This window comes from Pedococcus sp. P3_C7, assembly GCF_056402615.1.
Genome location: NZ_JBFUHC010000004.1, coordinates 57,285 through 170,927, shown reverse-complemented (window position 1 = coordinate 170,927; position 113,643 = coordinate 57,285). Strand labels below are relative to the sequence as shown.

Below are 113,643 nucleotides of genomic sequence, written 5' to 3'. Positions count from 1 at the left end.
GGCCATCAGTGGCTCACGAGACACGGGCAAGCCCGCCCGCGTGCCACACCGGTGGCCAGGAGTCGAGACGGCGGTCTAGTAGACCGAGACGTGCACGTGGTCGTAGTGGTTGGCCGTGGGGCTGCCACGGTCCGCCATGGCCTCCCAGGTGCCGCCCGGATTCCAGATGCGCTGACGCCAGATGAGGTACTTGATGTTGAGGGCCCCGGCATTGGCCTGCAGGAAGCTGGCGATCTCGTTGCCCTCGGCCGTGCTGCACATGATGTCGACGGCGTGACCGCTGCCGTGGTCTCCCGGGTCGCCCGCGCGGAACCCGCCGAACGGCCCGGAGCCGGGGAACTGCTTCTTGACGGCGTTGATGACGGCGATCGCGTTCGGCGTCATGCCACCGACGTTGGACAGGCCCGCGCGTGAGGTGTTGCGCGAGACCGCCGTGGTCGTGCGATCGGCCGTCGGGCTCGCTGAGGCCCGCGGCTTGCTCCGCGCGGCCGACTCGGCCTGCGCGGTGAACCCGATGACGCCGTAGCGGGTGACCCGCGCCGGTGCGGACACGGCCTCGGCCCGCGCCTCGACCGGAGGCCGAACCTGTGCGGACGTGAGCTCGAGGGTCGGGATCGACGCCGGGGCCGCGAAGGCGGTGGCCACGCCGAGAGCCGAGGCGGCGACACCGAGACCCTTGAGCGCAGACCGGTGGCTGGGGCGTCGCCAGAGGCCGGACAGCACCGCGGCGCGGCGGGTCCTGGTTGCTCGATGGCGGCCGGAGCCGGTGGTGTGAGGGGAAGGCATCGCGGTCGAGGATACGAGATGGTAACGGCGCAGGGCGAACTCCGGGCCATTTCGGGCACGGCTTGACCAGGGGTGCGTGCAGTTGCCTCCGGTTGCCGCGCCGGTCAGGCGGGTCGGACGATGATCGCGACCTGGTTGCTGCGCACGCGGGTGAGGATCACGATCGCCTCGTTGTGCCCCTTCGCGGGCAGTCGCAGCTGTCGTCGCAGCAGGTCCGCGTCGACGCTGACGCCGCGCTTCTTGATGGTCAGCCGGTCGATGCCGTGGTCGCGGAGCCAGCCGCGCAACGCCTTGACGTTGAACGGCATCGCCTCCACCACGGCATACCGCTTGGCGAAGGGGACGTCGACGGACCGGCTCGACCCGACGTAGCCGACGCCGGCGTCCAGCTCGGCCCCGTCGGTCGCGGCCGTGAGTGCACCCACCAGACCGGCGCGCAGCACTGCCTTGTCAGGTTCGTAGAGCCAGCCACCCACGTCGGCGAGGTTCTGTAGCGGTGGAGCGGTGCCGTCCCCCTCTGCCTCGGTCACGACCACGGCTGGCCCGGCCTCGCGCAGCAGGGCGGCGGTGCGCCCACCAGTCCGCACCAGCGGTCCCCACCACACGGCACACTCGACGACGTCGCCCTCCCAGGACGTCCACTGCGCCTCCGCGCCCGGAGGCAGGGCCGCGTGCGGGAAGCCGGGGCTCAGCTTGGCCCCGGTGGCCGGCAGTGCGCGGGCCACCTCCTGGACGGTGGTCCAGCTCGGCGAGATCTCGGCGAGGTTGAAGATCCTGCGGGTACGGCCGCTCACGTCGGCGACGCCGGGCGTGCGTCGCGCCGGGTCGAGCCACGCCCCCACGCCGCGCGCCCCCTCACCAGCCGGCGCGGTGAACTCCTCCGCCACCCCTTGGTATGCCGTGGAGTCCGGCCAGTGCCGCAGGTTCACCGCGGCGATCCCCGCGGTGACCTCGTCGGCGTCGATGGCCCTGACCCGCAGGTCGAGGCCCGCCATCGCCATGGCGTCCGAACCGATGCCGCACCCGAGGTCGTGCACCGTGTGGATGCCGGCGGCCCGGAAGCGCTGGGCGTGCTGAGCGGCCACCGCCAGCCGGGTCGCCTGCTCGAGCCCATCGGAGGTGAGCACCATCCCGCGGGCGAACTCGCCGAACTTGTCCTGGGCCTTGGCTCGCAGCCGGGCCTGGTTCAGGGCAGCTGCGACGAGGTCCGGCTCGAACCCCGCCGTGCGCAGTCGCTGCTGCAGTCCCAAGGCGGCCGACTCGTCGTACGGCGGGAGGGACTGCAGCAGACCCCAGCCCTCGCCGGTGGTCAGCCGTCGCAGCAGGGCCAGATCCATGCCCGGCATTCTGTCGTACGCCCGGGCGGTGGGTGGACTACGGGCGTCGCCATTCGTAGGGGGTCGTGGTCGAGACCTTGAGGAAGCCGGAGCGCTCGAGGATCGGCCGGGAGAACTCGGTCGAGTCGCTGTTGATGTAGCGCTTGCCGTGGCCGATGGCCGAGCGTGCGCGGGCGGAGGTCAGGGCTCGGTAGATCCCCCGTCCGCGGAACTCGGGCCGGGTGGCGCCGCCCCAGATGCCGGCGAACTCGGTGCCGGCGACGGGCTCGAGCCGTCCGGCGCTGACGATCTGGCCGTCGTGCTCGGCCACCCACATCTCCATGTCGTCGCGGGTCCGCAGCCGGTGCAGGACCTGGTCCGCGTGGTCCTTGGCCTCCTTGGCGTCGTCGCCGAACACCTCCGCCTGCATGGAGCACATCGCCCGGATGTCGCCCTCGTCGGTTACCCGTCGGATGGCGACGCCGTCGGGCAGCGCGACGTCGACGGCGAGCAGGCGGGCCTCGCCGATCATGATCGACTCGGGTTCGTCGGGGGTGAAACCGCGTGCGACCAGGGCCTCGTGCAGGCCGGGGGCGTGGTCGTGGCCCCGGGACTTCCACTCGACGGCCGTGATCTCGGGCATCGCCTCGTAGTGCGCGAGCGCCCCATCCACGAGCTGTGCGACCGACTCCCTCGTGGCCGGACCGGCGTCGGTGTCGAGGGTGCGGTAGGTGATGAAGCCGTGCCCACCCATGAACGTCGCGAGCACGAGGGGGCCGAGCCGGGCGGTGGCCAGTGACGAGGGCACCTCACGCTCCTCGCGCAGCTGCTCGTCGTACGCTCGCAGCAGCTCGGCGGACGTCTCGTCGGCGTTGTCGGCAGAGGTTTCCTGGGTGTCGGTCACGTGGCCGACACTGCCGCCCGCGGGGCCGACCGGGCAACTGGTTTGTCGGTCGCGCAGTCCTCCGTCGTCCGCTCGTGGCGAACGCGCCGACAAACTCTGGCACTCGAGTTGACCGAGTGCTAACCGCGAGCCTAGATTTGCGTTGGCACTCCGGTTCGCCGAGTGCTAACGCAGCCAGTCGGTCGATCCCCGCGACGGCGACCGCCAGGCAGTGACTTCTGGGCCAGAGCAACTTCTGTGCCAGAGCAAGCAGAGCACCACAGCACGACCAGCACCATCCACCTGTCCATCTTCGACATTCCCGAAGGGGAGGTCATCATCGTGTCGGTTTCCATCAAGCCGCTCGAAGACCGCATCGTCGTCAAGTCCGTCGAGGCCGAGCAGACCACCGCGTCTGGCCTCGTCATCCCGGACACCGCCAAGGAGAAGCCCCAGGAGGGCGAGGTCCTCGCGATCGGTCCCGGCCGGATCGACGACAACGGCAACCGCGTCCCGCTCGACGTCACCGTCGGCGACCGGGTCATCTACAGCAAGTACGGCGGCACCGAGATCAAGCACGGCGGCGAGGAGTACCTCATCCTCTCCGCCCGCGACGTCCTCGCCATCGTCGGCTGAGCATCCGCACCGCGTGAGTGACGTGCCCTGTATGCCGGCCTGCCGGCATACAGGGCACGTTGCCTTCAATCCCTCCTGAACCCGATTGCTAGAGAAGGACTTTCATGGCTAAGACGCTGGAGTTCAACGACTCCGCCCGCAAGTCGCTTGAGCGCGGAGTTGACGCGCTCGCGAACGCGGTCAAGGTGACGCTCGGCCCGAAGGGCCGCAACGTCGTCATCGACAAGAAGTGGGGCGCCCCCACGATCACCAACGACGGCGTGACCATCGCCCGCGAGATCGAGCTCGAGGACCCCTACGAGAACCTCGGCGCCCAGCTCGCGAAGGAGGTCGCCACCAAGACCAACGACATCGCTGGTGACGGCACCACGACGGCCACCGTGCTCGCCCAGGCCATGGTCAAGGAGGGCCTGCGCAACGTTGCCGCAGGTGCCGCCCCGGCCAGCCTGAAGCGCGGCATCGACGCAGCGGTCCAGGCAGTGAGCGCCAAGCTGCTCGAGACGGCTCGCGAGATCGAGGGCAAGGAAGAGATCGCCCAGGTCGCCGCGCTGTCCGCCCAGGACGAGACGATCGGGTCGACCATCGCCGAGGCGTTCGACAAGGTCGGCAAGGACGGTGTCATCACCGTCGAGGAGTCGTCGACGGCGACCACCGAGCTCGAGTTCACCGAAGGCATGCAGTTCGACAAGGGCTACATCTCGCCCTACTTCGTCTCCGACGCCGAGCGCATGGAGGCCGTGGTCGAGGACGCCTACATCCTCATCAACCAGGGCAAGATCTCGGCCATCGCCGACGTCCTGCCGGTGCTGGAGAAGGTCATCAAGACCGGCAAGCCGCTGCTGATCATCGCCGAGGACATCGACGGCGAAGCGCTGTCGACCCTCGTCGTCAACAAGATCCGCGGCACGTTCAACGTGGTCGCGGTCAAGGCCCCCGGCTTCGGCGACCGTCGCAAGGCGATGCTGCAGGACATGGCGACCCTCACCGGTGGCCAGGTCATCTCCGAGGAGGTCGGCCTCAAGCTCGACCAGGCTGACCTGGACGTGCTGGGCCAGGCCCGTCGCGTCGTCGTCACCAAGGACAACACCACGATCATCGACGGCGCCGGCAAGCCCGACGACGTCACCGGCCGGGTCAACCAGCTCAAGGCCGAGATCGAGCGCACCGACTCCGACTGGGACCGCGAGAAGCTCCAGGAGCGCCTCGCCAAGCTCGCCGGTGGGGTCTGCGTCATCAAGGTGGGTGCCCACACTGAGGTGGAGCTCAAGGAGAAGAAGCACCGCATCGAGGACGCCATCTCGGCGACCCGCGCGGCCATCGAGGAGGGCATCGTCGCCGGTGGCGGCTCCGCCCTCGTCCACGCCTCCACCGTCATCGACGACCTCGACCTCGAGGGCGACGAGGCGACCGGTGCGCTCATCGTCAAGAAGGCCTCGGCCGAGCCGCTGCGCTGGATCGCCGAGAACGCCGGCATGGAGGGCTACGTCGCCGTCTCCAAGGTGCGCGAGCTCAGCCCGGGCAACGGCCTCAACGCCGCGACCGGTGAGTACGGCGACCTGATCAAGGCCGGCGTCATCGACCCGGTCAAGGTCACCCGCTCCGCCCTGGTCAATGCCGCCTCGATCGCGTCGATGGTGCTCACCACCGACACGCTCGTCGTGGAGAAGAAGGAAGACGAGGACGGCCAGGCCGCCGGCGGCCACGGTCACGGCCACGGTCACTGACCGGGCGCAGCAGGTCGTTCAGGACTGACGACGCGCGGCGCTGAGCTGCGCGGCATACCTCACGAAGGCCCGTCCCCACTGCGGGGGCGGGCCTTCGTCGTGCGCTGACCCGCGTTGACCATGCGGATGCAGCCGAAGTGCTTGCGCTCACTATTCATGTAGTGAATAGTGAGCGTCATGTCGACAGGTCACGTCATCCTCGGGCTGCTGCGCAGGGGGCAGCGGCACGGGTATGACCTGAAGCGAGAGCACGACCAGCGCTTCCCGCAGGCCAAACCCATCGCCTTCGGAGTGGTCTACTCGACGCTGGACCGGCTGCACCGCCGCGGGCTCGTCGAGCCACGCGGGGTGCAGCGGGTCGACGGGCCCGATCGGATGGTCTTCGAGATCACCGAAGCGGGATCCGAGGAGCTGCGGTCGTGGCTCGCATCGACCGATGAGCCGTCCGAGCACGTCGCCAACCCGTTCGAGCTCAAGGTGACGATCGCGCTGCTGCTCGGCGACGAGGCAGGGGCGTCGGCGTTCCTGCGGGCCCAGCGGTCCGCACACCTGGCCCGGATGCGGGCCTTCACGGCTGCCAAGTCGTCCCGGGACTCGTCGCTGCACGAGGTCCTGGCCGCCGACTACGCCCTCGCGCACCTGGATGCAGACCTGAAGTGGATGGACGCGGCACTCCAGCGCGTCGGCACTCTGAGAGAGGAAATCGGGGTATGAACAAGGGGACCGTGCTCAAGGCGCGAGGTCTGACGCTGGCCTACGGGCTGACGCCGGCGCTGCGGGGGATCGACCTGGACGTGCGGCACGGGGAGATCCTGGCGGTGACCGGGCCTTCGGGATCGGGGAAGTCGTCGCTCCTCCTGTGCCTGGCCGGTGTGCTGGCTCCCGATGCCGGCACGGTGGAGTTCGGCGAGCGGGTCATCAGTGCCGAGAGCGAGGCTGCCCGCTCCCGCCTGCGACGTGAGCAGTTCGGCGTGCTGTTCCAGTTCGGGCAGCTGGTCGAGGAGCTGCCTGCGGTCGAGAACGTGGCACTCCCGCTCCTGCTCGGCGGGATGAAGCGGGCCGAGGCGTTCGACCGGGCGCAGTCCTGGTTGCACCGGTTCGGCGTCGGGGACCAGGCCGACCACCGGCCCGGGCAGATGTCGGGCGGGCAAGCCCAACGGGTGGCCGTGGCCAGGGCCATGGTCACCGAGCCGGCGGTCCTCTTCGCCGACGAACCGACCGGGGCCCTCGACTCGATGGCTGCCGAGCAGGTCATGACTGCCATTGCCGAGACCGCGCGGGAGACGGGCACCACCGTCGTGCTGGTCTCGCACGAGGCTCGTGTCGCGGCTTACGGCGACCGTGACATCGAGGTGCGCGACGGCCGGCTCTCCGGCGGCCTCGGCGTCAACGGTGCGGTGCTTGGTTCCGCGGCGTCGGCTTCGGCCTCGAGCCCGCGGGCCGGCTCATGACCCTCCTCCAGGCCTTGAGGTTCGCGCTGACGGGTGGGCGCGTCGACCGGCTGCGCCTCGCGATCACGGCGCTCGGCGCCGCCTTCACCGCCTTCATCCTGCTCACTGCGGCAGTTGTGGTGTCGGTCCCGGAAGGGCGGGCTTACCGCGTCGAGGTGCTCAACGACTCCGGACTCCACGCAGGGGTCGTCGCCGCGCTCGTCCTCCTCAGCCTGCCTGCGTTCGTGCTCACCGGCCTCGGGGTGCGCGTCGGGTCACCCCGGCGGGACCGGCGCCTCGCGGCGTTCCGCCTGGCGGGTATGACGCCCAGCGAGGCCCGTCGCGTGGTCTCGTGGGAGACGGGGATCGCTGCGGCAGGGGGCTCGGCCCTCGCTGCTTCGGCCTTCCTGGTGGCCAGGTGGGTGCTCCGTGCCCCGAAGCCGTTCACCGCATCGGTCCGGGGCCCGGATGGTTCTCCTCGGCAGGTGCTCGTGGCCCCCGGTCCGGCCCTGCCGGTGGACGTCTGGCCGCACTGGTGGGCCGCCGCGATCTCGCTGCTCCTCGTGCCGGTCGGGGCCGTGCTGCTCAGCCGCCTGGCGCTACGTCGGGTCGCGCTGACGCCGTTCGGTGTCGTCCGCCAGGTCCGACGTCGCCCACCCGCAGCTCTCCCCGTCGTGGCGCTGGTCCTTGCCTCTGCGGCCTTCGCAGCCTGGCCGAGCATCCTCGGGCGGCTGGAGCTGCTGGAGCACCGGTCGCTGTCCACGTGGCCGCCGATGGTCCTGGTCGTCGTCATCCTGGTCGCTCTGCTGTTCGGCAGCGCGTCCGTGTCACACCTGCTCGGCCGGGTGCTGGCCGCGCGCCCGACTTCCGTCGCCGCACTGATCGCGGCGCGGCGGATGGTGGCCGACCCGTGGTCTGCGAGCCGGGCGACGGCCAGTGTGATCCTGGCGGTGCTCTTCGGCGCGGGTGCCGCCGCCTTCACGATGGAGGCAAACCTGCAGCGACCGGACACAGCCTTCTTCGCCAGCACGTTCGACGTCATCTCCGTCGTTGTCGGGGTCGCGCTGCTGCTCGGGGCCGCCGGCCTGCTGGTGATCCAGCTGGAGTCGATGATGCTGCGTCGCAGGGCGCTCGCGGCACTGGCCGTTGCCGGTGTGCCACGGTCGATGCTCGTCCGCGCCCACCTCATCGAGACGCTGCTGCCCGTGGTGCCCATGGTCGTGCTGGCTGCGGCGGTCGGGACCGTGGCGATGCGCGGTTTCACCGGCGGCGGGCGCCTCGAGGTCGCGAACGACGACTCGGGCAACTGGGACCTCGGCACCCACTTCGTGCCGATCCCCGTGGCGTGGGCCGACCTGGCCATGTTCGTCGGTGGCGCGGTGGGAGCCGTGCTGGTCGCCACGCTGGTGGGCGCCGCCACGATTGGCTCGTCGATGCACGCCAGGGAGCTGCGCGCCACCACCTGAGGGCTCGCCGCGACCTGGGCTCCGCGGCATACGATGCGGGAAGAGGGGTGGCGCAGAGCGAGGTGGCCCATGGCGGATCGGTTCGCCGAACCCCCCAGCTTCGACGAGTACGTCGTGGCCCGGGGCGCCGACCTGCTGCGGACCGCGTGGCTGCTGGTCGGCGACGAGAGGGGCGCCGAGTCCCTCGTCCGCGCCACGCTGGCGCGCAGCTGGCCGCAGTGGCACCACCTGTCCGAGGTAGGTGCAGGGTCCTACGACGCCGAGCTGCGCAAGTCACTGATGGCGAGCTACCTGCGGCCGCAGCTGCGTCGTCGCAGTCACGACGAGCCCGAGGGTTCCGCGGGGCCGCGAAACGCAGCTTCGCCCCCACCCACGAAGGCGGCCGTGCTCGCCGCCCTCGCCGGGTTGTCCCGTCGTGAACGCGCGACGCTCGTGCTGTGGTCCTTCGACGGCCTCAGCGAGGCCCAGATCGCCGATGCCCTCGACGACGGCGTCGCCGCGGTGCACCGCCACCGCCTGCACGCCCTGGCGACCGTCGGCGCGCTCCTCGCCCTCGACGAGGAGGGTCTGCGTGCCCTCCTGGCAGGCCTGCCGCCGCAGGACCCGTCGATCAACGGGCTCCTCCAACCGCCGAGGTCGTATGCCGGGTGGCTGCGTGGTGCGCGCGGGTGGGCGTTCGCCGTGGCCGGCCTGGCGGTGGTGGCCCTTGTCGGGGGAGTCGTCTCGCGAGGTGGCGACGGTGGGCTCCCGACTCCGCCGACGCCACCACCGGCGGCCCTGAGCTGCCGGACGACCTTCGGTCCGCCGACCCCGCCCGTCGTGCGCAGCCAGCCGCTCAGCATCACCGTCGCGGCCGTGCTCGTCTGCGCCCAGACCGACGAGGGGTCCGTCTGGGCAGGCTCACTGCCGCCCGATGCCCCGGTCAGCATCCCGCTCGCCGTCGACGCACTGACCCTGCAGCCGCGCACCAGCGGAGCCGAGTGCGCGGACCTGCCTCAGGGGCCAGCCTTCCGGATGGTGTTGCAAGGCAAGGACGGCATCATGACGACCTACGCCAACGAAGGTCTCGCCTGCAACGGCTGGCCGGCCCTGGCGAGCTACTACGTCGCGCTGGCGGAGCAGTCGGCCGAGGAAGGACCGGGGCCCGGCGACACCGGCGCCGTCTTCCTCGGGTGCCCGTCGATCTTGGGGAGGACCCGCTCGGCGCCGGGCGTCGCCCCACCGAGCCTGCCGCGGGGGACCGTGCTGAAGGCGGCCACTGCCTGCCTGCACCCACGACCGATGCTCACGAAGGTCCCTCGGTACCGCGGGATCCGGGGCAACGTCATGGGCGGCCCACAGCTCGCGCAGCTCAACGCCGACCTGGCCAAGGCCGGGTCGAGCGCGGTCCCGGGCAGCTCCTGCACGACTGGGAGCTCGCTGTTCGTGGTGCGAGTCATGACCGACGATGGCCGCGTCGTCGAGCTCAGCAGCGTCTGCGCCGACCGGTTCACCGTCGACTGGAAGGCGAAGGACTCCTGGCCGGTCAGCGCCCAGACCCGCGACATGCTGCGCGCCCTGCTCGTCGTCGCCGACTGAGCTCCCTGCTCAGGCGTCGCTGACCACGGTCAGCTGCTGACCGGCATACCCGACGGTCTGTCCGGGGCGCACCTGGGCGCCGCGACGAACCTCCACCTCGCCGTCGACGGTGACCTCACCGAGCTCGATGACCGACCGCGCCATGGCGCCGTCGTCGACGACGCCGGCGAGCTTGAGCAGCTGCCCGAGCCGAATGGACTCGTCACGGATGGGGACTTCCACGGGGCTGCTCACGCAGCCGAGTGTAGGTCGCTCAGCTGGCGGCGGGGACGGCGTGGCCGGCGTAGTACGCCTCGCGCTCGTCCTCGGTCATCGCACCCCAGACGCCGTAGGGCTCCCGGACCCGCAGGGCGTGCTCCCGGCACTGCTTGAGGACCGGGCAGGCCAGGCAGACTTCCTTGGCCTGGGTGTCGCGGGAGCGGCGCGCCGGTCCGCGTTCACCTTCGGGGTGGAAGAAGACCTCTGGGTTGATCTGGCGACACGAACCGTCGAGCTGCCATTCCCACAGGTCAGCCACCGGTCCTGGAAGCCGTGACAACTCAGCCATGTCGTCCCTCTTCTCCCTGCGGCACGGTGCCGCACGTCTCGGACGCTACCGCCCTCTGACCTGCGGAAACAGGGTTGGAACGTAAGGACTTGTTCAAGGCCGCGCACCCAGACGGGGGTTGTCCCGAATGCTGGACGGTGCCGCGGCGGGGCCTCGGCAGCCGGTCGGCAGGGCGTCGCCGGCCCGTCGTCAGCCCGTCGTCGACCCGCCATCGGCCGCTTCCGGAGGTCCGTCCGGGGGTGGGGTCGGCGCCCGTTACGATTGGGCAATGAGCCTTGGTGTGGACCTCGATGACATTCGGCGCCTGCAGGAGTCCGCTCCCGCCCCAGCCCCGGACCCCGCCGTCGATCCCGCTCCCGAGCTCGAGGAGCACGACCCGTTCAGCAAGCTGGGCCTGACCTACGACGACGTCCTGCTCCTGCCCGGCGAGACCGACGTGATCCCGTCCGAGGTCGACACCACGGCACGACTCACCCGCGAGATCTCGCTGCGCACCCCGCTGATCTCCAGCGCGATGGACACCGTGACCGAGTCGCGGATGGCCATCGCCATGGCCCGGCAGGGTGGCCTGGGCGTGCTGCACCGCAACCTCTCGATCGAGGACCAGGCCTACCAGGTCGACCTCGTGAAGCGGACCCAGACGGGGATGATCAGCAACCCCATCACGATCGGCCCCGACGCCACCCTCGAGGAGCTCGACCGGATCTGCGGCGAGTACCGCGTCTCCGGCCTGCCGGTCGTCGCCCCCGACAACTCACTGCTCGGGATGATCACCAACCGCGACCTGCGGTTCACCCCCGTCGCCGAATGGGCCACCACCCGCGTCCGCGACGTCATGACCCCGATGCCGCTGGTGACGGGCGCGGTCGGCATCTCCCGCGCCGACGCCACGGCCCTGCTGCGCCAGCACAAGCGCGAGCGGCTGCCCCTCGTCGACGACCAGGGCCGGCTCGCGGGGCTGATCACCGTCAAGGACTTCGTGAAGTCCGAGCAGTTCCCCGACGCCAGCAAGGACGACCACGGACGCCTCATGGTCGGCGCTGCCGTCGGCTACTTCGGCGACTCGTGGGAGCGGGCGACCACCCTGATGGAGGCCGGGGTCGACGTCCTCGTCGTCGACACCGCCCACGGGCACGCCCGCCTCCTGCTCGACATGATCCGCCGACTCAAGGCCGACCCCGCCACCGCGCACGTCCAGGTCATCGGCGGCAACGTCGCCACGCGCGCCGGCGCCCAGGCGCTGGTGGACGCCGGCGTCGACGCGGTCAAGGTAGGCGTCGGACCCGGCTCGATCTGCACCACGCGCGTCGTCGCTGGAGTGGGCGTCCCGCAGGTCACGGCCATCCACGACGCGTCCCTGGCCTGTCGCCGGGCCGGCGTACCGGTCATCGGCGACGGTGGCCTGCAGTACTCCGGAGACATCGCCAAGGCGCTCGTCGCCGGTGCCGACACGGTCATGCTGGGTTCGCTGCTGGCCGGGTGCGAGGAGAGCCCCGGTGAGCTGATCTTCGTCAACGGCAAGCAGTTCAAGTCCTACCGCGGCATGGGTTCGCTGGGCGCGATGTCCTCCCGCGGCAAGAAGTCCTACTCCAAGGACCGCTACTTCCAGGCCGACGTCACCAGCGACGACAAGATCGTCCCCGAGGGCATCGAGGGCCAGGTCGCCTATCGCGGCCCCGTCTCCGGCGTCGTCCACCAGCTGGTCGGTGGTCTGCACCAGTCGATGTTCTACGTCGGCGCGCACACCGTCCCCGAGCTCCAGGCCCGTGGCAAGTTCGTGCGCATCACCTCGGCGGGTCTCAAGGAGAGCCACCCGCACGACATCCAGATGACCGTGGAAGCCCCCAACTACAGCGGTCGCTGACCCGGGTCGGTCGCCAAGCCCAGGTATGCCGGGTGGCGGCCACCCGGCACACGTCTCCTACGCGTTCTGGTCGATCCGCGGGCGCGGGGGTCGACCTAGCGTGGTCGTGCCCTCGATGCGCGGGGGCACCGGGCCCGGAGGTGGACCATGCGCACATCCCACCGGCGACTCCTGACCGCGATGTCCGCGGTCGCCCTCGCCACGACCGCTCTGACCGGCACCGCCGTGGGTGCCACCCAGCGCACCCAAGCCGCCACGACCGGTGAGCTGAGCGCGATCTGCCACGACCTGTGGGACGGGGTGTTCGCAGCTCCCAGCAGTGAACCGCTGGCCGCCTGCCAGTGGGACATGGCCCTGATCGGCGCCAACGGCGCCACCCGGGCGCTGGCGGACGGCGCCGGCGTGCGCGTCGGCGTCATCGACTCGGGGATCGACTTCCGCCACCCCGACATCACGCCCAACCTGGACCTGGCCTCGTCCTGCTCCTTCATCCACAGCGACGACCCCGCCATCCTCGCCGGGCTGGCGAGCGTCTCGGAGGCCGGCAACGGTGACTGCACCAACAAGTCCGCTGTCTATGACCGCTCCGGCCACGGCACGCACGTCGCTTCGGAGATCGCGGCACCCGTCAACGGCATCGGCATCGCCGGGATCGCGCCGAAGGCCACCATCGTCGCGCTCAAGGCCTGCACGATGCCGGGCTACTGCTTCGCGTACGCCGTGGCCGATGCCCTGAGGGCTGCCGGCGACCTGCGCCTCGACGTGGTCAACCTGAGCCTGTTCGCCGACCCGTACCTCTACTACTGCGGCAACGACGCCCAACAGCGGGCACTCGCGGCTGACATCTCCTCGGCCGCGCGCTACGCCCGCCAGCGGGGTGTTCTCATCGTGGCCGCGAACGGCAACGAGGAGGCCGACCTCAGGCACCCCATCCTCGACGTCATCAGTCCTGACGGGCCCGACGACACCCCGATCGAGCGGGTCGTCCACAACAGCTGCCGGGTGCTGCCGGCTGAGCTGCCTGGTGCGGTCACGGTCTCGGCTACCGGTCCGGTCGGCTACCCCGGTTACACGATGAACATCGCGGGCTACTCCAGCGTCGGCGGCGACGTCGCGGCACCGGGTGGGGACTACTTCTCCGCCACCGGAACCGTTCAGGACGCGATCCTGGGTGCCGTTCCGCCGGACAGTGACATCTGGGCGGGCTTCGACCCCCTCGAGGCGGTCTTCCCCGGGATCACCGTCATCGACCACGGGGCGACCTACGTGTACCTCAACGGCACCTCCATGGCGGCACCGCACGCGACGGGCGTCGCGGCGCTGCTCATCCAGCGCCACCCGGGCTGGTCGCCGAGCGCGGTCATGGCAGCCCTGGAGCGCTCTGCGACACCGATGGCCTGCCCTGCCGGCTGGGAGCCTCTCGGGCCGTCCGACGAACGGCTCAGGTGCTACGGCGGCTCCGACGGGTGGACCTCCTTCTTCGGTCACGGCCTGGTGAGCGCCTCCGGAGCAGCCGGTTCGTAGAGCGGGCGTCTCACGCGCCCGTGCGGGGCGGGCATACGCAATCTGGGTGAGTCGCGGGGCGCGTGGGCGACCTAGGGTGACGACACGAGCGCTACAGCGTTCAGGCAGGGGGATCGCCAAGGACGTCGTTGCAACCGGCCGGACACGGTCCGCTGTGACGATAAAGGGCGTCCCGTCGCCGGCCGCCCCCTCACTCGGCGACGGGACGTCAAGCGCGCACGCGTGCCGGACCGAGGGGGTGCGGTGCCAAGATCCCGCGCGGACGGTGTCGCACCGTGCATCGCGGCTCCCGATAGCCTTGCGCGGTGACTGAGATCGAGATCGGCCGAGGCAAGCGGGGCCGTCGGGCCTACTCCTTCGACGACATCGCCGTCGTGCCCTCGCGGCGCACCCGAGACCCGGAGGACGTGTCCGTCGGCTGGCAGATCGATGCCTACCACTTCGACATCCCGGTCATCGCGGCGCCGATGGACTCGGTGATGTCCCCCGACTCCGCCATCGCGCTCGGCAAGCTGGGCGGCCTGCCGGTGCTGGACCTCGAGGGCCTCTGGACCCGCTACGAGGACCCGACGCCGCTGCTCGCCGAGATCGCCACGCTCGACCCCGCCCTGGCGACCGCGCGGATGCAGGAGATCTACTCGGCCGAGATCCAGCCGGAGCTGATCACCGAGCGGTTGCGCCAGGTGCGCGAGGCCGGAGTGACCGCCGCGGGTGCGCTCAGCCCGCAGCGCACCCAGCAGTTCTGGAAGACCGTCATCGACGCGGGGGTCGACCTGTTCGTCATCCGCGGCACGACCGTCAGCGCCGAGCACGTCTCCGGTCGCGCCGAACCCCTCAACCTCAAGCGGTTCATCTACGAGCTCGACGTCCCCGTCATCGTCGGCGGGGCCGCTTCCTACACCGCAGCGCTGCACCTCATGCGCACCGGCGCGGCAGGCGTGCTCGTGGGCTTCGGCGGTGGAGCCGCGCACACCACGCGACGCACCCTCGGCATCCACGCGCCGATGGCGAGCGCGATCGCCGACGTGGCTGCGGCCCGCCGCGACTACCTCGACGAGTCGGGCGGCCGCTACGTCCACGTCATCGCCGACGGCGGCATGGGCGACAGCGGCGACATCGTCAAGGCCGTGGCCTGCGGTGCCGACGCCGTCATGCTGGGAGCCGCGCTCGCGCGCGCCACCGACGCTCCTGGTCGCGGCCACCACTGGGGATCCGAGGCGCACCACCCGGAGCTGCCGCGTGGCGAGCGGGTCGAGGTCGGCGCCCTCGCGCCCCTGGAGCAGATCCTGTTCGGCCCGGGACGCACCGCCGACGGCAAGACCAACCTCATCGGGGCGCTGCGACGGGCCATGGCCACGACGGGGTACTCCGACCTCAAGGAGTTCCAGCGGGTCGAGGTCGTGGTCGCGCCCTACCAGCGCAGCTGACCACCCGGATGTGGGCAAGGTCGCCAACTTACTGCTGGTAACAAAGGGTCGCCGGACCTAGGCTGCGTGCATGGCTCCGGACCTGATCGCCGACCCCGAGACCGACCCCACCGCGACGTATGCCGTGGACCCGGCGCTCGCCCGACGGCTCGCTCGCCGGGTGGTCGCGGCCCCCCGAGCTGCGCAGTTCGTGAGCCACACCCCGCTGACCGGAGCGCCCCTGGCGTCGCTGCCGGTATCGACCCGGGAGGACGTCGTCGTCGCGGTGGATGCCGCACGGTCGGCGCAGCGTTCGTGGTCGCGCACGCCGATGGAGCTGCGTGAGCGGATCTTCCTGCGCTACCACGACCTCGTCCTCGAACGACAGGTCGAGCTGCTCGACCTCGTCCAGCTCGAGTCGGGCAAGACCCGTCGCCAGGCGTTCGAAGAGGTCGCCGACGTCGCCCTGGTGGCGCGGCACTACGCCCGCTCCGCGGCGGCATACCTGCGCCCGCGCCGCCGTGCCGGGCTCTTCCCGGTGCTCACGCAGAGCACGGTCCACCACCACGCGCGGGGGGTCGTCGGCATCGTCAGCCCGTGGAACTACCCGCTCTCGCTCGCGATCACCGACGCCATCCCCGCGCTGATGGCCGGCAACGCCGTCGTCCTGCGCCCCGACCAGCAGGCCTCGCTCACGGCGCTCCGCGCGGTGCAGCTGCTGACGGAGGCGGGGCTGCCCGAGTCGGTCCTCCAGGTCGTCCTCGGCGACGGCCCCACCGTCGGGCAGGCGGTCGTCGACCTCACCGACTACGTCTGCTACACCGGCTCGACCGAGACCGGCCGAGCGGTCGCGACCTCCGTGGCGGGCCGTCTGGTCGGCTACTCGCTCGAGCTCGGCGGCAAGAACTCGATGTACGTCGCGGACGACGCCGACCTCGACAAGGCGGTGGAGGGTGCGGTCCGTGCCTGCTTCTCCTCGGCTGGGCAGCTGTGCATCTCGATCGAGCGACTCCTCGTGCACGAGTCGGTGGCCGACGAGTTCACCCGCAGGTTCGTGGCGGCGGTTGGGCAGATGCGGCTGGGGGCGGAGCTCGCCTATGGCACCGACATGGGTTCGCTCGTCTCGGCGCAACAGCTCGAGCGGGTGGCCGCCCACGTCGACGACGCCCGATCCAAGGGGGCTCGGGTGCTTGCCGGCGGCCGGGCTCGCCCCGACCTCGGCCCGTACTTCTACGAGCCCACCGTGATCGAGGGCGTCACCGCCGCGATGCTGCTGCGCGACGACGAGACGTTCGGTCCGGTCGTGTCGATCTATCGGGTGCACAGCGACGAGGAGGCGATCCGGCTGGCCAACGACACCGACTACGGCCTCAACGCCGCCGTCTTCACCCGCGACGTGGCGCGGGGTCGCCGCATCGCCACCGCCATCCAGGCCGGCACCGTCAACATCAACGAGGGGTATGCCGCGGCCTGGGGGAGCATCGCGTCCCCGATGGGTGGGATGAAGCAGTCCGGCGTGGGTCGCCGTCACGGCAGCGAGGGCATCCTCAAGTACACCGAGTCGCAGAACGTCACGGCTCAGTACGTCCTGCCGATCGCACCGGTCGCAGGCATGGGCGAGGAGACCTACGCCCGGCTGATGACGAGTGCGCTCACGGTGCTCAAGGCATTGGGTCGTCGATGAGGCTGGGTCGTCGGTGACCCCGAGCGCGCCTGACCGCGACTACGACGTCGTGGTCGTCGGGTCCGGTTTCGGTGGCTCGGTCGCCGCGCTGCGGCTGGCCGAGAAGGGCTACCGGGTCCACGTCATCGAGTCCGGCCGTCGCTTCCGCGACGAGGACCTTCCGAAGACGTCGTGGGACCTGCGCCGCTATCTGTGGGTGCCGCGCCTCAAGTGTTTCGGCGTGCAGCGGGTCCACCGCCTTCCCGACGTCATGATCCTCGCCGGGGCCGGGGTGGGTGGTGGCTCGCTCAACTACGCCAACACCCTCTACGTGCCGCCCGCGTCGTTCTTCGAGGACCGCCAGTGGGGCGACATCACCGACTGGAAGTCCGAGCTGTCCCCCCACTACGACACCGCCTCGACGATGCTCGGCGCCGTCACCAACCCGTGTGAGGGCGTCGTCGAGGACGTCATGCGCCGGACCGCCGACGACCTCGGCGTCGGCGGCACGTTCCGCAAGACCCCCACAGGGGTGTTCTACGGCATGCCCGGCACACGTGTGCCCGACCCCTACTTCGGCGGCGCCGGCCCTGACCGCACCGGGTGCACCGAGTGCGGCAACTGCATGGTCGGCTGTCGCGTCGGTGCCAAGAACACCCTCGTGAAGAACTACCTTGCCCTGGCCGAGACGCTCGGCGTGACCATCGAGCCGATGCGCACGGTCGTCCGTGTCGCCCCGCGGCGCGGCGGCGGGTATGCCGTGACGCACGAGGCGAGCGGCGCGTGGTTCCGGCGCGCCCGGCATACCGTCACTGCGGACCAGGTGGTGTTCGCGGCGGGGACGTGGGGCACCCAGAAGCTGCTGCACTCCATGCGCCAGACGGGGGTGCTGCCGCGGTTGTCCGCCAGGCTCGGCCACCTGACCCGCACCAACTCCGAGGCGATCAACGGTGTCACGATGCACCGCGTGAAAGAGGGGATGGAGCTCAGCCGGGGCGTGGCGATCACGACGTCGTTCCATCCGGACGCCGACACCCACGTGGAGAACTGTCGGTACGGTCCGGGCTCAAACGCGGTCGGTCTCGTGGCCACCCTGCTCGTGCCCGGGGGCTCGCTGCCGAGGCCCGTGATGTTCCTGCGCGAGGTGGCCCGCCACCCAGCCGTCTTCGTGCGCTCGCTGTCACAGCACCGGTGGAGTGAGCGCACCATCATCGGGCTGGTCATGCAGAGCCGCGACAACTCCCTGCAGGTGACGGGCGTGCGCGGCAGGTTCGGTGGACGGACGCTGACCTCGCGACAGGGACACGGTGAGCCGAACCCGACCTATATCCCTGCCGGGCACGACGCCATGAAGGCCCTGGCGCGCAGGCTGAGGGAGGCGACCGGCGTCCCGACCTATCCCACCGGCGGCCTGAGCGAGATCGCAGACATCCCCCTGACGGCGCACTTCCTCGGCGGCGTCACCATCGGTTCGACCCCCGAGCGCGGGGTCGTCGACCCCTACCAGCGGGTCTGGGGCTACCCGCAGCTGCACGTGGTCGACGGGTCAGCGGTGTCGGCGAACCTGGGGGTCAACCCCTCCCTGACCATCACCGCGCAGGCCGAGCGTGCGATGTCGCTGTGGCCCAACAAGGGCGAGACCGACCCGCGTCCGGCGCAGGGTGAGGCCTACCACCGTCTCGAAGCCGTGAAGGCCGCCAACCCCGCCGTCACCCGCTACACCCACGACAGCGCGAAGGTCTGACCGCAGGTGCGGCCAGCCAACTCCGGCCCGCACCGACGCGACTCACCGGCTCTGGTTGAGCAACCCCGGGGACCGCAAAGACGGCGGGCGACACAAACCCCTGCCTTGTGCCGACCACCGTCCCAGGTGGTGTGGCTGGAGACGAGCCGGGGGGTGGGTCTCCAGCCACACCACCCAGACAACGACCCCGCTGAGCAGGGGTTACGCGGTAGTTGGAAGATTTCTGCGAGGCCCGGTCGAGAGTGCACGACACGCTGACCGGGCCGGCCATCCGTCAGCGTGTCGTGCACTCTCGATCGGCCGGGGCCGGCCGCCTGTGGATGACCGGCCGGGTGGGCGGCGCAGGTGCACCACAGTGTCGCCGGTGGGACTGCAGTGGTTGCCAGCCGAGCTCGCCCGTGCGCCGTTCTCCGTGGCCGACGCGCGCGAGTCAGGTATGGCGCCTTGGCGCCTTCGCGACGCGGCGCTCCACCGGCCGACCCGGGCAGTCCGGATGGGCGATCGGCCGAGCAACCGCGAAGCGCGCGCGCGCGTTCCTGGTGGGACTGCCGGACGACGTGGCGTTCAGCCACATCACTGCGTGCCACCTCTGGGGTCTGCCCCTGCCCGGCGCCCTCGAGGCGCAGACCGACCTCGACGTGATGCGCTCGACAGAGCACGCCCAGATCCGCCGCCAAGGCTGCATCGGACATCGCGGGCTCGAGCGACGCGGGACGGGGAGGTTGCGCGGGTTGCCCGTGACCGGACTCGCCGACACCTGGGTCGACCTGGGTGAGGTCGTGGATCGAGGGCTGGAGGTGGACGACCTGATCGTGGTCGGCGACGAGGTCGCCACGAGGCTGGGTGGTCGCTGGCGCCTGGGCGAGCAAGGGCCGGACGGCGCTGAGGAGGGCCATCGCCTGATGTCCGCGGCGCTCGACCGAAGGGTTCGGCCTCGGGGGCGAGCCCTGCTGGACGAGGCCCTGACCTTGGTGCGTGCGCCGGTCCGGTCGCCCATGGAGACCCGAGCTCGGGTGATGTTCGTCCGCGCAGGCTTCCCCGAGCCTGCGGTCAACCGGAACGTCTTCCACCGCGACGGCGGTTGGCTGTTGGAGGGCGACCTCGTCTGGGAATCCCAGCGCGTGATCGGCGAGTACCAGGGCAGCGACCACGGCTCCATCCGCCGACGCAGCCACGATGCAAGTCGCAGCGCTCTGGCGCAGGACGAGGACTGGAGCGTTCTCGAGATCTTCGCCGAGGACGTGTATCGACCAGCCCGCCGGATCGACTGCCTGCGCCGGTTCGCAGGCGCCCTCGACCTCGACCCGAGAACCCTGGACATCTGCTGAGCGCCTGACCTCCGCCGCTTACCGGGCCGTCGGTTCCCCCGCCATCCCCAGTCGAGAGTGCATGACGCGCTGACCGCACGGGCCATCCGTCAGCGTGTCGTGCACTCTCGACTCAGAGCGGTGGGTCAGTCGGGGGCGCTGGTGCCGCCAGCCACGCCAGCGACGCCAGCCACGCCAGCTACGCCGGAGGCGGCGTTCGGCTGGTCGCGCCAGGAAGCCCAGAGCGCGGCATACGGGCCATCGGCAGCGACGAGCTCGTCGTGGGTGCCGATCTCGCTGACCACGCCGTCCTCGACCACGGCGACCCGGTCGGCGTCGTGCGCGGTGTGCAGCCGGTGCGCGATCGCGACCACGGTGCGCCCCTCGACCACGGCCGCCAGGGAGCGTTCGAGGTGGCGGGCGGCGCGAGGGTCGAGCAGCGACGTGGCCTCGTCGAGCACGAGGGTGTGCGGGTCGGCGAGCACGAGGCGGGCGAGGGCAACCTGTTGCGACTGGGCCTCCCCGAGCGGGTGCCCACCGCTGCCCACGACGGTGTCGAGCCCCTCGGGGAGGTCGGCGGCCCACTCGTGGGCGTCGACAGCCCGGAGGGCTTCGTGGAGCTCGTCGCGAGAGGCGCCGGGCCGGGCGAGCAGGAGGTTGTCGGCGAGGGTGCCCACGAACACGTGGTGCTCCTGCGTGACCAGGGCGACCTCGCCGCGCAGCTGGCCGAGCGTGAGGTCGACCAGCGGCACGCCGCCCACCTCGACGCTGCCCTCGCGAGGACCGTCGATGCCTGCCATCAGCCGGCCGAGCGTCGACTTGCCCGCGCCGGAAGGGCCGACGATGGCTAGGCGTTCGCCCGGACGCAGGTCCAGTGACACCCCGCTCAGCACGTCGTGACCGGGACGGTAGGCGTAGCGAACGTCGTCGACCGAGAGGTCGGAACCTGACGGCTGCTCCCCGGTGGCGACGCGGTCGGGCAGCACGTCGCCGACCCCGATCACCCGGGCCAGGGACGTCGCGCCCACCTGGATCTCGTCGAGCCAGCCGAGCACCTCGTCGAGCGGGTTGGTCATCTGGTGGATGTACAGCGCCACCGCCGTCGCCGCGCCAGCCGTGATGTGGCCGTTGATGGCCAGCCAGCCGCCCCAGAGCACCGCACCGGCCGTCGGGACGTAGTAGCCGAAGACCACCGCAGGGAACCAGTGCAGCCGCAGTCCCAGGGTGTAGCGCTCGGCGTGGAAGCACTCACGCAGCGCCTCGTGGAACCGCGCCCGCCGCGCGTCGGCGAGCGACAAGGCGTCGATGGTGCGGGCTCCGTCGACGGTCTCGGCGACGACGCCGTTGAGCTGGGCATAGGTGGCCCGCTCCCACAGGTAGCCATCCGACGCGTGCCGCAGGTAGCGCCTCGTCGAGAACCAGTAGAACGGCAGGCCGAGCAGGATCGGCAGGGTGGCGAGCGGTGAGGTGAAGAGTGCCGCGACAGTCGTCATCAGCACCGTCATCGACGCGACGAACAGCGAAGGGATGCCGAAGCGCACGACGTGCGACAGCGCCTCCACGTCGTTGGTGGTGCGCGCAACGAGGTCGCCGGTGCCGGCGCGCTCGACGGTGGACAGGGGCAGGTTGACCGCGCGCCCGACGAACTGCTCGCGCAGCTCGGCGAACACCGTCTCGCCGAGGATGAACGACCACCGCCGGGCCGCCCAGGTCAGCGCCGTCTGGGCGACGACCGCGGCGGCGAGGCCGATCGCGATCTTGTCGACGGTGCCGGTGTCGCCGCGGTGCCCGCTGACGATGTCGACGAGCCGTCCGACCAGCCAGGGCGCGGCGAGGGCGGCGAGCGCGGCGAGGGCGTGCAGCCCCAGGACGCGCGTGACCAGGCCTCGGTGCTCGCGCACCAGTCCGCGGGTGTGCTGCCAGACGCCGGCCATGTCGGCGATCGGCAGCGTGCGACGGGCGTGGTCGGTGATCACTGGTCGTCCTCCTCTCCGCGGATCACGATGTGTCGGTATGCCGGGTGGGCCAGCAGCTCGCGGTGCGTGCCGGTGGCCGCGACGAGCCCGTCCTCGAGGAGCACGACGTCGTCGGCCTGCCCGAGCAGGAGAGGGCTGACGGTGGTGACCACGGTCGTGCGCCCGCGACGGTGCGCGGCGAGGCGTACCGCGATCCTGGCCTCGGTGTGGGTGTCGACCGCGCTGGTCGGCTCCACCAGCACGAGGACCGGCGCCTCGGTGAGCAGGGCCCGCGACAGGGCGAGCCGCTGCCGCTGACCACCCGAGTAGGAGCGGCCGCGCTCCTCGACGGTGCCGTCGAGACCGTCCGGGACGGCATCCAGCACGTCGAGAGCGCTCGCGGTCGTGAGGGCTGCCACGACCTCGCGGTCGGAGTCGCCTCCGAGCTGCTCGCGCAGGACTCCGGTGAACAGCCGCGGATCGGGCTCGCTGACGACGATGTGACGGCGCACGTCGGCGATCGACAGGTCGTCGAGCCGCGTGCCGCCCCACGTCGTCTGGTGCGGGCCCGGGCCGTGCCGACCCAGCCGGTCGGCCACGGCGGCCGACTCCTCGGGTCGCGCCGAGACGATGGCCGTCAGCAGCCCGCCGCGGACCACGGTGCCGGACAAGGGGTCCACGAGGTCGGCGTCGTCGGCGGGCACGGCGGCGCTTCCGGGCCGAGAGGCATCGTGGTCGGGCTGGACCGCCATGACCCGCAGCATCTTGCCGGCCGCGATCTGTGCCCGGATGCCGCGGTCGACCACCTCGATGGCGGTCTGCAGCGGCATGGTGAGGAACGCGGTGTAGCCGTAGAACGCGACGAGCTGGCCGGCCGTGATGTCGCCGGTGACCGCCTCACGAGCGCCCAGCCAGGTCACGAGGACCACGAAGATGCCGGGGATGAGCACCTCTGCCGAGTCCAGCGCCGCCTGGATGCCTGCCACCTGGAAGCCGCGCTCTCGGACCCTGGCGGACTGCTGCTCGTAGCGGCGCAGGAAGGTCTGCTCGCCGCCGATGCCGCGCAGCACCCGCAGTCCGGCGACCGTGTCGGCGCCGAGCGTGGTCAGCTTGCCGGCTTCCTCGCGCTGCCTGGCCTGACGTCGCTGGAGGGGCCGCACGATGAGGCTGAGGCTGGCCAGCATGACCGGGCCACCGAGCAGCACCAGCCAGCCGAGCGCAGGGGAGGCCGCGAGCAGGATCGCTCCCACGACGGCGTAGCTGACGACGGCGCCCGAGAACCGGCCCATCACGTCGTAGAGCCCGCCGAGGCGCATCACGTCGTTGGCGAAGACCGCGACCACCTCGCCCGAGGGCATGGTCCGCGTCAGCGCCGGCCCGGCCCGCTCGGCGCCCTGGGCGGTGAGCTGCGCACCCCGGTAGGACGCGAACAACCAGTTGTAGACGGCGAAGTAGTGCCGGATCGCCGCCGTGACCGCGCAGACCGCTCCGAGCCCGATCAGGACGAGCGACCAGCGGACCAGGCCACCGAGGTCACCCGGGACGATGCCGTCGTCGACGCCCTTGCCGACCGCGGCGGGCACCAGCGCGATCGCCAGCATCCACGCCATGCCGGCCAGCATCCCGAGCACCTGGGTGCGCCACTGCTGCCGACCGACCCAGAGCATGAACCGCATCGTGCTGCGGGTGTCGGGTCGGCCCGGGTCGGGGAACGGGATGGTCTGCATCAGGGTCCCCACCGTAGGCCGCGGCGCCGACGCTCCGACACCGATTTTCCGTCCGCCCGGTCGGTCCTCGACGACTCCGGGCGTCCCGTAGCCTGACCCGGTGCTGCGAACCGCCCTCAAGCCCCGGTGGCTGGGCCTGTTCGCCCTCCTGCTCGTCATCATCGCCGCCTGCACCCAGCTCGGGCTCTGGCAGCTGCACGTGGCCCAGGACAAGGGCCTCGCCGACGCCCTGCGCAAGGCACACGAGGCGCGTCCGGCCCTCATCGACAGCGTCGTCCACCCGCACCAGGCCTTCCCGAACCCCCAGTCCAACCGTGCGGTCACCGCGATCGGCACGTATGCCGCGGCCGACCAGTTCCTCGTCGGTCCCCGCCGGCTCGGGGGACGGACCGGCTACTGGGTCGTGACGCCGCTCGACGTCACCGAGACCGGCGCCCGGCTCGCGGTGGTGCGCGGCTTCGTCCCCGACGTCACCCAGCCGCTCGAGCCACCGACGGGCGCGGTCACCGTCGACGGTTCGCTGGCGCCGGGGGAGGCACCGGCCTCGGCGCCGACCGGTGTGCCGCCCTGGCCGCGACCCGCGCGCGGGTCGATCGACTTCTCGCTGCTCGTCAACGAGTGGCCCGGCGAGCTCTACAACGCGTTCGTCTTCGCCCAGACGGAGAGAGCCCCCAGCGGCGTCGCGCTCTCGGCCCCAGCCGGGCTCGAGAGGGTGCCGCCACCAGAGGTGACGGGCGGGCTGAAGTGGCGCAACGCGGCATACGCGCTGCAGTGGTGGATCTTCGGCGGCTTTGCCGCGTTCATGTGGTTCAGGATGGTGCGAGAGGATGCCCAGCGTGAGTGAGACCCGTGTGAGTGAGATCAAGGACGTCGAGGCGGCCCGCAAGGCCCTCGGCTTCTTCAAGGTGATGGCGTTCGTCGTGGGCACGGGGCTGTTGATCCTCGTCGCTGAGATGATCCTCAAGTACGGCTTCTCCAAGGACTGGCTCGACTGGTGGCCGCAGCCGCACGGGTTCATCTACATCGTCTACCTGGTCGCCACGGCGAACCTCGGTTTCAAGGTGGGCTGGTCGCTCGGTCGGATGGTGCTGGTCATGCTCGCCGGCGTCGTGCCGTTCCTGTCGTTCTGGGCCGAGCGCGTGGTCGCGAGTGAGACCGAGGCGCGGCTGGCAGCAGCCCGCCGGTAACCTGTGCGCGTGAGCGACCCCGCAGCCGCCGACGTGGTGACCCAGGCCCAGGACGACGACCGGGTCGAGGCACCCGACGCTGAACGCTCGGAGGAGCCGGCCACGCCCCTGCAGGCGCGTCCGGTGCTCGTCGTCGACTTCGGCGCGCAGTACGCCCAGCTGATCGCGCGGCGCGTGCGCGAGGCGAAGATCTACAGCGAGGTCGTGCCGCACACCATGAGCACGGCCGAGATGCTGGCCAAGGACCCGGCGGCCATCGTGCTCTCGGGGGGCCCATCTTCCGTGTATGCCGATGGCGCACCTGAGCTCGACCGAGCCGTGCTCGAGGCCGGGGTGCCGGTGTTCGGCATGTGTTACGGCTTCCAGGCGATGTCCCAGGCGCTCGGCGGCACCGTGGCCCACACGGGGCTGGGGGAGTACGGCGCGACGCCGGCCGAGATCTCCGACACCGAGTCGACGCTCTTCAACGGCCAGCCCCTGGAGCAGTCGGTCTGGATGAGCCACGGCGACTCGGTCACCGAGGCGCCCGCCGGCATGGCGGTCACCGCCTCCACTGCCGGCGCGCCCGTCGCTGCGATCGAGGACGACTCGCGCAGGCTCTACGGCGTGCAGTGGCATCCCGAGGTGATGCACTCGACCTTTGGGCAGCGGGTGCTCGAGAACTTCCTCTACCGCGGCGCGGGGCTCTCGGGAGACTGGACCGCCGCGAACGTCGTCGAGGAGCTCGTCGAGTCGATCCGCGACAAGGTCGGCGACTCGCGCGTGCTGTGCGCCCTGTCCGGTGGCGTCGACTCGTCGGTAGCCGCGGCCCTGGTGCAGAAGGCCGTGGGCGACCAGCTCACCTGCGTCTTCGTCGACCACGGGCTGCTGCGCTCGGGTGAGGCCGAGCAGGTCGAGAAGGAGTTCGTGGCGGCCACGGGTGTCGACCTGGTCGTCGTGGACGCGCGCGAGCGCTTCCTGTCCGCGCTCGCCGGGGTGTCCGACCCGGAGGAGAAGCGCAAGATCATCGGGCGTGAGTTCATCCGGGTGTTCGAGCAGGCGGCGCGTGACGTCGTCGGCACCCGCGGGGACTCGGAGCACCCGGTGGAGTTCCTCGTGCAGGGGACCCTGTATCCCGATGTCGTCGAGTCCGGGGGTGGCACCGGCGCGGCCAACATCAAGTCCCACCACAACGTGGGCGGGCTCCCCGAGGACCTGCAGTTCAAGCTCGTCGAGCCGCTGCGGTCACTGTTCAAGGACGAGGTCCGCCAGGTCGGGCTCGAGCTCGGGGTGCCGGAGGCGATCGTCTGGCGCCAGCCGTTCCCGGGTCCCGGACTCGCCATCCGGATCGTCGGCTCGGTGACCGCTGAACGGCTGTCCATTCTTCGTGCTGCCGACGCCATTGCCCGTGAGGAGCTGTCTGCGGCAGGGCTGGATCGCGACATCTGGCAGTGCCCCGTGGTGCTGCTCGCGGACGTGAGATCCGTTGGGGTGCAAGGCGATGGACGCACCTACGGTCACCCCGTCGTGCTGCGTCCGGTGTCCTCCGAAGACGCGATGACCGCCGACTGGACCCGAGTGCCCTACGACGTGCTGGCCAAGATCTCGACCCGGATCACGAACGAGGTCCGCGAGGTCAACCGGGTCGTGCTCGACGTCACGAGCAAGCCGCCGGGCACCATCGAGTGGGAGTAGTGCGTGCGGCCAGGTAAGGCTCGCGGCCTCAGCACGGCCAGCGTCAACGACGCCGTGAGCCGGGCCGTGATGCGCTACGTCCTCATCGGGCCGCCGCTCAAGCTGCTCACCGGCCTCCACGTCGAGGGCCGCGAGAACGTGCCGCGCGAGGGCAGCCTCATCGTCGCGTCGAACCACCTGTCGTTCATCGACTCGATCGTCATCCCCCTGGCCTCCGGTCGGCAGGTGCACTTCCTCGGCAAGGCGGAGTACTTCCAGGGCTCCGGGTTGCGGGGCGCGGCGGTGCGGTGGTTCCACTCGACTGCCGGGACGATCCCCGTGGACCGTTCCGACCCGCGGGCTGCTGCTGCGTCGCTGGAGATGTCCGAGGACGTCCTGCGCCAGGGGGAGGCGTTCGGCGTCTATCCCGAGGGCACCCGCTCACCCGACGGCCGCCTGCACCGCGGCCGCACCGGGGTCGCCCGCATGGCGCTCTCGACGGGCGCAACGTTGCTGCCGTGCGCCGTGATCGGCACCGACCACGTCCAGCCTTCTGGGTCCAACGGCTTCCGGCCGGCGAAGGTCACCGTGCGCTTTGGTATGCCGGTCGACGTGGCCGGCTTGTCCGCTCAGTTCCAGAAGGCGGCGCTCCTGAGGGCCATCACGGACGCCACCATGGACGCGATCGGCGAGCTGTCCGGCCAGGAGCGCTCCGGCCTCTACGCCTCCGACGTGAAGGCGTCCCTGGGCAGCTGAGTCATACATTCGTATCTCCCTGTCCTGCTCTCCGCCTCATACGCTGGGCGTCTACTCGACAACAGGATGTTCCTCGTCTCTGGTCACCGAGTCGCTTGGCCAGGCCCGATGAGCCCCCGCAACTGCGGCAGCTTCGGTTTGGGAGACGGGACGTCCACCATGGCAAGACCCGCCAACCGAGGCGCTTCCCTCGCGTGTGCCGCGATTGCCGTCACCGCATTGGCTACTTCCGCCTGCTCGGGGGGCTCGACGAACACGACGGCAGCCTCGAACGTGGCTCGCACTTCGACCCGATCTGGGCCTGCGCCTTCGAACCCACCCAACTCGGCCTCGGCAGCTCCCAACCTTCAGGGAATGATGCCGAACTCGGCACCCCCTTCGATGGGGATGGAGCCGAACGAGGAAATCGTCGATTGTTGGCCCGTTCTCTGTACGGGCAACGATGGATCGAACGAGCGTTACCAATTCGGACCTGTCTACGCGTTCGACGACGCCGGCCTCCGGGCCTATCGCGTGGCCAACTACCACCTGTGGTTCACCGGTGACGGGAACGGGTTCGTGCAACTAGGCGATGCCGCGATGTTTACCCCTGACGGCACCAGCAGCATCCACGCGGATCAGGTCAGTTGGAAGAACCCCGCATGCCTTCAAGGTGGAGCACAGGGAACCGTCCAAGGTGGTGGGTACAACGTGGTGAACCACGCCATCCTGACCCTGCCCAGGGACATGTGTTTCGCATTCGTGGGACCGAATGCCAAGATCCCGACCACCCTTCAGGCGCCCGGCGTGGTCAACCTGACCCGGGCCACCAGTACGGTGCCCCCGTCACTGGCGAGCGACGACAAGCTCACGCCCGAACAAGGCCGGCACGTTGCCGTGCTGGGTGACTCCTTCGCCTCCGGTGAGGGCACCTTCAACAACGGCCTTCCCGGCAACCCACTATCAGTCGACTACTACGAGGACACCAAGGTCGCTCCCGATGGCCACAGCGGCTGCCACCGTTCCCCTGTCGCCTACGCACCACTCATGGGGGTGCCAGAGGCCAATTTCGTAGCCTGCTCCGGCGCGACCACCGACCAGGTGCTCTTGGGATTCAAGGGTTCACCCCGCCTGTCGGACGTCGTGGTTCCGGGCATCAAGGTTGTCATCCTCAGCGTCACCGGCGACGACCTGGGGTTCGGCTCGATCCTGGACGGCTGCATCAACGTCCTGGTCGGGCACCCGAGATCTGACGCGACCTGCGACGCCGCCATCAGGACACACGCCAGCCCGGACGGGATATCCGGAGCAATGCTGAAGCTGAAGTCGCTGTGGGGCACGATCGAAGACGTCGACGACAACGTCAGGATCATTCAGGTCGGGTACCCAGCCTTCTTCCCGGTGGGTGGACATGCGGGCTGCAACGAGATTGGCATCAACAACCAGGTGAGCCTCAACTTCACGGTCAACGCGGTCGACTACGCGCTCGCCAACACCGCTGCGGACGACCCGCACGTCACCTTTGTCGATGTACGGCAGTTGTTCACCGGACATGAGATTTGCGGTGACGTCGCCGGGCCGTACATCAACGACCTGCAGCAGAACGTTGCTGCCATCCGCAACTGTCCGTCCGAATACGTGGTCAACCATGTCTGCTCGCAGAGCTTCCACCCCAACACGACGGGGTATGCGGCTGAAAAGGACCTGCTGATGCCGACCGTGAAGCAGCTGCTCGGCGTCAGTTGACGCTTCGTGCGTACAGAGATGAAGGCTGCAGGCGTGCGGCGCGTTGGTACGCCGCCAGGTCAACTGCCCGCAGATTCCACCAGCTGGAGGTACTGATGCACCTGCTGGATGGCGACGGACCCTTCTCCGGCGGCAGATGCCACGCGCTTCACTGAACCCGAACGCACATCGCCGACCGCGAAGACCCCCGGCATCGACGACTCGAACACGAAGGGCGCCCGGGCCAGCGGCCAGCCGTTGCTCGCGGCCCCAGTCACGACGAAGCCGTAGCGGTCGCGGGCGACCTGTTCGGGCAGCCAGTCCGTGTGCGGCTTCGCGCCGATCAGGATGAACACCGCGTCGGCAGGCAGGGTCTCGGTGGCGCCTCGCCCGGAGTCGTGAAGGGTGAGGCTCTCGAGCTCTCCGTCGCCCGCGCCGTCGACGATCTCGGTTCGGTAGCGAACGTCGATGTTGAGCTGTCCCTCGATCTCCTCTATGAGGTAGCGCGACATCGTTTCGGCGAGCGTGGTGCGCCGCACCAGGATCGTCACCTTGTGTGCGTGCGCGGCCAAGTGGACGGCGGCCTGGCCGGCCGAGTTGCCGGCCCCCACGACGAAGACCGTACGTCCGGTGAACCGTTCCGCCTCTGAGGCCGAGGCACCGTAGAAGACGCCTTGTCCGACCAGCTCGTCGAGGGACGGGATGCCCAGCCTGCGATAGCTGACTCCCGTGGCGAGGACGACCGCGCCAGTCGCGATTTCCGCACAGTTCGACGTGGTCAGGTACAGCCGGTCGGCGTCGGTGCGGATCGCCTGGGTCTGGCACATCTGCAGGAACGTGGTCCCGAACACCCACGCTTGCTGGTGCGCCCGAGTGGCGAGGTCGGCACCGGTGACTCCACGCTGGAAGCCCAGGTAGTTGCGGATGAGCGAGCTCGACCCCGCCTGCCCGCCGATCGTCTCGCGTTCGATCACGAGGGTGCGTAGCCCTTCCGAGGAGGCGTACACGGCCGCGGCGAGCCCGGAGGGCCCGGCGCCCACGACGGTGACGTCGTAGTCGCGGGAGCCCTGCAGTCGGGTGCGTGCGCCGTACGCTTCGGCGATCTCGACGTTGGTCGGGTCGACCAGAACCCGCCCATTGCGTTGGACGACGACGGGAACGCCAGCGTCGGCCGCGCGGACTTCTTCCAGGATCTGCGTTCCTGCTGCCGAACCTGTTGGGTGGAAGACAAAGGGCACCCGGTTTCGGCTCAACAGGCTGCGCAGCTCTGAGGCGCGAGCGTTGCCCGCCTCGGCGACGATCGTCAGCTCCCTCGACAGTGAAGCGTCTGAGCCGGCCCACTCGTGGAGGTTCTCGGTCACTGTCCGGTGGAACAGTTCGTCGGCTGCGCGCCAAGGCTTGATCGCGTAGTAGTCGATCTGCCCGAGGCCGATCCCTCGGCGCAGCGGGTGGGCCGTGGCATCCATCGCCCACTCGCCCCATGAGATCAGCAGGAGCCGGCGTGAGTGTGGGAAGAGCTCCCTGGCCTGGGCCAGAAGCTCGCACCCCGTGCCGTCGGGTAGCCACTGGTCGGACAGGACCAGAGCCACCCGCTCGCCCGCCTCCTGCAGCGCGGTCAGCTGGTTCAGAGCCGAGGTGGCCGCCCGGGCAGTCCGTATCTGGTACGCCCGGCCGTATCGGTCATTCAGCTCCCCGCCCAGGAGCTCGATGGCGTCCGGATCATCGTCGACGGCCAGGATGACGGGACGTCGCTCGGGTGGGTCGACGTCGCGCGGAGCCGGGAAGAGGGCCACGCCCCATTGTGGCGTCATAGATTCGTCAGCGACGAGCCCCGGCTTTCTTGAGACAATGACGACATGACCGAGCCCTCGACCCTGCCTGGGGCCAGCGAGGCGGTGTCGCGCTACGCGTGGGGCGAGGCGTTTCAGCTCTTCGCGGCGGCGGACGCCGTCGCACCGCTGGGTCCCGATGAGCTCGACCAGATGGCCGAATGCGCCTGGTGGATCGGCAAGATGCGCCACTGCATGGCGCTTCGTGAGCGCGCCTACGAGACGCACCGGAAGCAGGGCAACCCGCGCCGGGCTGCTCACGTGGCGATCGACCTCGCCCAGCACTATGGCGACCTCGGTGAGCGCGGCACGGCCACGGCGTGGCTGCAGAACGCCACCCGGTTGCTCGAGGGACAGCCAGAGAATGCCGAGCACGGGTGGCTCAGTTTCGCGCGCAGTATCGCTGCCCGCGACGAGGGCGACCTCGATACGGCGATCAGGTGTGCCGAGGAGGCCGAGGCCCTGGGCGCACGCCATGGCGACAAGGACCTGTTCGCCCTGGGACACGCCTTCCAAGGAATCGGCCTGGTCTACAGCGACGACCCCGACCGGGGCCTGCCCATGGTGGAGGAGGCGACAGAAGGGGCGGTGGCCGGGGACCTGGGTGCCCGGGCGACCGGAATGATCTACTGCATGATGATCGCGGTCAACGCACAGGTCGCCGACTGGCAGGCGGCGGGTCGCTGGACCGAGGCGGCCACGCGATGGTGCGACCGGCAGGCCATCAACGGCTTCCCCGGTGTCTGCAGGGTCCACCGGGCCGAGATCCTGCGCTTGCGAGGTTTCCTTTCCGAGGCCGAGGAAGAGGCTTTGACAGCCACCACGGAGCTGGGCTCCTTCAACTTGATGTTCTCCGCGCTCGCCTTCCGGGAGCTGGGCGAGGTCAGGCTCAAGATGGGTGAGATCAACGCGGCCGAGGAGGCCTTCCGGCAGGCGGAGGAGATGGGCGTGACGCCGCAGCCGGGTCTTGCCCGGGCCCTCGTCCAGCGGGGTCGCCCGGGGGCCGCGGCGACGGGCCTCCGGAGGATCCTCGGCGGCAAGGGCATGGGCGCGTTGGAGCGAGCGAAGCTCCTGCCCACTCAGCTCGAGGTTGCCCTGATGCTTGACGATCTCTCGACGGCGCGCACGGCCGCGATCGAGCTGGCCGAGATCGCGCTGAACCACCGGACCCCCGCCTTGCGGGCGATCGCCGACGCCGGTGAGGCCGCGGTCCTCCTCGCCGAGGGTGACCTCGCCAACGCCGAGAGAGCGGCGCGCAACGCGCACCAGCTCTTCACCGAGATCGACCTGACCTACGAGGCGGCCCGGGTCTCCTCGCTTCTCGGTCGCATCTACGCGTCAGGGGGCGACCTGGATCGTGCCCGGGCTCAGCACGAAGCCGCACTGGCGACCTACGACAGGATCGGTGCCGTGGTGGACGCCGCAGGTGAACGGGCATTCCTGACCACACCCGACATCGCATAGCTGCGGCCAACGGCTACGCGCCGAAAAGGTGCCAGCGTCGTCCTCCGGTCCACAACCCTGGTCCGCCCGGATGACGCACTCGGACCGTGCGGCCGATGACATGCGTTGAGGGGGGCGAGATGGTTTGTAGGTAGAAACCATTGTGCGACATGGAAAACCGCGTAGGAGGTGCCATGAAGCTGTTCGCGAGTCCGATCCGACGGGTGATGCCGCAGCCTTGGAACAGGTACCTGCTCACGGCGCTGATCGTGTGGCTCCTGTCGCTGGTCGCCACCCGGGCGCCGGTGTTCCTCAACGCCCCAGAGCCCTCCGTCTCGGACTATCAACTGGCGGTCGGTCTCAGGGCCACAGTGTTGGTGGCCACGGTGCTGTTCGGGTTCGCCATCGGTTGGACGCGACGCTCCTCGAGCATCGTGCGGTGCGCCCTCTATGGAGCGTTCGTGCTGACTACCACCCAGTTCCTGCTCGCTCACTGGGTGCCTGAAGGGGGCGAGCCCGTCTTTCCCATGCCGATCAACTTCCTCATTGCCCTGGTGTTCAACGGGATCTACATCGGAGTCTTGCTGGGCCTTGGTGCCCTCGCCGCGGCGGGAGCTCGCCGATGGTTGCGCCCTCGCACCGCGCACCGTGAGCCGTAGTTGACACGCCTGTTTCCTGGACGGTGAAGTGCTGGACCCGACCAGTGCATCAACGAGGAGGGGGGCCGGKCGCAGGACCGGCCCCCCTTGAGCTGTGTGTTGTGAGCGGTCAGCTGGCCGCGATGGAGACCGAGGCGGTCGAGAGGCTGCCACCGAGGATCCCCACGTAGGCGGACGAACACGAGGGCCGGTTCGCCGTCACGTTCGGGATCGCCGCCGGCGAGTTGCAGCTCGGCTGGTTGACAGTCAGGGTGGCCGCGCCGAAGCCCGTCCTCCCGGTGATCTGCCACGCGTCACCGAGGGTGCCGATCAGCAGGATGCTGCCTGACGGACGCTGGAGGGTGACGTTGCAGGTGGCTGTGCCCAGCATGACCGTTCCACCGGGCCAGTGCTGTGCGAAGTCATTGTCCTTGATGCCGGTGATCGTGTTCGTCAGTGTCGTGGAGGAGCAGGTGGGCGGCGGTGTCGTCCCGCTGCACACCAACGCGCCAGTCGCCGAGAAGCCCGTCACGGACTGCCCGGTCGGACACGTCAGCCCGGCAAGCCCGGTGATTCCCGGCGCGCCTTGGGGCCCGGCAGGCCCGGCAGGCCCGGCAGGTCCGGCAGGTCCGGCAGGTCCCGCAGGTCCGGCAGGTCCTGTGGCACCCATGGGGCCAACGGGTCCCGCGGGTCCAGTTGCGCCAACGGGCCCAGCGGGCCCGGCGGGTCCTTGGATGCCCTGCATGTTCCAGGAGATCGGGACCTCCGAGTGTCGGCATGTCTTGCTCCCGACGAGCAGTCGCAGCATCCCCTGGTTCTTCTGGTAGCAGGCCTTGATGATGCCCGAGGCGGACACGCTTTGAGACGGTGGAGCCTTGGCGGCGACGGCCTGCGTGCCCGTCACGAGCAGGACAGCGGAACCGATCACCGCCAAGGAAACTCGCCAGTTGGGTCGAGACATCGTGGATCCTTCCCGTCAGAAGGGTGCGTAGGATCCGGCCCATTGCCGGATGCGTTGCGTCGCCCGTGTTGGATGCTACTCAGCGCCGTAGCGTTCACAATGGGTCAGCAACCTCAGTTTGGTGAACATCGGTGCCATTCATGGGTTTTCGACGCGGTATGTCCATGGTCGGCCCGTTTGTCGGATGCTCGGCCACGTTTCGAGTCGCGTGCTCCGGCGGGTCTGGCGATCACCCGATCCAAGCTCCTCCGTTTGTCGGGGGAGTCCGGCACATCGCCCGATTGGCCACAGCGTTGGGTAGGGGTTCGATGGAGGCAGAGACACGACCTCCGGAAGGGCGGCCCCGATGTTCGACTCGACACAAGAGAAGTCCGATGGCCCGGTGGCCGCCTGCACTGTCGACGCGGTCCATCGACGCGACCACCAACACGGAGGTGAGGAGCCCTGCCATCCTCACCTGATCGAGGTCGTCCACCTTGGCCCAAGAGCCGTCGCGGTCTGCCACGACTGTTGCCGAGACTCTGGCTTCCTTCCCGAACGCGACGCCGACCGGCTGGCTTCCGCCCACCGGCAAGAGACCGTCTCGGACGGGTGTTCCACCTTCACGTCACGGGTGGCGTGAGCGTACGTCCCAGGGCGACACATGAGCCAGCTCGGGTCTCGTAACCCGCCTCCTCGGCCTCCACCGGCCGCATGGCGACGCAGGGTGACCGGCCAGGAACGGACGGCCGCTCCAACCCCCTGGTGTGGAGCGGCCGTCCTGGATCTGGACGTCGATCACTCAACAGACAGGGTCTGGGTCTGCGGGCCAACCATCGACCTGGCACAGAACGGTACCCCCCCAAGATGGACGAAGGATGGGAAATCGGCGATCTGGGCTCGCGCCGTGGTGACCAGCTCGGTGAAGGTGCCGGCGGCGGCATACCCATCGATCCGCTTGGCTCGCGCAGCTGCCAACTCGATTGCGATCGACCGACTTCCGCGGGACCATCGGGGTGGAGGCGCCGTTGGATGGCGAGGCATCCATCAGCGCCGCGGGAGGGGATCATGGGCGATGGGGACCCCAGCACTCACGAGCGCGGGCGGCGAGACGCGACTGCATGGCTGGTCGATGCTGCGGACGGGACCTCGTGGCCGCTTCGCGAAGGTCCGACGGAGGCGTCACTGGGTCGGGAGCCAACTGCCGATCTTTGGGTCGACGACCCCAACGTCTCGCGTCGACACGCGACGCTGCGCCGCCACGGCGCGGCATACGTCCTGGCTGACCATGGGTCTCGCAACGGGACGTTCGTCAACGACCGTCGGATCCAGGCCGACACGCCCTTGACGGACGGTGACCGAGTGAGGGTCGGAGAGACCACGTTCGTCTTCCGCCAACCAGCGCCCACCGCGCGTCGTCAACCGCCGCCCTCCACATCGCCTCGACCGGTGCCGAAACGCCGCAACCTGCGGAAGGTGCTGACCATCTCGGCTGTGGTCAGTGTGCTCGGTATCGTCGCCAACTCACTGACGACCCTGTTCGCGCACAGCGGCAACCAGTGGTCCCGTTGGCTTCTGGCCCCGGCGGCGACGGTGGTCTTCGGCATGGCAACCGCTCTGGTGGGCGAGTGGGGCAACGCGGACGAGACGCAGACCCTCAACGACGAACCCTCCGTCGGCTGGCGTCCACCTCCGGCGCGGCGGGGTCGCGGTGGTCGGGCGATGGCAGGCGTCCTCACGGTGTTGCTGGTCCTCGGCGTCGGTGGCGTGGCCGTTACCGCAGGTGTCCGCGCAGTCGTCGGACACTTCAGCAGCGTGAACAGGCTCTCGGGAGCCCCCGTGGTGGGAGGCAACAGCAAGGTCCGGCTCACCGTCAGCCAGGTCCTCCAGGACACGCGCAGCACCTCCGTCGAGCTCACGGGGCTCAGCTCGAGCGACAGCGTTGTCCAGCTGCCCGCGGGCTTCGCACAGCTCACGGGCTCGGACGGGACCACCCTTGACGTCGATGTCCTGGGAAGTCACTGGTCGCCAACGCTGACTCGCGATGTCCTGCAACGTGGAACCCTTCGGTTCGAAGGACACTTCGACGACAGCGTCGCGTCCGTCACGCTGAGCTTCACCTTCGGGAACGCGGTGTCAGTCAAGAAGATCCCGCTTGTTCCTCCGCCGTCCTGACTCCTTCGCCCATCCCGCGAGACCCGGGCTTCAGCGTGCGGTGCGCCAGATGCTGGGGGCCAGCTCGTGGTCGCGTTTGAAGGCGCGGCTGAAGGCCTCTTCCGACTCGTAGCCGACCCTCGGAGCGATCGCAGCGACGGGCAAGGTCGTGCTGCGCAGCAGGTCCTCCGCGACGTGCATCCGCCAGCCGGTCAGATAGCGGATCGGCGCGAGCCCCAGCACCGAGCGGAACCGTTCGTCGAGCACGGTCGAAGAGACGGTTGCCTCGCGGGCGAGGTCGGCGAGGGTCCACTTGTGGCCCGGGTCGCCGTGGATGGCAGCCAGCGCCGGGGCGACGACAGGATCGCGCAGGGCAGCGAGCCAGCCGGTGTCGGTGGCCGGTGCGTTGGCCAGGTGCAGCTTGAGCACCTCGCGCAGCAGCAGCTGCGGGATGTCGGTCGGTGCCGCGATGCGGTCGTCGGAGACCTGGCTCGTCTGCTGGAGGACCAGGTCGCTGCTGGCCTTGACCCACTTGCGGATCGGTCCTTCCGGTGGGGTGACGACGAAGACGGGCGGGAAGACGCCGAGGCTCGGGTCGAACAGCCGGTCGTCACAGGCAAGGAAGCCACACACGAGCTCGCTCCGTGCACCTCCGAGGCCATGGACTATGTGCGGCAACGCATTCCACGGCGGCGGGTCGATGAGCTGCATCACCGGGACGATCTCAGCCGTCTCGTGCCCGCCCATCCGGTGCTGGTCGTTGTAGGGCAGGACGATGACGTCGCCCTCGTGGGCCCAGACCATGTGGGAACCGGCCTCGATCCAGCAGCTGCCGGAGACGACGACGTGGAAGATCACGATCTGTGCGGCATCGGGGGCCAACACCGCGGCCAGGTCCCGCGACGCCATCGACTCGTAGGCCCACGCCTCGGTGTACTCGCTGTGCAGGAAGATCGCGCCGGAGAGCTGGACCTGAGCCAAAGCATTCGAAAGTGCGGCGGATCGATCAGCTCCTGCGGCATCCCGGTCATGGTCGGAGCGCCCGATCGTCATGAGACTGAGTGTGTCAGGACGAAGCACAAAGGAACCAAAGGAGACGGCGATGCAGCTCGACCAACTGGAGGTGGCGGTGTCCCGGGCCGACAGGTTCAACGCGACCCCGTTCTCGCAGTGGATCAACGGGCCGAGCGGCCGCGCGTTCCGGTTCGTCGCCGGCGTGGCCTGGCTCGCCTTCGCGGTGGCGTTCCGCGAGCACTGGTGGGGGCTCGCGGCAGGGGTCTTCGGACTGCTCCCGCTGACCGCAGGCACCTTCGACATCTGCTGGATCAGTGCCGCGATGGGCGGGCCGCTCCGGGGCGAGACGATCCGCCGGAACGCCGCGCTCCGAGGCCGTTGACGCTCTCGAAATGCGGCGGGACACTGGGGCTCTGGGGCAAGGAGGGTCCAATGTCGTGGAACCTGGCGGGTAGTTATGTCGAGACGTGTTCGTGCGAGCTCATGTGCCCGTGCAACCTGTCCCTGGATCACGGAGCCACCTACGACTTCTGTCGCGTGACCCTCGTCTTCAACATCAAGGAGGGAGGGGTCGACAGCACCGACATCGCCGGCTGCAAGGTCGCCCTGATCGCGGATACGCCCAAGGTCATGACCGAGGGGGGCTGGCGGGTCGGAGTGTTCGTCGATGCCGCGTCGGACGCGCAGTTCGAACAGCTCGTGCAGGTCTTCAGCGGCCAGCTCGGGGGGCCCATGGCGGGACTCGCGCCGCTGATCGGTGAGATGTTGGGCGTCGAGCGCGCCACGATCGACGTCGAGGACGACGGGCTGCGGCACAGCGTGAGAATCGGGGATGTCATCGACTTCGAGATCGGGGACATCGTGCCGTTCGGGGTGGAGTCCGGTGAGCCGGTGAAGTTCTCCGGCATGTTCCACCCTGCTGGTTCCGACCTGACGATGGCCGAGGCCAAGCGGTCGAGGATCAACGCCTTCGGCATCGAGTACGAAGGAAAGACCGGGCTCTCGAAGTCCGACTTCGCGTGGACCGCCTGAGCGAATGACCGACTTCGGGTCGGCGCCTCCGGCGACTTCGGCGGCCCCCGCGGCGACCTCCACTCGCGGAGACCTCCGTCCCGCGCTCGCGGCCAGCCGCGCCCACTGGGGGCTGGTCGTCGTTCTCTTCGCGCTCGCCGGCGCTGCCTGGTGGTGGACGGTCCAACAGATGCGAGGCATGGACAACGGCCCCTGGACCGCCCTCGGCACCCTCGGCTGGTTCCTCGGCGTCTGGGTGGTCATGATGACCGCGATGATGTTCCCGTCGGTCGCCCCGACGATCGCGCTCTACGCCCGCATGAGCGGGAAGTCGCGCCTCAAGCCACTGGTGTTCACCACCGGCTACCTCCTGACCTGGCTCGGTGCCGGCGTCGTCGCGTTCCTGATCGGCGTGGGGGCAAGCCGCGCGGCTGGGGGCGACCTGGCGTGGGATCGCGCCGGTCGCCCCATCGCGGGAGCCATCCTGGTCCTCGCCGCAGGCTACGAGCTGACCCCGCTCAAGAACGTCTGTCTCGGCAAGTGCCGGAGTCCCCTCGGCACCCTCCTCGGCTCCTGGCGCGGCGGCTGGTCGGGAGCCCTCCGCATGGGCGCGAAGAACGGCGCGTGGTGCGTCGGCTGCTGCTGGGCCCTGATGGCGTCGCTCTTCGCGTTGGGCGTCATGAGCGTGACCTGGATGGCGATCGTCGCCGGGTTCATCGCCGTCGAGAAGATCCTCCCGTGGCGCCGCACAGCCACCTACGGCACGGCGCTGGTCCTCCTCGCCCTGGGCGTCCTCGTCCTCGCCGCACCGGACGTGCTCCCGGGCCTCACCGTCCCGACCCACGACACCGCGCCCATGATGTCGCCGATGGGCTCCTGAAGGCCCAGTCGACGTCGCGCGCGTGACCTGCCGCACGGCATACGTCACTGCCTTGGGTATGCCGCGTGCTCGCCGCTGCACCGCGGGCGGTTAGGGTTTGGGGCGTGCTGAGGACTACGGCGGCGGTGGTCGCGGGCAAGGCGGCGCGGGCGGCTTCGCGCCTGCGCGGCGGAGGCTCGGCGCTCCCGGGCCTGGTCGCCGAGCGGATCGACCCCGGGTTCCTCGCCCATGCGCTGGCCGGCGTGCCCGGCGGGATCGTCGTCGTCACCGGCACCAACGGCAAGACCACGACCACCAAGATGCTGGTCGCGGTGCTGCGCGCCCACGGACGCACCGTCTTCACCAACCCGACCGGCTCGAACTTCACCCGCGGGGTCATCTCCTCGATGCTCGGCGAGCTGCCCGTCCGCGGCCGGCTCAAGGCGGACATGGCTGTGCTCGAGCTCGACGAGGCCCACGCGCTGAAGTTCGCCGCCGCGGTCCGGCCGACGCATGCGTTGCTGCTCAACGTCGCTCGTGACCAGCTCGACCGGTTCGCCGAGATCGACCACACCGCAAAGCTGCTCGCGTCTCTCGCCGAGCAGGCCACGGTGGGGGTGGTGCTCAACCTCGACGACTCCTTCGTCTCGCGGATCCGTGACCGGATCGCCGAAGGGGTGGCGGTGCAGTACTTCGGGGTCGACGCGTCCATCGCCGACCGGCTGCCCGAGCTCCAAGAGCAGGACGTCCGGTTCGACGACGACTTCGTCGCGCCGGTGGCAGGGCCGGACGACGGGTTGCTCAAGCCGTCCGACGAACGGACCTTCGAGGTCGTGTTCGGCGCAGGCGGTAGGGACGGCGAGCAGGCCGGCGGCACGGTCGGGCCGCTCGAGCTCCAGCAGCGCGGACTCGCCGCCATGATCAACGCCACGGCGGCCACGGCGACGGCCCGGATGCTGCTGGGAGACGCGTTCGACCCAGCGGCTGCGGCCGAGGCGTTGCGAGCGGTCACCCCGCCGTTCGGTCGCGGCGAGGTGGTCATGGTCGACGGCCAGCCACTCGAGCTGGTCCTGGTGAAGAACCCGGCCGGCTTCACCGTGGCCCTGGGCACCTATGGCTCGACCCCGGTCGCGACGATGATCGCGATCAACGACAACTACGCGGACGGTCGCGACGTCTCCTGGCTCTATGACGTGAGCTTCGAGAGCCTGCGGACCCGCGGCGTCACGATCACGAGCGGTGTCCGCGGCTACGACATGGCGCTGCGGCTCCAGTACGACGACGTCCCAGTGGCGGCGGTGGAGCCCGACCTCGACGAGGCGCTCGACGCGTTCCTCGCCCAGCACCCCGACGAGCCCAAGCGGATCTTCTGCACCTACACGGCCATGATGGCGTTGCGCCGCACCCTGGCCGCCCGCTACGACCTGCCCGACATCGGCGAGGAGGCGTCATGACCACCTCGGGTGACTCCGCGGCATACCCGCAGGACGTCCACATCCCCGGCGAGCCGGCGGGTTCGGCGCGCGTGCCGGACGCCGACCGCGCGGGCAAGGGCGCGATCCACGTGGTGCACCTCTACCCGCGCGAGATGAGCATCTACGGCGACCTCGGCAACACGCGGACGCTGGCGGCGCGGATCCGGCGCCACGGCTACAGCCCGGTCGTGCACCAGCACCACCCGGGCGGCGAGTTTCCCGAGGTCGCGCACCTCGTGGTCGGTGGCGGTGGCCAGGACTCCGGTCAGGTGCGGGTCGAGGCGGACCTCGAGCAGATCGCCGACCGGCTGCGTGGTCTGGCCGACGCCGGGACGCCGATGCTGATGATCTGCGGGATGTACCAGCTGCTCGGGAACGCGTTCATCACCGTCGACGGCAAGCGGCTGCCGGGGCTGGGCATCCTCGACGTCACCACCCAGGGCAATGCCAAGCGGATGATCGGGCCGGTCGTGCTGACCACCGACTTCGGAGACGTGGTGGGGTACGAGAACCACTCTGGGTCGACGACTCTCGGCGCGGGGCAGGCGCCGTTCGGGACGGTGCGGTCGGGGTTCGGCAACAACGGCACCGACGGCACCGAAGGTGCGCGGACGGCCAACGTGTTCGGCTCCTACCTGCACGGACCGATCCTGCCGGCGAACCCGGTCTTTGCGGACGCGTTGATCGGGCTTGCCGCGGAGCAGGCAACCGGGCGCCCGTTCGAGCCGGAGGCCCAGGACGACGTCATCGCCGACGAAGCGCGCACCCGTCAGGTCCGCCGACTCGTCAAGCGCTGAGCAGGCTGGTCTTCCCCACCGCGACTTGTTGCCGCGAGGTCGTCACCAGACGCCCGAAACCGGGGCTTCGTGACCACCAGGTGGCAACAAGTCGGAAGGACGCGGGCGGGAAAGCGGCCGGTCAGGTCGAGAAGTCGTCGCCGGCCTCGAGCCGCAGCCGGATCAGCTCGGACAACGCGATCGACTCGCCGTCGCGAGCGCCTTCGCCCACCTGCAGGGGCGGGTCGCTCGGGTCGATCTCGACGCCGCGGAACCGGGCCAGCGGTCGTGGGGGTACCAGCAGCACGTAGTAGCGGCCGTCGGAGTCGACGGCGACCGAGCGGTCCCGCCGGAGGTACCAGCCACGCACCCCTGTGCTGTAGCGGCGGGGACCGCGCCAGGTGCGCGCCGACAGCTCAGTGGTGGCCAGGCCCCGGTCGCGGGCGGTGCGGACGAACTCGTCGAGCAGCACCTGCGCCTTCGCCGACTCACGGGCCCGCCGCTCCTTCTGCATGCGCACGTGGTAGTCGGCGCGCTCACCAGCGTCGTTGCCCTTGCCCACGTCGGCTCCCTCGCCGGCGTCGGCTCCCTCGCCGGCGGCTGTCGGCCCGTTCACGTCGGTCGCTCCAGGCTCGCGGCGGCGTCGTCGGCCTCGTCGGCGTGCGTGCTCTTGGGGCTGACCGTCCAGGCCGCCCAGCCGAGGGCCCCCAACGGGATCTCCATGAGGTGAGTGAAGCACGAGAACAGCACGACGCCAGCGAGGGCGTCGGCCGGATTCGCGCCCCAGGCCACCAGGGCCGCGACGGTGCCGCTCTCGGTGATCCCGAGCCCCCCGGGGGTCAACCCGACGGCGGTGAGCAGCCGGCCGATGGCATAGGCGGCGAAGAGCTGCCCATAGAAGAGGTCGACCCGCGTCGTGTGCATGCAGACGAGGAACAGCAGGTAGTACACCCCGAAGAAGCCGACGAGCCCCAGCGTCATGCTGAGCCACCCGGTGCGCACCACGTCGTTGATCCGCAGGCGCAGGTCGATGACGAGCGACCGCACGCTCATGCTGCGCCGTCGCCAGAGCCGGCCGATGACCTTGTCGATGCCCTGGCCGATCGCGATCGCGGCCCGCTCGGACACGAGGATCGACACGAAGACCGCGAGGATCACCCCACCGGTCAGCGCACCGGCGACAGCCGCGTCGCCGAGCGCCGGTGGGACGTCGGAGTCGCGTCCGGCGAACAACGCGAAGATCGCGATGAGGGGCAGTGCCACGCGGGACAGGACGTTCCAGACGCCGGTGACGATGGCGGAGGTCGAGATGTCGCGCCGCGAGAAGCCCCACGACCGGCAGATCGTGTAGGTCGCCGCCAGACCGGCCGCCCCTCCGCCCGGCAGCAGGTTGCCGACGGAGGAACCTGCGACGTTGACGATGAGCGCCTGCCAGTGCTTCAGGCCGGGCAGCGAACCCGTGAGGGTGAAGGTGTAGCAGTAGAGCCCCACCACGACCCCCGCAAGCAGCAGCGCGAAGGTCGTCGGCGGCACGTGAGACAGGACCGCCCACACGTCGGACCAGTTGGTCTTGGCCAGGCGGGGCAGGACGTAGACCAGCAGCACGGCCGCCAGTGCCAGGCCGACCCCGGCCTGCACGACCGTGCGAACCCGCGACCGCGACCTGCGCGGCTGTGCCGGCTCACGGTCGGCCACCTCGCGTGCGTCGGCCGCGTCACCCGCGGGCTCAACCCTCTCGCTCGTCACCCCAACCCCTCGAAGACGTCGTGCGACACCGGCAGCCCCGCCGGTCGGGCCGGGTCGATGAACCACTCGCGTCCGAAGACCAGGTCGTACACCGGCCGCGGGATCCGCAGGAACGCAGCGAGCGTGCGATCTGCCCCACCGTCCGCGCTCGACTGGGAGGCGTGCGCGCGCATCGAAGCCCGCTTCGCCGCGGCATACCGGCGCACGTCGATGCGGTGCGTGATCGCGGACCTGGCGCTGAACGCGCGGCTGAACGCCGCCAGGTCGAAGTCCGGGGGGAACGGGTAGACCTTGGCCGCGAGGCGGACGGCGCGCGCGATCGTGTCGCGCGGGACCGTCGCCTCGAGCACCCGCGGCGTGCCGGCGAGGTATGCCGCCCGCTGGCCGACCTCGTGGACGCGGACGTGGTCGCGGTGTCCGTAGCCGCCGTTGCGGTCGTAGGTGGTCAGCACCGAGGCGTCCTCGTCGCGGAGGATCTCGGCCAGCCGGGCGGCGGCCTCCTCGAGCGGTGCCTGGATGAACCGGACTCGCTCGGGCGGGTCGGGCAGCAGCTCGGGTCCCATGCCGCTGTCGGCGTAGCCGAGGTAGACGACGCGGGCGACCCCGAGCGCGGACGCCGACCGGCGCAGCTCCTCAAGGCGTCGCGCGGCCAACCCCCCGTCGGCGACGTAGGCGTCCGCAGCCAGGCCGAGGGCGCCGTCGGTGGCCACCACGACGACCACCCGGTGGCCCTCTGCCGCTGCCCGCGCCAACGTCCCCGAGGTGAGGAGGGCCTCGTCGTCGGGGTGGGCGTGGAAGGCCACCAGGGTGTGCTTCCGGGTGTGGGTCATCACGGGCCATCCTGACGCATGGCAGGCTCAGGTCCGTGAAGGTGGCCCTGCTGACCGACTGTTACCTGCCCAGGCTGGGTGGGATCGAGGTCCAGACGCACGACCTCGCGGCCCAGCTGCGGTCCCGCGGACACGAGGTCGAGGTCTTCACCGCCACGGTCGGGGAGCGCGGCGAGCGGCACGGTTTCATCGAGGACGTCGACGGCGTGCCTGTCCACCGGATGGCGGTCCGCCTCCCGTGGGAGCTGCCCGTCAACCCGTTCGCGCCACCGGAGGTACGGCGACGGCTTCAGGCGGGTGGGTTCGACGTGGCCCACGTCCACATGGGGGTGGTGAGCCCGTTCGCCACGGATCTGGCGGGGGTCGCGCTGGGGCTGGGGATGCCCACCGCGATCACCTGGCACTGCCTGATGGAGCGCTCGCAACCCCTCTTTCGCGCCCTCGGCCACGCTCGGCGATGGGGCGCCAAGGGGGCAGCCCTGTCCGCGGTCTCCGGTGTCGCGGCGGCCTCCGTGCAAGCCGTGGTCGGTCGGGGCACCGAGGTGCGCGTCTTTCCCAACGGCATCGACACCAGCGTGTGGCGGCCGCCGCCGCGCCCGGCCCGCGCGGCTGACGCTCCGGTCGAGGTCGTGGCGGCGATGCGGTTCGCGGCGCGCAAGCGCCCGCTTGCTGTCCTCGAGGTCGCAGCCAGGGCGAAGGAGCTCGTCTCCACCTCGGGCGGCTCCGGACCACGGATGCGCCTCACGCTCTTCGGGGAGGGGCCGGAGCGACGGCGGCTGGAACGGTTCGCCGCCCACCACGACATGACCGACTGGGTGTCCATGCCCGGCCGCGTGGGTCGGGATGAGCTCCGGGATCGCTACTGGGACAGCGACATCTACCTGACTCCCGCCCGCCTGGAGGCCTTCGGCATCGCCGCCCTCGAGGCGCGTACCGCCGGGCTTCCCGTCGTCGCGCGGCAGGACACCGGGGTGGGCGACTTCGTCGTCGACGGTGTCAACGGACTCCTCGGACCCGATGACGACGCCCTCGCCCGCGGACTGGCGCGGCTGCTCAGCGACCCCGAGTTGCGCCAGGGCATCACCGAGACCAACCGCACCGTCGCGCCCGCGCAGGACTGGCCCTCGGTCGCCGCGCTCGCCGAGGCCGAGTACCGGCGGGCCGGTGCCTCGTGACCGAGACCCCCACGCCGAGCCAGGGGCCCCCGTTCAGCAGTGAACGGGTGATGGTCCGGGCCAACGCCGCCGGAGGTCGCGTGGTGGCCGAGTTCGTCCTGGGGCACGGTGCGGACCCGGTCCGTGAGCTGGCTCGCCTCGGGTGGTCACGTCCCCTGCTGCGTGACGCCGAGCGCGACGCGGACGGCGCTCTCCTCTTCACCTACACCGTGACCGCCGCCTCAGCCGTGGCGAGCGTCGCCAGCCCGGTGCCCACCGACCCGGGGCTCGTGCTCGAGCCGGGGGAGGAGGCGCGCCCGTACCAGCGCGCCGCGGCCTACGGCGTGGTCACGAGCGAGCGCGGCGTCCTGCTCACCGAGCTGTCCGCCCTCACCTCCGCGCCCGGGCGGTGGACCCTGCCCGGCGGGGGGCTCGACCCGGGCGAGGCCCCTGTGGCCGCCCTGCACCGCGAGGTCTGGGAGGAGAGTGGCCAGGAGGTGGAAGCCGTTCGCCTGCTCGAGGCGCACACCTCGCACTGGATCGGCCGGGCGCCCAGCGGGCGCCTGGAGGACTTCCACGCCGTGCGGATCGTGTATGCCGCGTGGTGCCCTCAGCCGACCGACCCCGTCGTCCACGACGTGGGGGGTTCGACCGAGGCGGTGCGCTGGGTGCGGCGCGACGAGCTCGAGCACTACTACCTGAGCCGCTCGTTCGCGCCGCACATGAAGCGCTGGCTTGCCGGCTAGGCCTGCGTCACTGCGACTTGCGTCGTGAGCTGAGCAGCCCGGCGAGCCCGAACAGCACGAGCAGGGCACCGGCCGCCACGATCCCGAGTGGGCCGATGTCGCCCCAGTCGACGCTCAGACTCCCGACCTCCTGGGCCAGCACGATGCTCGCCACGGCCAGGCAGACCAGTCCCAGCACGATGGCAGGGGCGTGCGGGCCGCTGGGGCGTTCCGGGATGGCGGGGGGCCAGCCGGCATCGTCGGCGGCCACCCGGGCGTCGGTGGGCTCGGCCCACACTGGCGCTTCGTCGACCTCGATGGCGCGGGTCGCGTCCGTGGTGTCGAGCTGCTCGGTCCGCTCGGTCGTCCGGGTCACGTCGGCCTGGGTCGGGTCGCTCGGGGTCGGGTCGGACTGGGTCGTGGGGGTCTGCACTGCCTGCTCCACCTGTGTCGTCTCGTCCTGGGGTGCTTCGGGGTTGGTCATCGCGGTCACTCCTTGCCGATCAGGATCTGGCCCAGGCCGACGTGCGCGGTCACCACGACGTCGGGACTTCCCGTGCCGAACGTCTCCACGGTGCTGATGTTGCGGCCGTCGCCGTTGTCCAGCGGGACAGGGTCGCCATTGGTGCCGAGGTCAGGGCTGTCGACGCGGGAGATGTCCCCGGCGGCGACCGAGCTGCGGACCTCGACCGTGAGGTTCGAGGGGATGTAGATCCTCAGCTCGCCGATGCCCACGCGGGCCTCGATCTCCCGAGCCGTGCCGGGGTTGTCCTGGGCGCGGGCGAGGTCGAGCTCCGCCGACCCGATGCCCAGCCGGTAGGAGGACGTGGTGTCGCTGGTCGAGGGACGCCACGTGCGCTCGCCGACACCTCCGCCCAACGTCACGTCGGGCACGACCGACGCGGTCCACGTGACGAGGGCGAGCACGATGGCCAGGAAGCCGGTGAGACCAGCCCGTCGGCCCAGCAGGCCGAGCACCAGCGTGCCGAGGCCGAGGACACCGAGGGCGGCAGCCATGGCCACCGTCTCGTCGCTGCCGGCCCAGTGGGCCGCCCGGTGGATCGACAGCGTCGCACCGTAGGCCGCGACGGCCAGGCCGCCGATGAGCAGCACCGAGACGAAGCCACCGCTGCGTCGACGCGGCACCTTGGGGGGACGTGGTGGCTGCGGAGCGGCCGGGGTGGGTGGAGCGAAGTAGGTGCCGCCCGGAGGCGTGTCCGCGGGCGCGGGGGCGTAGGTGGTCGGTGGCACGGCGGCATACTCCTGGGTCTCTGGGGTGAAGGTCGCGGGCGAGGCGCTCGCGGTGGCCACGGTCGCGGTGGCGGTGGTCTGCGGGTACCCGCCCTCGGCGCCCCACGTCCCGGTGGCCGCGTGGGGAGCCTCGCCGTAGGGAGCCGGCGCGTAGGGACTCGGCGCGTAGGGGGCCTGGCCGGAGGGAGCCGGTGCATAGGGGTTCGGCCCGTACGGCGTCTGCGAGCGGGCCTTGCCGTCGCGGTTGCGGGTCACCAGCCAGACGACGAGACCGATGGGAACCACGACCCACCAGATCCACCCGACGCCGGGGGTGTCGCCGGCAAGACCGGTACCGCCGACCAGGGACAGGCCGATGATGACGAGCAGGATGATCCCGAGCACGTCACCGTCGCGCAGCGCCTTCTCGGCGACGATCTCGTCGCGGTTGTTGGGCAGGAAGGCCCAGGCGATGAGGTAGATGGTGATGCCGACGCCACCGAGGATCACCAGGAGCACCAGGGCTGCCCGGATGACGATGGGGTCCACACCGAGGCGCGTGGCGATGCCGGAGCACACGCCGGCCAGCCACTTGTCGTCGGCGTCCCGGCGAAGGTCCACGGAGCGGATCCAGCCGAAGAACCGGTCGAGGCCGGTCGCGTGGGTGGGGTTCGTCGGGCCGGCGGTCGGCCCAGGGGTCTGCGTCATGTCATCAATGGTGTCCGTGCGACGGGGGCCCTGCCATGAGGGTCGACCCTGAACTGACCCTGAAGCAGCGTCCGCGCACCCTGAATCTGCTCGGCATCCACCGGTTCGTGCGTCAGGATGAGGACATGCCGACTCCCTACGAGCGGCCCGTCCCCCCAGCGGAGGCAAGGGCCGCAGAGCGCCGTGCCGCTCGCCCGACCCTCACGCGACCCGTCGAGGGCAAGGTGATCGGCGGCGTCGCGGTCGGTCTGGCCCAGCACCTGGGCTGGCCGGTTCGGTGGATCCGGCTGGGGTTCGTGCTGATCTCGATCCCCACCGGAGCCGGGCTGGTGGCCTACATCTTCCTGTGGGCGCTCACGCCACAGTCCCGGGGTGGCATGGTCCGGGCCGGTCGTCGCGCGGTCGACCCGGCTGATGCGGCAGCGGTCGCGGCAGCCGGCCGCACCCAGCCCGATCCGGTGACGGGCACCATCGAGCGGGACGCGACCCGCGTGCTTCTCGTGGGTGGGCTGTTGCTCGGCATCGGCCTCGTCGTCGTGGCCCAGAACGCCGGTCTCAACGCGCGCCTCGGCATTCTCGTCCCCCTCCTGGTCGTGGCCGCCGGTGCGGTTCTCGCCTGGTCCCAGCTCGACGACTCCCAGCGCGGGCGCTGGCTCGGATCCGAAACGGGGACAAGGCGATTCAGCGTTGCGCGCCTCGCGTTCGGTGGGGTGCTGGCCCTCACCGGCCTGGTCATCATGGCTACGCGCGGCCGGTCCCTCGCAGCGATCTGGGACATCGGCGCAGCGGTCCTGGCGGTCCTGGCCGGTGTGGCCCTGATCTCCGCCCCCTGGGCCCTTCGTTTCTGGTCGGACCTGCGCCACGAGCAGGCCGAGCTCGCCCGCGCGACCGAACGCGCCGACATCGCGGCCCACCTCCACGACTCGGTGCTGCAGACCTTGGCGCTCATCCAGCGCAAGGCCGGCGACGCCGGCGCAGTGACCCAGCTCGCCCGTGCCCAGGAGCGCGAGCTCCGCTCGTGGCTGTATGCCGGCCCCTCCGACTCCGATGCCAGCCTTGCCACCGCGGTGGTCGAGGCCGCCCACGAGGTCGAGGACCTGCACGGCACGCCCATCGAGGTGGTGTCGACCGGGGACCGGCCGCTGGACGACGGCGGGCAGGCCCTCGTCCGTGCTGTGCGCGAGTCCCTGCACAACGCGGTCCGCCACGGGGCCCCGCCCGTCTCGCTCTACCTCGAGGTCGGACCCTCGGGGGTGGAGGCCTTCGTGCGCGACCACGGGCCGGGGTTCGAGGTCAGCGAGATCCCCGAGGACCGGCTCGGTGTCCGTCAGTCGATCCTCGGGCGGATGGAGCGGCACGGAGGTGCCGCGAGGGTCCGCCGCCTCGAGCAGGGCACCGAGGTCAGCCTCACCCTGCCTGCGGCCCAGCGACACCCACAGCCCCAGTCCGACCCAGATAATCCGCAACCCGTCTCGGAGGAGACCCGTGAACACGCCTGAGAAGAAGCCGGTCGAGGTCGTCCTCGTCGACGACCACCGCATGTTCCGCTCGGGAGTCCGTGCCGAGCTCGGCACCACGGTCTCCATCGTGGGCGAGGCGCCCGACGTGGACTCCGCCATCGCGGTGATCCGCCAGACCAAGCCGCCCGTCGTCCTGCTCGACGTGCACCTGCCGGGCGGCAACGGCAACGGTGGCATCGACGTGCTGCACGGCTGCAAGGGGCTGGAGACCGCGGACGGCCAGCCGGTGCGGTTCCTCGCCTTGTCGGTCTCGGATGCCGCCGAGGACGTCATCGCGGTGATCCGCGCAGGGGCGCGCGGCTACGTCACCAAGACGATCAGTGCCACCGACCTGACCCGGGCGATCCAGCGCGTGGCCGACGGCGACGCCGTGTTCTCTCCGCGGCTGGCCGGCTTCGTGCTCGACGCGTTCGGTGCGGCGGCCGGCGAGGTGGCTCAGGTCGACGAGGAGCTCGACCGGCTCTCGGCCCGCGAGCGCGAGGTCATGCGACTCATCGCGCGCGGATACCAGTACAAGGAGGTCGCCAAGGAGCTGTTCATCTCGGTGAAAACCGTTGAGACGCATGTCTCCTCGGTGCTGCGCAAGCTCCAGCTGTCGTCACGTCACGAGCTGACCGCCTGGGCCATGGGCCGTCGCCTGCTCTGAACGAGGGCGTGGGTCGCGCAGGCGATCCGCACGGCTTGGTGGTCAACCCTGCGGGCTAGGGTGAGGCCATGGACTTCGTCTACAACCTCGTCGTGGTGCTCCACCTCCTGGGCATGGCAGCGCTGGTCGGCGGCTGGGCCGCCTTCGCGCGCAAGGGGCTCGACACCGTCGAGCTGATGTCGATCGGCGCCCGCGCCCAGGTCCTGACCGGTCTGGTCCTGGTCGGCATGGCCGAGGCGATCTCCTCGCTCGACAAGGACCTCAACCACCCCAAGATCGGGGTCAAGCTGGTCGTCGCGATCGCGGCCGCCGCATGCATCGAGATCGCCCGCGGTCGCGCCAAGCGTGGCGCTCCCCTCAACCGTGGACTCGTGATGGCGTCGGGCGCCCTGGGCGTGCTCAACGTCGCGGTCGCAGCGCTCTGGAACTGAGCCGGGCGCCTTCGAGCGTGCCGACCGGTCAGCGGGGGGCGCGCTGACCGGTCATCCTTCGCGCGAGGTGTCCGCCGTCGCTCCCGGCGAGGAGTCCTCCACACCGCCCCCGGTGCCGGCGGCCCTGGCACTCGGACCGCCGCGTCCGGTGGTCCGTGGGTCGATGTAGCCACCCTCGGGCGGCACCATCTCGGCCCGGACCCCGAGGAGCCTGATGGGGCGGTCGTCCGCCAGGGCCGCGAGGAGGGCCAGCGCGGTGGAGGCGATGACGTCGACGTCGAAGGTGGGCTCGGTCAGCTTGCGGACCCGGTTGGTCGTGAAGAACGGCGCGAACCGCACCTTGAGGAAGACGCGCTGGCAGGCCCTGCCCTCGCGACGGATGTCCTCGACCACCTGCTCGGCCAACGCCCGGATCGCGACCTCGACCTGCTGGGGCTCGACGAGGTTGGCCTGGTAGGTCGTCTCGCGTCCGTGGGCCCGGGCGATCCACGGGGTGTCGTCGACGGTCGCGGAGCTCACCCCGCGCCCGAGCCGGCCGTAGTGCGGGCCCATGGTCGGCCCGAACTCGGCCGCCAGGGTCGCCTCGTCGGCCTCGGCGAGGTCGCGCACCGTCTGGTAGCCGTGGGACGCCAGCCGCTGCGAGATCCTGGAACCCACGCCCCACAAGGCGATCGTCGGACGGTCGCCCATGACCTCGAACCAGTTGTCGCGGGTCAGCTCGAAGACCCCCCGGGGCTTTCCGAAGTCGGTGGCGATCTTGGCCCGCACCTTCGTGTCGCCGATGCCGACCGAGCAGTGCAGGTCGGTGGCCTCGAGCACGGCGGCGCGGATCGCCTGCGCATAGGCCAGGGGGTCGTCGGTCGTCACCCCCACGAAGGCCTCGTCCCAGCCGAGCACCTCCACGACCGCACCCGGCATACCCCTGAGCACCTCCATGACCCGCGCGGACGCCTCCTCGTAGACCGGGAAGTCGACGGGCAGGAGCACCGCCTCGGGACACCGGCGCACGGCGACCTTCAACGGCATGCCTGACCGGACCCCGAACTCACGCGCCTCGTAGGAGGCTGTCGACACCACGGCCCGCTCGGTGGGATCGCCGCGACCGCCGACGATCAGCGGCACACCGGCCAGCTCGGGGTGCCGCAGGATCTCGACCGCTGCGAGGAACTGGTCGAGGTCGACGTGCAGCACCCACGGCACGGCGTCAGCGGCGGGAGCCATGGGCCCATCCTGCCGTGCTCCGGTGTCAGGTCAGGGGACCAGCAGCAGCTTGCCGGTCGTCCGGCGGGCTTCGAGGTCGTCGTAGGCGGTCGCCGCGTCGGTGAGCGGGTAGCGTCCGCCGATCTCGATCGCCAGCCGTCCGGCTGCGATGTCGCCGAGCACCGAGGTGCCGCGTTCGAGCAGCTCCTCGCGGGTGGCGGTGTAGCTGCCCAGGGTCGGGCGGGTCAGGAACAGCGAGCCCAGGGCGTTGAGCCGCTGGATGTCGAAGGGCGGCACCTGCCCACTGGCACCACCGAAGAGGACCATCAGCCCACGGGGGCGCAGCGACGCCAGCGAGGCGTCGAACGTCGCCTTGCCGACTCCGTCGTAGGCGACGTGGACTCCGTTGCCACCATTGGCCGCTCGCACTTCCGCGGCGAGGTCCTCGGACTCCCGGTAGTTGATCACCGTCTCCGCCCCCAGGCCGCGAGCGATCTCGAGCTTGTCGGGCGACCCGGCGGTCGCGATCACCCGACCGCCCTTGGCGGTCACCATCTGCACGAGCAGCTGCCCCACGCCGCCCGCAGCCGCGTGCACGAGGGCCACGGTCCCCGGCCCCACGGCATACGTCGAGTTGACGAGGTAGTGCGCGGTCATGCCCTGGAGCATCGCCGCGGCCGCCACGTCCAGCTCGACCCCGTCGGGCACGGGCACGAGTGAGTCGGCGGCCCGGTTGACCACGGAGCCGGCCGCACCGAGGCCGGCGCCCCAGGCGACGCGGTCGCCGACCGCGACGTCGTCAACCCCTGGCCCCACCACCGTGACGGTGCCGGACCCCTCGGAGCACGAGACGAACGGGGTGGAGAGGGGATAGACGCCCTGTCGCTGGTAGACGTCGATGAAGTTGACCCCGACCGCCGCGACCTCGACCTGCACCTCGCCCTGACCGGGCGGTGCCACCTCTGTCTCCTGGACCTCCAGGACCGAGGAGTCACCGTTGCGGGGGACGACGAGGGCGCGCGACATGGCCATGCCCAACACCATAGGCGTCGAGGTCAGGTGGCGATCCAGTAGCGCCGCTTGCCGCGCAGCTCGCCCTCGAACTCGCCCCCGTTGGCCTCGATGGTCCGCGCCGATGCCACGTTGTCGAGGTCGCACGTCACCAGCAGCCTCGGTATGCCGCGTGCCGCCGCCCGCGGCACGACCTGTCGCAGCGCGTCGCTGGCGAAACCGCGGCGGCGGGCGCTCGGGCGCACCGAGTAGCCGACGTGACCGCCGACGGTCGCCAGCAGGGGGTGGTCGATGTGGTGCCGCAACGAGATCGACCCCACGAACTCGTCGGCGAGTTCGGGGTCCTCCAGCCACCAGTAGGTCGCCGTGGTCCAGCGGGGTGGCCGGACGCTCGTCGGCTCGGCGTCGCCAACCCGGTTGGCCACCAGCCGGGCGAACTCGGCCGGGTCCTCCAGGCCCTCCCGTGTGAACACGACGCCCGGGAAGTCGCCCTCGGCAGGCCAGTTGAGCACCCCGTCGTGAGCCGACTCCCCGTTGGCGCGGAACTCGTCCGCCGCAGCGAGGAACGAATGGCGGAACCGCAGGTGGGGCACCGCGAGCAGCACCATCAGGGCACCGGTCGCAGCCTGGCGATCGCCGCGTCGAGCATCGCCTCGGTGAGCTTGCCCGTGAAGGTGTTCTGCTGGCTCACGTGGTAGCTCCCGACGAGCCGGACCGGCCGCCCGTCGGGGGACACCAGCACTGTCTCCGCCCCGTGCCCGAACTGCGGCTTGGGGCGTGGCACGTCCCAGCCGAGTCGTCGGGCACTGCCGAGCGTCGCGTCCCAGGCGATCGAGCCCAGTGCGAGCATCGACCGCAACCCCGGCGCGGCGAGCTCGAGGTCGCGGTCCAGCCAGTGCGCGCAGGCGGCCCGCTCCGTCGTGGTGGGCTTGTTGGCCGGCGGAGCGCACCGCACCGCTGCGATGATGCGTATGCCGTGCAGCACCAGCCCGTCACCGCTCGCCCACGACTGCGGCTGGCTGGCGTACCCGGCGCGGTGCAACGCGGCATACAGCCAGTCGCCCGACCGGTCGCCGGTGAACATCCGTCCCGTGCGGTTGGTGCCGTTGGCAGCGGGAGCCAGCCCCACGACCAGCACCTGGGCAGCTGGGTCGCCGAAGCCCGGCCCCGGTCTGCCCCAATAGGGCTGGTCCGCGAAGGAGGCCCGGCGGCCTTGTGTCGCAACGGTTTCACGCCACTCGACGAGTCGCGGACACGCGCGACAGACCGAGATCCGGGCATCGAGCTCGGCCACATCGGGTGAGGTGCAGGCGAGTGCGTCGGTCTGGGACGCGTTGCGGGCCACAGGGGTGGCGGCCGACGCCGGGTCGCCCGGCCAGCCGCTGCCCGGCGGCACCGGCGACTCGAACCGCTCACCCGTGACCGGGTGGGGGTCGACGTTCACAGCTCGATCCAGTAGCGGCGGGTGCCGTTGCGCGAGTCCTCGTAGACGCCGCCGTTCGCCTCGATGGCTCGTCTCGAGGCCTCGTTGTCCTCCAGGCAGGTCACCAGCACCCGGTCGAGACCGAGCTCGTCGCGCGCGATGGGCAGGGCCAGGCGCAGTGCCTCACGCGCATGGCCACGCTGGCGGGCTGTCGGCCGGACGCTGTAGCCGATGTGACCGCCCTCGCGCAGGAGGTAGTCGGTCAGCTCGTGGCGCAGCGCGAGCGATCCGACGTACCAGTCGGTGTCGTCGACGATCCAGCGGAAGGTGCAGGCGGTCCAGCCGGACCTCCGCGGTGCGTCCTCGTCGGCGGCCCGCCGTCGCTGCGCCACGAAACGCGCGAACTCGGCGGGGTCCTCCAGGCCTTCACGGGTGAACTGGTAACCCTCGTATCCCGCTTCGGCGGGCTGGGCCAGGTCGCCATCACCGTCGCGCTGCTCCCCGGACACCGTGAACTCGTCGGTCGCGGCCAGGTAGGAGTCCTGGTACCGGACATCCGGGACGACGAGACGGGTCACGATCTCGAGCCTATGAGGTCAGAGCCCCAGGTGGACGCGCAGCGCGTCGTCGAGCTCGCGCAGCTGTGCCGCCGGCACGATGCCGACCCTGCGCGAGAGCCGGCGTGCGTCGATCGACCGAACCTGCTCGGCCTGGGCCTTGGAGTTGTGCCGCAGTCCGGTGCCTGCGCGCGGCAGATAGGTCTGGAAGGCGTAGACCGTCTTGACGTTGCTGGTGACGGGCACCACCGTCACCACACCCTGGCCCAGTCGCTCGGCTGCGGTGTTGGCGCCGTTGTTGCTCACGACCACGACGGGGCGAGCCTTGTCGGCTTCGCCTCCGATGACGGGCTCGAGGTCGGCCAGCCAGATCTCACCCCGCCGCATCGATGCCGTCTCCGGTCGTGGACTCCCACGCCTCGGCCTCGCCGGAGTCGCGCCAATCCGCCCAGGCCGCCTCGTAGGCCGCCTCCAGACGCGACGAACGCAGCGAGCTCACCGCCTGGTGCAGGGCGGCAGAACGCGACTCAGCGCTGGCCTCGAGCACCAGCGCGTCGAGGAACTCGATGTCCTCCTCGGGCAGGCTCACACTGACCTTCATGCCCGGATGCTACCGCAGTGCTACCCCGGGTAACACTGTGGTCGTACCTGCGGTAGTCCTGTCGCTGGGGACACGTAGGCTGGGTGCAACATGAGCACGCTCTTCGACGACCTCTTCCCTGCCAACGGGCACGGCCCTTTCAACGAACAGGGCCCTGCCGACCCGCCGGCCCCCGGCACGCGCCCGACGGCTGCGGCTGCCCGGGCGACCGCGGTCGACGACCGCGGCGTCCCGACGTGGGCCCAAGCCGCCGCCGAGGGGCGCGGCCCTGACGAGGCGAGCAGCCGGCACACCGATCCTGAGACGCTGCTCGAGGGACTCAACCCGCAGCAGCGCGCGGCCGTCCTGCACGAGGGCGGTCCGCTGCTCATCGTCGCCGGCGCGGGCTCGGGCAAGACGCGCGTGCTCACCAACCGCATCGCCTACCTGCTGGCGGCCCGGGGCGTGCAGCCGGGGCAGGTTCTGGCCATCACCTTCACCAACAAGGCCGCGGCCGAGATGCGCGAGCGGGTCGCGTCCCTGGTCGGGCCGCGCGCCAAGGCGATGTGGGTCATGACCTTCCACTCGGCCTGCGTGCGGATCCTGCGCCGCGAGGCTGCGAAGGTCGGGCTCAAGACGACCTTCTCCATCTACGATGCCGCCGACAGCCAGCGCCTCATGGCGATGGTGATGCGCGACCTCGACCTCGACCCCAAGCGCTACCCGCCCCGGTCGTTCAGCCACCAGGTCTCCAACCTCAAGAACGAGCTGGTCGACGAGGAGACGTTCGCCTCGCAGGTGGTCGAGGGGACCCACCAGGAGCGGATGCTCGCCGAGGCCTACACCGGCTACCAGCGGAGGTTGCGCCAGGCCAACGCGCTCGACTTCGACGACCTCATCATGACGACCGTCAACATCCTCCAGGCCTTCCCCGACGTGGCCGAGCACTACCGTCGCCGGTTCCGTCACGTCCTGGTCGACGAGTACCAGGACACCAACCACGCCCAGTACCAGCTCGTCCGCGAGCTCGTGGGTGGCGCCGCAGGCAGCGCAGGTATGCCGGTCGGCGACGGGCCGTCCGTCGGCCCCGCCGAGCTCGTCGTGGTCGGTGACGCCGACCAGTCGATCTATGCGTTCAGGGGCGCGACGATCCGCAACATCGTGGAGTTCGAGGAGGACTACCCGAACGCGCGGACCATCCTGCTCGAGCAGAACTACCGGTCGACCCAGACGATCCTGCAGGCCGCCAACTCGGTCATCGCCAGGAACCCCGAGCGCCGCAAGAAGAACCTCTGGACCGACAGCGGCAACGGCGCGGCCATCATCGGCTACGTCGGCGACAACGAGCACGACGAGGCGGCCTTCGTCGCGAAGACGATCGACGAGCTCGGCGACTCTGCCGGGGTCAAGCCCAAGGACGTCGCGGTGTTCTATCGGACCAACGCCCAGTCGCGAGCGCTCGAAGAGGTCTTCGTGCGAGTTGGCTTGCCCTACAAGGTCGTGGGCGGCACACGGTTCTACGAGCGGCGTGAGGTCAAGGACGCGCTCGCCTATCTGAGGGTCATCTCCAACCCGACGGACACCGTCAACCTGCGGCGCATCCTCAACGTGCCCAAGCGGGGGATCGGCGACCGGGCCGAGGCCTGCGTCGCGGCCCTCGCCGAGCGCGAGCGGATCCCGTTCATCGCGGCCCTCGGCCGTCCCGAGGACGCTCCGGGCATCGCGACCCGCTCGGTCGCCGCGATCAAGGGCTTCACCGGGCTGCTCGAGCAGCTCGGCACCATCCACGCCGACGACGAGCAGGGTGTGGGGGCGCTCCTGGAGGCCGTCATCGAGAAGTCCGGCTACCTCGCCGAGCTGCGCGCCAGCCACGACCCGCAGGACGAGACCCGGGTCGAGAACCTCGCCGAGCTCGTCGCCGTCGCGCAGGAGTTCGACGAGACCCGCGCCGAGACCGGCGAGGTCGCCAGCCTCGAGGACTTCCTCGAGCAGGTCTCGCTGGTCGCCGATGCCGACGAGATCCCGGACGGCGAAGAGGCCGAGGACCTCGGGGTCGTCACGCTCATGACGCTGCACACCGCCAAGGGCCTGGAGTTCCCCGTCGTCTTCCTCACCGGCCTCGAGGACGGCACGTTCCCGCACCTGCGGGCGCTCGGCGACCCCAAGGAGCTCGAGGAGGAGCGCCGGCTGGCGTACGTCGGCATCACCCGCGCCCGCGAGCGGCTGCACCTGTCGCGGGCGGCCGTGCGATCGGCGTGGGGGGCTCCGCAGTACAACCCGGCCAGCCGGTTCCTCGACGAGATCCCGCCCGACCTCGTCGAGTGGCAGCGGGCCGAGGCAGCCACCACCTCGCGTCGACCGGGCACGCCCGCCGTCGCGACCCTGGCCCAGCGCCCCGGCGTCCGCTCTCCGGGCAACCGCCCGCTGATCTCGCTGCACTCGGGCGACAAGGTCACCCACGACAGCTACGGCATGGGCACGGTCGTCAAGACCGAGGGTGAGGGTGACAAGACGCAGGCGCACGTCGACTTCGGCGGCGACACCGGCGTCAAGCGGTTCCTGCTGCGCTACGCCCCACTCGAAAAGCTCTGACCGAGGAGGCAGCCGCTCCGCGCTGTCGCGGCGCTGACGCGGCGCTCAGGCGTCGCTCTCGCACTGCGCTGACGCGGCATACACGAAAGGCGCCCCGGAGGGCGCCTCGTGCGGTGCTGCGGGACTGCTACTGCAGGCCGTGGTCGTGCAACCAGGGGGCGGGGTCGATGGCCGCACCGCCGTCGGGGTGGATCTCGAGGTGCAGGTGGGGGCCGGTGGAGTGGCCGGTGTTGCCCGACAGTCCCACGACGTCGCCGGGGGCGACCTTGTCGCCGACGCTGGTCTCGATCTGGCTCAGGTGGCCGAAGACCGACACGGTGCCGTCCCAGTACTCGATCTCGATCTTGTTGCCGTAGCCACCCTCCCAGCCCGCGAAGGTGACGGTGCCGGTGGACATGGCCTTCAGCGGGGTCCCGACCGGGGTGCCGAAGTCGTCGCCGGCGTGCAGTCGGCCCCAGCGCCAGCCGTAGCCGGACGTGAAGACCGCGCCGTTGATGGGCATGACCCACTTCTCGCGGTTCTTGCGGTCGGCCTCGGCCTTGCGGAGGGCCGCGGCGGCGGCAGTCCGCTTGGCGACGGCCTTGCGCTCGGCGGTGCGGGCGATCCGCTGCGCCTCGAGCACGCGGGCCTGGACGGCCGTGACCTGCACCTCGCGCTGCTGGGCGGCCTCGACACGGTTGAACTTGGCGGCGGCCTGGTCCTGGGTCCGGGCCTTGGCAGCACCGTTCAGGTCGAAGTAGGCCGGGGCGGACTCGGCGACGGTTGCACCGGTCGCGGTCACGACGAGGGCGGCAGCGGCTGCCCCCGGCAGCAGGTACCCACTCTTGGCGAAACGGGGTCCCCGACGAGGCGCGCGGTGGCGACCTGGGGCGCGGTGGCGGCCCGAGTAGGAATCTGAACTCACGAAGCGATGACCTTGCGTGCGGGGGGACACGGAGTGACAGAGGGTAGCGTGATCAGTTCGTTATCCAAAATCTTTCCCCAGAAATCCGCCACATATGTCCTAAATGTTCGCCCTCAGGAGCCACGCCGTCGCAGCTCGGTGACGCCAGGGGTGAGGGTGTGCCCCTCGGAGTCCAGGTGCGCCAGCGTGCTCGAGATGCCGTGGACGACGCTCCCGATGATGGGCAGCGACATGTGGCCGACGCCGTGCAGGTCGATGTTGCGGGCCTGCAGGTCGGGGTGGGTCAGGGCGGCGTTGCGCTGCGGGAAGACCATCTGGTCGAGGTCGGACCAGTACACGACGAACCTCGTGCGGCAGTCGGGCACCGGCTGGTCCAGCTCGCGCATCAACCCGCTTCCCGGGCGCAGCTGACGGGTCAGCTGGTTGTGCCATCCGTATGCCGTGTAGGTGCCCTGGTGGGGCGTTCCCAGCGTCACGAGCGTGTGGACGCGCTCGTCGCCGCCCAGCCGGGTGACGTAGTAGCGGGCGATCAGGCCGCCCATCGAGTGGCCGACGACGTGGATCCGCTCGTAGCCGGTCTCGGCCACGAGGGCCTCGACCTCCTCGGCGAGCTGGGCAGCGGCCACGCGCACGTCCGCGGTGAAGGGGGAGTAGTTCATGCTCGTCACGCGGCCGAAGCCCCGTCGACGCAGGCCGAGCCTGAGCAGGGTGAAGATCGACCGGTTGTCCACCATGCCGTGCACGAGCAGGATCGGCGTGCCTGCCGCCTCGACGTCGGAGATGAGCAGGCCGCGCTGGATGGGGGGCAGGTGCTCGACCCCGAAACCGAGCTGGCTGTCGCGTCCGTGTCGGCCCACGAGGCCCCACGGATAGAGCGCCAGGTGGGTCGTCACCCAGACCGCCTCGACCGCGGCACCCAGGGCTCCGGTGGGAGTGGCCAGGGCCCTCGCTGCGCCCCCGACGACGTCGTCGGCCGCCGCGGCGGCGGCCCGGACGCCACGCGTCGCCCGGGTGAGGAGGCCGGGGCGCACCGTCTGCGCCGACGTGCGCCGCTGTGCTGCGGCGGGTCGGTGAGGGCGCGGGAGGCTCTGCGACATATCTAGCTGAACGTAGCGGTTGGAGGGGTGGCCATGGTGTGTTCAGCCGAAGTTTGCCGCGTGTCTGCCCGTGGCGTTCGCCACCCGAGGCGCTGTCTGCGACCGGGAGTGGCTAGTCTGCGGCCATGACTGAGTCTCCCCTGCGCGTCGTCGTGGCCAAGCCCGGACTGGACGGCCATGACCGTGGCGCGAAGGTCGTGGCGCGCGCCCTGCGTGACGCCGGCATGGAGGTCGTCTACACCGGGCTGCACCAGACGCCCGAGCAGATCGTCGAGGCCGCCATCCAGGAGGACGCCGACCTGGTGGGCCTGTCGGTCCTCTCGGGCGCGCACATGACCCTCTTCGCCAAGGTGATGGAGCTCCTCAGGGAGCGCGACGCCGCCGACATCATCGTCTTCGGCGGCGGCATCATCCCTGAGGCCGACATCCCCGAGCTCGAGAAGATCGGTGTCGCCAAGGTCTTCACCCCGGGAGCCACCACGACCGAGATCGTGGCGTGGGTGCGCGGCGCGGTCCGGCCCGACGAGGACGCCTGACCCACCTGACTCGCGGCTGACGCTGCGCATGCTGGGACTCAGGGCACCACGGGCAGGCTGAGGGTGGCCGGAGCCAGCGGTGACGCGCGCACCGTCACCGGCTGGACGGCATACGCGTTCTTGTAGGCGGCATCGGTGCTGGCGAGCACCAGCTGGAGCCGGTGGCCGGCCTCGACCCGGTGCACGATCGCGGGCAGCTCGATGTGCACCGGCTGGGTCACGTCGGCCACGCGGACCGGGCTGATCAGCTTGTGCACCAAGGTCTTCGAGCCGTCAGGGGCGACGTCGTAGAGCTTGGCGAAGACCTGCAGCTGACCGCTGGGGCCGACCGACTGGCTGAGCGCCACGGTGGGGGACTCGAAGCGCACGTCCAGGGTGGGAGCGCCGACGATCGTCAGTGGCTTCGACTGCGCCGGTGTCGACCAGGCGCCGAAGGTGCCGGGGGTGTCGAACGGTGTCTTGAGCCCGCTGGGGAGCGCCACCTGGCCCTCGAGCCCGGAGACCTCGCTGTAGGACGCGGCTGCGCCCCCTCCCGGGTTGGACCACGACGTCGAGCCGGGCAGGATCGAGGACTTCGACGAGACCAGCTCGTCGGCCGACGAGAGGTAGAGCGCCTTGCGCGTGCCCACCGGGTAGCTGCTCGCGCTGGCGTAGGCCGGAGCGGCGCTGCCCGTGTAGCCGACCCAGTCGCGGAAGTAGGAGAACACCGGACCGGTCGAGGCGCTGGAGCCCTTGAGGTAGTGGTCGAACCAGTTCTTGATGCGCAGGCCGAGGTAGGTGTCCTCGATGTGCTGCCCGCTCAGGTCGAGCTCGCCCGGGGCGGCCCCGGTGTTCGTACCGGTCCCGCCGGAGTGGCCCCAGGACTGCCACGCCATGGTCACAGGCACGCCCCGCGCCTTGAGCGAGCGGTAGGTCGAGGCGGCTTCCTGCAGGTTGAACAGGGTGTCGTTCTCCCCCTGTATCAGGAAGGTCGGCACCTTCACCCTGTCGATGTAGTGGCCGACCGACACGCGGTCGGTGAGCTCGAACGTCGTCGGAGTGGGGTACCCGAGGGTGTCCAGCGTGGCCTTCGCCTCGCAGGCCTCGAGCACGAAGTTGGGGCAGCCGACGTTGCGGGTCGGGTCGATCGCGGCGCCCTGCAGCCCGTCGGCGATGCCGACGCCGAAGAACAGCCCGGTCCAGCCGATCTTCTCCGTTCCCGGAGCAGAGTTGGCATAGGTCACGCCCCTCGTGAAGCTCGTGTTGTTCGGCGCGAGGGAGTACCGCAGGTCGTTCCACGTGATCAGCGGGACGAGCGTGTCAACCCTGGAATCAACTGCGGCAGTAGCGAACTGGATCTGTCCACCGTAGGACCCGCCGATCATGCCCAGCCGCGGGTCGTGGGTGGCCGGGTTGTCGAGCACCGTGAAGTCCACGGTCGTCGTCCCCGGCCCACCAGCTGCGCCCCCCACCTGCGATGAGGTGTATGCCGCGGAGCCGCCACCCCCGAGGAAGGTCACCAACGAGGTGGCTGCGACGCCGTCCACGCCGGGGTCGTCGAGCGAGATCTTGCAGCCGCTGTCGGGGAAGCCGAGGCCGGTGTAGGACAGCACCGCGTAGCCGCGCTTGGCGAAGGCCTCGCCCAGCCCTGCCTGGTCGGCCTTGCTGCCGCCGAACCCGTTGGTGGTCAAGATGGCCGGCACCCTCGCGGAGGGGTTAGCGGAATGCGGCTTGTAGAGGTCCGCGTCGATCGTGCAGGTCTGCGGCTGTCCGAGGTCGTTGCTGCCCGCGGGGACGCTGAACTTCAGGCCGGTGTAGGTGTCGACCGAGTCCGGCGTGGAGGCCGCGGCGGCGCCGGGCGCGGCGGCGGCGGGTCCGGCGGCGGGCGCGACGAGCCCTAGGCCCGCAAGGGTTGCGGCCGCAAGCGCGGCGACGGACCGGATCTGGGACGAGGTGCGGCGCGACATCGAGCCTCCACGGTGGGCGCGCGGGCCGGGGTGGCGCCGCAGCAGTGGTCTGACAACGACGCCGTGGCCGGGCCGGTTACGTTCCGGGGTCGCTCGGTGCGGCTCCGACCCTGCTCGGGCTCCCGTCGTGCTCGGGGCGAGGCTGCCCGGGAGCTTGCGCGAGCGTCCGCATGGTGAGCGCAGCGATCCACGACGTGGACGCGCGAGGAGAGCCAACGGCATACGGCTGACGTCGTCTTGGGCAACGGCAGAGAAAAAGTGCCTGGTATCTGTACGAATCAGGGGGTTCCCACGCATTTGGCAAAGTCTTCGCCAGTTTCATTGACCCGCTCTTCAGGCGGCCGGTTAGGTCAGCACGGCGCGAGGCCCACGGCAACCCTGAGCCGTCCCTGGAGGGGGACTCGACGCCACACGCAGCGCGGGCAACACACCTGCGCATGTCCGAGAAGAGGATTTTCGTGATCCGTCTGTCCACCGGCGCCGCACTCGGCGTCGCAGTCGCAGCCGCAGTGGCCACACCACTGTCCGCAGCGGCAGCCGCACCACAGTCCGCGCCAACCCACGTCGCCAGCGCCGCCTCCGCACAGTCCGGCGCTGACCAGGACCACGCCGCGCTGGGCCTTTCCAAGGACGAGAAGCTCGTGCTGCGCAACGTCCTCACCGACCGTGACGGCACGCAGCACGTCCGCTACGACCGCACCTTCAAGGGCCTCCGGGTCGTGGGTGGCGACCTCATCGTCGAGAAGACCGCAGCCGGCCAGGAAAAGAGCGTGCACTACAACGCCAGTGGGAAGGTCGCCGTCACCTCGACGACCCCGACGGTGACGCGGAGCCAGGCGGTGTCCGAGGGTCGGTCTGCCGGCAGGCAGACGGAGTCCCCGTCCGGTGAGCTGGTCGTGTGGGCCGGCGGCGCCAAGCCCGTCCTGGCCTACGACGTGCTGGTCAAGAGCGTGCGGGCCGACCAGGTGCCCTCGCGGATGCACACCCTCGTGGACGCCAGGTCCGGCGCCATCCTCATCAGCTACGACGAGGTGCAGACCGGCACCGGCGACGGCATCTTCTACGACGCGACCCTCGAGACCAAGGCGCACACCGGCGGTGGCTACGAGCTGACCGACACCCACGGCAACAACACGCGGGACGCCCACAACCTGGGCGACCCCAACACCGGTGTCGGCCCGGCGGGTGACCTGTTCCTCGACTCTGACGACCTCTGGGGCAACGGAGCCGTCTCCGACCGGGCCTCGGCCGCGGTGGACGCCCACTACGGCGCCACGACGACGTTCAACTACTACAAGAACATCCTGGGCCGGAACGGCATCTGGAACGACGGTCGCGGCGCTCCCTCCCGCGTGCACTTCGCCAACGCCATGGAGAACGCGTTCTGGGACGGCACCCAGATGACCTACGGCGACGGCGCAGCCAACGCGGCCCCGCTGACCGAGATCGACGTGGCCGGCCACGAGATGTCCCACGGTGTCACGGAGAACACTGCCGGCTTGGTCTACAGCGGTGACGCGGGCGGCCTCAACGAGGCGACATCGGACATCTTCGGCACCGCCGTCGAGTTCTACGCCGCCAACGCGAGCGACCCTGGCGACTACCTCATCGGCGAGGAGATCAACATCAACGGCAACGGGACGCCGTTGCGCTACATGGACAAGCCCAGCAAGGACGGCGCGTCCAAGGACTGCTGGTCATCGACCCTCGGGCAGCTCAACCCGCACTACTCCTCGGGTCCGCTCAACCACTGGTTCTACCTGGCCTCCGAGGGCAGCGGGGCCAAGACCATCAATGGCGTCAGCTACAACAGCCCCGTGTGCGGTACCGCCGCAGCCGTGACGGGCGCCGGTCGAGGCAACATCGAGAAGGTCTGGTACCGCACGCTGTCGACCAAGCTCACCAGCAACAGCAACTACGCCGCCGCACGCAACGGGGCGATCAACTCCGCCATCGAGCTCTACGGGGCGACCAGCCAGACCTGCAAGTCGGTCGAGGCGGCCTTCACCGCCATCGCCGTCCCGGCCGGCTCGGCCACGTGCGGCACCACGCCCCCGCCCACCGGTGGCAACCTGCTGCTGAACCCGGGCTTCGAGTCCGGTGCGGTCAGCTGGACCGGCACCTCGGGTCCGATCACCAACAACACCGGGCGTCCGGCACGGACCGGCAGCTGGAAGGCCTGGCTCGGTGGCAACGGCTCGACCTCGACCGAGACGGTGCAGCAGAGCGTGGCGATCCCGTCGACCGTCACGGCCGCAACCCTGTCGTTCTGGCTCCGCACCGACACCGCCGAGTCGGGGAGCACGGCATACGACACGATGAAGGTGCAGGTGGTCGACGGCGCGACGACGACGACGCTGGCGACGTACTCCAACGTGGGGACGAACGCGACCTACACGCAGAAGTCGTTCAACGTCACGGCCTACAAGGGCAAGACCATCACGGTGAAGTTCCTCATGAACGAGGACTCCACGCTGCAGACGTCCTTCGTGGTCGACGACACCGCGCTGGCCACCAGCTAGCGGACCGGAGTCGGGTCGGCGTTCCCCCTGAGCGCCGGCCCGGCTCCCTCCTGACCAGCGGCAGGTCGCGGGCAACCTCCAGTCCGTGACCTGCCGCTTCCTCGCGTCGGCTACGTGCAGATCTTGCGGCGGGAGGCCGGACCCGTGACGTCGGCCAGGAGCTGGCTGACGATGGGTTCGGCCCGTGCCACGCGTTCGTCCCCGAGGTGCACGAGTCCTGTCCCCGCCCCGAAGAGCACATCCAGCTGGTCGGCGACCGTGCTCGGTGAGCCGGTGGGGGTGTCCGTGTCGTGGATCTCGAGGGCTGCCTCGTTGAGGACGGCCAGGCTGGCCTTGTCGATCGTGCAGGTGACCTTTCCCTGCTTGGTCGTGGCCAGCACCCCGCCGTCGTCCTGGATCGAGAGGCTGTCCGAGAAGCCCGCGATCCCCCCGAGCCTGCTCACCGTCAGGGGAAAGCTCGCCCGGCCGGTGACGGTCGGCGAGGGAGCGGCCGGTATCCGTGGGTCCGTGGTCCCGCAGCCGACCAGGGCGAGGGACAGACCGATCAGGCCGATCAGGCCGCCAGTGGCGCGGAAAGACAAGGGTGCGGTTCGCGGCATACCGGACATCCTGCCCACACTTGCCGGTCGTCGTCACGCACCTCGGGCAGACTCACGCCCATGACCTTCACCCGAGCCGAGCTCGACGCCGCGACCAGCGTCGTGCGCCGCCACTTCGCCGCGACCCCGCAGCTCGAGTGGCCGCTGCTGAGCGAGCACGTCGGCGCGGAGGTCTGGGTCAAGCACGAAAACCACACTCCGACAGGCGCTTTCAAGGTCCGTGGTGGGCTGGTCTACGCAGACCGCGCCGCCCGCGAGCGCCCGCAGGTCAAGGGCTTCGTCTCGGCGACGCGCGGCAACCACGGACAGTCCCTCGCGTATGCCGGCCGGGCAGCTGGGCTGCGCGTCGTCATCGTGGTGCCGGAGGGCAACAGCCCGGACAAGAACGCCGCGATGCAGGGTTTCGGCGCCGAGCTGATCGTGCACGGCCACGACTACCAGGAGGCTCGCGAGCACGCGATGGGCCTGGAGACCGAGCTCGGCCTCGAGGCGGTGCCGCCCTACCATCGCGACCTGGTCGTGGGGGTGGGCACCTATGCGCTCGAGCTGTTCGACGCGGCCGGCCCGCTGGACGCGGTGTACGTGCCAGTGGGGATGGGTTCGGGTATCTGCGGCCTCATCGGGGTGCGCGACCTCCTGGGCCTGCCCACCGAGATCGTCGGGGTGGTGTCCGAGCGGGCTCCCGCGTCGGCCCTGTCCTTCGCGGCGGGCGAGGTCGTCACGACACCGGAGGCCGCCACTTTCGTCGACGGGGTGGCCTGCCGTGCGCCCATGGCAGACGCCGTGGCCGAGATGGTTCGGGGGGCTGCCCGCATCCTGCAGGTGTCGGAGGACGACACGGCCGAGGCGATGCGGGTCCTGCTCCGCACCACCCACCAGCTGCCCGAACCCGCGGGCGCGATCGCCCTGGCCGGGCTGCTTGCCGAGAGCGGCTCCCAGAGCGGCCGGCGGGTCGGCGTCATCCTCTCGGGAGGCAACTGCGACGCCGACATCCTCACCACGGTCCTGGCCGGGAGCACGCCGGAGGCCTGAGCTCTCGTTGAGCGCTGCCGCGACCGCGCCGCGCGAGCGATCTGCCGGCGTCGAGTTGTGGCCTCGACGCCACGGATCAACGCCGAACCGGTGGCAGCACGTCGATTCGTGACGCTGGCGCCACGGATCGACGGGGCGGTAACGGCCGGGCGCCATCACGGCGACGGGCCGCTACGGGGCGTCGCCGCGTCCGACCGAGGCCGGGCCCCTATTGTCGCGGACATGCCCTCCCGTGCTCAGCGTCAACGCACCGCAGCGGTCGCCGGAGTCGCCGTGCTGCTCATCGGGCTCACAGCCGCGTGCTCAGGTGGCAAACCCGCCGCGCGCACCTCCGCGACCACCAGGGCCTCGACGCCGGTGACACCCACGTCCACCCCGAGCACTGCCGGTCCAGCGATGCTTGCGGGAGGGCCGGTGCTCGCCGTCAAGATCGACAACACCCCGGCCGCGCGCCCCCGGATCGGGCTCGACGTGGCCGACGTCGTCTACGTCGAGCCGGTCGAGGGTGGGCTCACGAGGCTCCTGGCCGTTTTCAGCCGCAAGCTGCCGCCCGAGGTGGGGCCGGTCCGCAGTGGTCGGGAGTCGGACGTCGACCTCGTGGCCAACTACGGGAAGGTCGCGCTGGCCTTCTCCGGGTCGTCCGAGTACACGAAGCGGATCCTCGACGCGGGTCGCCAGGTCAACCTCAGCTACGACCAGAGCGCGCGCGGCTACCACCGTGATCGCTCGCGGCCGGCTCCCTACAACGTGATCGGAAGCCCCACGGTGCTCCTCGCCAGGGCGGGGGGCAGCGTCAGGCCCGCCGACATCGGGTTCCGCTACGGGCCCGCCGCCACGGGTGGCACGCCGGCCACCTCGGTCGCCGCCCGGTGGCCCTCCTCCAAGGTCACCCTGACGTGGAACGCCAAGCGCAAGCAGTACCTCGTCACCACCGATGGCCGCCCCGATGTCAGCCCGAGCGGTCGCCAGTACCGCGCAGGCACCGTCGTCGTCCAGTACGTCGCGACGCACAAGTCCAGCAACCGCGACGTCAACGGCCAGCCCACCCCGGTCGTCGACGTGGTCGGCTCCGGCAAGGCGGTGGTCCTCCGGGACGGCACGTCGTGGCAGGGCGTCTGGTCGCGCAAGGGCCTCACGGCACCCACCTCGTTCACGGTGGGCACCCAGCCGCTCACCTTCAACCCGAAGGGTCCCGTCTGGGTGCTCCTCGTCGCGCCCGGGCAGGCCGTCACCGTCCGCTGAGCAGGGCGAGGCCACGCCGAGCGGTGCCTGTGCCGCAGACCGGCCGCCCGGGGCATACCCACCGCTGATGGTGAGATTGGTCCCATTGGGCCCACGGGGCTGCACCCGAGGGAGTCAGCCGGTCCCTACAGGGCTAGTCTCGGCGTCGAACCAAACCCATCCGTAGACGAGGACGTCAGACGTGGATCTGTTCGAATACCAGGCCCGAGACATGTTCGAGGCGCACGGCGTGCCGGTGCTCGCCGGCGCCACCGCCACCACTCCGGAGCAGGCCCGCGCGGCCGCCGAGGAGATCGGTCCCAAGAGCGGCGGCGTGACCGTCGTCAAGGCGCAGGTCAAGACCGGTGGCCGAGGCAAGGCCGGCGGCGTCAAGGTCGCCAAGACCGTTGATGAAGCGGTCGAGGCGGCCGAAGCGATATTGGGCATGGACATCAAGGGCCACACCGTGGGCACCGTGATGATCGCCCAGGGCGCGCAGATCGCCGAGGAGTACTACTTCTCGATCCTGCTCGACCGGGCCAACCGCACCTACCTTGCGATGTGCAGCAAGGAGGGCGGCATGGAGATCGAGCAGCTGGCCGTCGAGCGCCCGGAAGCGCTGGCCCGGCTCGCGGTCGACCCCAACACCGGCATCGACGAGGCCAAGGCACGCGAGATCGTGGCGGCGGCCGGCTTCGACGAGGAGACCGGCGCCAAGATCGTGCCGGTCCTGCAGTCTCTGTGGACCGTCTACCGCGACGAGGACGCCACGCTGGTCGAGGTCAACCCGCTGGTCAAGACGGTGGACGGCGACATCGTCGCGCTGGACGGCAAGGTGACGCTCGACGAGAACGCCGGCTTCCGCCACCCCGACCACGAGGCCCTCGAGGACAAGGCCGCGGCCGACCCGCTCGAGGCCGCCGCCAAGGAGAAGAACCTCAACTACGTCAAGCTCGACGGCTCGGTCGGCATCATCGGCAACGGCGCCGGGCTGGTCATGTCCACCCTCGACGTGGTCGCCTACGCCGGCGAGGAGTTCCCGGGCCAGCCCAAGCCGGCCAACTTCCTCGACATCGGTGGTGGCGCCTCGGCCGAGGTGATGGCCAACGGGCTGCACATCATCCTCGGCGACGAGCAGGTGAAGTCGGTATTCGTCAACGTGTTCGGCGGCATCACCTCCTGCGACGCGGTGGCCAACGGCATCGTCGGCGCGCTGCAGAACCTCGGCGACGAGGCCACCAAGCCGCTGGTCGTCCGGCTGGACGGCAACAACGTGGAGGAGGGCCGGCGCATCCTCGCCGAGGCCAACCACCCGCTGGTGACCATCGAAGAGACCATGGACGGCGCGGCCCGCAAGGCCGCCGAGCTGGCTTCGGCCGCGACGAACTGACCGAAGGAACGGCATACCAATGGCTATTTTTCTCGACGAGAACTCCAAGGTCATCGTCCAGGGCATGACCGGCTCCGAGGGCATGAAGCACACGCAGCGCATGCTCGCCTCCGGCACCCAGATCGTCGGCGGCGTCAACCCGCGCAAGGCGGGCACGTCCGTCGACTTCGACGGTGGCATCTCGGTGCCCGTGTTCGGGACCGTGGCCGAGGCCATCGCGGAGACCGGTGCCAACGCGTCGGTCATCTTCGTGCCCCCGGCCTTCGCCAAGTCGGCCGTCGTCGAGGCGATCGACGCGCAGATCCCGCTCGCGGTGGTCATCACCGAGGGCATCGCGGTCAAGGACTCCGCGGAGTTCTACAACTACTCGCTCGGCAAGGTGACCCGCATCGTGGGGCCCAACTGCCCGGGTCTGATCAGCCCCGGCAAGTCCAACGCCGGCATCATCCCCGCCAACATCGCGGGCGCGGGACGCATCGGCCTGGTCTCGAAGTCGGGCACGCTGACCTACCAGATGATGTTCGAGCTGCGCGAGTTCGGCTTCTCCACGGCCGTCGGCATCGGCGGTGACCCGATCATCGGCACCACCCACATCGACTGCCTCGAGGCGTTCGAGAAGGACCCCGACACCGACGCGATCGTCATGATCGGCGAGATCGGCGGCGACGCCGAGGAGCGGGCAGCGGCCTACATCAAGGACCACGTGACCAAGCCGGTCGTCGGCTACGTCGCCGGCTTCACCGCGCCCGAGGGCAAGACGATGGGCCACGCCGGCGCCATCGTGTCGGGCTCGGCGGGCACGGCTGCCGCCAAGCAGGAGGCCCTCGAGGCCGCCGGGGTCAAGGTCGGCAAGACGCCGTCCGCGACCGCCGACCTGATGCGCGAGATCATGCAGGGTCTGCAGAAGTAGCTTCTGCCGCACCAAGGTTCACGACGGCCGTCACCCCGGAGGGTGGCGGCCGTCGTCGCGTTCAGGTCGTGGAGCAGTCCGCGGTATGCCGCGTGGGCGGCTACTTCTGGCGGGCGCTTGGCTACTTCTGGCGGGCCAGGGCGAGCAGCCGGTCGAGTTCCGCGAAGCCCTGGGTCGCCGTCCCCTGGAAGCCCTGACCGTCGCTCGTCCCGTGGAAGACGACAGTCGTCATGGCGCCGGGCGTCGTCATGGTCGTGGTGCCGACCCACCGATAGGCCGTGCCGGTGGCGTCGCCGGTGACCTTCTTGGTCAGCAGGAAGGTGCCGGCATGCGGCCCGCGCGTCGCGGTGACCTTGCCGTCGGCCTCGGTGCACCCCTTGGCCAGCAGTGACTGCTCCTGCGACACCTGGTCCTTCGCCCACGCCTTGCGAGCGCCTGGGTCGGCCGACTGGTCGACGCGCACCCGCTGGTGTCCGATCACGTTCGCGTCGCCCCTTCCGGCCCGGAGCTCGACTACCCCGAACTGGCCCCCGATGCCGGACAGGTAGTCGTCGGTCTCACAGAACACGCCGATGCCACCCAGATCGGCCGACGACCCAGCCGCCCCGGCGTAGGCGGGAGCGCCCGCCGGGAACCGCGCCGACGTCCACTGGGAGGCTGCGACGAACAAGTCGGACGAGGGGAGTGGGTCGGCGCCGGCGACGGGCATCTGCTCGTTGATCGCCTTCGCGCCGGGGCCGCTGGGCACTGTGGTGGTCGGCGACGGGCCCGCGGCGGCGTAGCGGTCGAGTCGTGCCTGGGCGATGCGCGCGAGCGTGGCCACCTCGTCCTCGGTGAAACCTCCGAGCGAGACGTCGTTGAACGCTGGGTCGATCACCTGGAGCAGGGTCACGCCAGCAGTACCCCCGGCGACGGCGAACCAGCCTGAACCGGCGTCGGTCGTCGCATAGCTGTAGACCGAGACATCGCCGACCAGCCCGGGCGTGACCTTGAACCCCGGTCCCGCCTGGCACTTCGGCACGCTCTGCTCGAGCGCAACGACCTGGTCCTTGAGGTCGCCCTTTCCGTCGTACTGCCAGTAGGTCGCGGCGCCGGACACCGGGGAGTTGGCCTGGGTGGCCGACTCCTGGCGAGTCGCCTTGCCCAGTGCGTCGCCGCACTCGACCCCACCGCCCTTGGTGATCGGCGTGACCGTCACCGAGCCAACGGGTAGCTGCAGCGACTCCTGCCACTCGGTGGCGACAGGCAGGACGCCTGGGACGTCGAGACTGCTCGTGGTCGTAGGGGAGGAAGAGGCGCTGGTCGTGGCGCTGCGCGTCGCCGGCACCAGCGGGCTTGCGGCCTCGCGACCGAACTGGGAGTAGCCCACCGTCCCGACCACCACCGCTGCCGCGGCAGCCGCCGCCGTCCACGTGAGCAGCCGCTGGCGACGACGCGCCATACCCCTTGCCCTGACGAAACGGACGTCGGGCAGGGGTGCGGCTTCGACGTCGGCGCGCAGCGACGTCAGGGCAGCCCGCAGCCGGGCGTCGTGCTCCGCCGTCCAGTCGTCGTGCTCAGCCATGGGGGTTCTCCTCGTGCCGCAGGGCCTGCGCGAGCTGTGCGCGGCCCCGGTGCAGGCGCGCCTTGACGGTGCCTGCGGGGGTGTTGGTCTCGTGGGCGATCTGGTCGATGGACAGGTCGCCGATGTAGTACAGGGTCACGGCTTCACGGACCGGGTCGGGCAGCGTCCGCAGTGCCGTCACGACCGCGACCCTGTCCTCGGTCGGCGGGCCCGTGGTGTCGTGGGCGCCGTGGCGTTCGTGGGCGCGGTCCTGGCTGGACTTCTTGCGCCACCCGGAGATGGCGATCCGTCGAGCGACGGTGCGCACCCAGGCGAGCGGGTCGTCGTGCGTGCGCACGGTGGACCACTGCTGCCAGGCGCGGGCGTAGGCCTCCTGGGTGGAGTCCTGGGCCACGGTGAGGTCACCGGTGAAGGCATAGACGAGGTGCACGACCCGGCGGGCGGTGTCGCGGTAGAACGCGTCGAACTCCGCCTCGGCGGACTGCGCGCCCATCGACACCCCCTGTCTGGTCGGTACTGCAGTGCCCGTCGGCACTTCAGCGCCCATCGGAACCGCTGGGGCCATCACACCGCAGCAGACGCGCTCGCGCGAGGTTGGGTTGCGGCGCGTTCGGACATTTCTCCGAGGTGTTCGGCGTTGCACGACGGCTGCGTCGTCCCGGTCGGCGACGATGGAGCAGCGATGACTGTGATGGAACTACTGCGTGGGGGCACCTCGTCGACCGACGGCGCGCCAGGCCTCGTCGCGCACCGGCGGGCCCTGGTGGCCGGGGCGCTGGCGGCGGCAGGTTCGGCGGCCGTCTTCGTCCTGCCGGCGCTGCTCGTCTGGGTGGCCGCGCCCGAGAGCACCGTGTCGTGGACCACCTCCCTGGGCGTCGGCGCGAGCCTGTGGCTGCTGGCCGGCGGCGCGCACCTGACCCTCGGTGCCGCGCACGTGACAGTGGTTCCGCTCCTCGCCTTCGGCGTGAGCGTCGTGATCGGCTCGTGGGCCGCCGCACGTGCGGCCCGTGAGGCCGCCGAGGCGCGCACCATCCGACTCGTCCGGGACACCGTTCACGGCCCCGTCGCCTTCGCCCTCGGTGCCTGGACCGCCGGGTATGCCGCCTGCGCGCTGCTGTGGGTCCTCGTCGCCTTCCTGGCGGGTCCGAGCCCGGTCGCGTGGACGCTCGTCCTTCCCGTGCTCTTCGTGCCCACCCTGTCCGCGGCGACCGCACTGGCCAGGCTCGTCAAGGGGCGACCCGAGCTCGCCGGACCCGGGCTGGGCCGACCCTCGTGGTTCCCCGATGCCGTGCGACGCGCGGTGCGCCCGGGGCTGGAAGGTGCCGCCACGCTGCTCGGGATCGGCATGGCGCTCTGTGTGCTCTTCGTGGTGCTCCACTTCGACCAGGTGAGCCACCTCCAGGGTGAGCTGGCTCCCGGCGTCATCGGTGGCGCGGTCCTGGTCGTCGCCCAGCTGTCCGTGCTCCCCAACCTGGCTCTCTGGGCAGTGTCGTTCGTCGCCGGCACGGGGTTCTCCGCGGTCGAAGGGGCCTCGGCGACGTGGACCGGCAGCCGCACCTCCCTGTTGCCGATGGTGCCGGTGTTCGGGGCGCTGCCCCAGCCGGGTGCCTTTCCGGGCCTGCTTCCCCTCGTGGTCCTCCTGCCGGTCGCGACCGGTGCCTTCATCGGCTGGCGTTCGCTGCGCGCGGTGGCCCGCCTCTCGACCGAGCGCACCAAGCTCACCGTCACCGGCACGGCCGTGGTGGTGGCCGCGGGGGCGGTGGGACTGCTCGACGTCCTGGGTGGCGGTTCGCTCGGGCTCGCGCGGCTTTCCGACATCGGGGCACCGGCCGGGATGCTGACCCTCGCGCTGCTGGTCGAGTTCGGCGCCGGCGCGTCACTGGTTCTCGCCTGGGACCGGTGGAAGCTCCGAGGCTGACCCTGCCCGTCGCCCTGTGGATGGACGCGGTGACCACGGCTGCGGGGGCGGTCGGTATCGTTCCTGACCGTGACTGCGCCTGAGCCCACCGGGATCGTCGTCCTGGTCTCCGGGTCGGGCACCAACCTCCAGGCGATCATCGACGCCGCGGCCGAGCCGGCCTATGGCGTCCGGATCCTCGCGGTGGGCGCGGATCGCGCGGGTATCAGCGGCCTGCACCGCGCGGCGGCCGTGGGCATCCCCACCTTCGTATGCCGCGTCGAGGACCACGACTCGCGCGCCGACTGGGATGCCGCGCTGGCGGAGCGGATCGGCGACCACGGGCCGGCCTTCGTCGTGTCCGCAGGCTTCATGAAGCTGCTCGGCCCGGCCGTCCTCGGCCGCTGGACCGTGATCAACACCCACCCCGCTCTCCTGCCGGCGTTCCCCGGCGCCCACGCGGTTCGCGACGCGCTCGCGGCCGGAGTTGCGCAGACCGGCTGCACCGTGCACGTCGTGGACGCGGGGATAGACACCGGACCGGTGCTCGCCCAGGCAGCGGTGGACGTCCTTGCCGACGACACCGAGGACACCCTCCACGAGCGCATCAAAGCTGTCGAGCACCCGCTGCTCGTCCAGGTCGTGGGSCGCGCGGCCCGCGAAGGAATCACCGTTTCCGATGGGAAGGCCACCATCCCGTGACCGAGCAGTCCACCACCCCCACCACCGATGCCCCGGACTCCGGGCGCCGGCCGATCCGCCGGGCGCTGATCTCGGTCTATGACAAGACCGGACTGGAGGAGCTGGCCCGAGGGCTGCATGAGGCCGGGGTCTCGCTGGTGTCGACCGGTGGTTCGGCCGCCCTCATCGAGGGTCTCGGCCTCCCGGTCACCAAGGTCGAGGACCTGACCGGATTCCCCGAGTGCCTCGAGGGCCGGGTCAAGACCCTGCACCCTCGCGTTCACGCCGGGATCCTCGCCGACACGCGCAAGGCCGACCACCTGAGCCAGCTCGCCGAGCTGGAGGTCGAGCCGTTCGAGCTCGTCGTCGTGAACCTCTACCCGTTCCGCGAGACCGTCGCGTCGGGGGCCGGACCTGACGAGGTCATCGAGCAGATCGACATCGGTGGACCCTCCATGGTGCGGGCCGCGGCCAAGAACCACCCGAGCGTGGCCGTCATCACCGACCCCGCGGCATACCCGGCAGTTCTTGCAGCGGTCGCCGGCGGGGGGTTCACGCTCAGCGAGCGCAAGCGGTTGGCGGCCCAGGCGTTCGTGCACACCGCTGACTACGACAACGCGGTCGCGAACTGGATGGGCAACGCCTACACCGACACCTCCGACGGCACCGGCTTCCCCGCGTGGACGGGCGCCACGTTCCAGCGGGCCAACGTGCTGCGCTACGGCGAGAACCCGCACCAGCCGGCAGCCCTCTACACGCACTGGCGACCCGGCGTGGCTTCGGCCGAGCAGCTGCACGGCAAGGACATGTCCTACAACAACTACATCGACACCGACGCCGCCGTCCGCGCCGCCTTCGACCACGGCGACCAGCCCACGGTGGCGATCATCAAGCACGCCAACCCCTGCGGCATCGCCGTGGGAGCCACTGTCGAGCAGGCGTATGCCGCGGCCCACGCGTGCGACCCGGTGTCCGCATACGGGGGCATCATCGCCACGAACGTGCCGGTGACCAAGGCGATGGCGCTCGCGGCGAACGAGACGTTCAGCGAGGTCATCGCGGCCCCGTCGTTCGACGCCGACGCGCTGGAGGTGTTGCGGGAGAAGAAGAACCGTCGCCTCCTCCAGCTCCCCGCAGACATGGCGGCGCACCGCGACCCGATCGAGACGCGGCCGATCAGCGGAGGGCTGCTCGTGCAGCTGTCGGACCGCATCGACGCGGTCGTCGAGGGCGAGACGCCGGGTGGCGACGACGCCTCCCGCTGGCGGCTCGTGGCTGGCGAGGCCGCCGACGAGTCGACCCTCGCCGACCTCCAGTTCGCCTGGCGAGCCGTGCGCGCAGTGAAGTCCAACGCGATCCTGCTGGCCAAGGACGGCGGCTCGGTGGGCATCGGCATGGGCCAGGTCAACCGGGTGGACTCGTGCCACCTCGCTGTGTCACGGGCGAACGCCGACGGAGCCGACCGGGCCCGTGGTGCGGTCGCTGCGTCCGACGCCTTCTTCCCGTTCGCTGACGGACTGCAGGTGCTGCTCGACGCGGGAGTGCGTGCGGTCGTCGCGCCTGGTGGCTCGGTGCGCGACGAGGAGGTCGTCGCAGCTGCCGAGGCCGCCGGCGTGACGATGTACTTCACCGGCACCCGTCACTTCAGTCACTAGCCACAGCGCGCACTGACTCCTCCCACCGGGCACTTGTTGCCGCCAGGTCGTCACTGACCCCCTTGTCGGGGCCTCTGGTGACGACGAGGCGGCAACAAGTCCCGCGGGTAGGCGACGTGTTGCCACCAGGTCGTCACCGACCCCCTTCGTGGGGCCTCTGGTGACGACGAGGCGGCAACAGGTCCCGCGGGTAGGCGACGTGTTGCCGCCAGGTCGTCACTGACCCCCGCATCGGGGCCCCCGGTGACGACGAGGCGGCAACAAGTGCGGGTGGGCGCGAGAGTCTTAGGCGGTGGGAGCGCGGTAACCCGTGGGCTCGCCGGAACCGAGGTCGACGATCGCGGCCACGGGGCCGCCGCCGTCGGGTCCCTGGTGCGCGGCCGACACCGAGACGAAGACTGCCGGGTCGCCGGTGACCGACGCGGTGACGCCGCCGACGGCCGACTTGATCTGGCGGTGCCAGTGCACGTCGGAGTCGTCCAGCATGGCGTTGCGGCGACCTCGCACGGCGCCGTCCTGGCTGACCTCGCACTTGAGGAACACGTTGACCAGTCGACCCTGGATGTCGCTCGTGTGCGGGCGGTCGGGCAGGTCGAGGCCAGCGTCCTTGATGGCGGCCCAGATGCCGTCGGCGTCGAGGGCGTCGCGCATCACCGAGTGGCCGATGCGGTAGCGACCGCCGATCCCCTTGGTGTTGCCCACCACCACGACCTGCGCCTGGTCGAGCTCGACACCCGAGGAGCACGAGGCGACCGCGGAGAACAGCGAGCGGTTGTTCATCACGTCCTCGTTGGTCGGCATCTCGATCTCGCCGAGCGCCACCGCGATGCCCAGACCGGTCGTGCCGTTGGACAGGTCCATCGACTCGTGGGTGTGGTGCGTCCAGACGGACTTGCCGCGGGACTCGGCGTCGCGAATGGTGTGGATGGTGAGCAGCGGGGTCTTGGTCTGCACGTAGTGGACGTCGGCGGGGTCGGTGATGCCGGCCTTGTCCATCGCGACCCGCACGGCCGCGGCGACCTTCTCGATCATGCGGGTGTAGCCGATCTCCTCGGGCAGGATCGGCTCGCTCATCGCGAACCCGACCGTCAGCCGCGCCTCGTCGGACTGCTCGGCCTGGTCGGCCGGGAAGGTCGCGAAGATGGTCGCGTGCGGGCTGATGATCCCGTCGGTCCCACCGGACCAGACGATCGGCACCTGCTTGACCTGGTCGGCGGGCGCGCCCTTGGCGACCAGCACCTCGCGGAAGGCGCGGTCGGCGATGATGCGGGTGTAGTCGTTGACCCCGCCGTTGCCCTCGGTCTTGCCGATGATGGCGATGACCCGGCTGGCGTCCATCACCCCGTCGTCGATGAGCTTGGCCAGCTCGCTCGCGTCAGACACGCTGTGGATCGGGACCTTGCGGACCTCAATGGGCTCGGGCACGGGAGTTACCTTCCTGATGACGTTGCGGTTGTTGACGATTCGGTATGCCGGTCGGTCACCACGGTGCCGACCTCGCCGGAGAGCGCGTCAGCGATGCGGTCGAGGGCAGTGATGACGCTGCGCCCACCGCCGTCACGCACGAACCGCATGGCGGCCTCGACCTTGGGACCCATCGAGCCGGACGCGAACTGGCCGTCCGCGGCATACCCCTCCATCTCGGCGAGGGTGACGCGGCCGACGGCTCGAGCCTGCGGTGTCCCGAAGTCGAGGACGGCGTTCTCGACGTCGGTCGCGATGACGAGCGCGTCGGCGCCGATGGCGCGGGCGAGCACCGCTGCCGTGAGGTCCTTGTCGATGACTGCCTCGACACCGCGGACGGTGCCGTCCGCGTCACGCACCACGGGTATGCCGCCGCCCCCGGCCGCGACGACGACGTAGCCCGCGTGCAGCAGGGTGAGCAGGGTGTGGGTCTCGAGGACCTCGACGGGCGCGGGTGAGGCCACGACGCGACGCCATCCCTTGTCGCCGCGGTCCTCCCAGGTCTCGCCGTGCTCGATGAGCGGCCGGGCCTGGTCGTAGGGCAGGAAGCGGCCGATCGGCTTGGTCGGCGTGGCGAAGCCGGGGTCGTCGGGGTCGACCAGCGTGCGGGTCACGAGGGCAGCGACGGGGTGGTTCAGCCCCCGTGCGGCGAGAGCCGGCTCGAGCGTGTCGAGGATGGTGAACCCGATGGTTCCCTGCGTCTGCGCTCCGCACCAGTCGAGCGGGACGGGTGGGACGACGTTGGCCGCGAGCTCGTTCTTGACGAGCAGGTTGCCGACCTGCGGGCCGTTTCCGTGGGTGAGGACGACCTCGTGGCCCGCCGCGACGACCGTGGCGACGTGTCCCATCGCCCGCCCGATGGCCTCCCGCTGGGCCTGGGGGGTGGCGCTGCCGTCGGGACCGGTCATGGCGTTGCCACCGAGCGCGATCAGGACCCGCATGCCACCTCCGTTCGTCGTCCGTGCGGCGAGCCTAGGGATGCGCGACGGCCGATGACGTTGGCAGGACCTGCCCAATGGCCGGACCCGCCTTGGCAGATGTGTTCACGTTCACCCCAGGCGGCGGTAGCGCTCCAGCCTCGCGGCCAGCCTGGCGGCCGGGTCCTCGCGGGCGAGGACGGCGAGCTCGTGCTGGATGGCTTGGGACATCCGGCGGCAGAACTCCTCGGGCTCGTCGGCCGCGTCGGGGTGCTCCGCGACGATCCGGTCCACGATGCCGGCGTGGAGCAGGTCGAGCGAGCGGACCCGTTGGCTGGTGGCGAGCTCCGGGGCGTGGCTGGTGTCGCGGTGGAGGATGGCCGAGGCGCCCTCGGGCGGCAGCGGGGACAGCCACGAGTGCTGCGCGCTGATCACGCGGTCAGCCGGCATGACGGCGATCGCGCCACCCCCGGTGCCCTGACCGAGCAGTACGCAGACGGTGGGCGCGTCGAGCATCACCAGCTCGGCGAGGCAGCGTGCGATCTCACCGGCCATCCCGCCCTCCTCGGCTTCCTTGGAGAGTGCGGCTCCCGCGGTGTCGATGATGCTGACGAGGGGCAGCTTGAGCTCGTGCGCCAGCTTCATGCCACGCCGGGCAACGCGAAGTCCCTTGGGGGACAACGGTTCGTCGAGGGTCTGGCGGTCCCTGTCCTGACCCAGCACGACGCATGGGGCGCCCCCGAACCGGGCCAGGGCCATCAGCATCCCGGGGTCGTACTCGCCCTGCCCGGTGCCGTGCAGGGGCAGCACGTCCGTCGCCCCGAGTCGCAGGAGGGCGCGCACCCCCGGCCGGTCGGTGCGCCGCGAGCGGGTGATCGACTCCCATGCGGGGGTGTCGGCGAGCTGCTCCTTGGGCACCTCGGGGACATCGGGCAGGTCCTGCCGGGGGCCGGTCAGCACGGTCAGGGCGCGGTCGGCCACCTCAGCGAGCGCCTCGACGGGCAGGATCGCGTCGATGAGGCCGTGCTCGAAGAGGTTCTCGGCCGTCTGTACACCCTCGGGGAACGGGTGGTCGTAGAGCGCCTCGTAGACGCGGGCCCCGAGGAACCCGATCATGGCGCCGGGCTCGGCCACCGTGACGTGCCCGAGGGACCCCCACGAGGCGAAGACGCCGCCGGTCGTCGGGTGGCGCAGGTAGACCAGGTAGGGCAGTCCGGCCTCCTTGAACTCGGCGCAGGCGGCGCTGATCTTGACCATCCCCACGAAGGCCGGAGTCCCCTCCTGCATGCGCGTGCCGCCCGACGAGGGGGCGGCGAAGAGCGGCAGCTCCTCGCGGCGGGCGCGCTCGAACGCGAGCACCACCCGGTCCGCGGCCGTGCTGCCGATCGAACCGGCGAGGAAGCGGAACTCGCCGGCGATGAGGGCGACCCGGCGCCCCCGGATGCGTCCCTCGCCGGTGATGATGGCCTCGTCGGCACCGGACCGTTCGCGGGCCGCGGCGAGCTCCGCGGCATACGCCGAACCCTCCGTCGCCACCTCGCGGACCGGGCCGTCCCACGACACCCAGCTGTCGGCGTCGAGCACGGTCGTGGCGAGCTCGAGCCCGCCGAGTCGGCGCGAGGGCCTGGACGGGTCTGACATGCCACCTCCCGGGTACGAGGCGACGAGCCTAGGGCGTCAGCGTCTCGCCCGTGGGGGGAACGCCCAGCGCGAGGACGAGGTCGAGCACGACCCCGGCGTCGTCGAGGTCGTCGCCGAAGAGCTCGCGCAGCTGCCCCATGCGGTAGCGCACGGTCTGCGGGTGCACGAAGAGGCCGGCCGCCACCGCCTCGCGACGCCCACCGAACAGCAGCCACAGGCGCAGCGTCTCGACGAGCTTCTCCCGAGCCGCGGGGGACAGGTCGTCCAACGGTTTGAGGGCGCGGGCCCTGAGGTCCGTGAGGGCTTCGGGATCGGCGCTCAGGACCAGCTCGGCCAGGTGGGCGTCCGTGTCGTATGCCGTGGTGTGGCGGGGGTTCTCGACGGCCAGCAGGCGCGCCGCCCGCAGCGCCCGCCGGTAGGAGGCGGCCGTCTGCAGCCACGGCCTGGCGGGACCGAGCACGCAGCCGTAGTCGCGCAGCGACCGCAGCAGCCGACGTCGCGCGGGCGCTCGCAGGTCGGGCACCAGCAGGGCCACGTAGTCCTCGGAGGCGGCCAGGTCGGGCAGGTCCTCGCCGAGGTACAGCGACCTCGGGTCGACGAGGGCTCGGGCCTGGTGCAGCCGCTCGTCCGGGACCAGCAGCACGGTGACCGTCGTCGGTGGGGCCCAGTCGGCACGCTCCGCGCGGCGGGTCGTCACCTCGTCGGACGCGCCGCGCACGAGGTCCAGGGCCAGCCGCTCGAGCCGGCGCTCCTGGCTGCGCTCCGCTGTGGCGAGCTCGTCGGCGTGACCGGCGACGCTGGCCGCGGAGAGCTCGTCGATGTAGGCGAACACCAGCTCGGCGAACTGCGCCAGGAGGGGCGCGGACATCCCGGCCCGCACCCCCACGGCCGACAGCTCGCGCCACGAGACGCGGGCGCCGATGCGGTAGGCGGACAGCAGGGCGTCCATGCTCCGCCCGCTGCGGGCCTCGCCGCGGCCCAGGGCGTAGGACGCCTGGCGCGCGGGCCCGAGCGGCGAGCTGGGGTCGTCGGACCGGGCGGCCATGGTCAGGAAGCTGCCGAGGGCCACCTGCACGGCCGACTCGATGTTGCCGACGAGGTAGTCGCGGGCCTCGGCGTAGCTGGGCACCTCGACGATGATGGCCTGGACGGCGTCGGCCGCCACCTGGGGGAGAGCGCGCTTGAGCTCACTCTGCACCTCAGGTGGGATGCTGAGCTCCGCCGCGTGCTCAGCAGCGGTCCCGCTGGCCGACGTCACCATGGACTTTTGTCCTTTGCGAACAATTCTGGTCGCGATTCTCACGCGCTGTGGTCAGGAAATTACCCTACCTGATCGCCCATAGTGGAACCATGACCGCAGTTCTCCCGCTCCGCACGTCGCCCGGGTCCACCGGGCCGTCGGCAAGGTCGCGCCCGTCCCTGCGCACGGTTCTCCGCCGAGTTGCCGAGGCAGTCGTCACCCCTGTGCTGCCCGACGACTACCTCGACCTGATCGCACCCATGCGCGCCGGCGCCGACCTCCGTGGTCGCGTCGTCTCCGTGACCCCCGAGACCCGGGACGCCGTCACGGTGCGCATCAAGCCCGGTCGCTCCTGGGCCGGCCACGTGCCCGGCCAGTACATCCGGATCGGCGTCGACGTCGACGGGGTGCGCAACTGGCGCGCCTACTCGCTCACCTCCCCGGTGGATGCCCCGGACGGGATCATCTCGATCTGCGTCAAGGCGATCCCTGACGGCAAGGTCAGCAACCACGTCGTGCGCGCCCTCCAGGCCGGCACCCTGGTCCACCTCGACCAGGCCACCGGTGACTTCACGCTCCCGTCGCCCCGTCCGGCCCGCGCGCTGTTCGTCACTGCCGGCTCGGGCGTCACACCCGTGATGGGGATGCTGCGCAACCACCTCGACGAGCTGCAGGACGTCGTCGTCATCCACTCCGCGCCCACCGAGGCCGACGTCATCTTCGCCGCCGAGCTGCGCGAGTGGGCCGAGGCCGGCCGCATCCGCCTCGTCGAGCGGCACACCGACTCCCAGGGAATGGTCGGCACCGACTCGCTGGACGAGCTCGTGCCCGACTGGCGCTTCCGCGAGACGTGGGCCTGTGGCCCCACGGGCATGCTCGACGCCTTCGAGGCGGCCTGGGCCGACGCCCAGATCGCCGACCGACTCCACACCGAGCGCTTCCGCCCGGTCATCATCGCCGAGGGCGAGGGTGGCACGGTCACCTTCGGTACCCAGCGCATCACCGTCGATGCCGACGGTTCGACCCCGATCCTCGACGCCGGCGAAGCCGCCGGGGTCCTGATGCCGTCCGGTTGCCGGATGGGCATCTGCTTCGGCTGTGTCGTGCCCCTGAAGGAGGGTGCCGTGCGCGACCTGCGCAGCGGCGACCTCACCATTGCCGCCAAGGGCGACGGCATCCGCATCCAGACCTGTGTGTCGGCGGCTGCCGGCCACTGCGAGATCGACCTCTAAGGAGACGTCATGACTGCCACCGCAGAGAAGTTTGACCTCACGATCGATGGTTCCGCTGCCTCCACCCCCAAGGCGCCCGGCATCCCCTCCGTGCGCACCGCGACCCGGACCACGAACAGCCGGCTGTCGACCGCCATCGCCGAGCGTCGCCACGTGCCGAAGCGCTCCGGCAAGGCCGACCCCACCGCGCACCTGACCGCCGAGGACGTCGAGGCCCTGGCCATGGAGCTCGACGAGCTGCGCCAGGGAGTCCTGGACTCCCGCGGGGCCGAGGACGCGGCATACATCCGCAAGGTCATCGACGTGCAGCGCAAGATCGAGCTCGCCTCGCGCGCGGTGCTGTTGTTCTCGATCTTCCCGCCGGCCTGGATCGTCGGCACCGCCGGCCTGTCGGTCGCCAAGATCCTCGACAACATGGAGGTCGGCCACAACATCCTCCACGGCCAGTGGGACTGGATGCGCGACCCCAAGATCCACTCGACCACCTGGGAGTGGGACAGCGCCACCCCGGCCGCCCTGTGGAAGCACAGCCACAACGAGCTGCACCACACCTACACGAACGTGATCGGCAAGGACAACGACCTCGGCTACGGCATCATGCGCGTCGACGAGGACCAGCGCTGGACGCCGGCCTACCTCGGCCAGCCGATCTACAACTTCGTCAACATGTGCTTCTTCCAGTACGGCATCGCGGCCTACGACCTCGAGATCGGCAAGCAGCTCGCCGGCCGCGGTGACAAGGAGGAGTTCAAGCGCAACGGCAAGATGGTGCTGCGCAAGGTCGGGCGCCAGGCCCGCAAGGACTACCTCCTCCACCCGCTGCTGTCCGGCCCGTCGTTCCTGCACACCATCGCGGCCAACGCGACGGCCAACTTCGTCCGCAACGTCTGGACGCACTCGATCATCATGTGCGGCCACTTCCCCTCGGGCGTCGAGACCTTCGCCCGCGCGTCCATCGAGGGCGAGAGCCGCGGCGAGTGGTACCTGCGGCAGATGCTCGGGTCGGCCAACATCTCGGGCAGCAAGGCCCTGCACATCATGTCCGGCAACCTGAGCCACCAGATCGAGCACCACCTGTTCCCCGACCTGCCGAGCAACCGCTACGGCGAGATCGCCCCGCGGGTGCAGGAGATCTGCGAGCGGTACGGCCTGACCTACACGACGGGGCCGCTCTACAAGCAGGTCGCGTCCGCGTGGGGCCAGGTCATCTCCCTGTCGCTCCCGAACCCGGAGCCCGGTCGCAACCGTGTCGGCATCGCCGCTCAGGCGATCGGCAAGCAGGTGCGCCGCAAGCTGCGCAACCGTCGCCCGGTCCGCACCGCCTGAGGCGCTGCTCCTCACCCGGCGCCCAGCGTCACGAACGACCACGTCAGCCCSCCCGGACTCCGGGCGGGCTGACGCGTTGGCGCTGGGGCCGGTCGCGGCGACCGTCACACTCGCGTGGCGGTCACCAGCAGGTACTCCCAGTCGAGCACGGTGTAGCCGTCACCGCGGTCGAACCGTTCGGCCAGGGCGACGAGGTCACGGTCCAGGGCCGCGACCTTGTCGGCATCGTCGGCGATGGCCTTGTAGACAGCGATCGTCGGGCCGTAGTTGGCCTTGAAGAAGTCGCGGAACTCCTCCGGCGTGGCGAACTGGTCCACCACGAGGTCCTGCTGCCGTGCCGTGAGCGCCTCGACCCGGTCGCCGAACAGGTCGCGCACGTGGTCCACGTGGCCCCACAGCGGCGGGGGCTGCGCGCCGGGAGGCGGCGGCGGGGCGTACGGCTTCATGGTCGCGAACATCTGCCCGATGAAGCCCTCCGGCGTCCAGCTGAGCAGGGCTATCGTGCCGCCCGGCCGGCAGGTGCGGACCAGCTCGTCGGCCACCACCTGGTGGTGCGGCGCGAACATCACGCCGACGCACGACACGACCGCGTCGAACTCGCCGTCCGCGAAGGGCAGCGCCTCCGCGTCGGCGACCCGCCAGGCGATCGTCAGGCCCTCGGCCTCGGCGTCGCCGCGCCCCTTGTCGAGCAGCTCGGGGGTGAGGTCGGTGGCCACGACCTCGGCGCCGGTGCGCGCAGCCGGGAGGGCGACGTTGCCGGATCCGGCCGCGACGTCGTGCACGCGTTGGCCGGCCGTGATGCCGGCTGCCTCGACCACGATCGGGCCGAGGGAGGCAATGACCTCGCTGGCCACGGCGGAGTAGTCCCCGAGCGCCCACATCGCGCTGTGCCTGGCCTTGAGGGCGCGGTCCTCGTCGGTGTCGGTGATCGCCGTCCCTGATGTCTGGGTTGTCATGCCGTCCTTCCCCTTTTGTTTGCTGTCGTTCGTCCGGTTGCCCCTGCGATCCCGAAGGTAGGACTGCCCGGAGGAGGGCGGCATCCGTGGAGGTACCCAACTTCGGGGTGCGTGGAGGATGCCGCAGTGCGTGTATGCCGTCAGGCGCGGGTGAGCAGGCGGGCGACGGCCGCGGTGCGGGCGGACTTCCCGTGGAGGTCGAGCTTGGCGTAGACGTTGCTGAGGTGGCGCTCGACGGTGCGGACGCTCAGCGTCAGCGCGGTCGCGATGGTGTCGTTGTCCATCCCCCGCGCGGCGAGCTGCAGGATCTCCACCTCGCGTCTGGACAACCCGTCGAGGGACTGGGGGTGCCCGGAGGCGGGCCTCGCGGGCGCCGAGTCCTCGTCAGTGAGGAAGTCACGCAGCTCCGCGCAGTAGACCTGCCAGGCGGGTTCGTCCTCGAGCACGATGTGGTTGTCGCTCTCGAGGGCCACCAGCCGGGCCCCTTCGATGCCCGCCGCGAGGTAGCGCGCCTCCTCGAAGTCGTTCATCCGGTCGCCGCGTGAGTGGATCACGAGGGTGGGCAGGTCGAGCTCCCCGAGCAGGGCGCTGCTGTCGGCCGCCAGGCGCTGGCGACGTGAGCTCCGCGCGGTGTCGGCGTCGGTCGAGACCCGCTGGAGCTCGTCGAGCCAGGTGTGCTGCTCCTCGGTGGCGCGCGGGATCATCAAGGACGTGAACACGCGGCGGAACGCCGAGTCGGGCCGCGCCCAGCCGACCTTGATCAGCGCGTCGAGCGTGTCGTTCATCTCGGCCTCGGTCGGGTCCTTCGACTGCTGTCCGGAGTAGCTGCCGTAGAAGACCAGCCGGGAGACGCGCTCGAGGTGCTTCGCGACGTAGGCGATCGCGACCGGCCCGCCCTGGGCCATCGCCTGCAGCGCGAACCGGTCGATCCCGGCGTCGTCGACGACGGCCTCGAGGTCGCCGAGCCGCGCTGTGAGGCTGTGGTCGGTGACGCCTCGGTCCGAGAGGCCGTGGCCGCGTTCGTCGAACCGGATGACGGTGTTCCGACGACCCCACTCCTCGAGGTAGTGCCGCCAGACCGGGGACTGCCAGTCGTACTGCAGGTGACTCAGCCAGCACGAGTCCACGACCATCGGCGGACCGGTGCCGTGCACGGCATACGCGATCCGCACGCCGTCGGGCGCACGGCAGAACCGGATCTCCTGCCTCGGTTGCTGCGCCTGCACGCCCACCTCCCCGATGGTACGTCCGGTCCCTGCGCTCAGTCCGGCGGTGCGTCCATCTCGTCGAGCCACGCGCGGACGCTCTCGTCGTGCTGGCCCAAGGTCGGTGGCGCGAGGTGCTCGCTGCGGCCACCGGCATACGCGTTGTCGTCGAAGCGGATCGGTGGCCCCGGGATCTCGATGTGCCCCAAGACGGGGTGGTCGATGTCGAGCACGAGTCCCTGCGAACGCGTCTGGTCCCAGTCGTAGACGCGGTCGATGCTGCGCACCTCGCCCGCGGGGATGCCGAGCTCGGCCAGGCGCGGGAGGAGGACGTCGAGGGGGTATGCCGCGAAGGCGGCGTTGAGGGCGGCCGTCACCTGGGGGCGGTTCACGGTGCGCTCGCGGTTGGTGGCCATGCCGGGCGTGGCCGGGTCGATGTCGAAGGCCTGGGCGAGCTTGACCCACAACGACTCGCTGCCGCAGGCCACCTGGATGTCACCGTCCTGGCAGTGGAACAGGCCGTAGGGCGACAGCGAGGGGTGGTGGTTGCCCTGCGCGTGCCCGACGTGACCGGCCACGGTGTAGGCCGTGCCCTGGAAGGCGTGGGCGCCGACGAGGGCAGCCAGCAGGCTCGTGCGCACCACCCTCCCGATACCGGTGGTGTTGCGCTCGTGCAGTGCGGTCACCACCCCGTAGGCGCCGTAGATCCCGGCGAGCAGGTCACCGATCGGCACCCCCACGCGCTGGGGGGTGTCGGCAGCTGGTCCGGTCACCGACATCAGCCCGGCCTCACCCTGGGCGATCTGGTCGTAGCCGGGACGCCCCCCCTGGGGCCCGTCGTGCCCGAACCCGCTGATCGACAGGATGACGAGTCGGGGGTTGAGCTCGTGGAGGCGGGCCGCGGAGAAGCCCAGCCGGTCAAGGACGCCCGGCCGGAAGTTCTCGATGAGCACGTCGCTGTGGGTCGCCAGCCGGGTGAGCACCTCGCGACCGTCGTCGGACTTCAGGTCGAGGGTGATCGACTCCTTATTCCGGTTGGCGCTGAGGAAGTACGTCGAGATGGGGTCGCCCTCGGGCCCGACGAAGGGTGGTCCCCAACCGCGGGTGTCGTCACCGGTGCCGGGCGACTCGACCTTGATGACGCGGGCGCCCATGTCTCCCAACATCATTCCCGCGTGAGGTCCGGCCAGCGCCCGCGACAGGTCGATGACGACGATGTCCTCAAGGGGCGCGTTCACGAGGCTGCTCACATCCAGTCGACGTCGGCCGACGTCTTGCCGTCGGCGAGGCGAGCGTAGCCGGGGCCGCGGTCGAAGAACGGCTCCTCGCCTGCGCGGGCGGCGCGCAGCTCGGCGCGAAGGGCGTCGGAACCCGCTGTGTCGACGACCGGAGCGTCCTTGGTCCCCGAGGCGACGACCCCGTATGCCGTGCGGGCGCCGTCGAACGACACCTTGCCCCAGCGCAGGTCGCGTTCGACGTCGTCGTAGGGGCGCTCGAGCGGGTCACCCCAGCCACCGCCACCGGTGGTGCGGATCCTGATGACCTGACCCGCCTTGACCGGTTCGGCATCGGCCAGGGCGTCGACCTCGCGCTCGTCGGGACCGCCGAGGTCGATGGTGACGTTGAAGGAGCTGCCGGCCTTGCCGCCCTTGACTCCCCAGCAGGCGAGGATCGACCGGTCGGCGATGGACATGAAGTGCGCGTCCTTGAGCATCCGGATCTGCTTCTCGTAGCCCAGGCCACCGCGGAAGCGCCCAGCGCCGCCGGAGTCGACGGCGAGCCCGAGCCGCTCGACGATGAATGGGAACCGGCTCTCGGTGAACTCGGTGGGCAGGTTCCGCGAGTCGGGCACGACGTGGATGGTGTCCTCGCCATCGGCGTAGTAGCGCCCTCCCGAGCCGCCGCCGAGCACCTCGCGCATGAGGTAGTCGTTGCCGTCGCGGTCCTTGCCGTAGACGCCGGTGTAGCGGATCGTCTCCTGGTCGGCGGGCATCTTGCCGTCGACGGCCTTGGCCACGACGCCGGCCAGCACCCCGAGCAGCCTGAGGATGACGAAGGTCCGGGCGTTCGTGGGGGCGGGGAAGATCGGCGTCAGCAGGGTGCCCTTGTCCGGGAAGCGCATCTCGATGAGCGGCACGATGCCCTCGTTGACGTCGAGCTCGGCCATCCGTTCCGGGGTGTCGGCGAGGTTGCGCAGGATCGGCGCGAGCCACTTCTTGAGGAAGTTGCCGCCGACGTAGTCACCGCAGTGGTTGATCGGCCCCTTGGCCTGCGGAGCCGTGCCGGTGAAGTCGATGATCAGCCGAGGGCCCCCGTCCCCCGGACCAGGACCCCCCGTGGGCTCCTTGGTCAGGGTGATCCGCTGGGTGTGCAGCCTGGGGTCGTCCACGCCGTCGTGCTCGGCGTAGTCCTCCCAGACGTAGGTGCCGTCGGGGATCTTGGACAGGATCTCTCGCCGGTACGTCTCCGTGGTCTGGTCGAGGATCGTGTCGAACGCCGCCTCGATGGTGTCGCGGCCATAGCGCTCGAACAGCTCGGACAGCCGCCGAGCGCCCATCAGGCAGGCCGAGCACTCGGCGTCGAGGTCGGCAGCCAGGGAGTCGGGCATGCGGGAGTTGCGGGTCATGATCCGCAGGGCGGCCTTGTTGGGAACTCCCTTGTCCCACAGCTTGATCGGCGGGACCGCCAGGCCCTCCTCGTAGACGCTGGACGCGTTGCTGGGCATCGAGCCCGGCACCGCGCCACCGATGTCGTCGTGGTGGCCGAACGCCTGCACGAACGCCACGACCTCACCGCCGCTGAACACCGGCACCGTCACGCACAGGTCGGGGAGGTGCCCGATGCCGCCCTCGGACTCGTAGACGTCGTTGTGGAAGAAGACGTCCCCCTCGCTCATCTCCGACAGCGGGAAGTCGCGGGCGATCGGGTGCACGAGGGCCGAGTAGGACCGGCCGGTGAGCTTGCGCAGCTGCCGGTCGTGGATGCCCGCCCGGAAGTCGTGCGCGTCGCGGATCATGGGGGAGCGGCTGGTGCGCGCGATGGCGGTCTCGACCTCCATCTCGACGCTGGCCAGCGTCCCCTGGACGATCTCCACGAGAATCGGGTCGACGGTGCTTCCCGGGGGTGTGAGCCGGTTGCCGTGCTCGTATGCCGTGGGCAGGCCGGCGTTGTTCATCGCGCACCTTCTGTTGAGGTGATGGGGGCTGCTGGGGGGTTCCGCGTGATGACGAGGTTGCCGATGGAGTCGACCCGCACCGTGAAGCCGGGGTGGACCGGCACGGTGGAGCCGAACTCCTCGATGACCGCAGGACCGTCGAGGATGTCGCCGGCCCGCAGGTCCGGACGCCAGTAGATCGGGGTGTCGGCGGTCCCGGTGTCGGCGTCGAAGCAGACCGCCCGCGTGCTCGTGGGCGCGGGCAAGGCGGCAGAACCGGCCGAGTTTGAAGGATCGTGGGCGCCATCACCCGGACTGGCCTGCAAAGTCGCGGCGTCGCGGGTCTCGACCTCGCGCAGCTCGGGACGCGTGATCGGGCCCACTCCCGTCACCCGGAGGTTGACCCACTCGACCTGCTGGGTCGGGTCGTCGCGGAAGTCGTAGCCGTACAACGCGCGATGCTCCGCGTGGAACGCATCGGCCACGCCCGCGGCATACGCCTCGTCGACGGCGCCCTCGGGGGCGGCGACGCGCACCTCGAAGGCCTGGCCGAAGTAGCGCAGGTCGACGGTGCGCGAGTAGCGGTGCTCGTCGCGCGGGAAGCCTTCTCCGTCAAGGGCTTTCGCGGCCTTGGCGGTGAGCTCGTCGAACGTCTTCTGCACCCCCGGGTAGTCGAGCGTGGCGTGCTTGGACACCATCGTCTGGACGTAGTCGTTCTTGACGTCCACGGTGAGGAGCCCGAAGGCGGAGACGTTGCCCGGGTTCTGCGGGACGACGACACCGGCGAGGTCGAGGATGTCCACGAGCCGGCAGCCGAGCAGCGAGCCGGAGCCTCCGAACGTCGTGAGCATGAAGTCGCGCACGTCCAGGCCACGCTTCACCGAGACCTGGCGCAGCGCGTTGGCCTGGTTCCACGCGGAGATCTCGAGGATGCCGGTGGCGCACCGGACCGGGTCGATGCCGAGCTGGTCGGCCAGGGCGTCGATGCCCGCGCGAGCGGCGTCCACGTCGAGGGGGATCTCGCCGCCGAGCAGGTGCGGAGGGATCCGGCCGAGGACGACGTGCGCGTCGGTGATCGTCGGCTGGGTGCCACCCTTGGCATAGCAGAGCGGGCCGGGATCGGCGCCGGCGGAGTGCGGTCCCACCTTCAGCGTGCCCTCGGGGGAGACCCAGGCGATGGAACCCCCACCGGCGCCGACGGTGACCACGTCGATCATCGGGATCTTGCTGGGGTAGGCCCCGACGGTGCCCTCGGTCGTCAGGGTCGGCTCGCCGTCGAGGACGACGCTGACGTCGGTCGACGTGCCCCCGCCGTCACACGTCAGCACCTTGGGGAACCCGGCCCGCTTGGCGATCAGGCCGGCCCCGAGCGCGCCCGCTGCCGGCCCGGACAGCACCGTCGTGATCGGCTGGTGCACGACCTCGTCCGCCGACAGCACGCCGCCGTTGGACTTCATGATGTAGAAGGGGATCCCGCTGGCGAAGTCGTCGAGCCGCGTGTGGATGTTGGTGACGTAGCGGCTCACGTTGGGCTTCACGGCCGCGTCGACGAGGGTCGTCATCGAGCGCTCGTACTCGCGGTACTCACGCAGCACCTCGCTCGAGATCGACACGATCGCCTCGGGGTGCTCGCGCTGGAGGATCTCGCGCATCGCCAGCTCGTGCGAGTCGTTGGCGTAGGAGTGCAGGAAGCACACGCCGAGCGTGGTGATCCCGCGGTCTCGGAACCAGTGGGCCGCAGCCACGGCCGTGGCCTCGTCGAACGGCCGGAGCTCGTTGCCCTGGAAGTCCATCCGGCCACCGACCGTGCGCACGGCGTCCGCCGGCACGATGCGAGGCGGCTTCACCCAGAAGTAGGAGTTGCCGTAGCCGTCAGGGACCGCCTGGCGGGCGATCTCGAGCATGAACTCGTAGCCCTCGCTGGTGATGAAGCCGAGCCGTTCGACCTTGCCCTCGAGCAGCTTGTTGGTCGCGACCGTCGTCCCGTGGCAGACCGCCGTGATGTCCGGCCCGGCCGCACCCATGAGGTCCAGCACCTTCGCGACGCCGTTGATGAAGCCGTCCGCCGGGTTGCTCGGTGTCGACGGCGTCTTGGTCGTCACCATCTCGCCCGAGTCCTCGTCGAACGCCACCACGTCCGTGAACGTGCCGCCCGTGTCGATACCGATCCTGATCCGCCGCTGAGCCATGGGTGAGATTCAACCGGTCAGGCGTCCACCTCGCCTTGGCACATGTTGCCAACCACGCCGGTGAAGGCTGTGTCGTCAGTCCTGCGCGGGGAGCGCCGGCCCCCGCACGGCACTCCGGAGCGGGTCGGCTCCGAGCATCGGCACCGCGCGCCAGCCGAGATGCACCGTGCCGTCGGTGCGGGTGTGGAGGCGCATGGTGTGCGGGGTCTCGATGAGGCGGACGTCCGCACTGAAGCAGCCGTCACCGTCCCAGCCGCCGGAGGCGACGACGGGCAGCTCGACGCCACCCACGGCGAGCGTCGATGACGCCCACGTGCCGTCGCCCACGTCGAGGACCACCTTGGTGCCGTGGCAGTCCAGGACCATCTCGTATGCCGCGCCGCCGGGCGAGAGGCTCATCGCGGCATACGCAGGGGGAAGGGTGCTGTCCTCGGCGCGCACCCACCACCCGGTTTCCGGGCCCTGGGCCGAGGACGACGGGGTGGGGACCGCCAGGGTGGCCAACCGCTCCTCGAGTGCGGCGTCGGCGAGTTCGTCGCCGCTCTCGTCCACGTGCCCGACGGCTGGCAGCAGGTGATCCCAGACCAGGTCGAGGACGGCTTGCATGTCGAGGGTCTCGCTGGTGATGGCGACCGCCATGTCCTGCTCGGGGAGCACGATGGCGTACTGGCCGTAGGCGCCGTCACCGCGGTAGCCGTGCCGGGCGCTCCAGAACGAGCAGCCGTAGCCCTCGCGCCAGTCGGGGTTGGGGTCGGCCTCACGGTTGGGCAGGCCAGTCGGTGTCGTCGCCGTCCTGACCCAATCGGGCGACAGCAGCACGGACCCGTCCCACTGGCCGTGGTCGAGGTGGAGCTGCGCCAGGGCGAGGATGGCGTCGGAGCCGACGTGGATCCCCGAGAACCCCAGCTCACGGCCGGTCACGGTGCGGTGCCACACCACGTCGCCCCCGCCGCGGGGGTCGAGCAGCGGCAGGACCCGCTCGCGCAGCAGCGACAGCACCGACGAGCCCGTGACCCCCCGCACGGCACCCGCGGCGAGGTAGGTGGCGATCTGGTTGTAGGCCCAGGCCGTCCCCGGCTCGTGCTCGGGCGGGGACGCGAGGATCGCGGCCAGCACGGGGTCGGTGCGGTCGCCCTCGCCGGGCTGGTCGTAGGTCGCCCGCGTGACCTCGGGACCCCAGCCCTCCCCGTCGTGACCGGTCGCCATCGTGAGGCAGTGGCCGAGGGTCAGCCGCCGGTAGCGGTCGGGTACGTCGACCCCGGCAGGCAGGTCGCCGGGAGGCAGCAGGTCGAGGACCGGCTGGTCGAGCGAGAGCCGTCCCTCGTCGACGAGCAGCCCGACCGCCGTGGCCGTGAACGACTTGCTCAGTGAGTAGACGAGCTGGACGCGCTCGGGGGCATAGGGCGCCCACCACCCGCGCGCGACGACGTGGCCGTGCCTTGCGACCAGGAGGCTGTGCGGGTCGTGACCGTCCGACTCGAGGGCGTCGATGACGGCGAGGAGGCCGAGCGCGTCGACGCCCTGGGCCGAGGGTGTGCTGGTGGGCAGCGGCATGCCGGTCAGTCTCGTTGCCGAGGTGCATTCGTGCCACTGGTGCCACGGATCGTCGGAGACCCCGGGCCGTGCCCGCGCACCGTCCCGAGAAGGGGCGAGTCCTCAAGGAGCCAGTCTCGCCGTTGGTGCTCGCGGCCGCGAAGGTCTCTCCACAACGTGAAACCGGCCTTCGCGATCGTGCAGGCTGGCTTCGCTTTCTGAAAGTTGCTAGGCGGGCTCCGGTCCGGGCTCCGGCTGGTCCGCTCCGAAGCGGCCTCGGTGGTCGAGGGGGATGAGCGGCTTCTCGCCACGGACCTTGAGCTGCTGGACGCCCCAGGTGTTGCCATCGGGGTCGGCGAAACCGAAGAAGGTGCCCCCGTCGCGTTCGTCGAACACGGTGATCTCGCTGCACTCGACCCCCCGGCCGGTCAGCTCCTCGCGGGCCGCGGCCGCGTCGGCGACCACGAGCTGCAGGCCGCGCATCGAGCCGGGCGTCATCTCCTGTTGCGAGGGCAGGGTGCCGATGACGATCGAGCACCCGGAGCCCTCGGGGGTCAGCTGCGCGACGTCCATGAAGTCATTGGTGGTGCGGTGGTCGAGGGTGAAGCCGACCTTGTCGCGGTAGAACTCGATGGCCGACGTCAGGTCGGAGACGGGCAGGATGACAACTTCGAGGGTCCAGTCCATGGCGCCCATCCTGCCGGGTTCGCCTCCGCGCTGTAAGGACGTCAGTGGGGGAAGGACGTCTCCGCCGGGCGTTCGAGCTCGTCGCGGTGGTTGCGGATCAGGTCGAGGTTGCGGTCCCGCAGGTGGTCGAAGCCCTGGCCGATGTTGGAGCCTGGTGTGAGGGAGGACAGTGCGGTGGCCGGGTCGAGCAGGGCGGATACCCACCCCTCGTGCGACGCGGCCTTGGCGGCGATGTGGGCGTTCGGCGTCACGATGTGCGAGTTGCCGAAGTAGAGCACCCCCGCCGGGTCGATGCCGGTGGCGTTGGCGCCGATGACGTAGACGTGGTTGTCGTAGGCGCGTGCCCGAGACGTCAGCTCCCAGATGTCGGCCGACCGCAACAGTGCCGACGGCCGGGCGATCACCTCAGCCCCCTGCACGGCCTGGATCCGGGACAGCTCGGGGTAGTCGCCGTCGAAGCAGATGATCATGCCGATCCTGCCGAGGTCGGTGTCGCAGACAGTCACGGTGTTGCCGGGGGTCACCCACCCGCCGCCGTCCACGTGCTCGGTGCAGAACGGGTGGGTCTTCCGGTAGACGCCGATGACGTCACCAGAGCGGTCGATCAGCACCGAGGAGTTGTAGACGACGCCCCGCTCGGGCCCACGCTCGTAGGTGCCCAGCACGGCATAAACGCCGAGGTCGCGGGCCACGGCCTGCACGGGTTCGGTCACGGGACCCGGGATCTCCGACACGAGGTCCCACAGCTCCTCGGTCGTGCAGTCGGGGGTGAACCCCGTCGTCGCCGACTCCGGGAGCACGACGAGCTCGGCGCCCGTCGCGTCGACGCAGCGCCGCGTGAAGTCGACGCACTTGTCGAGGTTCTTGCGCACCGACTCCGGGGACAGTGGTCCCGGCACCGGCGCGAGCTGGATGGCAGCGGCTGTGAATGCACGCATCAACGTCCTCCGATCGCCCATCCCACGATAACCCCGGCCAGTGCGATCGCCCCGCCCGTGAGGACGCCCCAGGCATACGGACGGCCGCCGTACGCTGCCGTGGAGGTGCCGACCCCCTGGATGGGCCGGGGGCCGCTGGGCACCTCCTCGACGGAGACGCCGGGGCTGACGCCCTTGCCGGCCTTCTTCTCCTTGCGGACCCCGGCGATGTCGTCGTCCACCGCCTCGAAGAACTGCCCGGCCATCTTCCTGGTCACACCGGCGAGCATCCGCTGACCGACGCCACCGATCACCCCGCCGACCGCTGCGTCGGCGTCGTAGCTCAGGTCCGTGCCACCGCCGGCCGAGGGCGCGAGGCGAACCACGACGTCCGCGTCGACCGTGCCCGGGCCGCCGGCGCCCTGCGCCTTCATCGTGAACTGCTCGGGATGCTGCGGGTCACGCAGCGCGACCTTGCCCTCGTAGGTGCCCTTGATCGCCGCGACACCCGCGGTGACGGTCATGGCGTACTCGTCGGGGCCGACCTCGGTGAGCGCCTCGCAGCCGGGCAGGCAGCGGGCCAGCACCTCGGGGTCGTGGAACGCGTCCCACACCTGTTGGGGCGTCGCCTTGAGGGCGGCGGTGCCGGAGATCTTCATGGTGCCTCCTGGGCAGGCGGGGCGGGTGCGGAGCCTGACGACGTGGTGGGTGCAGGTGGGGCCGAGGTATGCCGCGTGCGGGCGAGCGAGGGGAGCTCACCGCGGGCGTGCCGCTGGCGCAGCTCCCACAGCTCGACCGGGGAGATCGGCATCGAGGTGATCGGGAAGCCCTCGGCGTCCTCGATGGCCGAGGCGATGACCGCCGTCACGGGGATGCAGCCGGCCTCGCCAGCACCCTTGATGCCCAACGGGTTCAGCGGCGACGGGGTCTCGAGGTGGTCGGTCTCGATGTGCGGCACCTCGGAGGCGTAGGGCATCAGGAAGTCCATGAAGCTCGCATTGAGCAGCTGCCCGGACTCGTCGTAGACCATCCGTTCGTAGAGCGCTCCACCCACGCCCTGGGCGACGCCGCCGTGGACCTGTCCCTCGACGATGAGCGGGTTGATCATGTTGCCGCAGTCGTGGATGACGCAGTAGCGCAGGATGCGGATCTCGGCGGTGACCGGGTCGGTCTCGACGATCGCCGCGTGCATGCCGTTGGCGAAGGTGGCCTGGGTCGGCGAGTAGAAGTCCTTGCCCTCCAGGCCGGGCTCGTCGTCGTCGGCGACGGGGGGCTTGTCGGGGTCGTTGCTCCCGGCGAACTGAGTGGCCGCCTTGGCCGCGTCGTCGAACGCGTAGCGCAACGGGTTGGACATGACGGAGATGGTGCCCAAGGACATCGTGGTTCCGGGGGCGCCCTTGACCTGCACGACGCCGTCGACGATCTCGAGGTCCTCGGCCGACACCTCGAGGGCGTCCGCCGCGATGCGAAGTGCCTTGGCCCTGACGTTGCGCGCGGCGAGGGCGATCGCGTTGCCGCTCATCACCGCTGCGCGGGAGGCGAACGTGCCGACGGCATACGGCATCCGGCGGGTGTCGCCGGTGGTGACGAAGACGTCCTCCAGGCGCACGCCGAGCTCCTGCGCGACGATCTGGGCGAACGACGTCTCGTGTCCCTGGCCCTGCGAGGTCAGGCCGGTGGACACGTTGACCCGACCACTCGTCTCGATCTGGATGTGACCGCCCTCGTAGGGGCCGACGCCGGTGCCCTCGACGTAGCAGCCGATGCCCAGCCCGACCCGGCGACCCTCCGCCTCGGCCTGGGCGCGGTAGGCCGCGAAGTCGTCCCAGCCCACGAGGGCCTTGAGCTTGGCGAGCGAGGCGGGGAAGTCGCCCGAGTCGTACTTGAGCGGCCGCCCGTCCTGGAAGAGCAGCCCGTGGTCGTAGGGCATCTCGCTCGGGAGGATGAAGTTGCGCGACCGCACCTCGGCCCGGTCGAGACCCAGGCGGTCGGCAATGGCGTCCATCGTGCGCTCCATGGCGAAGCAGCCCTGCGGCCGTCCGGCGCCGCGGTAGGGCGTCACGAGCACGGTGTTGGTGTAGAGCGACCAGAACTCACACCGGTAGGCGCCCGGCTTGTAGGGACCGAGCAGCTGGGTGGAGGTGATGATCGGGACGATGATGCCGTAGGGGGTGTAGGCGCCGTTGTCGTGCCAGAACTTGACGTCGAGACCGAGGATGCGCCCCTCGTCGTCGAAGCCGACGCGGATCTGCTGCAGCTGCCCACGCTCGTGCGCGCTGGAGATGAAGTGCTCACGACGGTCCTCCGTCCACTTCACCTCCTGCTCGAGAAGTCTTGCGGCCCAAGGGATCAGGACCTCTTCGGGCCACGGGTGGTTGATCTTGACCCCGAAGCCGCCACCCACGTCAGGGGCGATGCACTCGACCTTGGCGAGCGGCAGGTCCAGCTTGGCGGCCACGGCTGCCCGGACCCCCGTCGAGGTCTGGGTGGAGGAGAAGATGCGCAGCTCACCCTTGTCGGTGTCCCACCGGGCCAGGACGCCCTTGCCCTCCATCGGCATGCAGGCGCTGCGCTCGATATCGAGGTCCAGCTCCAGCGTGTGGGGCGCGGCGTCGATTGCCGCGTCGACGTCGCCGACCTCCTGGAGCATGCGACACGCGACGTTGCCGGGCACGTCCTCGTGGACCAGCGCCGACCCGTCGCGGGCGTTGGCGATCCCGACGACGGGGGTGAGCAGCTCGTAGTCCACCCGGATCCGCTGGCAGACGTCCTCGGCGACGTAGCGGTCGCGGGCGACCACCATGACGATCGCCTCACCGACGTAGTTGACCTCGTCACGCGCCAGGGCGAACTGCGTGCGTCCGTGGGTCAGGGTGGGGTGGGGGATGAGCAGGGGGAGCGGTTCGCCGACCTTGCCCGGCAGGTCCTCGTGGGTCCAGATCCCGACGAGTCCGTCGATCTCGAACGCGTCGGTGACGTCGATGTCGACGATGCGGGCGTGGGCGTGCGGGCTGCGCACGAAGGCGGCAGCCAGCGCGCCGTGACCCATGTCGTCGAGGTAGCGACCGCCGCCGGTGACCAGGCGCGGGTCCTCCTTGCGGGTGACGCGCGCCCCGAACATCTGGGTCGTCACGTCGCCTCCCCGGTCGCGAGCTCCCCGCTCGCAAGCCCAGCGGTATGCCGCGTGCCCGGCTCCGCGGCATACCCCGCGCGTCCGCGCTCGGCACGGATCTCGGCTGCGCGCAGCACGGACTTCACGATGTTCTGGTAGCCGGTGCAGCGGCACAGGTTGCCCGAGATCGCCTCGCGAGCCTCCTCTGAGGTCGGGTGCGGGTGGTCCTCGAGGTAGGCGGTGATGGTGGTCAGGAAGCCGGGCGTGCAGAAGCCGCACTGCAAGCCGTGGCACTCGGTGAACGCCTGCTGGACCGGGCCCATGGCCTCGATGGTGCCGAGGCCCTCGACCGTGGTGATCTCGTGGGCCTGGGCGGTGACCGCGAACATCAGGCAGGACCGCATCGGCTGGCCGTCGACGAGCACGGTGCAGGCACCGCAGACCCCGTGCTCGCAGCCGACGTGGGTGCCGGTGAGTCGCAGGTCGTGGCGCAGGAAGTCGGACAGCAGGCGTCGGGCCGGAGCCTTCGCGTGGCGGGGGACCCCGTTGACCGTGACGGTCAGGTCGAGCAGCTCTTCGATGGCCGGTTCGGTCATGCTGCTGGACCCTCCGTGTCGTGTGAGCTCCGTTGCCAGGCAAGGGAGCTCGCGGCGGCCTCGGCCAACGTCAGTCGGGCGAGTTCGGCTGCCAGCATGGCTCGGTACTCGGCGGTGGCGTGGATGTCGCCCTCGGGCTCGATGGCGTCGCGGACGAGGTCGGCCGACGTCGACCAGTCGACGGCGCCCGGCTCCTGCCCCACGAACAGGGACGTCACGTCCAGGGTGCGGGGGACGTCGGTGACCGAGACGAAGGACAGGCGGGCGTCCGCCACGACACCGTCGGTCGTGCGGACCGCGGCGGCCACGCCGGCCATCGCGTAGTCGCCGTGTCGGCGGGCGCGTTCCATGAAGGCCGTGCCCGTGCCGACAGCGAACCGCCGGAACCGCACCGCGACAGCCAGCTCCTCGGCCTCCAGGGACGTCTCGAGGGCGCCCTGGAAGAAGTCGGCCACAGCGATCTCGCGGGAGCCGGACGTTGAGACCGCCTCGACGACCCCGTCGGTGAGGGCGAGCATCGCGGGCATCTCGCCGGCAGCATCGGCGTGGGCGATCGAGCCCACGGTGGTCCCCCGGTTGCGGATGACGGGGTGCGCCACGTTGACCAGCGCCTGGCGCAGCAGCGGCAACGCGGCATACGCCTCGTCGTGGTGCTCGAGCTGCGCGTGGCGCACCAACGCACCCACCCGCACCTCGGTGTCACTCACGGTCACGTCGGCGATGCCGGCGACCTGGTTGATGTCGACCAGGTGGGCGGGGGAGGCGAGGCGCATGTTCAGGATCGGGATGAGGCTCTGGCCGCCCGCCAGGACCTTGCCTTCGTGCCCGACCTCGGCCAGCACCGCGACCGCCTCTGCGACGGTGCGAGGGGCGTGGTGCACGAACGGGGCGGGCTTCACGGACTGATCCTGCCTTCTCGAGTCGGTGGGGGCTAGTTCCGCACTGGAGCGGTGGACGGGGGAAAGGGTGTGGGCCCCCGATGCTGGATCGAGGGCCCACACCAGGGGGGTCAGCGTCGGGTGTCGCCCTGGTACAGGTCGTCGATCCCGTCGCTGTCGCCATAGGTGTCCTTGCCGCCGACGGTCAGCACCGTGCCCTCGGCCCGAGCACGCAGCTCGGCGGGTGCCAACGCCTTGGCGACGTGGTAGGCCACGACGGCCACGATCGTGCCGAGCGCGATCCCGGTGAGGGAGAAGCTGTCGGTGAACTTGAGCGTCACGTTGCCGATCCCGATGACGATGCCGGCGGCAACCGGCACCAGGTTGATCGGGTTGCCGAAGTCGACGCCGTTCTCCTTCCAGATCTTGGCGCCGAGCAGGCCGATCATGCCGTAGAGCACGACCGTGATGCCGCCCAGGACGCCACCGGGGGTCGACGCCACGAGGGCACCGAACTTCGGGGAGAACCCGAACAGGATCGCGACGAGCGCGGCGACGTAGTAGGCGGCCGTCGAGTAGACGCGCGTCGCCGCCATGACCCCGATGTTCTCCGCGTAGGTCGTCGTCGGCGAGCCACCCACCGCGGAGGCCACCACCGTGCCGAAGCCGTCAGCGGCGATGGCTCGGCCCATGTAGGGGTCGAGGTCGGTCTTCGTCATCTCGGCGACGGCCTTGACGTGGCCGGTGTTCTCCGCGATCAGGGCGATGACGGCGGGAACGACCAACAGGATGGCGGCCATCGAGAACGAGGGTGCGTGCCAGCCCACGACCTCCTTGCCGGCAACGACCTCGGTGTGCGGGGGGAACCCGAACAACGCGGCGTCCTTGATGCCCTGGAAGTTGGTGCGGAAGTGCGTGGTGATCTTGCCGGCGCCGGGGTCGAAGGCCGTGATCTGGCCAAAGCCCTTGTCGAACAGCCACGACACGACGTAGCCGAAGATGAGGGCGAGGAAGATCGCGATCCGGCCGATGAAGCCCTTGAAGGCGACCGCACAGATGATGGTGAAGGTCATCACCAACAGCGCAACCCACTGGTCCTGTGGCCAGTAGATGTTGGCGACCACGGGCGCGAGGTTGAAGCCGATGAGCATGACCACGGCACCGGTCACGACAGGCGGGAGCACCTTGTGCAGCACGCTCGATCCGAGGAAGTGGATGAGCACGCCCACGAGCGCCAGCACGACACCCGCGACGAGGATCGCACCCGTGACGGTGGCTGAGGTGGCCCCCGCCTGTGCCCGGATGGCGACGACGGCGCCGACGAACGAGGCCGACGTCCCGAGGTAGCTGGGGACCTTGCCCTTGACGATCAGGAGGAAGCAGATCGTCGCGACCCCGCTCATCATGATCGCGAGCTGGGCGTTGAGCCCCATGATCAGGGGAAAGACGAACGTCGCTCCGAACATGGCCACGACGTGCTGGGCGCCGAGCCCGACCGTCTTGCCCCACGACAGTCGCTCATCGGGAGCGACGACGTCGTCGGGGCCCATGGTGCGGCCGTCTCCGTGCAGTTTCCAACCCAGGCCCAATGACATGCGGACTCCTTATCCACCAGCGGGGCCACCCTTGGTGACGTGGCCCACAGTCCCGTTCGGGATAGGCGAAAACTAGCGGCCAGACCGCCCGCTGCATTGGGCAATTGTTGCTATCGGGGCCGGAGCGGCTTTCGGCAGAGTATGCGGAGTGGCGCGCTCGCTTTGCGGGCTCGGCAGGAGTCGAATGGGCTGTGCCGCGTCCCTCCCGCCAGAGGGCGCGGCACCTTCATGCCCACGCGGCATACCCGCGGGGTCAGATGCCGCGCATCTGGTGGACCTTGAGGGCCAGGGCGAGCTTGAGCCGCAGCTGGGGGTCGGTGGTGAAGGGGCCGAGCATCTTCTCGAGCTTCACGATCCGGTAGCGCAGCGTGTTGTAGTGGAAGAACAGCTGGCGGGCCGTCTCGGCGACGTTCATGTTGGTGTCGATCAGGATCGAGAGCGTGCGGCGCAGGTCGACGTTCTCGGGGGAGTCGTCGGCCGCCAGGCCGCCCAGCGACTCGTCCACGAACCGGCGCAGGTCGGCGCTGTCGGGGATCAGCGCGAGGAGGCGGAAGACCCCGAGGCCGTCGAAGTGGGTGACCGCCGAGTCGCCGTGGAGCTGGCGCCCGACACTCACCGCGCTGAGGGCCTCCTCGTAGGCCTGGGGCAGGTCCGCCACCGAGTCGATCGGCCGCGAGACGCCCGTGGAGAAGGTGCGCCGGCCGCCGCCGCCGATGCCGCTGATCACCCGGACGACCTCGGAGACCGCGCGCATGATGGAGTCGGTGTCCGCGCTCGGGGACACGCCGCACAAGGCGACGACCTCCTGGCTGAACCCCATGACGGGGGCCCGTGGATCGCGCACCGCCATCGCCTGGCTCCACGCCCGCGAGAAGCGTTCCTGCAGGACCCCGACCTCCTCCGGGGAGCGCGTCGAGTGCGCGTCGTCCTCGTCGGTCTCGGCCACGACCACCACGAGCCTGCGGTCGATGTCCCAGCCCAGGGAGGCCGCGTGGGCAACCGCTTCGGTGGGGGAGCCGGCCCGTCCCGACAGGGCGTCGCGCAGGAACTCGGCGCGGTACTTGCTCTCGACCGCCGAGACGGCCTGCTCCTTGGTGATGGCCAGCGCCGCCACGGTCGCTGCCCGCTCCAGCAGGTGGACGTCGTCGGCGGTGAGGGGGCGGTCACCCACGAACGCGGCCAGCAGCCCGTGGTTGAGGTTGCCCGCCGCGATCCGCACCATGGCGCGACGGGCGTTGGCGCCGTGCGCGGGGCGGATGCCGACCGGTTCGTGCTCGGTGATCAGCCGCCCGGTGCGGTCGAAGCAGTCGAGGGCCAGGGCCGCGGCGAGGTCGTCCTCCGAGCCTGCCCTGGCCAGCACGCGACCGTCGCTCGTGGTCACCATCGCGGCGCCACCGAGAAAGCCGGCCAGGCGCTGGCAGAGGTCCTCCAGCCCGCCACCGGCCAGCACGACCCCGACCAGGATCTGGTGGGCCTCCTCGACCCGTTGGAGGATGCCTGACTGCTGGTCCAGCACTGCGCCGAGGACGTCGGTGACCATCCGCTCGGGCGCGGCCGTGGCGGAGGCCAGCACCAGGGGGAGGCCCGTCGCGGCAGCTCGGGTGCGCCAGTCGCGGAGCTGGACGGCGGTGCCGCCGGCGATGGCGATGGCCGTGGCGCCGTCCACCGAGGACTGTTCGAACGGGTCGCGCCCGGCCGCCTCCCACGCCGCGACGGTGTCGGCGTCCGCGCAGACGAGGTGCTGGCGCGGGTCCGGCGCGGCGCCGAGCAGCGAGGCCCGCATCACGCCGCGTGGCGGCTGCTCGGGGTCCTGGAGCAGCTCGGCGCCGGCGAGCGACGGCAGGGCCAACACGGCCTCGAGGCTCACCCCGCCGACGAGGTCGTGGCTGGGCGCCTGGGTCGGGGGGGCCGCTGGCAACTCCGCGTCAACCAGGCTGCCATCCTTGGCAACATTCACCATGAGGCGACTGTAACGGCAGTCGATAGCGTCGCTGCGTCAGTCCGAGGAAACGAGGAACCCGTCCGCGCCGGAGGTCGTTCGTGACAGCGTCCGTGACTGGGCTCGCGTCAGAGCTCGCGACTGGGCCCGAGCCGTTGTGGCCTGCCGCGGTGTCCGAGCGCGCGGTCGCGCTGGTGCACGGGCCGGCTCGCAGGGCGACGGTCCTCGCCACCTTCCCCACGGCGCTGTACCTCCAGGTGGGCAGTCACGCGCGAGTCCTGCCCATCGTCACGCCCGGCGGCCTGCGTCTGCCGACGGCCCTGGCCGTGGCCACGCCGTTGCCCACCGTCGGGTGGGGTGTCCAGCCGGGCGACCACGTCGTCGTGGGCGGCGGAGACGTGCTTCTGCCCTACGTCACGATCCGGGCCGTCCGCAGGTGGAGGCCGCACCCGGTCCACAGCGCGGCGGTCCACCAGGGTCGCGTCGGCGCCCGCCTCTCGTCCCTTCGCCTGGGCTGGCGCACCCCTGCGCGAAGCCTGACCGAGACCCTTGCGAAGGGTGACCGGGACGCCCTCCCGGATCGGGTGCACGCGCTCGTGGGCACGGGCCCCGGCCTGACCCCCAGCGGCGACGACGTCCTGTGCGGCGTGCTTCTCGGCCTGCGCCTGCACCCGCGCGGCTCGGACTCACTGGTGGACCGGTTGTGGCACGCGGTGCTCCCGAGGCTCAGCACCACCACGAGCCTTTCGGCCGCGCTGCTCACCGAGGCGGCCGAGGGGTATGCCGTGGTGCCAGTCGTGCGCCTCACCGAGGCTCTCGCGGGCTTCGACCCCACCGACCCGGCCGCGTCCGGCGAGGTCGACCTGGCCGTCCGGGCGGTGCTCGCCATCGGCCACTCGTCGGGGGCCGACCTGCTGGGCGGGCTCGCGGGCTGCCTCGACGCCCTCGACGCCCTCGACGCCCTCCACCCCCTCGGGGCCCTCTTCCCCCTCGACAGGGTGGACCACACCGATCCGCTCGCCCAGCCCCCAGGACCGGCCATGACCCACAGGAGCCTTCAGTGACCGACCACCTCGAACTGCGCGGCGGGGCCTACTACGACTCAGTCAGCCTGATGCAGGTCTCCCGGCAGGTCGCCGGGGCGCCGGGCGTGGCCGCAGCCCAGGTCGCCATGGCCACCGAGCTCAACCTCGAGGTGATCGGCGGCATGGGGTTCTCGGTGCCGGACAGCGCCCAGCCCAACGACCTCGTCGTCGCGATCCGAGCCGACGGGGAGGACGGCGTCGCCAACGGGTTGGCCGCCCTCGAGACCGCGCTGGCCGCCCTCAAGTCGGCTGGTTCCAGGGCCGGTGGCTTCGGCGAAGCGCCGGCGCCGCGCACGCTCGGCCGGGCCGTCGCCGTCGGAGGGGCCAACCTCGCCCTGGTCTCCGTCCCGGGGCAGTACGCCGGCGTCGAAGCCTTCGACGCCATCGACCGGGGCGTCTCGGTGATGCTCTTCTCCGACAACGTGCCGGTCGAGGACGAGGTGCGGCTCAAGGACGCCGCGGCCGCCCGCGACGTGCTCGTGATGGGTCCGGACTGCGGGACTGCCGTGGTCGGCGGGGTCGCGCTCGGCTTCGCCAACGTCGTCGAGCGGGGACCGGTTGGCATCGTGGCGGCCTCGGGCACGGGCGCGCAGCAGGTGATGGCGTTGCTCGATGCCGCCGGTGTGGGGGTGAGCCACTGCCTCGGGGTCGGGGGGCGCGACCTCTCGGCTGCCGTGGGTGGGCGTTCCACGAGGCAGGCGCTCGCGGCGCTCGCCGCGGACGCAGCAACCGAGTCGATCATCGTCGTCTCCAAGCCGCCCGCCGCCGAGGTGCTCGCCGACCTCGAGGGGTATGCCGCGGGGCTGGGCAAGCCGGTCCACTGGGCGACGCTCGGGGCAGGTCGCCCCGACCTGACGGCGGCCGTTGACGCCTTCCTCCGTGAGTCCGGGCGGGACGTTCCGACCTGGCCCTCGTGGCAGCCCCTCCTCGACCCCGAGTCCTTGCAGGACCCGACGGGTCCCGGCACGTCGGATCCCGCGAAGACCGATGGGGCGGGGGCGCAGGCGGGGGAAGCGCCGAGTGGAAGGTATCTGCGCGGTTTGTTCTGTGGAGGCACCTTGGCGGACGAGGCGATGCTGGTCGCGAGCGGTGAGCTCGGCGGCATACGGTCAAACATCCCGCTCGCCCCTGAGCTGGCGCTCGACGCGGGCCTGCGGGCCGACGACCACGTCGTGATCGACTTCGGCGACGACGGGCTGACCCGGGGCAGGGCTCACCCGATGATCGACCCGACCTTGCGGCTGGAACGGATCGCGGCGGAGGGAGAGGACCCCCACTGCGGAGTGCTCCTGCTCGACCTGGTCCTGGGTCATGGTGCCCATCCCGCCCCGGGGCCCGAGCTGGCCGGAGCGATTCGTCGTGCTCGTGAGGCGGCGCGGGCCGGCGGGCGCGAGCTGCCGGTGGTGGTCTCGCTCACCGGCACCCGCGGCGACCCCCAGGACGTCGGCGTCACGGCTGCGGCACTCTCCGAGGCCGGCGCATCGGTCCACCTGTCCAACGCCGAAGCCACCAGGACGGCCCTGTCGCTCCTGTCCGACGCCGACCCCACCGGAGGATCCAGATGACCGCGACTCTGCACGGGCTGCTCGGCGCGGACCCGGTGCTCGCCACGGCCGGCGCCTCGATGTTCGCCGACGCCCTGCGCGACCAGGCGGTCGTCGTGACCGAGACGGACTGGCAGCCGCCGCTCGACGGGACGGCACCCCACCTCGGCATCGTCCTGGGGGACGCGCGCCGCACCGCTGCGAACGCCCTTGCGCTGCAACGGATGACCGCCGCCGGGGCGGACTTCGTCGACGTGCGTCCGGCCCAGGAGGCGCTGGGGCTCGAGCGCGGGACGTTCCTGCACGCGGGTCCTCCGATCGAGTGGGACCGCGCGTCCGGCCCGCTCAAGGGCGCCCTCATCGGCGCGATGCTCTTCGAGGGGATGGCCGACACGGCCGAGGCGGCGGAGGCCGCCCTGGCCCGCGGTGACGTCCAGCTCGAGCCGTGCCACCACCGCGACGCCGTGGGTCCGATGGCCGGCGTGATCTCACCCTCGATGTGGGTCTACGAGCTGCGCGACGAAGTTCACGACCACACGTCCTGGTGCTCGCTCAACGAGGGACTGGGCAAGGTGTTGCGCTACGGCGCCTTCGGCCCCGAGGTCATCGACCGGCTGCACTGGATGAACTCCGTCCTGGGGCCGTTGCTGCAGCAGGCGATCCGCGCCGCCGGACCCATCGACGTCAAGTCGATCATCGCCCAGATGCTCCAGATGGGCGACGAGGGCCACAACCGCAACCGCGCTGGCTCGCTGATGCTGCTGCGCGAGCTGCTCCCCTCGCTCATCGTCGCCGACGGGTCGTCGACCGACATCGCCGAGGCGGTGCGCTTCTCGGGTGCCAACGAGCACTTCTTCCTCAACCTTGGTATGCCGGCCTGCAAGCTCTCGACGCTGGCGGCGGAAGGGATTCCGGGCTCCACGGTCGTCACCACCATGGCCCGCAACGGGACCGACTTCGGCATCCGGACCGCCGGCACCGGGGCTCAGTGGTTCACGGGCCCGGCCAACACCCCAGAGGGCCTGTTCCTGGGCTCCTACGGACCGGACGACGCCAACCCAGACATCGGCGACTCGGCGATCACCGAGACCGCGGGCATCGGCGGTTTCGCGATGGCGGCCGCCCCGGCCATCGTGCGTTTCGTCGGCGGCGACGTGCCGCTCGCCCTGCGGGCCACGCGCACGATGTACGAGATCACCGTCGGCGAGCACACGGCATATCAGGTGCCCATCCTGGAGTTCCGCGGGACGCCGACCGGGATCGACGTCGCCGCTGTGGCCCGCACCGGGATCCTGCCCCAGATCAACACCGGCATGGCCGGTCGCGTGGCGGGGACCGGCCAGGTGGGCGCCGGGCTGGTGACGCCACCGGCCGAGTGCTTCACCCAGGCGATCGCCGCCCTCGCGGCCCAGGCGCAGTCCTGAGGCCCGGTGATTCGTCGGCGATTCGTGGTCGCCGACGGAGGTGAGGCGGCGGCGTGGCAGGATACGGGCTCGTGACGGCACGCATCCTCGACGGCAAAGCGGTCCTGGCGACCATCAAGGACGAGCTCCGCGGACGGGTCGACGTGCTGCGCGAGCACGGCGTCGTGCCAGGGCTCGGCACCGTGCTCGTGGGCGATGACCCAGGCAGCCGGTGGTACGTCAACGCCAAGCACCAGGACTGCGCTGAGATCGGGCTCACCAGCATTCGTCGCGACCTGCCCTCGACCGCCACGCAGGCCGAGGTCGAGGCCGTCATCGACGAGCTCAACGCCGACCCGGAGTGCACGGGGTTCCTCGTGCAGCAGCCGACCGGGCTCGACGAGTTCGCCCTGCTGTCCCGGGTCGACCCGACCAAGGACGTCGACGGGCTGCACCCCACCAACCTGGGCTGGCTCGTCCTGGGCAAGCCGGCGCCGCTGCCCTGCACCCCCGCCGGCTGCATCGAGCTGCTGCGCAGGTTCGACGTGCCGATTGCCGGCGCACGGGTGGCCCTGGTCGGTCGCGGGATCACCGTGGGTCGCCCGCTCGGGCTGATGCTCACCCGACGCAGCGAGAACGCCACGGTCGTCCTGTGCCACACCGGCACCCGCGACCTCGCCTCCGAGGTGCGCCAGGCCGACATCGTCGTCGCCGCAGCCGGCCAGCCCGGGCTCATCACGGCCGACATGGTCAAGCCCGGAGCCGCGGTGCTCGACGTCGGCGTCAGCCGGATCATCGCCGAGGACGGCAGGTCCAAGGTCGCCGGAGATGTCGCTGACGACGTGGCCGAGGTGGCCGGGTGGGTCAGCCCGAACCCCGGAGGCGTGGGTCCGATGACCCGCGCCATGTTGCTGTCCAACATCGTGGCAGCCGCCGAGCGTCAGCTCGTCGAGACCTCGGCCTGACCCGGATGACCGCGCCGCGCCTGGGCTGGTGGTGGGTCGCCGCCCCGGTGCTCCTGCTCGGCGTGGTCCTGTTCCTTCTCGACGAGGTTCGCCCGGCCGGCTACGTGATCGCGGGCGGCCTCGGCTTGGCCGCGTTGCTGCGGCTGGTGCTCCCCACCGCGCGCAGCGGTGGCCTTGCCGTCCGATCGCGAGGCGTCGACGTGGCAACCATGGCGGTCCTCGGGGTGGCGTTGGCGTTCATCACGTCGGTGCTCGACCTGCGTCCCCGCGGCTGACTGCGGGACTTGTTGCCACCTGGTGGTCATCCTGGCGTGGGATCGGGTCTGCGTGACGATCTCCCGGCACCAAGTGCGGGGCGCGCGGGACTTGTTGCCACCTGGTGGTCATCAGGGGCCGGGATCTGGCCTGCGTGACGATCTCCCGGCACCAAGTGCGGGGCGCGCGGGACTTGTTGCCACCTGGTGGTCATCCGGGGGCGGGGATCGGGCCCCGGTGACGATCTCCCGGCACCAAGTGCGGGGCGCGCGGGACTTGTTGCCACCTGGTGGTCATCCGGGGGCGGGGATCGGGCCCCGGTGACGATCTCCCGGCACCCAGTCGGCGTGCGGCGCGCGCGGGACTTGTTGCCACCTGGTGGTCATCAGGGGCGGGGATCGGGCCCCGGTGACGATCTCCCGGCACCAAGTGCGGGGCGCGCGGGACTTGTTGCCACCTGGTGGTCATCAGGGGCSGGGATCTGGCCTGCGTGACGATCTCCCGGCACCAAGTGCGGGGCGCGCGGGACTTGTTGCCACCTGGYGGTCATCAGGGGCGGGGATCGGGCCTGCGTGACGATCTCCCGGCACCCAGTGCGGTCGGCAGCGACGTGAAAGCGGCCGCCCCCAGCAGGGGACGGCCGCTTCGAGGTATGCGCGTGACCGGCTCAGCCGAGCAGGCCCAGACCGCGCACCGCCTCGCGCTCCTCCTCGAGCTCCTTGACGGAGGCGTCGATCCGGGCGCGGGAGAAGTCGTTGATCTCCAGGCCCTGCACGATCTGCCAGTCGCCGTTGCTCGTGGTGACGGGGAAGGAAGAGATGAGGCCCTCGGGGACGCCGTAGGAGCCGTCGGAGCGCACCGACATCGAGACCCAGTCGCCCTCTGCCGTGCCGAGGGCCCAGTCGCGGGCGTGGTCGACCGTCGCCGACGCGGCCGAGGCGGCGGAGGAGGCGCCCCGGGCGTCGATGATCGCAGCGCCGCGCTTGGCGACCGTGGGGATGTACGTGTCGGCCAGCCACGCCTCGTCGTTGATGAGCTCGGCGGCGTTCCGCCCCCCCACCTCCGCGTGGAACAGGTCGGGGTACTGCGTGGCGGAGTGGTTGCCCCAGATCGTCATGTGGGTGATGTCGGTGACCACGGCACCGGTCTTGGCAGCCAGCTGGCTGATCGCGCGGTTGTGGTCCAGGCGGGTCAGCGCCGAGAACCGCTCCTGCGGGATGTCGGGCGCGTTGCTCATGGCGATGAGGGCGTTCGTGTTGGCCGGGTTGCCAGTCACCGTCACGCGGATGTCATCTGCCGCAACGGAGTTCAGCGCCTTGCCCTGGGGGGCGAAGATGCCGCCGTTCGCCTCGAGCAGGTCGCCGCGCTCCATGCCCGGACCGCGGGGACGAGCTCCCACCAGCAGGGCGTGGTTGACGCCGTCGAAGACCTTCTCGGCGTTGTCGCCGATCTCGACCTTGGCCAGCGTCGGGAAGGCGCAGTCGTCGAGCTCCATGACGACACCCTCGAGCGCCTTGAGCGCCGGGGTGATCTCGAGCAGGCGCAGCTCGACGGGGGTGTCCGGGCCGAAGAGCGAACCGCTCGCGATCCGGAAGAGGAGGCTGTAGCCGATCTGGCCGGCGGCGCCGGTGACGGCGACCTTGACGGAGGCAGTGCTCACGGTGGGACCCTTCGCGTCTCTGGTGGGGTGACTGCCGTCGACGCTAGCAGGCGCCGCGCAGCACGCAGCCGGGTGGTTAGGGTCGTCTCATGCCGACTCCTGACTTCATCCTGGCGCTGCGTGAGCGGGTCGGCACGCACTCTCTCTTCCTGACGGGCGTCAGTGCGGTGGTGCGCAACTCGCAGGGGGAGGTCCTGCTCGCGCGCCGCGTCGACAACGGCCAGTGGGCCCTCGTCAGCGGCATCCTCGAACCGGGGGAGCAGCCCGCCGAGGGGTTGCGTCGCGAGATCGAGGAGGAGACCGGGGTGGTGGCCACCATCGACGACCTGACCGGCGTCTGGACCCTGCCTCCGCAGGAGTACCCGAACGGCGATCGCGCCCAGTACCTCGACCTCTGCTTCACCGCGACGTACGTGTCCGGGCAGGCCCGGGTCAACGACGACGAGTCGCTCGACGTCGGCTGGTTCGCGCCGGACGACCTCCCCGAGATGATGGAGCGCTCGCGGGTGCGCCTCGAGCGCGCCCTCGCGTTCCGCGGTCACGCCTGGTTCGAGGGTTCGGATGCTCCCACCGGCCGGTATGCCGCCGCGCCCGCTGACGGTGGTCCGCTCCACGACGCTGGAACGCCGGCTCTCGCAACCTTTGCGGCAGCCGGCCGCCAGGTCGTGCTGCGACGGGCCACCGTCGCGGACGTGGGCGCGGTCGTCGCCCTGATCGCCGACGACCACCTCGCCGCGGGCCGGGAGGACCCCGGCGACCTCGCGGCATACCTGCGGGCGTTTGCGGTGATCGACGCGGACCCGGCGCAGCTGCTCGTGGTCCTGGACGACGGAGGCGTCGTGGTGGGCACGATGCAGGTGAGCTTCATCCCCGGGCTGTCGCGCGGTGGCGCGCTGCGGGGGCAGGTCGAAGCCGTGCGGGTCGCGGACAGCCACCGCGGCCAGCGGCTGGGGGAGCAGATGATCCGGTGGGCGGTGGCCGAGGCAGCCCGCCGCGGCTGCGCCCTCGTCCAGCTCACGACCGACAAGAGGCGCGCCGACGCCCACCGGTTCTACGAGCGGTTGGGGTTCACCGCGTCGCACGAAGGGTTCAAGATGACGCTGAGGGGCGACGAGGCCACCACCACCGAGGAGCAGCGATGAGCGGAAGCGGCACGAAGGACGACCCCTGGGCACTGAAGACGCCCCCCGGGACGGGTGACTACGCGATGTACCGCGACGACGACGCGGACCCGGCCCAGCTGGTTTGCCAGGTGGGCTCGACCAAGCTGCTCTACGACGCGCGGGTGGTCGAGGATCTCCATGCCTGGCTGCGCGAGCAGGGTGACTGGGTGCCGCTGGGCAGCGCCGACGAGCAGAAGCCTGCCAAGGACGGCACCGTCGAGGAGTGGGGCCGCTCGGAGTCCAACCCGGTCGGCGGGTGGTACGGCCTGCGCAAGGGTTACCGCGGCCGGGTCGGCATGTACCTGCCGCCCCTGCTCGAGGAGCTCGGGCTCGCCGAGGTCGAGCACAACCCGCGCAACAACCGGATGCGGGCCATCTGAGGCAGCGCACCCTTCGTCGGTCGTCGCCCGGTCGCCGGCTGCGAGCGGGTCAGGCGACCGGGCGCAGGCGCAGCACCGGGATGACCCGGCTCGTCTTGGTCTCGTAGTTGCCGAAGCCGGGTCGTTCAGCCACGATTCGTGGCCACTGCTCGGCGCGATCGGCCGGGCTGAGCTCCTCCGCGTCGACGCTGAACGTCCGGGTGCCGACCTCCACCTCGAACCGCGGGTTGGCGAGGACGTTGTGGTACCAGTCCGGGTTGGTCGGCGCGCCGCCCTTGGACGCCACGACGAGCATCGAGCCGTCGTCCTGCGGGAAGTAGACCAGCGGCGTCACCCGCACCGTGCCGCTCCTGGCACCGATGTGGTGCAGCAGGATCATCGGCGCGCCCTGGAAGTACCCACCGACCTTCCCATCGTTGGCGCGGAACTCCGCGATCACGCCTTCGTTCCAGTCGCTCATGTCCGGTGCAACCCCTCGGCGCGGCATCCGATTCCGCGCGGAGTCACGCCAGGGAGGCGAGGGCCTCGTTGAAGGTGGCCGACGGGCGCATCACTGCCACGGTCCTCGCCTCGTCGGGCCGGTAGTAGCCCCCGATGTCGGCGGGGTGTCCCTGCACACCTAGGAGCTCGTCGTTGATCGTCGCCTCGTTGGCGGCAAGGGACTGCGCCACCTCCGCGAACGACGCGGCGAGCTCTGCGTCCTGGGTCTGGGTGGCCAGCTCGTGGGCCCAGAAGAGTGCGAGGTAGAAGTGGCTGCCACGGTTGTCGATCTGACCGACCTTGCGGGCCGGGCCCTTGTTCTCGTTGAGCAGCCGCTCGGTCGCCCGGTCCAGGGCCTCGCCGAGCACCTCGGCGCGAGCGTTGTCGGTGCTCGTCGCCATGTGCCGCAGGCTCTCCGCGAGGGCCAGGAACTCGCCGAGGCTGTCCCAGCGCAGGTAGTTCTCCTGGACCAGCTGCTGGACGTGCTTGGGGGCCGAGCCCCCTGCACCGGTCTCGAAGAGGCCACCGCCGTTCATCAGCGGCACGACCGACAGCATCTTGGCGCTGGTGCCGAGCTCGAGGATCGGGAACAGGTCGGTGTTGTAGTCGCGGAGCACGTTGCCGGTGACCGAGATGGTGTCCTCGCCCTTGCGGATCCGCTCGACCGACAGCGTGGCGGCGTCGACCGGGTTCAGGATCTGGAGGTCCAGGCCGTCGGTGTCGTGGTCGGCGAGGTAGGTGGTGACCTTCTCGATCAGGTTGCGGTCGTGGGCGCGGGTCTCGTCTAGCCAGAAGACGGCGGGCGTCCTGGAGGCGCGGGCGCGGGTGACGGCGAGCTTGACCCAGTCCCGGATGGGGGCGTCCTTGGTCTGGCAGGCGCGCCAGATGTCGCCCGGTGTCACCTCGTGCTCCATCAGCACGTCGCCGGCGGCGTTGACGACCTGGACCGTGCCGGCCTCGGCGATCTCGAAGGTCTTGTCGTGGCTGCCGTACTCCTCGGCCTTCTGGGCCATCAGGCCGACGTTGGGCACCGAGCCCATCGTGGTCGGGTCGTAGGCGCCGTGCGCGCGGCAGTCGTCGATGACGGCCTGGTAGACGCCCGCGTACGAGCTGTCGGGGATGACCGCGAGGGTGTCGGCCTCGGCGCCGTCCGGGCCCCACATGTGGCCGGACGTGCGGATCATGGCCGGCATGGACGCGTCCACGATGACGTCGCTGGGCACGTGCAGGTTGGTGATCCCCTTGTCGGAGTTGACCATCGCCAGTCGTGGGCCGTCGGCGAGGCCCTTGTCGATCGCGGCCTTGATCTCGGCGCCCTTGTCGCCCAGGGCGCCCAGGCCGTCGATGATCGAGCCGAGGCCGTTGTTGGCTGACAGCCCGGCCGCAGCGAGGTCCGCTCCGTAGGTCGCGAAGACGTCGGGCAGGAACGCCCGCACCACGTGGCCGAAGATGATGGGGTCGGAGACCTTCATCATCGTGGCCTTCAGGTGCACCGAGAAGAGAACGTCGTCGGCCTTGGCGCGGGCGATCTGCTCGGTGAGGAAGGAGTCGAGGGCGGCGACGCGCATGACGGTGGAGTCGACGACCTCGCCCTCGAGAACCGTGAGCCCTCCCTTGAGGACCGTCGTGCCGTTGTCCGTGACGAGCTGGATGGTGAGGGTGTCGTCCTTCGGGAGGACCACGGACTGCTCGTTGGAGCGGAAGTCGTCGAAGCCCATCGTCGCGACGTTCGTCGCCGAGTCGGGGCTCCACGCACCCATCGAGTGGGGATGCTTGCGAGCGTAGTTCTTCACCGCGGAAGGAGCCCGACGGTCGGAGTTCCCTTCGCGCAGAACGGGGTTCACCGCACTGCCCTTGACGCTGTCGTAGCGGGCACGCGCGTCGCGCTGCTCGTCGGTGGTCGGTTCGTCGGGGTAGTCCGGAAGGGCGTAGCCCTTGGCCTGCAGCTCGGCGACGGCAGCCTTGAGCTGCGGCACCGAGGCCGAGATGTTGGGCAGCTTGATGATGTTCGCCTCTGGCGTCGTGGCCAGCTCGCCCAGCTCGGCCAGGGCGTCGCCGATCCGCTGGTCCTCGGGGAGCAGGTCGTCGAACGCCGCGATGATGCGTCCCGACAGTGAGATGTCGCGCGTCTCCACGTCGACCCCGGCGGTCCCTGCGAACGCCTCGATCACCGGGAGGAAGGAGTAGGTCGCCAGCATCGGCGCCTCGTCGGTCAGGGTGTAGATTATCTTGGCCATGGAGGCGACTCTCTCCTGAGGTGGTCTGGATGTCGAAGCGGTGCGGAGACGACCTTCAGGCTATCGGCCCTTCGAACTGTCGTCCCTCGACCTCGCCCACAGTATCTTGATATCAAGATACTCGCGCAACCGGCCAGGTGGTGGACCCGTCAGGTGGTGGGCTTCAGGTCGTCCGGGTCGACGACCCCGGTGATGTCCTCGTCGCGGCGGTCGACGCCGGTCACCAGGTGGTAGGTGGCTCCTGCGATCGCCGCACCGACGACGGGCGCCAGCCAGAAGGCCCACAGCTGGCCCGGGGCGCCGTTGCCGTTGAAGAAGGCGACGGCGGTGGACCGTGCAGGGTTGACCGAGGTGTTGCTGATCGGGATCGAGATCAGGTGGATGAGGGTGAGCGCCAGCCCGATGGCGATGGGGGCGAAGCCGGTCGGCGCACGGTCGTCGGTGGCGCCGAGGATGACGTAGAGGAAGAAGGCGGTCAGGATCGCCTCGGCGCACAGCACGGCGACGAGGGTGTACCCGCCGGGGGAGTGGTCGCCGTAGCCGTTGGCGGCGAGGTTGCCCGTGGCGTCGAACCCGGAGACTCCGCGC

99 protein-coding genes and 1 pseudogene (1 of these 100 cut by a window edge) are annotated in these 113,643 nt (G+C 70.6%); 50 read left to right on the top strand and 50 right to left on the bottom strand.

Going from position 1 to position 113,643, the window contains the following annotated elements:
* Positions 1-75 precede the first annotated feature (75 nt).
* The 3 genes from AC1DS4_RS06775 to AC1DS4_RS06765 all read right to left on the bottom strand — a co-directional run bounded on the left by AC1DS4_RS06775 (position 76) and on the right by AC1DS4_RS06765 (position 3,006).
* Positions 76-786, bottom strand: coding sequence for a VldE C-terminal domain-containing protein (locus AC1DS4_RS06775; protein WP_477633101.1), 711 nt, complete (start codon positions 784-786; stop codon positions 76-78).
* A gap of 104 nt (positions 787-890) precedes the next feature.
* Entirely contained in the window at positions 891-2,123 is a 1,233-nt protein-coding gene (locus tag AC1DS4_RS06770) for a class I SAM-dependent methyltransferase (RefSeq protein ID WP_477633102.1), read from the bottom strand.
* A 37-nt stretch (positions 2,124-2,160) separates the two neighbouring features.
* Positions 2,161-3,006 carry a GNAT family N-acetyltransferase gene (locus AC1DS4_RS06765; protein ID WP_477633103.1) on the bottom strand — a complete coding sequence of 282 codons (846 nt, stop codon included), beginning with the start codon at positions 3,004-3,006 and terminating at the stop codon, positions 2,161-2,163.
* Positions 3,007-3,327: 321 nt separating this feature from the next.
* Between AC1DS4_RS06765 and groES the strand changes: the two genes are divergently transcribed.
* The 6 genes from groES (at position 3,328) to AC1DS4_RS06735 (ending at position 9,819) form a co-directional block, all read left to right on the top strand.
* Positions 3,328-3,621, top strand: a complete 294-nt coding sequence (gene groES / locus AC1DS4_RS06760; RefSeq protein ID WP_056882342.1) for a co-chaperone GroES — start codon at positions 3,328-3,330, stop codon at positions 3,619-3,621.
* 104 nt (positions 3,622-3,725) lie between these two features.
* Positions 3,726-5,345: a chaperonin GroEL gene (groL, locus tag AC1DS4_RS06755; protein ID WP_477633104.1), complete on the top strand. Its 1,620-nt coding sequence runs from the start codon at positions 3,726-3,728 to the stop codon at positions 5,343-5,345.
* A gap of 177 nt (positions 5,346-5,522) precedes the next feature.
* A complete protein-coding gene (locus tag AC1DS4_RS06750; protein ID WP_477633105.1) occupies positions 5,523-6,059 on the top strand; it encodes a PadR family transcriptional regulator in 537 nt (178 codons plus the stop codon).
* Positions 6,056-6,796 (top strand): ABC transporter ATP-binding protein, encoded by a 741-nt coding sequence (locus AC1DS4_RS06745; RefSeq protein ID WP_477633106.1) that lies wholly within the window; start codon positions 6,056-6,058, stop codon positions 6,794-6,796. Before AC1DS4_RS06750 ends, AC1DS4_RS06745 begins: the two co-directional genes overlap by 4 nt.
* Complete coding sequence (locus AC1DS4_RS06740) at positions 6,793-8,241, top strand: FtsX-like permease family protein (RefSeq protein WP_477633107.1); 1,449 nt, start codon at positions 6,793-6,795, stop codon at positions 8,239-8,241. Before AC1DS4_RS06745 ends, AC1DS4_RS06740 begins: the two co-directional genes overlap by 4 nt.
* Positions 8,242-8,310: 69 nt before the next feature.
* Positions 8,311-9,819 (top strand): RNA polymerase sigma factor, encoded by a 1,509-nt coding sequence (locus tag AC1DS4_RS06735; RefSeq protein ID WP_477633108.1) that lies wholly within the window; start codon positions 8,311-8,313, stop codon positions 9,817-9,819.
* A gap of 9 nt (positions 9,820-9,828) precedes the next feature.
* Here the strand turns inward: AC1DS4_RS06735 and AC1DS4_RS06730 are convergent, their stop codons facing one another.
* Together AC1DS4_RS06730 and AC1DS4_RS06725 are read right to left on the bottom strand one after the other, a co-directional pair.
* The gene (locus AC1DS4_RS06730) at positions 9,829-10,053 is read right to left on the bottom strand and encodes an RNA-binding S4 domain-containing protein (protein ID WP_477614772.1); all 225 of its coding nucleotides are present in this window, start codon (positions 10,051-10,053) and stop codon (positions 9,829-9,831) included.
* 19 nt (positions 10,054-10,072) lie between these two features.
* On the bottom strand, positions 10,073-10,366 hold the full coding sequence (locus AC1DS4_RS06725; protein WP_477614773.1) for a WhiB family transcriptional regulator: 294 nt from the start codon (positions 10,364-10,366) through the stop codon (positions 10,073-10,075).
* A 268-nt stretch (positions 10,367-10,634) separates the two neighbouring features.
* Between AC1DS4_RS06725 and guaB the strand changes: the two genes are divergently transcribed.
* From guaB to AC1DS4_RS06695, 6 genes are all read left to right on the top strand, one after another.
* Positions 10,635-12,230: an IMP dehydrogenase gene (gene guaB / locus AC1DS4_RS06720; protein WP_477633109.1), complete on the top strand. Its 1,596-nt coding sequence runs from the start codon at positions 10,635-10,637 to the stop codon at positions 12,228-12,230.
* A 147-nt stretch (positions 12,231-12,377) separates the two neighbouring features.
* Complete coding sequence (locus AC1DS4_RS06715; protein WP_477633110.1) at positions 12,378-13,754, top strand: S8 family peptidase; 1,377 nt, start codon at positions 12,378-12,380, stop codon at positions 13,752-13,754.
* A 305-nt stretch (positions 13,755-14,059) separates the two neighbouring features.
* Positions 14,060-15,181, top strand: a complete 1,122-nt coding sequence (locus AC1DS4_RS06710) for a GuaB3 family IMP dehydrogenase-related protein (protein ID WP_477614776.1) — start codon at positions 14,060-14,062, stop codon at positions 15,179-15,181.
* A gap of 70 nt (positions 15,182-15,251) precedes the next feature.
* A complete protein-coding gene (locus AC1DS4_RS06705) occupies positions 15,252-16,844 on the top strand; it encodes a succinic semialdehyde dehydrogenase (RefSeq protein ID WP_477633111.1) in 1,593 nt (530 codons plus the stop codon).
* A gap of 13 nt (positions 16,845-16,857) precedes the next feature.
* Positions 16,858-18,567 carry a GMC oxidoreductase gene (locus AC1DS4_RS06700; protein WP_477633112.1) on the top strand — a complete coding sequence of 570 codons (1,710 nt, stop codon included), beginning with the start codon at positions 16,858-16,860 and terminating at the stop codon, positions 18,565-18,567.
* 539 nt (positions 18,568-19,106) lie between these two features.
* Entirely contained in the window at positions 19,107-19,895 is a 789-nt protein-coding gene (locus AC1DS4_RS06695) for a hypothetical protein (protein ID WP_477633559.1), read from the top strand.
* A 125-nt stretch (positions 19,896-20,020) separates the two neighbouring features.
* Here AC1DS4_RS06695 and AC1DS4_RS06690 read toward each other — a convergent pair whose 3' ends face one another.
* Both AC1DS4_RS06690 and AC1DS4_RS06685 read right to left on the bottom strand, forming a co-directional pair.
* On the bottom strand, positions 20,021-21,808 hold the full coding sequence (locus AC1DS4_RS06690; protein ID WP_477633593.1) for an ABC transporter ATP-binding protein: 1,788 nt from the start codon (positions 21,806-21,808) through the stop codon (positions 20,021-20,023).
* Positions 21,809-21,846: 38 nt separating this feature from the next.
* Positions 21,847-23,556: an ABC transporter ATP-binding protein gene (locus AC1DS4_RS06685; protein ID WP_477633560.1), complete on the bottom strand. Its 1,710-nt coding sequence runs from the start codon at positions 23,554-23,556 to the stop codon at positions 21,847-21,849.
* A gap of 100 nt (positions 23,557-23,656) precedes the next feature.
* Between AC1DS4_RS06685 and AC1DS4_RS06680 the strand changes: the two genes are divergently transcribed.
* The 5 genes from AC1DS4_RS06680 to AC1DS4_RS06660 all read left to right on the top strand — a co-directional run bounded on the left by AC1DS4_RS06680 (position 23,657) and on the right by AC1DS4_RS06660 (position 28,877).
* Positions 23,657-24,400, top strand: coding sequence for an SURF1 family protein (locus AC1DS4_RS06680; RefSeq protein WP_477633561.1), 744 nt, complete (start codon positions 23,657-23,659; stop codon positions 24,398-24,400).
* Positions 24,393-24,743: a DUF3817 domain-containing protein gene (locus AC1DS4_RS06675; RefSeq protein ID WP_477616300.1), complete on the top strand. Its 351-nt coding sequence runs from the start codon at positions 24,393-24,395 to the stop codon at positions 24,741-24,743. The genes AC1DS4_RS06680 and AC1DS4_RS06675 overlap by 8 nt, the downstream gene beginning before the upstream one ends.
* A gap of 108 nt (positions 24,744-24,851) precedes the next feature.
* Positions 24,852-26,417 (top strand): glutamine-hydrolyzing GMP synthase, encoded by a 1,566-nt coding sequence (guaA, locus tag AC1DS4_RS06670; RefSeq protein ID WP_477633594.1) that lies wholly within the window; start codon positions 24,852-24,854, stop codon positions 26,415-26,417.
* A gap of 3 nt (positions 26,418-26,420) precedes the next feature.
* Positions 26,421-27,152, top strand: a complete 732-nt coding sequence (locus AC1DS4_RS06665) for a lysophospholipid acyltransferase family protein (RefSeq protein ID WP_477614783.1) — start codon at positions 26,421-26,423, stop codon at positions 27,150-27,152.
* Between the two features lie 354 nt (positions 27,153-27,506).
* A complete protein-coding gene (locus AC1DS4_RS06660) occupies positions 27,507-28,877 on the top strand; it encodes an SGNH/GDSL hydrolase family protein (protein WP_477633562.1) in 1,371 nt (456 codons plus the stop codon).
* A gap of 59 nt (positions 28,878-28,936) precedes the next feature.
* Here AC1DS4_RS06660 and AC1DS4_RS06655 read toward each other — a convergent pair whose 3' ends face one another.
* A complete protein-coding gene (locus tag AC1DS4_RS06655; protein WP_477633563.1) occupies positions 28,937-30,649 on the bottom strand; it encodes an NAD(P)/FAD-dependent oxidoreductase in 1,713 nt (570 codons plus the stop codon).
* A gap of 63 nt (positions 30,650-30,712) precedes the next feature.
* Between AC1DS4_RS06655 and AC1DS4_RS06650 the strand changes: the two genes are divergently transcribed.
* Together AC1DS4_RS06650 and AC1DS4_RS06645 are read left to right on the top strand one after the other, a co-directional pair.
* On the top strand, positions 30,713-32,149 hold the full coding sequence (locus tag AC1DS4_RS06650) for a hypothetical protein (protein WP_477614786.1): 1,437 nt from the start codon (positions 30,713-30,715) through the stop codon (positions 32,147-32,149).
* Between the two features lie 173 nt (positions 32,150-32,322).
* The gene (locus AC1DS4_RS06645; protein WP_477614787.1) at positions 32,323-32,787 is read left to right on the top strand and encodes a hypothetical protein; all 465 of its coding nucleotides are present in this window, start codon (positions 32,323-32,325) and stop codon (positions 32,785-32,787) included.
* A gap of 109 nt (positions 32,788-32,896) precedes the next feature.
* On the opposite strand, the gene AC1DS4_RS06640 is transcribed toward AC1DS4_RS06645, so the two are convergent.
* The gene (locus AC1DS4_RS06640; RefSeq protein ID WP_477624921.1) at positions 32,897-33,157 is read right to left on the bottom strand and encodes a hypothetical protein; all 261 of its coding nucleotides are present in this window, start codon (positions 33,155-33,157) and stop codon (positions 32,897-32,899) included.
* A 1,263-nt stretch (positions 33,158-34,420) separates the two neighbouring features.
* On the opposite strand from AC1DS4_RS06640, the pseudogene AC1DS4_RS06635 reads away from it, so the two are divergent.
* A pseudogene (locus AC1DS4_RS06635) lies at positions 34,421-35,092 on the top strand (FHA domain-containing protein); the annotation flags it as partial.
* 63 nt (positions 35,093-35,155) lie between these two features.
* Positions 35,156-35,881: a hypothetical protein gene (locus AC1DS4_RS06630; protein WP_477615315.1), complete on the top strand. Its 726-nt coding sequence runs from the start codon at positions 35,156-35,158 to the stop codon at positions 35,879-35,881.
* A 30-nt stretch (positions 35,882-35,911) separates the two neighbouring features.
* Here the strand turns inward: AC1DS4_RS06630 and AC1DS4_RS06625 are convergent, their stop codons facing one another.
* On the bottom strand, positions 35,912-36,913 hold the full coding sequence (locus tag AC1DS4_RS06625) for an AraC family transcriptional regulator (protein ID WP_477633564.1): 1,002 nt from the start codon (positions 36,911-36,913) through the stop codon (positions 35,912-35,914).
* A 49-nt stretch (positions 36,914-36,962) separates the two neighbouring features.
* Between AC1DS4_RS06625 and AC1DS4_RS06620 the strand changes: the two genes are divergently transcribed.
* The 5 genes from AC1DS4_RS06620 to AC1DS4_RS06600 all read left to right on the top strand — a co-directional run bounded on the left by AC1DS4_RS06620 (position 36,963) and on the right by AC1DS4_RS06600 (position 41,016).
* Positions 36,963-37,256, top strand: coding sequence for a YgaP-like transmembrane domain (locus AC1DS4_RS06620; protein ID WP_477614790.1), 294 nt, complete (start codon positions 36,963-36,965; stop codon positions 37,254-37,256).
* Positions 37,257-37,306: 50 nt separating this feature from the next.
* Positions 37,307-37,906: a DUF1326 domain-containing protein gene (locus AC1DS4_RS06615; protein WP_477614791.1), complete on the top strand. Its 600-nt coding sequence runs from the start codon at positions 37,307-37,309 to the stop codon at positions 37,904-37,906.
* A gap of 4 nt (positions 37,907-37,910) precedes the next feature.
* Positions 37,911-38,765 (top strand): DUF2182 domain-containing protein, encoded by an 855-nt coding sequence (locus AC1DS4_RS06610; protein ID WP_477614792.1) that lies wholly within the window; start codon positions 37,911-37,913, stop codon positions 38,763-38,765.
* A 104-nt stretch (positions 38,766-38,869) separates the two neighbouring features.
* Entirely contained in the window at positions 38,870-40,198 is a 1,329-nt protein-coding gene (locus tag AC1DS4_RS06605) for a DUF1727 domain-containing protein (protein ID WP_477633565.1), read from the top strand.
* Positions 40,195-41,016: a type 1 glutamine amidotransferase gene (locus AC1DS4_RS06600; RefSeq protein ID WP_477633566.1), complete on the top strand. Its 822-nt coding sequence runs from the start codon at positions 40,195-40,197 to the stop codon at positions 41,014-41,016. The genes AC1DS4_RS06605 and AC1DS4_RS06600 overlap by 4 nt, the downstream gene beginning before the upstream one ends.
* 121 nt (positions 41,017-41,137) lie before the next feature.
* On the opposite strand, the gene AC1DS4_RS06595 is transcribed toward AC1DS4_RS06600, so the two are convergent.
* The 3 genes from AC1DS4_RS06595 to AC1DS4_RS06585 are packed head-to-tail and all read right to left on the bottom strand — an operon-like array spanning position 41,138 to position 43,571.
* The gene (locus tag AC1DS4_RS06595; RefSeq protein WP_477633567.1) at positions 41,138-41,611 is read right to left on the bottom strand and encodes a hypothetical protein; all 474 of its coding nucleotides are present in this window, start codon (positions 41,609-41,611) and stop codon (positions 41,138-41,140) included.
* A complete protein-coding gene (locus tag AC1DS4_RS06590; RefSeq protein WP_477614796.1) occupies positions 41,608-42,741 on the bottom strand; it encodes a lysylphosphatidylglycerol synthase transmembrane domain-containing protein in 1,134 nt (377 codons plus the stop codon). Before AC1DS4_RS06590 ends, AC1DS4_RS06595 begins: the two co-directional genes overlap by 4 nt.
* On the bottom strand, positions 42,738-43,571 hold the full coding sequence (locus tag AC1DS4_RS06585) for a PIG-L deacetylase family protein (protein ID WP_477614797.1): 834 nt from the start codon (positions 43,569-43,571) through the stop codon (positions 42,738-42,740). Before AC1DS4_RS06585 ends, AC1DS4_RS06590 begins: the two co-directional genes overlap by 4 nt.
* Positions 43,572-43,606: 35 nt before the next feature.
* Between AC1DS4_RS06585 and AC1DS4_RS06580 the strand changes: the two genes are divergently transcribed.
* Entirely contained in the window at positions 43,607-44,746 is a 1,140-nt protein-coding gene (locus tag AC1DS4_RS06580) for a glycosyltransferase family 4 protein (RefSeq protein ID WP_477614798.1), read from the top strand.
* Positions 44,743-45,471, top strand: coding sequence for an NUDIX hydrolase (locus AC1DS4_RS06575; protein ID WP_477633568.1), 729 nt, complete (start codon positions 44,743-44,745; stop codon positions 45,469-45,471). Before AC1DS4_RS06580 ends, AC1DS4_RS06575 begins: the two co-directional genes overlap by 4 nt.
* 7 nt (positions 45,472-45,478) lie before the next feature.
* Here AC1DS4_RS06575 and AC1DS4_RS06570 read toward each other — a convergent pair whose 3' ends face one another.
* Positions 45,479-45,934 carry a hypothetical protein gene (locus AC1DS4_RS06570; protein WP_477614800.1) on the bottom strand — a complete coding sequence of 152 codons (456 nt, stop codon included), beginning with the start codon at positions 45,932-45,934 and terminating at the stop codon, positions 45,479-45,481.
* 5 nt (positions 45,935-45,939) lie between these two features.
* Positions 45,940-47,388, bottom strand: a complete 1,449-nt coding sequence (locus tag AC1DS4_RS06565; protein ID WP_477614801.1) for a PspC domain-containing protein — start codon at positions 47,386-47,388, stop codon at positions 45,940-45,942.
* Positions 47,389-47,513: 125 nt separating this feature from the next.
* Between AC1DS4_RS06565 and AC1DS4_RS06560 the strand changes: the two genes are divergently transcribed.
* The 3 genes from AC1DS4_RS06560 (at position 47,514) to AC1DS4_RS06550 (ending at position 49,985) form a co-directional block, all read left to right on the top strand.
* Complete coding sequence (locus AC1DS4_RS06560; RefSeq protein WP_477614802.1) at positions 47,514-48,887, top strand: ATP-binding protein; 1,374 nt, start codon at positions 47,514-47,516, stop codon at positions 48,885-48,887.
* Positions 48,874-49,554, top strand: a complete 681-nt coding sequence (locus AC1DS4_RS06555) for a LuxR C-terminal-related transcriptional regulator (protein WP_477614803.1) — start codon at positions 48,874-48,876, stop codon at positions 49,552-49,554. The genes AC1DS4_RS06560 and AC1DS4_RS06555 overlap by 14 nt, the downstream gene beginning before the upstream one ends.
* 68 nt (positions 49,555-49,622) lie before the next feature.
* Positions 49,623-49,985 (top strand): hypothetical protein, encoded by a 363-nt coding sequence (locus tag AC1DS4_RS06550; RefSeq protein ID WP_477614804.1) that lies wholly within the window; start codon positions 49,623-49,625, stop codon positions 49,983-49,985.
* 51 nt (positions 49,986-50,036) lie between these two features.
* Here the strand turns inward: AC1DS4_RS06550 and AC1DS4_RS06545 are convergent, their stop codons facing one another.
* From AC1DS4_RS06545 to AC1DS4_RS06515, 7 genes are read right to left on the bottom strand one after another with little or no spacing between them, the layout of a single operon-like run.
* Positions 50,037-51,206, bottom strand: coding sequence for a DNA polymerase IV (locus AC1DS4_RS06545; protein WP_477614805.1), 1,170 nt, complete (start codon positions 51,204-51,206; stop codon positions 50,037-50,039).
* 30 nt (positions 51,207-51,236) lie between these two features.
* Entirely contained in the window at positions 51,237-52,217 is a 981-nt protein-coding gene (locus AC1DS4_RS06540; protein ID WP_477614806.1) for a quinone oxidoreductase family protein, read from the bottom strand.
* A gap of 23 nt (positions 52,218-52,240) precedes the next feature.
* A complete protein-coding gene (locus tag AC1DS4_RS06535; protein ID WP_477614807.1) occupies positions 52,241-52,804 on the bottom strand; it encodes a GNAT family N-acetyltransferase in 564 nt (187 codons plus the stop codon).
* A complete protein-coding gene (locus AC1DS4_RS06530) occupies positions 52,804-53,640 on the bottom strand; it encodes a uracil-DNA glycosylase (protein ID WP_477614808.1) in 837 nt (278 codons plus the stop codon). The genes AC1DS4_RS06535 and AC1DS4_RS06530 overlap by 1 nt, the downstream gene beginning before the upstream one ends.
* Entirely contained in the window at positions 53,637-54,197 is a 561-nt protein-coding gene (locus AC1DS4_RS06525; RefSeq protein ID WP_477624924.1) for a GNAT family N-acetyltransferase, read from the bottom strand. The genes AC1DS4_RS06530 and AC1DS4_RS06525 overlap by 4 nt, the downstream gene beginning before the upstream one ends.
* Positions 54,198-54,215: 18 nt before the next feature.
* Positions 54,216-54,563, bottom strand: coding sequence for a type II toxin-antitoxin system PemK/MazF family toxin (locus AC1DS4_RS06520; RefSeq protein ID WP_477614810.1), 348 nt, complete (start codon positions 54,561-54,563; stop codon positions 54,216-54,218).
* Entirely contained in the window at positions 54,550-54,777 is a 228-nt protein-coding gene (locus AC1DS4_RS06515; protein ID WP_477614811.1) for a ribbon-helix-helix domain-containing protein, read from the bottom strand. The genes AC1DS4_RS06520 and AC1DS4_RS06515 overlap by 14 nt, the downstream gene beginning before the upstream one ends.
* 90 nt (positions 54,778-54,867) lie before the next feature.
* Between AC1DS4_RS06515 and pcrA the strand changes: the two genes are divergently transcribed.
* On the top strand, positions 54,868-57,348 hold the full coding sequence (pcrA, locus tag AC1DS4_RS06510; protein ID WP_477614812.1) for a DNA helicase PcrA: 2,481 nt from the start codon (positions 54,868-54,870) through the stop codon (positions 57,346-57,348).
* A gap of 127 nt (positions 57,349-57,475) precedes the next feature.
* On the opposite strand, the gene AC1DS4_RS06505 is transcribed toward pcrA, so the two are convergent.
* On the bottom strand, positions 57,476-58,252 hold the full coding sequence (locus AC1DS4_RS06505; protein ID WP_477614813.1) for a M23 family metallopeptidase: 777 nt from the start codon (positions 58,250-58,252) through the stop codon (positions 57,476-57,478).
* A gap of 113 nt (positions 58,253-58,365) precedes the next feature.
* Positions 58,366-59,349 (bottom strand): lipase family alpha/beta hydrolase, encoded by a 984-nt coding sequence (locus AC1DS4_RS06500; RefSeq protein WP_477646009.1) that lies wholly within the window; start codon positions 59,347-59,349, stop codon positions 58,366-58,368.
* Positions 59,350-59,474: 125 nt separating this feature from the next.
* Between AC1DS4_RS06500 and AC1DS4_RS06495 the strand changes: the two genes are divergently transcribed.
* Complete coding sequence (locus AC1DS4_RS06495; protein ID WP_477614815.1) at positions 59,475-59,885, top strand: cobalamin B12-binding domain-containing protein; 411 nt, start codon at positions 59,475-59,477, stop codon at positions 59,883-59,885.
* Positions 59,886-59,923: 38 nt separating this feature from the next.
* Here the strand turns inward: AC1DS4_RS06495 and AC1DS4_RS06490 are convergent, their stop codons facing one another.
* On the bottom strand, positions 59,924-61,831 hold the full coding sequence (locus AC1DS4_RS06490; protein ID WP_477633570.1) for a CocE/NonD family hydrolase: 1,908 nt from the start codon (positions 61,829-61,831) through the stop codon (positions 59,924-59,926).
* Between the two features lie 458 nt (positions 61,832-62,289).
* Here AC1DS4_RS06490 and AC1DS4_RS06485 point away from each other — a divergent pair, with 458 nt between their 5' ends.
* Complete coding sequence (locus tag AC1DS4_RS06485) at positions 62,290-64,353, top strand: M4 family metallopeptidase (protein WP_477633571.1); 2,064 nt, start codon at positions 62,290-62,292, stop codon at positions 64,351-64,353.
* A 110-nt stretch (positions 64,354-64,463) separates the two neighbouring features.
* On the opposite strand, the gene AC1DS4_RS06480 is transcribed toward AC1DS4_RS06485, so the two are convergent.
* The gene (locus tag AC1DS4_RS06480) at positions 64,464-64,952 is read right to left on the bottom strand and encodes a hypothetical protein (RefSeq protein WP_477614818.1); all 489 of its coding nucleotides are present in this window, start codon (positions 64,950-64,952) and stop codon (positions 64,464-64,466) included.
* A gap of 60 nt (positions 64,953-65,012) precedes the next feature.
* Between AC1DS4_RS06480 and AC1DS4_RS06475 the strand changes: the two genes are divergently transcribed.
* From AC1DS4_RS06475 to sucD, 4 genes are all read left to right on the top strand, one after another.
* Entirely contained in the window at positions 65,013-65,984 is a 972-nt protein-coding gene (locus AC1DS4_RS06475) for a threonine dehydratase (protein ID WP_477633572.1), read from the top strand.
* Positions 65,985-66,206: 222 nt separating this feature from the next.
* Entirely contained in the window at positions 66,207-67,226 is a 1,020-nt protein-coding gene (locus AC1DS4_RS06470) for a DUF3048 domain-containing protein (RefSeq protein WP_477633573.1), read from the top strand.
* Between the two features lie 181 nt (positions 67,227-67,407).
* On the top strand, positions 67,408-68,595 hold the full coding sequence (gene sucC / locus AC1DS4_RS06465) for an ADP-forming succinate--CoA ligase subunit beta (protein WP_477614821.1): 1,188 nt from the start codon (positions 67,408-67,410) through the stop codon (positions 68,593-68,595).
* Between the two features lie 19 nt (positions 68,596-68,614).
* Positions 68,615-69,505, top strand: a complete 891-nt coding sequence (sucD, locus tag AC1DS4_RS06460; protein WP_477614822.1) for a succinate--CoA ligase subunit alpha — start codon at positions 68,615-68,617, stop codon at positions 69,503-69,505.
* A gap of 121 nt (positions 69,506-69,626) precedes the next feature.
* On the opposite strand, the gene AC1DS4_RS06455 is transcribed toward sucD, so the two are convergent.
* Both AC1DS4_RS06455 and AC1DS4_RS06450 read right to left on the bottom strand, forming a co-directional pair.
* A complete protein-coding gene (locus AC1DS4_RS06455; protein ID WP_477633574.1) occupies positions 69,627-71,069 on the bottom strand; it encodes a hypothetical protein in 1,443 nt (480 codons plus the stop codon).
* The gene (locus tag AC1DS4_RS06450) at positions 71,062-71,562 is read right to left on the bottom strand and encodes an RNA polymerase sigma factor (RefSeq protein ID WP_477614824.1); all 501 of its coding nucleotides are present in this window, start codon (positions 71,560-71,562) and stop codon (positions 71,062-71,064) included. The genes AC1DS4_RS06455 and AC1DS4_RS06450 overlap by 8 nt, the downstream gene beginning before the upstream one ends.
* A gap of 189 nt (positions 71,563-71,751) precedes the next feature.
* Between AC1DS4_RS06450 and AC1DS4_RS06445 the strand changes: the two genes are divergently transcribed.
* The 3 genes from AC1DS4_RS06445 to purH all read left to right on the top strand — a co-directional run bounded on the left by AC1DS4_RS06445 (position 71,752) and on the right by purH (position 75,302).
* Complete coding sequence (locus AC1DS4_RS06445; RefSeq protein WP_477633575.1) at positions 71,752-72,987, top strand: cell division protein PerM; 1,236 nt, start codon at positions 71,752-71,754, stop codon at positions 72,985-72,987.
* Between the two features lie 69 nt (positions 72,988-73,056).
* A complete protein-coding gene (gene purN, locus AC1DS4_RS06440) occupies positions 73,057-73,668 on the top strand; it encodes a phosphoribosylglycinamide formyltransferase (RefSeq protein WP_477614826.1) in 612 nt (203 codons plus the stop codon).
* Entirely contained in the window at positions 73,665-75,302 is a 1,638-nt protein-coding gene (purH, locus tag AC1DS4_RS06435) for a bifunctional phosphoribosylaminoimidazolecarboxamide formyltransferase/IMP cyclohydrolase (RefSeq protein ID WP_477633576.1), read from the top strand. The genes purN and purH overlap by 4 nt, the downstream gene beginning before the upstream one ends.
* Positions 75,303-75,587: 285 nt before the next feature.
* Here purH and bar read toward each other — a convergent pair whose 3' ends face one another.
* From bar to AC1DS4_RS06415, 4 genes are all read right to left on the bottom strand, one after another.
* The gene (gene bar, locus AC1DS4_RS06430; protein WP_477633577.1) at positions 75,588-76,727 is read right to left on the bottom strand and encodes a barbiturase; all 1,140 of its coding nucleotides are present in this window, start codon (positions 76,725-76,727) and stop codon (positions 75,588-75,590) included.
* Positions 76,728-76,732: 5 nt separating this feature from the next.
* Complete coding sequence (locus AC1DS4_RS06425) at positions 76,733-77,707, bottom strand: carbamate kinase (protein WP_477614829.1); 975 nt, start codon at positions 77,705-77,707, stop codon at positions 76,733-76,735.
* Between the two features lie 108 nt (positions 77,708-77,815).
* The gene (locus AC1DS4_RS06420; protein ID WP_477633578.1) at positions 77,816-79,324 is read right to left on the bottom strand and encodes a carboxyl transferase domain-containing protein; all 1,509 of its coding nucleotides are present in this window, start codon (positions 79,322-79,324) and stop codon (positions 77,816-77,818) included.
* Between the two features lie 28 nt (positions 79,325-79,352).
* Positions 79,353-80,585 (bottom strand): PucR family transcriptional regulator, encoded by a 1,233-nt coding sequence (locus AC1DS4_RS06415; protein ID WP_477633579.1) that lies wholly within the window; start codon positions 80,583-80,585, stop codon positions 79,353-79,355.
* An 89-nt stretch (positions 80,586-80,674) separates the two neighbouring features.
* Between AC1DS4_RS06415 and AC1DS4_RS06410 the strand changes: the two genes are divergently transcribed.
* Together AC1DS4_RS06410 and AC1DS4_RS06405 are read left to right on the top strand one after the other, a co-directional pair.
* Complete coding sequence (locus AC1DS4_RS06410; RefSeq protein WP_477633580.1) at positions 80,675-81,796, top strand: ferredoxin reductase; 1,122 nt, start codon at positions 80,675-80,677, stop codon at positions 81,794-81,796.
* Positions 81,797-81,805: 9 nt separating this feature from the next.
* On the top strand, positions 81,806-83,122 hold the full coding sequence (locus AC1DS4_RS06405) for a fatty acid desaturase family protein (RefSeq protein ID WP_477633581.1): 1,317 nt from the start codon (positions 81,806-81,808) through the stop codon (positions 83,120-83,122).
* Between the two features lie 104 nt (positions 83,123-83,226).
* Here AC1DS4_RS06405 and AC1DS4_RS06400 read toward each other — a convergent pair whose 3' ends face one another.
* The 14 genes from AC1DS4_RS06400 to AC1DS4_RS06335 form a co-directional block, all read right to left on the bottom strand.
* Positions 83,227-84,078 (bottom strand): class I SAM-dependent methyltransferase, encoded by an 852-nt coding sequence (locus tag AC1DS4_RS06400; RefSeq protein WP_477633582.1) that lies wholly within the window; start codon positions 84,076-84,078, stop codon positions 83,227-83,229.
* A 140-nt stretch (positions 84,079-84,218) separates the two neighbouring features.
* Entirely contained in the window at positions 84,219-85,304 is a 1,086-nt protein-coding gene (locus tag AC1DS4_RS06395; protein WP_477633583.1) for an alpha/beta fold hydrolase, read from the bottom strand.
* A 35-nt stretch (positions 85,305-85,339) separates the two neighbouring features.
* Entirely contained in the window at positions 85,340-86,521 is a 1,182-nt protein-coding gene (locus AC1DS4_RS06390) for a CaiB/BaiF CoA transferase family protein (RefSeq protein WP_477633584.1), read from the bottom strand.
* Positions 86,522-86,529: 8 nt separating this feature from the next.
* Complete coding sequence (locus AC1DS4_RS06385) at positions 86,530-88,458, bottom strand: hydantoinase B/oxoprolinase family protein (protein ID WP_477633585.1); 1,929 nt, start codon at positions 88,456-88,458, stop codon at positions 86,530-86,532.
* Positions 88,455-90,626 (bottom strand): hydantoinase/oxoprolinase family protein, encoded by a 2,172-nt coding sequence (locus tag AC1DS4_RS06380; protein ID WP_477633586.1) that lies wholly within the window; start codon positions 90,624-90,626, stop codon positions 88,455-88,457. The genes AC1DS4_RS06385 and AC1DS4_RS06380 overlap by 4 nt, the downstream gene beginning before the upstream one ends.
* A 75-nt stretch (positions 90,627-90,701) precedes the next feature.
* On the bottom strand, positions 90,702-92,180 hold the full coding sequence (locus AC1DS4_RS06375; RefSeq protein ID WP_477633587.1) for a serine hydrolase domain-containing protein: 1,479 nt from the start codon (positions 92,178-92,180) through the stop codon (positions 90,702-90,704).
* Positions 92,181-92,387: 207 nt separating this feature from the next.
* Positions 92,388-92,846, bottom strand: coding sequence for a VOC family protein (locus tag AC1DS4_RS06370; RefSeq protein WP_477633588.1), 459 nt, complete (start codon positions 92,844-92,846; stop codon positions 92,388-92,390).
* 41 nt (positions 92,847-92,887) lie between these two features.
* Positions 92,888-93,784, bottom strand: a complete 897-nt coding sequence (locus tag AC1DS4_RS06365; RefSeq protein ID WP_477614841.1) for a carbon-nitrogen hydrolase family protein — start codon at positions 93,782-93,784, stop codon at positions 92,888-92,890.
* Positions 93,784-94,422 (bottom strand): SRPBCC family protein, encoded by a 639-nt coding sequence (locus AC1DS4_RS06360; RefSeq protein ID WP_477633589.1) that lies wholly within the window; start codon positions 94,420-94,422, stop codon positions 93,784-93,786. Before AC1DS4_RS06360 ends, AC1DS4_RS06365 begins: the two co-directional genes overlap by 1 nt.
* Complete coding sequence (gene cutA / locus AC1DS4_RS06355; protein ID WP_477633590.1) at positions 94,419-96,896, bottom strand: aerobic carbon-monoxide dehydrogenase large subunit; 2,478 nt, start codon at positions 96,894-96,896, stop codon at positions 94,419-94,421. Before cutA ends, AC1DS4_RS06360 begins: the two co-directional genes overlap by 4 nt.
* Positions 96,893-97,471 carry a (2Fe-2S)-binding protein gene (locus AC1DS4_RS06350; protein WP_477633591.1) on the bottom strand — a complete coding sequence of 193 codons (579 nt, stop codon included), beginning with the start codon at positions 97,469-97,471 and terminating at the stop codon, positions 96,893-96,895. Before AC1DS4_RS06350 ends, cutA begins: the two co-directional genes overlap by 4 nt.
* A complete protein-coding gene (locus tag AC1DS4_RS06345; protein ID WP_477614845.1) occupies positions 97,468-98,370 on the bottom strand; it encodes an FAD binding domain-containing protein in 903 nt (300 codons plus the stop codon). The genes AC1DS4_RS06350 and AC1DS4_RS06345 overlap by 4 nt, the downstream gene beginning before the upstream one ends.
* Positions 98,371-98,480: 110 nt before the next feature.
* Positions 98,481-99,944 (bottom strand): uracil-xanthine permease family protein, encoded by a 1,464-nt coding sequence (locus AC1DS4_RS06340; RefSeq protein ID WP_477624933.1) that lies wholly within the window; start codon positions 99,942-99,944, stop codon positions 98,481-98,483.
* Positions 99,945-100,197: 253 nt separating this feature from the next.
* Positions 100,198-101,904 (bottom strand): PucR family transcriptional regulator, encoded by a 1,707-nt coding sequence (locus AC1DS4_RS06335; protein WP_477633592.1) that lies wholly within the window; start codon positions 101,902-101,904, stop codon positions 100,198-100,200.
* 149 nt (positions 101,905-102,053) lie between these two features.
* Between AC1DS4_RS06335 and AC1DS4_RS06330 the strand changes: the two genes are divergently transcribed.
* The 5 genes from AC1DS4_RS06330 (at position 102,054) to AC1DS4_RS06310 (ending at position 107,155) form a co-directional block, all read left to right on the top strand.
* The gene (locus AC1DS4_RS06330) at positions 102,054-102,947 is read left to right on the top strand and encodes an oxamate carbamoyltransferase subunit AllH family protein (RefSeq protein WP_477624934.1); all 894 of its coding nucleotides are present in this window, start codon (positions 102,054-102,056) and stop codon (positions 102,945-102,947) included.
* Positions 102,944-104,533 (top strand): FdrA family protein, encoded by a 1,590-nt coding sequence (locus AC1DS4_RS06325; RefSeq protein WP_477624935.1) that lies wholly within the window; start codon positions 102,944-102,946, stop codon positions 104,531-104,533. Before AC1DS4_RS06330 ends, AC1DS4_RS06325 begins: the two co-directional genes overlap by 4 nt.
* Positions 104,530-105,936 (top strand): YlbE family protein, encoded by a 1,407-nt coding sequence (locus AC1DS4_RS06320; RefSeq protein WP_477614850.1) that lies wholly within the window; start codon positions 104,530-104,532, stop codon positions 105,934-105,936. Before AC1DS4_RS06325 ends, AC1DS4_RS06320 begins: the two co-directional genes overlap by 4 nt.
* 71 nt (positions 105,937-106,007) lie before the next feature.
* Positions 106,008-106,880 (top strand): bifunctional methylenetetrahydrofolate dehydrogenase/methenyltetrahydrofolate cyclohydrolase, encoded by an 873-nt coding sequence (locus AC1DS4_RS06315; RefSeq protein WP_477614851.1) that lies wholly within the window; start codon positions 106,008-106,010, stop codon positions 106,878-106,880.
* A gap of 5 nt (positions 106,881-106,885) precedes the next feature.
* Positions 106,886-107,155, top strand: coding sequence for a DUF3017 domain-containing protein (locus AC1DS4_RS06310; protein WP_477614852.1), 270 nt, complete (start codon positions 106,886-106,888; stop codon positions 107,153-107,155).
* Between the two features lie 647 nt (positions 107,156-107,802).
* Here AC1DS4_RS06310 and AC1DS4_RS06305 read toward each other — a convergent pair.
* A complete protein-coding gene (locus AC1DS4_RS06305) occupies positions 107,803-108,795 on the bottom strand; it encodes a malate dehydrogenase (RefSeq protein ID WP_477633621.1) in 993 nt (330 codons plus the stop codon).
* 89 nt (positions 108,796-108,884) lie between these two features.
* Here AC1DS4_RS06305 and AC1DS4_RS06300 point away from each other — a divergent pair, with 89 nt between their 5' ends.
* Positions 108,885-109,937 (top strand): GNAT family N-acetyltransferase, encoded by a 1,053-nt coding sequence (locus AC1DS4_RS06300; protein ID WP_477633620.1) that lies wholly within the window; start codon positions 108,885-108,887, stop codon positions 109,935-109,937.
* Positions 109,934-110,338, top strand: coding sequence for a DUF6855 family protein (locus tag AC1DS4_RS06295; RefSeq protein ID WP_477633619.1), 405 nt, complete (start codon positions 109,934-109,936; stop codon positions 110,336-110,338). The genes AC1DS4_RS06300 and AC1DS4_RS06295 overlap by 4 nt, the downstream gene beginning before the upstream one ends.
* Before the next feature lie 49 nt (positions 110,339-110,387).
* Here AC1DS4_RS06295 and AC1DS4_RS06290 read toward each other — a convergent pair whose 3' ends face one another.
* The 3 genes from AC1DS4_RS06290 to aqpZ form a co-directional block, all read right to left on the bottom strand.
* Positions 110,388-110,798: a nitroreductase family deazaflavin-dependent oxidoreductase gene (locus tag AC1DS4_RS06290; RefSeq protein WP_477633618.1), complete on the bottom strand. Its 411-nt coding sequence runs from the start codon at positions 110,796-110,798 to the stop codon at positions 110,388-110,390.
* A gap of 43 nt (positions 110,799-110,841) precedes the next feature.
* Positions 110,842-113,055 carry an NADP-dependent isocitrate dehydrogenase gene (locus AC1DS4_RS06285; RefSeq protein WP_477633617.1) on the bottom strand — a complete coding sequence of 738 codons (2,214 nt, stop codon included), beginning with the start codon at positions 113,053-113,055 and terminating at the stop codon, positions 110,842-110,844.
* Between the two features lie 149 nt (positions 113,056-113,204).
* On the bottom strand, positions 113,205-113,643 hold the 3' portion of the coding sequence (gene aqpZ / locus AC1DS4_RS06280; protein ID WP_477624939.1) for an aquaporin Z. 353 nt of this gene lie beyond the right edge of the window; 439 of the gene's 792 nt are visible here — the last part of the coding sequence; the start codon falls outside the window, past its right edge; its stop codon occupies positions 113,205-113,207.

Excerpts from the sequence above, each read along its gene's own strand:
- AC1DS4_RS06775 (WP_477633101.1), bottom strand. The coding sequence starts at position 786 with ATGCCTTCCCCTCACACCACCGGCTCCGGCCGCCATCGAGCAACCAGG.
- AC1DS4_RS06770 (WP_477633102.1), bottom strand. The coding sequence starts at position 2,123 with ATGGATCTGGCCCTGCTGCGACGGCTGACCACCGGCGAGGGCTGGGGT.
- groL (WP_477633104.1), top strand. The coding sequence starts at position 3,726 with ATGGCTAAGACGCTGGAGTTCAACGACTCCGCCCGCAAGTCGCTTGAG.
- AC1DS4_RS06750 (WP_477633105.1), top strand. The coding sequence starts at position 5,523 with ATGTCGACAGGTCACGTCATCCTCGGGCTGCTGCGCAGGGGGCAGCGG.
- AC1DS4_RS06745 (WP_477633106.1), top strand. The coding sequence starts at position 6,056 with ATGAACAAGGGGACCGTGCTCAAGGCGCGAGGTCTGACGCTGGCCTAC.
- AC1DS4_RS06740 (WP_477633107.1), top strand. The coding sequence starts at position 6,793 with ATGACCCTCCTCCAGGCCTTGAGGTTCGCGCTGACGGGTGGGCGCGTC.
- AC1DS4_RS06735 (WP_477633108.1), top strand. The coding sequence starts at position 8,311 with ATGGCGGATCGGTTCGCCGAACCCCCCAGCTTCGACGAGTACGTCGTG.
- AC1DS4_RS06725 (WP_477614773.1), bottom strand. The coding sequence starts at position 10,366 with ATGGCTGAGTTGTCACGGCTTCCAGGACCGGTGGCTGACCTGTGGGAA.
- guaB (WP_477633109.1), top strand. The coding sequence starts at position 10,635 with ATGAGCCTTGGTGTGGACCTCGATGACATTCGGCGCCTGCAGGAGTCC.
- AC1DS4_RS06715 (WP_477633110.1), top strand. The coding sequence starts at position 12,378 with ATGCGCACATCCCACCGGCGACTCCTGACCGCGATGTCCGCGGTCGCC.
- AC1DS4_RS06705 (WP_477633111.1), top strand. The coding sequence starts at position 15,252 with ATGGCTCCGGACCTGATCGCCGACCCCGAGACCGACCCCACCGCGACG.
- AC1DS4_RS06690 (WP_477633593.1), bottom strand. The coding sequence starts at position 21,808 with ATGGCCGGCGTCTGGCAGCACACCCGCGGACTGGTGCGCGAGCACCGA.
- AC1DS4_RS06685 (WP_477633560.1), bottom strand. The coding sequence starts at position 23,556 with ATGCAGACCATCCCGTTCCCCGACCCGGGCCGACCCGACACCCGCAGC.
- AC1DS4_RS06660 (WP_477633562.1), top strand. The coding sequence starts at position 27,507 with ATGATGCCGAACTCGGCACCCCCTTCGATGGGGATGGAGCCGAACGAG.
- AC1DS4_RS06650 (WP_477614786.1), top strand. The coding sequence starts at position 30,713 with ATGACCGAGCCCTCGACCCTGCCTGGGGCCAGCGAGGCGGTGTCGCGC.
- AC1DS4_RS06645 (WP_477614787.1), top strand. The coding sequence starts at position 32,323 with ATGAAGCTGTTCGCGAGTCCGATCCGACGGGTGATGCCGCAGCCTTGG.
- AC1DS4_RS06640 (WP_477624921.1), bottom strand. The coding sequence starts at position 33,157 with ATGCTGGGCACAGCCACCTGCAACGTCACCCTCCAGCGTCCGTCAGGC.
- AC1DS4_RS06625 (WP_477633564.1), bottom strand. The coding sequence starts at position 36,913 with ATGACGATCGGGCGCTCCGACCATGACCGGGATGCCGCAGGAGCTGAT.
- AC1DS4_RS06620 (WP_477614790.1), top strand. The coding sequence starts at position 36,963 with ATGCAGCTCGACCAACTGGAGGTGGCGGTGTCCCGGGCCGACAGGTTC.
- AC1DS4_RS06615 (WP_477614791.1), top strand. The coding sequence starts at position 37,307 with ATGTCGTGGAACCTGGCGGGTAGTTATGTCGAGACGTGTTCGTGCGAG.
- AC1DS4_RS06610 (WP_477614792.1), top strand. The coding sequence starts at position 37,911 with ATGACCGACTTCGGGTCGGCGCCTCCGGCGACTTCGGCGGCCCCCGCG.
- AC1DS4_RS06600 (WP_477633566.1), top strand. The coding sequence starts at position 40,195 with ATGACCACCTCGGGTGACTCCGCGGCATACCCGCAGGACGTCCACATC.
- AC1DS4_RS06585 (WP_477614797.1), bottom strand. The coding sequence starts at position 43,571 with ATGACCCACACCCGGAAGCACACCCTGGTGGCCTTCCACGCCCACCCC.
- AC1DS4_RS06570 (WP_477614800.1), bottom strand. The coding sequence starts at position 45,934 with ATGACCAACCCCGAAGCACCCCAGGACGAGACGACACAGGTGGAGCAG.
- AC1DS4_RS06565 (WP_477614801.1), bottom strand. The coding sequence starts at position 47,388 with ATGACGCAGACCCCTGGGCCGACCGCCGGCCCGACGAACCCCACCCAC.
- AC1DS4_RS06560 (WP_477614802.1), top strand. The coding sequence starts at position 47,514 with ATGCCGACTCCCTACGAGCGGCCCGTCCCCCCAGCGGAGGCAAGGGCC.
- AC1DS4_RS06550 (WP_477614804.1), top strand. The coding sequence starts at position 49,623 with ATGGACTTCGTCTACAACCTCGTCGTGGTGCTCCACCTCCTGGGCATG.
- AC1DS4_RS06545 (WP_477614805.1), bottom strand. The coding sequence starts at position 51,206 with ATGGCTCCCGCCGCTGACGCCGTGCCGTGGGTGCTGCACGTCGACCTC.
- AC1DS4_RS06540 (WP_477614806.1), bottom strand. The coding sequence starts at position 52,217 with ATGGCCATGTCGCGCGCCCTCGTCGTCCCCCGCAACGGTGACTCCTCG.
- AC1DS4_RS06535 (WP_477614807.1), bottom strand. The coding sequence starts at position 52,804 with ATGGTGCTGCTCGCGGTGCCCCACCTGCGGTTCCGCCATTCGTTCCTC.
- AC1DS4_RS06520 (WP_477614810.1), bottom strand. The coding sequence starts at position 54,563 with ATGCGGCGGGGTGAGATCTGGCTGGCCGACCTCGAGCCCGTCATCGGA.
- AC1DS4_RS06515 (WP_477614811.1), bottom strand. The coding sequence starts at position 54,777 with ATGAAGGTCAGTGTGAGCCTGCCCGAGGAGGACATCGAGTTCCTCGAC.
- pcrA (WP_477614812.1), top strand. The coding sequence starts at position 54,868 with ATGAGCACGCTCTTCGACGACCTCTTCCCTGCCAACGGGCACGGCCCT.
- AC1DS4_RS06500 (WP_477646009.1), bottom strand. The coding sequence starts at position 59,349 with ATGTCGCAGAGCCTCCCGCGCCCTCACCGACCCGCCGCAGCACAGCGG.
- AC1DS4_RS06495 (WP_477614815.1), top strand. The coding sequence starts at position 59,475 with ATGACTGAGTCTCCCCTGCGCGTCGTCGTGGCCAAGCCCGGACTGGAC.
- AC1DS4_RS06490 (WP_477633570.1), bottom strand. The coding sequence starts at position 61,831 with ATGTCGCGCCGCACCTCGTCCCAGATCCGGTCCGTCGCCGCGCTTGCG.
- AC1DS4_RS06480 (WP_477614818.1), bottom strand. The coding sequence starts at position 64,952 with ATGCCGCGAACCGCACCCTTGTCTTTCCGCGCCACTGGCGGCCTGATC.
- AC1DS4_RS06475 (WP_477633572.1), top strand. The coding sequence starts at position 65,013 with ATGACCTTCACCCGAGCCGAGCTCGACGCCGCGACCAGCGTCGTGCGC.
- AC1DS4_RS06470 (WP_477633573.1), top strand. The coding sequence starts at position 66,207 with ATGCCCTCCCGTGCTCAGCGTCAACGCACCGCAGCGGTCGCCGGAGTC.
- sucD (WP_477614822.1), top strand. The coding sequence starts at position 68,615 with ATGGCTATTTTTCTCGACGAGAACTCCAAGGTCATCGTCCAGGGCATG.
- AC1DS4_RS06455 (WP_477633574.1), bottom strand. The coding sequence starts at position 71,069 with ATGGCTGAGCACGACGACTGGACGGCGGAGCACGACGCCCGGCTGCGG.
- AC1DS4_RS06450 (WP_477614824.1), bottom strand. The coding sequence starts at position 71,562 with ATGGGCGCGCAGTCCGCCGAGGCGGAGTTCGACGCGTTCTACCGCGAC.
- AC1DS4_RS06445 (WP_477633575.1), top strand. The coding sequence starts at position 71,752 with ATGACTGTGATGGAACTACTGCGTGGGGGCACCTCGTCGACCGACGGC.
- AC1DS4_RS06425 (WP_477614829.1), bottom strand. The coding sequence starts at position 77,707 with ATGCGGGTCCTGATCGCGCTCGGTGGCAACGCCATGACCGGTCCCGAC.
- AC1DS4_RS06420 (WP_477633578.1), bottom strand. The coding sequence starts at position 79,324 with ATGTCAGACCCGTCCAGGCCCTCGCGCCGACTCGGCGGGCTCGAGCTC.
- AC1DS4_RS06415 (WP_477633579.1), bottom strand. The coding sequence starts at position 80,585 with ATGGTGACGTCGGCCAGCGGGACCGCTGCTGAGCACGCGGCGGAGCTC.
- AC1DS4_RS06410 (WP_477633580.1), top strand. The coding sequence starts at position 80,675 with ATGACCGCAGTTCTCCCGCTCCGCACGTCGCCCGGGTCCACCGGGCCG.
- AC1DS4_RS06405 (WP_477633581.1), top strand. The coding sequence starts at position 81,806 with ATGACTGCCACCGCAGAGAAGTTTGACCTCACGATCGATGGTTCCGCT.
- AC1DS4_RS06400 (WP_477633582.1), bottom strand. The coding sequence starts at position 84,078 with ATGACAACCCAGACATCAGGGACGGCGATCACCGACACCGACGAGGAC.
- AC1DS4_RS06385 (WP_477633585.1), bottom strand. The coding sequence starts at position 88,458 with ATGAACAACGCCGGCCTGCCCACGGCATACGAGCACGGCAACCGGCTC.
- AC1DS4_RS06380 (WP_477633586.1), bottom strand. The coding sequence starts at position 90,626 with ATGGCTCAGCGGCGGATCAGGATCGGTATCGACACGGGCGGCACGTTC.
- AC1DS4_RS06375 (WP_477633587.1), bottom strand. The coding sequence starts at position 92,180 with ATGCCGCTGCCCACCAGCACACCCTCGGCCCAGGGCGTCGACGCGCTC.
- AC1DS4_RS06370 (WP_477633588.1), bottom strand. The coding sequence starts at position 92,846 with ATGGACTGGACCCTCGAAGTTGTCATCCTGCCCGTCTCCGACCTGACG.
- AC1DS4_RS06365 (WP_477614841.1), bottom strand. The coding sequence starts at position 93,784 with ATGCGTGCATTCACAGCCGCTGCCATCCAGCTCGCGCCGGTGCCGGGA.
- AC1DS4_RS06360 (WP_477633589.1), bottom strand. The coding sequence starts at position 94,422 with ATGAAGATCTCCGGCACCGCCGCCCTCAAGGCGACGCCCCAACAGGTG.
- AC1DS4_RS06350 (WP_477633591.1), bottom strand. The coding sequence starts at position 97,471 with ATGACCGAACCGGCCATCGAAGAGCTGCTCGACCTGACCGTCACGGTC.
- AC1DS4_RS06340 (WP_477624933.1), bottom strand. The coding sequence starts at position 99,944 with ATGTCATTGGGCCTGGGTTGGAAACTGCACGGAGACGGCCGCACCATG.
- AC1DS4_RS06335 (WP_477633592.1), bottom strand. The coding sequence starts at position 101,904 with ATGGTGAATGTTGCCAAGGATGGCAGCCTGGTTGACGCGGAGTTGCCA.
- AC1DS4_RS06320 (WP_477614850.1), top strand. The coding sequence starts at position 104,530 with ATGACCGCGACTCTGCACGGGCTGCTCGGCGCGGACCCGGTGCTCGCC.
- AC1DS4_RS06310 (WP_477614852.1), top strand. The coding sequence starts at position 106,886 with ATGACCGCGCCGCGCCTGGGCTGGTGGTGGGTCGCCGCCCCGGTGCTC.
- AC1DS4_RS06300 (WP_477633620.1), top strand. The coding sequence starts at position 108,885 with ATGCCGACTCCTGACTTCATCCTGGCGCTGCGTGAGCGGGTCGGCACG.
- AC1DS4_RS06295 (WP_477633619.1), top strand. The coding sequence starts at position 109,934 with ATGAGCGGAAGCGGCACGAAGGACGACCCCTGGGCACTGAAGACGCCC.
- AC1DS4_RS06290 (WP_477633618.1), bottom strand. The coding sequence starts at position 110,798 with ATGAGCGACTGGAACGAAGGCGTGATCGCGGAGTTCCGCGCCAACGAT.
- AC1DS4_RS06285 (WP_477633617.1), bottom strand. The coding sequence starts at position 113,055 with ATGGCCAAGATAATCTACACCCTGACCGACGAGGCGCCGATGCTGGCG.